Here is a 109,275-nt window from a genome sequence, read left to right on the forward strand (position 1 = left end):
TTCGGGAGAGGGGACCCGCGCCGGATTCCGGCGGACGCCGGCAACCGGCGCTTAATCGGCCGCGCTTAGGATCCGATGCCGTCGCTCGCGACCGTACGGGGGCCGGAATGGTGAACGAGGCGGGGTCTTCCGGCGATGACGGATTCGCGCTGCGGCTGCACGCGCAGGCGGCGCGGCTCGCCCGGATGGGCGCGTGGGAATGCGACCTCTCCTCCGAGCGGCTGACCTGGACCGAGGGCGTCTACGCCCTGTTCGGGCTGACGCCCGGCGCCCCGCTGCGGCGGCACGAGATCGTCGGACGCTACGTCGGCGCGTCGCGGGCCGAGCTGGAGCAGGTGCGGGCGCACGCGATCCGGACCGGGCGCGGCTTCACGCTCGACAGCCGCATCCGGACGCCGCGCGGCGAGGAGCGCTGGATCCGGATCGGCGCCGACCTCGCCCTCGGCCCGGACGGGCGGCCGGCCCGCCTGTTCGGCTACAAGCAGGACGTGACCGCCGAGCGCGAGGCGCTGGATCGGCTGCGTCATCTCGCCGAGCGGGACACGCTGACCGGCCTCTACAACCGCGCCGTGTTCGACGCGCGCTGCCGCGCCGATCCCGGGCCATCCGGCATCGCCGGGCTCGTCCTCGTCGATCTCGACCGCTTCAAGGCGATCAACGACAGCCGCGGCCACGCCGCCGGGGATGCCTGCCTGTGCGCGGCGGCCGACCGGCTGCGGCGCGCCTTCGCCGGGGCGGCGCTCGTGGCGCGCATCGGCGGGGACGAGTTCGCCGTCATCCTGCGCGCGCCGCTCGGACGGGCCGAGGCCCTGCGGCTGCTGGCGCGCGCCTCCGCCGCCCTCAGCCGGCCCGTTTTCCTCGACGGCGCGTTCCTTGAGGTCAGCGCCTCGATCGGCGCGCGGCTCCTCGGCCCGGGGGAGGGCACCGGCCCGAGCCTGTTCGCCGAGGCGGACGCCGCCCTCTACGCGGCGAAGGCGGCGGGCCGCAACGCCGTGCGGATCCACGGCGAGGCGCCCGGGCCCGGCCGGGAAGCGGTCGCGGGCTGACCGGAGGCCGCCGCGGGCTGACGGAGGCCGGCTCCCGGCCTATCTGAGGGCTCAAGCCCCCACGCCCGCGCCGAGCCATGCACTACGATCCCGAGAACCGGACGCTGCCGCACAACCCGCTCAAGGCCCTCGTGGCGCCGCGGCCGATCGGCTGGATCAGCGCCATGAACCGGGACGGCGCGCTCAACCTCGCGCCCTACTCGTTCTTCAACGCGGTGGCCGACGACATGGTGGCCTTCTCCTCCTCGGGGCGGAAGGACGCCATGACCTTCGCGGAGGAGGGGGGCGAGTTCGTCTGCAACCTCGCGACCTTCGACCTGCGCGAGGCGGTCAACGCCACCTCGGCGCCGCTTCCCCGCGGCGACAGCGAGTTCGACTTCGCGGGGCTGGCGACCGCGCCGTCGCGGAAGGTGCGGCCGCCCCGCGTCGCCGCGGCGCCGGCCGCGATCGAGTGCCGCTGGCTGCAGACCGTGCCGCTGGTGCCCCTCGGCGGGGGCGAGCCGGGAAACTTCCTGGTGATCGGGCAAGTGGTCTCGGTCTACATCGACGACCGCTTCGTGGCGGACGGCCGGGTCGACACGGGCGCCATGCGCCCGATCATGCGCGGGGGCTATTTCGACTACTTCACGGCGACGCCGGAGGCCCGCTTCGAGATGCGCCGGCCGAAGGGCGGGGGGTAGGGGGTCGCCGGCCAAGCGCCACCGGGATCCGTCCCTATGCCGCGGCGATCAGCGGGCGAGAACGAGCCGGACGAATGTGCTGCGAAGCGTGGATCGCTCCGGGTTCGTGAGCGTCGCTTGGCCGTAATGTGACCGGCCGACGCGCAGAAGTGCTCTGTCGTGATCGGCGGGAACTTGGCCGGAGGACGCAAACAGGGCCTTGAGGGCGGACAGCTCCGCCATTTCGAGGGATGCGATGATCGGTTCGATCAGCGCATCCAATCCGGAATGGCTCGAGGCCGCGCTGGCCGCCGCGGGTGTCAGGGGTGGCGAATAGGCGAGAAATGCGCTCACCGTCGCGGCATCCCACGCCGTGGTCGTATCCGCCTCCTGCATCAAGGAACGACTCTGGTTCGACCGTGCGGGGTGGATGCCGACCAGATGGACGCGCACCCCGAACTGCTGGGCAAGAACGACGCCGACGCGCACGTCCTCGTCGCCGGACAGCAGGACGGCGTCCGTGATGGCGTGATTGCGGGCGAGTTCGGCGAGGTCCGTGATGATCAGGGCATCCACGCCCTTCTGCTCGCCAGCGGAGTTCAGCTGCCCGAGGCGGACCTTGATATCGTTGGCGTCCGCCAGCGCCGCCTGCTCAGGCGTGGGGCGCCCCGCGCGCATCGCATCGTACCAGTAGATGCGGAGGAGCGGCAGGTCGCAAGACGCCCTTGCCGTCGTCTTGAACGCCTCGACGACCCTCGGAATGTTCAGGGAGAAGTGTTCCCGCCCCTGTCGCGTGCCCGTCAGGAGGACGGACCCTTGCGCGAACAGATAGCCCGCATCGACAAATACAGCCGCGCGTTGCATAGAGTAGCTCGAAATGAAAAGGGCGCCCGCGGGCGCCCTTCAGTACAGTTGCGCGTGACGTGCGTAATCTCCGCCCAACGCTACACTTCGTAGATAGCTGTTCGGAATGGCTGGGTCAAGGCGGCGCCGACGTCATGCGGCAGGATCAGGATCCGCTCCCCCGCCGGGACCGGGATCCGCCGCCCGCGTTCAATCTTCCTTTACCATAACGATAACAGGATCAGGCTCCTAGGGAGCGCGTTCCGGCTCCCGCGCCGCGCCCGCATCCTCCCCGGCGCGCCCCGCACCGGGCCCCGCATGTTCCTGTTCACGACGCCTCCCGCCAGCACCCGCGAGACCGCCCCGGCCGCCGCGGCGGGCGCGCGCGGCGCGGCCGCGGCGGAGGTCGTCGAGGCGATCCGCGACGGGGCGCAGAGCACCGGCGTCGGCTTCGACTATCTCCTCGCCACCGCGCAGCGCGAATCCGCCCTCGACCCCTCCGCCAAGGCCGGCACCTCGACGGCCACCGGCCTGTTCCAGTTCATCGAGCAGACCTGGCTCGGCGTGATGAAGAATGCTGGGCCCAAGCTCGGCCTCGGCGCCTACGCGGACGCGATCACGGCGCGCCCGGACGGGACCTACACGGTGGCCGACGGGCAGGCGCGGCAGGCGATCCTCGATCTGAGGCGCGACCCCAAGGTCGCCGCGACGCTCGCGGGCGCGCTCACCCAGAAGAACCGCGAGGCGCTCGGCTCCGCCCTCGGGCGCGAGCCGACCTCGGGCGACCTCTACGCCGCCCACGTCCTCGGGGCGCGGGGCGCCGCGACCCTGATCGGCAACGCCCAGGCCTTCCCGGCCCGCAGCGCCGCCCTCGACCTGCCGGAGGCGGCCGCCGCCAACCGGAGCCTGTTCTACGAGCGCTCGGGGCGGGCGCGGTCCTCCTCCGAGCTCTACGCGCTCCTCTCCGCCCCCGCCGCCGGCAGGGCCCCGGCCGCCACCGACCTGACGGCCGTGCCGCAGGCCGCGACCGCCTACGCCGCCCTCGACGGCGGCCTGCGCAGCCTGTTCCAGACCGACCGGCGCCAGGGCGCGGTCTCGGAGGGCGTCGCCCGGCTCTGGCAGGACCGGGCCGGCGGCCGGCCCGAGCGCGCCGCCCCGACCTACTTCCCCCGCTCGGATTCCTCGGGCGACGCGATGATCGCCGCCACCGAGCCGAGCGCGCCCGCGGAGACCGGCGCGATCCCGGCGGCCGCCCCGGTCACGGTGCCGCTGCCGCCGCGCCGCCCGCCCGAGTTCTCCGGCCAGCAGGCGGGCGCCGCGCCGGCCAGGCCCCGGGCGGGCGCCCCCCTCGACCTCTCCCTGTTCATGATCCGGAGCGGCCCATGATGATCCGCCAGTTCCTGGCCTGGACGCAGCACGATTCCGCCGGCCGCCGGGCCGAGGCCGCCTCCGCGCTCGCCCGGGCCTACCTCTACGGCAATCTCGGCCCCGAGGCCGCCTGGGAGGCCAAGACCGCGATCCTGGCCCTCCTCGACGACCCCTCGCCGCTGGTGCGGCGGGCGCTCGCCGAGGCCTGCGCCGCCTCGGCCCGGGCGCCGCGCCCGCTCGTGGTGACGCTCGCCGCCGACCAGCCCGAGATCGCCGGCCTCGTCCTCGCCCGCTCGCCGATCCTGAACGACGCCGACCTCGTCGACGCCGCCGCCATGGGCGGCGAGGCGATCCGCCACGTCATCGCGGGCCGGCACCACCTGACCCACGCGGTCGCCGGGGCGCTCGCCGAGATCGGCGGCCCGGAGACCCTGCGCCGGCTCGCCGCGAACCCGACCGCCCAGATCACCACCGGGCGCCTGTTGCGGATGGTGGAGCGCCACGGCGACGACGCCGCCCTGCGCGAGGCGCTGCTCGCCCGGGCCGACCTGCCGCTGGAGGTCCGCCACGCCGTGGCCGCCCGCCTCGCCGAGACGCTCGCGGGCTTCGTCACGGCCTGCGGCTGGCTCACGCCGGAGCGGAGCGAGCGGATGAGCCGGGAGACGCGCGAGCGCGCGGTGCTCGACCTCTGCGCCCGGGCCGGCGCGGCGGCGCTCATCCGCGTCGTCCAGCACCTGCGCACCAGCGGCCAGCTCAACGCCGGCCTGGTGCTGCGGGCGATCCTGTCGGGCGAGATGGTCTTCGCCGAGGCCGCCCTGTCCGATCTCAGCGGCCTCGACCGGGCCCGGGTGGCGGGCCTCGTGCGCAGCGCCCGGGGCTATCCGGGCCTCCATGCCCGGGCCGGGCTGCCGCAGGCCCTGCTGCCCGCCTTCGCCGCCGCCCTCTCGGCCTGGCGCGAGGCCGGGACCGGCGCCGCGGCCCCGAGCGGGGCCGGGCTGTCCCGCCGCATGATCGAGCGGGCGCTCACCGCCTGCGAGGACATGCCCTTCTCCGAGATGCAGGCCGTCACGGCGCTGCTCGCCCGCTACGAGGCCGAGGCCGCCCGCGACGAGGCCCGCGCGGTCGCCCGCGCCATCGCCGAGCAGGCCGAGGCCCGCGAGGCGGCCCGCCTGGAGGCCGAGCGCGTCGCCGCCGAGTGGCGGCAGGCCCAGGCCCGCGAGGCGGCCGGCCGGGACGCAGCGACATGGGCCCTCGCGGTGCCGGCGGAGGGCCTGCCGGCCGCCCCCGAGCCGATCGAGATCCGGGACTGCGCGACCGTGGCGGAGCCCGTCGCCGTCGTGGAGGCTGAGGCGATCCGGTTCGCCGCGGAAGGAGAGGCCGCCGCCACGCTGCCCGAATCCGTCAGCGCCGTCCTCGACGCCCTGCCCGAGGCGATCCTGTCGAGTTTTCGCGAGGAGCAGGCCCGTCTGGCCGCGTCGCGCCAGGAAAAGATCTTCGCGGAAGAGACCCGCGTGGAAGAGACCCGCGCGGAAGACGTCTTCGAAGAAGCCCGTGCGGACGAGGCCCGCCTCGCCGCGGAAGCCGTGCTGGAGACGATCCCCGCCGCCCTCGTGGCGAGCTACCGCGCGGACCGGCAGCGGCTGAAGCTCGCCGCCTGAGACGGGACCGCCCTCAGCCGAACTGCTCGCGCAGGATGCGCTCGTCGAGGCTGTGGCCGGGATCGTGGAGGAGGACGAGGTCGGTCGCCTGGTCGAGCCAGGTTTCCACCGTGCAGACCCGGCGGAACTCGGTGTGGTCGGCCACCGCCGCGACCGGGCGGTGCTCGGCGTCCAGGACCTCGATGCGGATCCGCGCGAAGTTCGGCAGGAGCGCGCCGCGCCAGCGCCGTGGCCGGAAGGCGGAGATCGGGGTCAGCGCCAGGAGCTGCGCGTCGAGGGGCAGGATCGGGCCGCCGACCGAGAGGTTGTAGGCGGTCGAGCCCGCGGGGGTCGCCACCAGGAGCCCGTCGGCGATCAGCTCCGGCAGGCGCACCTGCCCGTCGACGGCGATCTTGAGCTTGGCCGTCTGGTGCGTCTGGCGCAGCATCGAGACCTCGTTGATCGCCCGGGCCTCGTGGCGCCGCCCCTCCGTGTCGTGCGTCTCCATGAAGAGCGGGTGGATCACGCTGCGCTCGGCCCGCTCCAGCCGCTCCAGGAGCCCGTCCTCCCGGAACTCGTTCATCAGGAAGCCGACCGTGCCGCGGTTCATGCCGTAGATCGGCTTGGCCTGGTCCATGAAGCGGTGCAGCACCTGCAGGGTCAGGCCGTCGCCGCCGAGCGCCACCACCACGTCGGCATCCTCGGGCGTGACGTGGTCGTAGCGCCGCATCAGCGCCGCCGCGGCCGCCCGCGCATCGGGCGTGGGGCTCGCGACGAAGGCGATCCGGTGGAAACGCTGCGACATGCCGATCACCATCCGCGCGGTTGACGCAGGAGCCCGGCGCGCGCCTCATCGCGGCACCAATGCGGGAGAGCCATAGCATGGAGCGTGCGCACCTCGTCTACTCCACCTTCCCCGATGCCGAGACCGCCCTCGCCGTGGGCGAGGCGCTGGTGCGCGCCCGCCTCGCGGCCTGCGTGAACGTGATCCCGGGGATGGCCTCGGTCTACGCCTGGAAGGGCGCGGTGGAGCGGGGCGAGGAGGTCGTCGCCATCCTCAAGAGCCGCAGCGGCCTGAGGGCGGCGCTCGCCGATGCCCTCAAGCAGCGCCACCCCTACGAAACGCCGATCATCCTGCATCTCGACGTGGCGGAGGCCGATCCCGGCACGCTGGCCTGGATCCTCGCCGAGACCGGGGCGGCCCCCGGCTGAGCCCGTCGGGCCGAGGCGCCGGGCGGAGCCCGTCAGGTCGGGGCGCCGGGAGGAGACCGTCAGGTCGGGGCGCCCCACTGCACGGGCACGAGCTCGTAGCCCTCGCCGCCGCGCGCGACGTGCCCGGTGGCGGGGAAGGGTGCGTGGTAGAAGGCGACCTGCACCCGGTCCGCGGCCGCCCGGTCGAGCAGGCGGCGGCGGGTGGCGCGGGCGGCGTCCGCGTCCATGTCGAACACGGCCGACCAGTCGGGGTTGCGCACGAACAGGGCCGGGTGGTTCGTCACGTCCGACATCAGCATGAGCCGGCCGGCGCCGGCCTCCAGCAGGAAGACCGTGTGGCCCGGCGTGTGGCCGGGGGCGGCCAGCGCCGTCAGGCCGGGCCGGATCTCCGTGTCCCAGGCGTACTGCGTCGCCTTCGGGCCGCCGGGCCCGAAGATGCGGGCCACCGCCTGGACGTTCGGGCGCAGGCGCTCGGGGGCGCGGGCGGCCAATCCCTCGTCCATCCAGAAGGCCCACTCGGCGGCCGGCACCAGCACCTCGGCGTTCGGGTAGGCGAGGCTGCCGTCCTTGAGGCGCAGGCCGAGCACGTGGTCGAGGTGGAAGTGGCTCAGCACCACGGTGTCGATCGCGGACCGGTCGATGCCCGCCGCAGCGAGGCCCCGCAGCGTGCCCCCGGTGCCGGGCGGCCCGTTGTCGGCGAAGCCCGTGTCGACGAGGATGCGGTGGCCGCGCGCCTCGATCAGCAGCGTCGTGAAGGTGATGTCGAGGCGGTCCTGCGGCAGGAAGGCCCGGGCCAGCGCCTCCCGCACCGCCTCGATCGGCGCGTTGGGGATGAAGGCCGCGTCGAGCGGGCGCCCGAGCGTACCCTCGTGCAGGGCGGTCACGGTCGCATCGCCGAGCCTGTAGCGGTAGACGCCCGGCATCGGGCCGGCGGCCTCGCCCGCGGGCGCCGCGGCGCCGGCGCCCGAGCCGGCGAGGAGGAGGGGCGCGGCCCCGAGCATCGTGCGGCGGTCGATCGGCATGCGGGGCCTCCGGGCGCGTGACGCGGACCTTGAGCTATCGCGGGCAGGCAGGGCTTCAAGGGCCGGTTGCGGCGCCTGAGCCTCAAGGCGCGCCGATCGTGTAGCGGCGCCCCTTCCAGGCCGCCGCCCCGGCGCGCTCGCGCCGCAGGAGCACGTTCCACTGGATGGCCAGCGCCACCAGCACGGCGGCGGGGTGGAGCGGGATCGTCGCCATCGGCTCGTGGGCGATCAGCGTGATCGCGGCCCGGGTGGCGAGCGAGACGATCAGCGCGGCCAGCGCCACGGCCAGCGCCGTGCCGGGCACGAGCCCGAACAGGCCGGCCAGGACGAGGAGCCAGGGCAGCACCTGCCCGCCGAACAGGAGCAGGGTCCAGACCGGCAGGGCGCGGGGCGTCGCCATGCCCTCGTGCGCGTTCTTCGAGAAGCCGGCCCAGGCCTCGGCGAAGCCCGCGTACATCCGGCAGGTGGCGAGCGCGTAGCCCGCCACGAGGTCGGTGCGGTGGCCGGAGCGCCGCAGCAGGCGGGGCAGGTGGACGCCGTCGTGCAGGCTCCAGCGGATGGCGCCGTGCCCGCCCGCGGCCGCGTAGGCGTCGCGGGCGACGAGGACGAGCTGGCCGCAGGCCGCGCCGAGGGCGGGGCGCAGGGAGGCGCGCATCAGCGCCACCGGCAGGTAGCCGGCCAGGAGGAAGTTGATCATCGGCACGGTGAGGCGCTCGCCCAGGGTCTCCATGCGCTGGCGCGGCACCCCGCTCACCAGCGCCGAGCCCGTGCGGCGGGCGTGCGCGGCGAGCGCCGCCGCGGCATCGGGCTCGAGCCGCACGTCGGCGTCGATGAAGAGGAGGTGCTCGCCCCGGGCCTTGGCGGCGAGGTGCGCGCAGGCGTGGTTCTTGCCGGTCCAGCCCTCCGGCAGGCTCGGCACGGGCACGAGGCGCAGGCGCGGGTCGCCGGCGGCGATCTCCCGCACCAGGGCGGCCGTGCCGTCGGTGGAGTGGTCGTCGCCGACCAGCACCTCGACGGGCACGCCCGCGCTCGCGAGCGCCGCCCGCACGGTCGCGGCGATGTTGGCCGCCTCGTTGCGGGCCGGGATCAGGATCGAGACGAGGGTGCGGCCCGCCTCGGGCTCCGGCGTGCGCAGGAGGGTGAGGTTCGAGGCGGCCAGCAGGGCCGGCAGCAGCGCGAGGGCGAGGGCGAGGAGGGCGAGGGCGAGCATCATGGCTGTCCGGCCCCGCTGCCGGGGCGGTGGGCCGGGTCGAAGCGGCGCCCGGCGGTCAGCGCCCGCAGCCGGCGCCAGAGGTCGTAGACGCCGCCGACCCCCTTGGCGCCGGAGACGAGGGAGACGAAGCGGGCGGGCTCGCGGGCGATCACGTCGGCGCTCAGCCGGTCGAGGGTGGCGGCGAGCGCGGCCTCGAGCCGGGCGAGGCGCTCGGGCCGGGGCAGGGCGAGGAGGTCGGCGGCCGGGATCGGCGTCCCGAAGGCGGCGAAGGCCTCGGCCCCGCGCTCCTCCCAGAAGGCGTAGTCGAGGGCGAGCGGCACGACGAGGGCGTCGGGGGCGAGTTCGGGCAGCCGCGCCACGCCGGGGCGCAGGGCGAGCGGCCGGGCGCGCACGTCGGAGAAGCGCCCCTGCGCGGTGATCCACAGCATGCGCCCGGGCCGGCTCAGGATCGCCCGGGAGGCGGCCAGGAACTGGGCCGCGCCGCGCGGCGTCTCGAGGTCGACCCCGAAGGCGCCCATGCGGCGGAACACGGCGTAGCGCTCGAGCGCCCGCGCGTCGAAGGGCGCGTGGTGCGTGCGGCCGGGGTAGAGGCGGGCGGCGAGCAGGATCAGGGTCGCGGCGTCCCACCAGGCCGGGTGGTTGCAGTAGACCACGATGGGGCCGGGATGGGCCGTCCGGTCGGGCCGGCCCCAGCGCGCGAGGCGCAGCGCGTTGAGGTGGCGCCTCAGGAAGCGGTCGAAATAGGCGACCATGAAGCGCCACAGGAGCGGCGAGACCGGCCCCGGCCCGGCCACCCCGCGCCGCCTCGGCATCCTGGCTTCCATCGACGCGTCCGGCACGCTCTCGCCCTCGGGCTTGCCCGCGCCCTCCGGTTCAACGGACCGGGCGCGGGCGGGTTCATGGCAGCCGCGACCGGCGGGTCAGGCGGTCTTGCGGACCTCGCCGCGGGCATCCGCGTCGTGCGCGTCGGCGGCGATCCAGCCCGACATCATCACCATCGGCATGCCGGGGCCCGGATGGGCGGCCCCGCCCGCGAGGTAGAGGCCGCGCACCTGCCGGGAGCGGTTGCCGGGCTTGAAGGCGCCCATCACCCGGCCGTGGCTCGCCAGCCCGTAGATGGCGCCGTTGAGGACCTTGTAGCGCTCGTGGATGTCCTGCGGCGTGAGGTGGCGCTCCACCACGATCCGCTCCTCGAGGTCGGGCATGTGCGCGGTGCGCTTGAGCTTGTCGAGGATGGTGCGGCGGTAGGCCGGGAACATCGTCGACCAGTCGTGGTGCGGCCGCAGGTAGGGCGTGTGCACGAGCACGTAGAGCGCCTCGCCGCCCTCCGGCGCCACCGAGGGGTCGGTGGAGGAGGGGGCCGCGAGGTAGGCGGTCGGGTCCGGGGCGGGCTCGCCCTTGTTGTAGATGAAGTCGAACTCCTCCTCCGGGTCGCGGGAGAAGACGAAGTCGTGGTGGTTCAGGTGCTCGTAGCGCTTGTTCAACCCGAGATAGAGGACCACGCCCGAGCAGGCGGGCTCGAAGCTCTTCTTCTCGTAGGAGCGGCCGACCTCGCCGCCGACGAGCTCCCGGTAGGTGCGCACCGAGTCCATGTTCGAGATCACCGCGTCGTAGGGGGCGAAACCCTCGCGCGTGGTCAGCCCCGTGACGGCGCCGTTCTCCACGGAGAGCCCGCTCACCTCGGAGGCCGGCTTGAGCGTCGCGCCGAGCTCGCCCGCGAGCCTGGCCAGCGCCTCGGCCACCGCCCGCGTGCCGCCCATCGGGTACCAGACGCCCTCGGCGGTCTGCATGTGGGCGATGGCGCAGAGCACGGCCGGCGCCCCGTAGGGCGAGGAGCCGACATACTGCACGAAGTGGTCGAGCATCTGGGCGAGGCGGGCGTCCTTCACCTTGCCGCGGATGGTGCTCGCCACGGAGGCGTGCATGCGCAGGGAGAGCACGTCGCGCAGCGTGCCCGGGTTCATGTTGGCGCGGATGTTGATCGTGTCGAACAGGTCCTCGACGGGCTTCCAGAAGAAGAACCGGTTCGAGACGTCGTGCAGGTGCTCGGAGATGCCGATGAAGCGCCGGTAGCCCTCGCCGGCGCCGGCGCCGGGCACGAAGCGGTCCATGTCGGCGGCCATCCGCTCGACGTCCTGCATCAGGTCGATGCGGCTGCCGTCGTCGAAGAAGCAGCGCCATTGCGGGTCGAGGCGGCGCAGGTCGAGGTAGTCGTGCACGTCGCGGCCGGCCTCGGCGAAGATCCGCTCCAGCACGCGCGGAACGGTGAGGATGGTCGGCCCCATGTCGAACCGGAAGCCGCCCTCGTGCAGCACCGCGGCCTTGCCGCCGAGCCAGTCGTTCTTGTCGTAGAGGGTGACGCGGTGCCCGCGGGCGGCGCTCACGCAGGCGGCGGCGAGCCCGCCGAGACCGGAGCCGATGACGGCGACCGAGGATCCGGAATGCATGTCGGTGTCACTCCCCGGGGCGCGGCGCGGGCTGCGCCCCCGTTGCAAAGCTAGTCCGGGACCGAGCCCGGTCAACGCGGTGGCGGGTCGCGCGGGCGGCCATCAGGCCGGCTTCCGCGCCACGAGCAGGAGCGCCAGCCCCAGCCCCGCCGCCGCCGTCGCGCCGAGGACGCCCCAGGCCGCCAGGGCCGCGCGGGCGCCCTCGCCGAGGGCGCCCTGGTAGGCCTCGATCGCCCAGGCGTTCGGCGTGAACCAGCCGAGCTCCTGCAGCCAGGGCGGCATCAGGAAGCGGGGCACCATGCTGCCGCCGACGGCCGAGAGCAGGAGGACGCCGAAGGTCGCGGCGAGGTGGGCCTGCTGGCGGGTGGCGGCGGCCGCGCAGGCGGCCAGGGCGAGCCCCGCCGCCATCGCCGAGACGAGGAGCGAGGTGGCGAGCCAGGCCGGCCAGCGCGGGCCGATCTCGACCCCGTAGAGGAGGGCGGCGGCGGCGAAGATCAGCCCCGCCTGGACGAGGCCCTGCAGCGTCAGGAAGCCGAACTTGCCGAGCACGATCACCGGCAGCCCGCCCGGCGCGGCGGTCAGCCGGTCGGCGAGGCCGGACTGGCGCTCCTCCACCAGGGTCATGGCCCCCTGCATGGCGGCGAACAGCAGGAACACGGCGGTGATGGCGCCCGCGTAGTAGGCCACGCGCTCGTTGGCGAGCCCCGAGGCGGTGCTCCGCCGCTCGACGAGGGAGGCGAAGGAGAACGGCTCCTTGCGGGCGCGCTGCTCGGCGAAGGCCTGGTCGAGGAAGGCGCGCTCGTCCGGCCCGATCTTGCCGGTGCGCTCCACGTCCGCGACCACGCGGGAGAGCACGACGTCGGGCAGGGCGTCGTTGAGGACGCGCTGGAGCTGCCCGAGCGCGATCGGGGTGGCGAGCGCCTTCGAGGGGTTCTCGACGAGCACCACCGGCTGGCCGGGATCGGCGCCGGCCGGCGGGGCGGCGAGGTCGCCGCGCAGGACGAGGGCGACGTCGACGGCGCCCCGGCGCACCGCGGCCACGGCCTCCGGAATGCCGGCCGGGCCCAAGCGCTCGACGCGCAGGCTCGGCTCGGCCGAGAGCGCGGCCGCGAGGCGCTCGGTCGTCGGCGTGCGCGCGAGGTCGGCGAGGCCGACATGGATGCGGATGCGGTCGCCGATGGCGCCGGAGAAGATCGCCGCGAAGATCGAGAAGATCACGGTCGGCAGCACGAAGGCCATGACCAGGGCGGCGCGGTCGCGCAGCAGGCTGAGGGCCATGACGCGGAAGGCGGCGCCGATCACCGGGCCGCCCTCGCGACGCGCGGCAGGCTCGCCGCCTGCACGGGGCCGGCGGGCTCGAGCGCCTGGCGGTAGAGCGCCTCGAGGCCGGGCGTCCGCACCCGCACCTCGCCCGCCGGCACGCCCTGCGCCCGCAGGGTGCCGAGGAGCGCCGCCCCGTCGAGCCCGTGGCCGACCCGTCCGGCCGCCCGCCAGGCGAGGGCGGGCCCCGCCTCGCCGCCCGGCGCGAAGCCGAAGCGCCGAAGCGCCGCCTCCGCCGCCCGGTCGGGCGCCTCGGTCAGCACCACCTCGTGCTCGGGCGGGCCGGAGCGGATCCGCGCCAGGAGGCCCCCGAGCGGGCCCTCGCGGACGATGCGGCCGTGCCCGACGAAGGCGACGCGGTCGGCGAGCCGCTCGGCCTCCGCGAAGTCGTGGGTGGCGATGAGGATCGCCGCGCCCTCGTCCCGCAGCCGGGCGAGCAGCGCGTGGATCGCGGTCCGGGCGGCGAGGTCGACCCCCGCGCTCGGCTCGTCGAGGAGGAGGAGGCGCGGCTCGCCGAGCAGGCTCGCGGCGATGTTGACCCGGCGCTGGTAGCCGCCGGAGAGCTGGCCCACCGGGGTCCGGGCCACCGCGGCGATGCCCGTCCGGTCGAGAGCGCGGGCGAGCGCGGCGGCGCGCGCGCTCCGGCGCAGGCCGGCGAGCGCGGCGAAGACGCCGAGGTTCTCGGCCACCGTCAGCCGCGGGTAGAGGGCGATCTCCTGCGGCACCCAGCCGATGGCGCGCCGGGCCGCGCCGCGGCGGAACGGGTCGGCCCCCGCGACGCGCACGGTCCCGGAATCCGGCGCGAGGCGGCCCGCCACGAGGCGCATCAGCGAGGACTTGCCGGCCCCGTTCGGCCCGAGCAGCGCCAGGATCTCGCCGGGCGCCAGCGCGAGGTCGACCCCCTCGAGGATCCGGCGCCCGCCGAGGGAGAGCGTCGCGCCCGCCACCTGCGCGAGGGGTGCGGACGGCTCCGGCCTCTGCCCGGGCGGCATCGCGGGTCTCAGCGGGGCGGCAGGGCGCGCGAGAGGCGCACCCGGATCGCGAGGCCGGGCTCGCGCACCGCGAAGGCGGCGCGGGCGAAATCGGGCCGCGCGCCGCGCCCGCCCTCGCCCGAGAAGGCGTAGGGCTCCAGCGGGAGGCCGAGCGGGGTCCGGTCGAGGCGGCCGTCGCCGTCGAGGTCCTGGAAGGCCGCGAGCGCGTAGGTGCCGGGGCTCACGTCCTGCAGGACGAAGCGCTGTCGGGAGCCGGCCGCGCGGGCGCTGTCCCCGTCGCGGCAGGCGGCCTCCGAGAGGCCGCCCTGGCACAGGGCCACGAAGACCCGGCCGCCGCCCGGCTCGATCCCGTCGATCTCGACCTCGATCGTGGCGGCGCGGGCGCCTCCCGGGGCGAGGCCGGCCGCCAGCAGCAGGGCGGCGGCGCCGAGGGCTCCCGCCCCCCTCACGTGGCCTCGCCCCCGGCGGCGAGCGGGGCCGTCTCGGGCAGGCCGGCCTCGCCGGCGCCGAGGCGGGCGCCGGCCAGTTCCTCGATCAGCAGGCGGGCCGAGATGCGGGCGCCCTCGTAGATCACGGGCAGGCCCGAGCCCGGATGCGTGCCGCCGCCGACGATGTAGAGGCCGGGCCCGAAGCGGTTGTGGGGCCGGAAGTAGAGCATCTGCATCAGGTCGTGGGCGAGGTTGAAGGTGGCGCCCTCGTGGACCGCGAAGTCGTCGCGCCAGCCGGTCGGGTCGACGATGCGCTCGTAGCGGATGCGCGATTCGAGGTCGTGGAGGCCGAGGAGCTTCAGCCGCTCCAGCACCAGCGCGCGGTAGCGCGGGCGCACCGCCTCCCAGTCGATGCCCGCCTTCAGGTTCGGCACCGGCACCAGCACGTAGAGGGCGGTGTGGCCGGGCGGCGCCATGCCCCCGTCCGTGAAGCCCGCGTGCTGGACGTAGACCGAGGGCTCCATCGGCAGGATGCCGTCCGAGACCTCGCGGATGTTGCGGGCGTAGTCCCGGGCGAGCAGGATCGTGTGGTGCCCGAGGGCGGCGGGCATCGGCCCCTCGAGGCCGAGATAGAGCATGAAGGTCGAGCAGGAGAGGCGGGCCTTGGCCACCTTCGGGTCGCGCCAGCGCGGCCGCCGCGCCTCCGGCACCAGGGCCGGCACGACGCGGGCGAAGTCGCCGTTGATGACGACCGCGTCGGCCCGCATCGTCTCGCCGCCCGCCACCACGCCGCAGGCGCGCTTGCCCTCGAACAGGACCCGGTCGACCCCGGTGCCGAGGCGGATGTCGACGCCCATGCGGCGGGCGAGCCCCGCCATCGCCTCCGAGACGGCGCCGCAGCCGCCGACCGGGTGGTAGACCCCGTGCTCGTACTCGAGGAACGAGAGGATCGTGAACAGGCTCGGGCAGCGGAAGGGCGACATCCCGAGGTACTTGGTCTGGAACGAGAAGGCGAGGCGCACCCGCGGGTCGGCGAAGTAGCGCTGGAGGTCGCGGTCGACGCTGCGGCCGGGATGCAGGTAGGGCAGGGCGGCGAGCATGGCGGGGGAGACCATGCTGCGGAAGCGGTGGAAGGCCTGCTCCAGCACGGGCTTGAAGAATTTCAGCTTGGTCCGGTTGTCGGCGAAGAAGCGGCGGACGTTCCGCGCGTCGGCGGGCGCGATGCGGGCGATCTCGGCCTCCAGCCGATCCATGTCGGCGGTGGCGCGGATCTCGCCGGAGATGCCGCCCTCGCCCTCGAAGACGAGGTGGTACTGCGGGTCGAGCCGCTCCAGGCGGACGTGGTCCTCCAGGCGCTCGCCGCAGGAGGCGAAGATGTCGGCCAGGATCTGGGGGTAGAGGAAGAAGGTCGGGCCGATGTCGAAGCGGTAGCCGCCCGGCGCCGAGACGGTCCGGGTGCGGCCGCCCACGGCCTCGTCCTTCTCGAACAGGGTGACGTGGATGCCGGCGCGCGCCAGGAGAAGGGCGGTCGCCAGCCCGCCGGGGCCGGCGCCGACGATGACCACCCGGCGTCCGGAGAGCGCCCGGAGGCCGTCCCGTGACTGCAGCAACGCTCGAACCTCCCCGCCGGTGCGGATCCCGAGCCCGACCGGAGCGCCGAAGCCCGCGAGGGGCGCGGCGCGCGGTGTCCGGTCAAGCTAGACCGTGGAAGCTAGGAGCCGCGGCGTCATCGGCAATTGTCACTCTTTGTCGCGTGCAGGCGCGGCCTGGGCCGCGCTCGGGTCGCGTGCAGGCGCGGCCTGGGCCGCGCTCGGGTCGCGTGCAGGCGCGGCCTTGGCCGCGCGCAGGTGGTGGAGCGCGATGGCGCCCGCGGTCGCCACGTTGAGGGAATCGAAGCCCGGCGCCATCGGGATGCGCACGCCGCGCGCCCGCGCGATCACGCCCGCCGGCAGGCCCGGCCCCTCGGTCCCGAGCAGCAGGAGCGCCCGGGGCAGGGCGGGCAGGTCGGCCAGGGTCTCCGCCCCGCCGGGCGAGAGGGCGACGGGGGCGAGGCCGAGGGACGCGGCGAGCGCGAGCCAGTCGGCGCCCGCGGCCAAGCGCGCGAAGGGCACGGCGAGCGCCGCGCCCGCCGAGACGCGGATCGCCTTGCGGTAGAGCGGGTCGCAGGTCGCGGCGTCGAGGAGCACCGCGTCGGCCCCGAAGGCGGCGGCGTTGCGGAACAGGCCGCCGACGTTGTCGTGGTTGGTCAGCCCGGCGAGGCCGAGCACCAGGGCGGGGGCGGGCGCGGGCGGCACCAGGGCGTCGGGAGGCGCCTCCGCGCCCCGGACCCCCACCGCGAGGACGCCGCGGTGGATGGGGAAGCCCGTCACCGCGCCCATCACGGCGCGGGAGGCGAGGTAGACCGGCGGCGGGGCGGGGTGGCGCGCGGCGTGGGCCTCGAGCGCGGCGGCGAGGCCCGGCAGGCGCTCGGGCGCGAGCAGCACGGACTCGACGGCGAAGCGGGCCCGCCCCGAGAGCATCAGGCGCAGGGTCACCTCGCCCTCGACGATGAAGCGCCCGGCGCGGCCCACGAGGTCGCGCTCGCGCATCGCCGCGTAGGGGGCGAGGCGCGGGTCGCCGGGATCGTCGAGGGGGATGGTCGAGACCATGGCGGGGCGGTCGGCCGGCGCTCCGGCCGCGGCGGCGCCTCAGGCCGTCGGGCTGCCGCCCATGCGCACGGCGAGGGGGTCGGCCTCCTCCTTCTTGGGCACCTTCACCAGCGCCTCGCCGTCGAGGACGACCTCGCCCGCCACCGAGCAGGTGCAGGTGAGGCGCGCCCGGCGGCGCTCGGGCACCAGCTCGGCCACCGTCACGGTGACGTCCACGGTGTCGCCGATGCGCACGGGGGCGCGGAAGTTGAGGGTCTGGCTGATGTAGACCGCGCCCGGGCCGGGCAGGCGGGTGCCGAGCACCGCCGAGATCAGGCCCGCCGTGTAGAGGCCGTGGGCGATGCGGGTGCCGAAGGGCGTGCGGGCCGCGAAGTGCTCGGAGAGGTGGATCGGGTTGCGGTCGCCGGTGATCTCGGCGAAGCCCACCACGTCGGAGGAGGCGATCACCTTGGTCAGCGTCTCGGACAGCCCGACTTCCAGATCCTCGAAGTACAGAACGCGCAGCTCGGGCAACATCCTCGGCCTCCCGCTTCTCTCGTCGTCGCCGCGATACGGCGCAGGTCGTGTTGTCGCCTCGCACAGGCGGGCGGCGGAATCCAGTATCGGGGGGCTGAAAATTTCCGCCTCGACAGGGAGCCCGCGGCTGAGCCATGTGCAGGCCGAGGCTTCTCCCGAAGCGCCGGACGCCGACCTGCCCGTGACCGCTCCGCCCGCGCCCGCCCTGCGTCCCGTCGTCGCCCGCGTGGCGGGGCTGAACCTCGCCTATTTCGGGGTCGAGATCGCCGTCGCCCTCGCCATCGGCTCGGTGGCGCTCATCGCCGACAGCCTCGACTTCCTGGAGGACGCGGCGATCAACCTCCTGATCTTCGCCGGCCTCGGCTGGAGCCTGCGCAACCGGGCCCGCCTCGGCACCGTGATGGCGGGCATCCTGCTCGTGCCGGCCCTCGCCACCGCCTACGCGGCCTACGAGAAGTTCTCGGACCTCGCGGCCCCCGCGCCCCTGCCGCTGGCGCTGACCGGCCTCGGGGCGCTCGCCGTCAACCTGACCTGCGCCATGATGCTCGCTCGGCACCGGCACGGGGCGGGCAGCCTGACGCGGGCGGCCTACCTCTCGGCCCGCAACGACGCGGCGGCCAACCTCGCGATCATCGCGGCGGGGCTCGTCACCGCCCTCTGGGCCTCGCCCTGGCCGGACCTCGCGGCGGCGGCCGGCATCGCGATCCTCAACGCGGATTCCGCCCACGACATCCTCAAGGCCGCCCGGGCCGAGCGGCGCGCCGCGCAGGCGGCGGGACCGTGAGAGCGACGATGCGCCTGTTCCCCATCTCCGACCTGCACCTGGAGCGCCGCCGGGCGGAGGTGATCCCGCGGCCCGGCGCGCCCTTCGACGTGCTCGTCTGCGCGGGCGACCTCCACGAGGGGCATCCGGAGCGCGGCCTCGCCGCGCTCGGCGCTCTCGCGGAGGGTCGGCCGATCGTGCTCGTGCCGGGCAACCACGAGCACTACGCGCCGACCGGCGACGGGCGCACCGCGCCCGAGCTCCTCGCCGCCCTCGAGAGCGAGATCGCCCGCCTGAACGCGGCGGGCGCCGACATCCGCCTGCTGCGGGCGGGCGCCGCCACGGTGATCGGGGGCGTGCGCTTCGTCGGGGCGACCCTGTGGAGCGACTGGTCGCTCGCCGGGCGCTGGCTCACCGCGGAGACGCCCGACCGGCCGGACGACCCGGTCGCCTACGCGGCCGCCCGCATGACCGATCCCGTCACCGGCTCGCGGGAGTACCGCGGCTCGATCCGCAAGGCGGACGGCACGCCCTGGCAGCCCGCCGACGCGATGGCCGCGCACGCCTCCGAGCGGGCCGCGCTCCTCGCCGCGCTCCGCGTCCCCCACGACGGCCCGACGGTCGCGGTGACCCACCACCCGGCGAGCCCGCTGGCGGCCGACGCCTTCCGCGACGCGCCCGGCGTGCCCTGGTGGGTGCCGGCCTTCTACGCGACGACCGTGCTCGACGACCTCCCCGACGCCGAGCGGCCGGAGATCTGGGTCTCGGGCCATTTCCACGCCGGCCACGACCTGCGGCTCGGCCGCTGCCGCTGGGTGGCGAACCCGGTGGAGGGCAGAAACTTCGACCCCCTTCGGATCGTAGAGGTGGGCTGAGGGCGGGCGCGCCCCATCCCCGGTCCGGCACACGCGAGAGCCCCCGCATGAACACCTTCATCGCCGTCGTCCTGGTCTGCGCCAGCGGACTGCCCCAGGAAGCCTGCACGGACGAGCGGGCGATCGAGGTGCGCAAGGTCCGGGTCGCCAACGAGCTCGGCTGCGCCAGCGGCTGGCAGGAGATCATCGCCCGCACCGACCTCAGCGAGGAGGTCGGCAGGACGACCTACCTCAAGACCGAGTGCCGCCGGGTGAGGGAGCCGGGCTAGGGCGCCCTCAGCGGTCGTACTTGATGTAGGCGAAGCGCTGGTCGGTCGGCGTGCCCTCGAGCGCCCCGCCCTCCGTGCCGGGCTGCCAGCCCACCACATCCTCGATCTTGCGGGCGAGGGCGAAGTCCTTCTCGGTCACGCCCTTGGCGGCGTGGTTGACGAGCCGCACCTCGACCCAGGCGTAGGAGGCGGTGAGGTCCGGGTGGTGCCAGGCGGCCTCGGCGAGGTGGCCCACCGTGTTGATGACCATGAGCGTGCTCTTCCAGCCCGCGGTCTTGTAGGTCCGGCGGATCCAGCCGTCCTCGTAGCGCCAGTGCGGCAGCTCGGCCTTCAGCCGCTCGACGATCACGTCATCGTCAAGAACACCTTCGCGCCGCTCGGTCATCGCCGCCTCCCTCGCCGCGTCCCCGCGACCCTCGCAAGGCCACGACCCTGCGCCCGCGCCGCGCCCCGCGCAAGGGAGGGGCGCGGCCCCGCGCCGCCGCCTCTCGGTCAAAAGCACACAGGCGCCCCCTGTGGACGGGCGGGGCGCGACGCCGTAAGGACTTCGGAAACGGGATTGCCCGATCCGCGCCGCGGGGGCAGGCAGTTCCGGCAAGACACGGGGAGACCAGCGCCATGCTGTCACGGCGCGCATTGCTCGCGACGGCGGCGCTCTCGTCCCTGCCCGCGACCCTCGGCCCGCGCCTCGCCCCGCCCGCCCGCGCCGCGGCGGGCGAGACCATCCGCATCGGCGTGCTGCCCTTCGGGACCGCCTCCTGGGAGGCGGCGATCATCAGGGCGCGCGGGCTCGACGCGGCGAACGGCTTCACGCTGGAGACGGTGAAGCTCGCCGGCAACGACGCCGCCCGCATCGCCTTCCAGGGCCGCCAGCTCGACACCATCGTGGGCGACCTGATCTGGGCCGCGCGCCTGCGCACCGAGGGGCGGGGGGTGAAGTTCGTGCCCTACTCCACCACGGAGGGCGCGCTGATGGTGCCCGCCGACAGCCCGATCAAGGGCCTGCCCGACCTCGCCGGCAAGCGCCTCGGCGTGGCGGGCGGCGCGCTCGACAAGAACTGGGTGCTGCTGCGCGCCCAGGCCCGCGAGGCGGCGCGCCTCGATCTCGAGAGCGCGGCCCGGATCGCCTACGGCGCGCCGCCGCTGCTGATGCAGAAGCTCGAGGCGGGCGAGCTCGACGCGGCGCTCCTCTACTGGACCTACTGCGCGCGGCTGGAGGCCAAGGGCTACCGCCGCCTGATCAGCGCCGACGACATCATGCGCGCCTTCGGCGCCAAGGGCCCGGTGGCGCTGATCGGCTACCTGTTCGAGGGCGACACGGTGCGGGACAAGGCGGCGGCCGTGGAGGGCTTCGCCCGGGCCTCGGCCGCCGCCAAGGAGGTTCTGGCGAGCGACCCCTCCGCCTGGACGCTGGTGCGCCCGCTGATGGCGGCGGAGGACGACGCCACCTTCGAGGCGCTCAAGCGCAACTTCCTCGCCGGCACCCCGCGCCGGCCGATCGCCACCGAGCGCGACGACGCGGAGACGATCTACGCGACGCTGGCGCGGCTCGGCGGCGAGCGCCTCGTCGGCGACGCCAAGGCCCTGCCGCCGGACCTCTACCTCGACGGCGCCCGCAATGGCTGAGGGGAGGGCGGCCGTCCCGCCCGCGCGCCCCGGCCCGGACCGCTAGGCCCCATGGCCGTCGCCGCGCGCCTCGCATCCCTGCTGATCCTGCTCGCCCTCTGGCAGCTCGCGGCGACGCTCGCGGACACCCGCACGCTGCCCTCGCCGAGCGCGGTCGCCGCCTTCGTGCTGCGGGAGATCCAGACCGGCGGCATGCTGTTCAACGTCGGCGTGACGCTGGCGCGCGTCGCCGTCTCCTTCGTCATCGCCATGAGCCTCGGGCTGGTGCTCGGCGTGCTGCTCGGGCGCTCGCGGGTCGCCGACCGCGCCCTCGACACGCCGCTCCTCGTGGTGCTGAACACGCCCGCCCTCGTCATCACCGTGCTCGCCTACGTCTGGCTCGGCCTGACCGAGACGGCGGCGATCGTCGCGGTGGCGCTCAACAAGCTGCCGAACGTCGCGGTGATCATGCGCGAGGGCGCCCGCAGCCTCGACCCGGGGCTGGAGGAGATGGCCCGGACCTACCGGTTCGACCGGCGCACCTGGATCGCCCACGTGCTGGTGCCCCAGCTCCAGCCCTTCGCGGTGGCGGCGGCGCGCTCGGGGATCTCGCTCGCCTGGAAGATCGTGCTGGTGGTCGAGCTGATCGGGCGCCCGAACGGGGTCGGCTTCGCGATCAACTACTATTTCCAGCTCTTCGACGTCACCGCGGTCATCGGCTACAGCCTCGTCTTCATGACGGTGATGCTCGCCATCGACACCCTCGTCCTGCAGCCCCTCGATGCGCATGTCCGACGCTGGCGCTGATCCGGCCGCCGTCCTCACCGCGCGGATCGCCCGCAAGGTCTACCGATCGGCCCGCAGCGAGCCGGTGGAGGCCGTGCGCGACCTCGCCTTCGCCATCGCGCCGGGCGAGGTGGTCTGCCTGATCGGCCCCTCGGGGGCGGGCAAGACCACGACCCTGCGCATCCTGCTCGGCCTCGACCGGGACTACGAGGGCAGCGTCGAGCCCGACCCGCGCGGGGGCGCGGGCATCGGCATGGTGTTCCAGGATCCCCGGCTGCTGCCCTGGCGCACGGTCGAGCAGAACGTGCGCCTCGCCCTGCCGCGGGAGCGGCGGGGCCGCGACCTCGACGCCCTGTTCGAGCACCTCGCCCTCACGCCCTGGCGCGGGCGCTTCCCCGGCGCGCTGTCCCTCGGCATGCAGCGGCGGGTGGCGCTGGCCCGGGCGCTCGCCGACGACCCGCGCCTGCTCATCCTCGACGAGCCCTTCGTCTCGCTGGACGACGCGGCCGCCGCCTCCTTGCGCGGGCTCGTCGTCGACACCGTCGACCGGCTCGGCATGAGCGTGCTGATGGTGACCCACAACGTGGCCGAGGCGCTGGAGATCGCCGACCGGCTGCTCCTGCTCTCGCCGCGCCCCGCGAGCCTCGTCGCCACGGTGCCGCTCGCTCTGCCGCGCCGGGAGCGCGGCCGCGCCTTCGCGGAGGCGACGCGGCGGGACCTCGCGCGGCTCTATCCCGGCGTCATCGCGGACTGAGGGCGCGGCCCGTTCGCCTTGATGTCCCGGTCCGCCTCGGCGTCTCAGTTCGCCTTGGCGTCCACGTCGAGCTTGTCGAGGACCGCGCCGGGCGAGCCGGCGGTGCTGAAATCGGCGACGCCGAGGCCCGTCCCGTCCTTCGCCTTGGCGGTCACCGAGAGCCGGCCGGGCTTCGTCACGAACTGGCCCATGGCGGCGCCGATCGCCTTGGCGGCCGGGGAATTGCCGAGGATGACGGGCACGCCGAGCACGCTCGCCGTCACGTATTCCTGGCGCAGCTCGTCGGGCTTCAGGCTCAGCACCTTGGACTGGGCGGCGATGAAGCGCTCGAACAGGCCGGTGTTCTCGATCGTGAGGTCGAGCGCCTTGGCGGTGGCCGAGAGCATGGCGAGGCCCGAGACGCCCGCGTCCGGGTCGAAGATCTCGGGCCCGATGCCGCCGAGCGTGCCGGTGAGCCGCACGGTGCCCATGTCCTTGCCGGAGATCGAGACCTCGCGCACCGAGAGCTCGCGCCGGCCCTCGTCCCAGGCGGTGTCGGCGACCACGTTGAGGTCGAGGTCCTGGTAGCCGTAGGCCGTCAGCGAGCCGAGCCCGGGCACGCCCGAGACGGTGGCGGCCGGCAGCGTCAGGCCGGTCAGGCTGAGGCGGCTCGCGGTCGGCACGCCGTCCCGCGGCGGCCCGAAGGTGATGGCGGCGTTGCGCAGGCCGACATGGAGCGGGCTCCGCGGCGCCGCCTCGGCCGGCCCGGTCCGGCCCGGGGTCGGGCCGACGCCCAGCGCCTGGCGCGCCGCGCTCTCGAACGGGTCGCCCGCCGAGTCGCGGGCCGGCTCCCGCGGCTCCGGCCTGCGGGCGGGGCCGGGCGCCGGTTTGGCAGCGTCCTTGGCCGAGTCCTTGGCCGGCTCAGAGGGCAGGTCGAGGCTGATGTCCTGCATGGCCAGCGTGCCGATCACCGGGGTGAGGCGGCGCAGGGCGTCGTCCGTGGCCTCGGCCTGCGGGTTCGAGAGGCGGCGCAGGGCCTCCACCGTCGGCGCCAGCGAGAAGCCGGTGAGCGTGACCTTGCCCACCCGCGAGCGCACGCCCTTCTGGGCGAAGGCGAGATCCTCGAGGCTCATGCCCGCCTCCGGGCCCTGGCCCGCGTAGGCCATGCGGCCGACCTCGAGGAGGAGCGGGTCGGCCGACTTGGTCTCGCTGATGCTCAGGCCGCGGGTCTCGAAACCGCCCACGGAGACGGCCTCGATGAGGTCGGCCGCCGCCGCGGTGACCCGGGCGCGCTCGGCCGGGCTCGCCTTGTCGAGGTCGAGCCCCGCGAAGGCGTCGAGCGCCCCGGTCCAGCCGCCGGGGATCTGGCGCCCGCCGAGCTCGCGCCCCTCGACGCGGGCGAGCTTGACGGTGGTGCCGCGGTCGTCGGTGTAGACCACGTCGGCGACCGAGACGGTGGCGTAGACCCGCTGCACCGGCCCCTTGCCGTCGCCCGCCACCGCGTAGAGGCGGGCGAGCGCCGCGAGGTCGATGTCGGTGGCGCCGATGCGGCCGTAGGTGCCCGAGCCCGTCTCGGGGCCGCCCGCCACGGTGACGGCGGCGCCCGCCGCCGAGAGCTCGGCCGCCCGGCCGGCCCGCACGTCGCGGGCCGCCACGTCGCGGTAGACGACGGTCTGGCGCGAGGCGCCGGGCCCCGCATGGACCGAGCGCAGTTCGGGGATCGTCAGGCTCGCCGCGTCGAGGCGGGCGAGGCGGGACGCCCAGGGCTCGGGCGAATCGGCCTTCAGGATGGCCAGCAGATCGTCCTTCGAGAGCCTCGTGCCGCTCACCGTGACGCGCGGCATCGTCAGCACCGTGGAGCCGAAGGGCAGCGTCACGTCCTGCAGCGTCACGTCCTGGACGGCGGAGGCCGCCTCCTGCGCCAGCGCGCCGGAGGCCGCGGCGAGCGGGCCCGCCCCGAGCAGGGCGAGGGCGCAGACGGAGGCGCGGGCGGCCCGGGCGAGGCGGGCGCGGCCTGTCGGATGGGTCATGGGCTGGTCCGGATCGCTGGGAGGCGCGGGGCTCGGGGGCTTGTGGATAAGGTCGCGGCCCGCATCCGTGCCGCAGAATCCCGGGCGAGGCAATCGGGGCGCGGCGATCGGGCCCGGCGCGGCGGCCCGGGCCGGGACCTCAGAGCGAGAAGGAGGTGCCGCAGCCGCAGGAGGCGGTGGCCTGCGGGTTCTCGATCTTGAAGGACTGGCCGATCAGGTCGTTGACGAAATCGATCGTCGAGCCCGCCATGTACTCCAGCGACACCGCGTCGACGAGCACCGTCGCGCCGTCGCGCTCGATCACGATGTCGTCGGCCTCGCGGGCCTGCGCCACGTCGAAGGCGTAGGAGAAGCCGGAGCAGCCGCCGCCGTTCACGCTGATGCGCAGCGACGAGCCGGGCGGCTCGGTCCCCATGATCTCGTTGATGCGCTTGGCGGCGCGGGGCGTCAGGGTGATGTCGGCCATCATTGCTCGCGGCTCTTGCTGGCGAAGCTCGGTCCGGGCGCCCGCCCGCCGCGATCGCCTGGGGATCCAGGCGGGCGCGGATTGCCAGACGGGTGCCCGGCCACAAGATATGGGCACGGCCCCGCCGCCGCAACGCGGCCGGAGGCTCGGACCCGAGAGGAGCGCCCTTGCGGCAGAACGGAGAGCGGTGGCGCGCGCCCTACGCCACGGACCCGGCCGCATCCCGCGGCCGGCTGATCGCGGAGGCCCCCTCGCCGACCCGCAGCGACTTCCAGCGCGACCGGGACCGGATCGTCCACTCCACCGCCTTCCGGCGCCTCAAGCACAAGACCCAGGTCTTCGTGCACCACGAGGGCGACCATTACCGCACCCGCCTGACCCACACGCTGGAGGTGAGCCAGATCGCGCGGGCGCTCGCCCGGTCGCTCGGCCTCGACGAGGATCTGGCGGAGGCGCTCGCCCTCTCGCACGACCTCGGCCACACCTGCTTCGGCCATACCGGCGAGGACGCGCTCGACGCCTGCATGGCCGGCCACGGCGGCTTCGACCACAACGCCCAGGCCCTGCGCATCGTGACGCGGCTGGAGCGGCGCTACGCGGGCTTCGACGGGCTCAACCTCGCCTGGGAGACGCTGGAGGGCCTCGTCAAGCACAACGGCCCGCTGCTGACGCCGGAAGGCCGCCCCACCCCGCGCTACGCCGCCGCCGGCATCCCGGCCGCGATCCTGGAATACAACGCCGTCAACGACCTGGAGCTGGCGCGCTTCGCCGGGCCCGAGGCGCAGGCGGCCGCGCTCGCCGACGACATCGCCTACGACAGCCACGACCTCGACGACGGCCTGCGGGCCGGCCTGTTCGACCTCGCCGACCTCGCCGAGGTGCCCTTCCTGAAGGGTCTCCTCGACGAGATCGAGGCGCTGCATCCCGGGCTCGAGACCTCGCGGCGGGTGCACGAGGTCGCCCGCCGCGTCATCACCCGCTTCGTCGAGGACGTGATCGCCGAGAGCGGACGGCGCCTCGCCGGGCTCGCGCCCCGCGACGTCGCCGGGATCCGCGCCGCCGACGCCCCGGTGATCGCCTTCTCCGAGGGGATCGCGGAGGCCGACGCCGACATCAAGCGCTTCCTCTACGCCCGGATGTACCGCCACCCCGGCGTGATGGCGGTGCGGGCGCGGGCCGCGCAGATCGTGGCCGACCTGTTCTCCGCCTTCTGCGAGGATCCCGCCCGCATGCCCGAGGAGTGGAGCGCGGGCCTCGCCGGGGCCGGGGAGGGGCGGGTGCGCCGCCGCATCGCCGACTACATCGCGGGCATGACCGACACCTACGCGGTGCTCGCGCACCGGCGGCTCTTCCCGCGGACGCCCGACCTCCACTGGAGCCCGGAGAGCCGGGGCCTGCCGCTGGCGGAGCCGTGAGGGTGGGCGGCGATCCCCGGCCCGGCCCCGAGACCCTCGCGGCCTATCCCCGCCACGTCGCGCTCGGCACCCGCTGGGGCGACAACGACGTCTACGGGCACGTGAACAACGTCGTCTACGACGCCTTCTTCGACACGGCGGTGAACGGCTGCCTGATCGAGGCAGGGGTGCTCGACGTCGCGGGTAGCCCCGTGATCGGCCTCGTGGTCGAGACGGGCTGCCGCTTCTTCGCGCCGCTCGCCTTCCCGGACCGGGTCGCCGCGGGTTTGCGGGTCGCCCGTCTCGGCCGCTCCAGCGTGCGCTACGAGATCGGCCTGTTCCGCGAGGACGAGGCGCGGGCCGCCGCGCAGGGGCACTTCGTCCACGTCTACGTGGACCGGCGGAGCCGCCGGCCGGTGCCCCTGCCCGAGCGCCTGCGGGCGGTGCTCGCCGGATGGATGTGAGCCTCGTCCGTGACACCACCGCCCCCCCTTGCTATGCGGCCGGCCTGAACCTTCGGCCCCGGCGTCCCCGACACCGGCGGCCGCGCGAGCGGACGTTTTCCAGTCATGAACATCTTTGCGATCTTCGAGGCGCGGGTGCGCGAGGCCCTGGAGAGCCTCACCCGCAAGGGGCAGCTCCCGGCCGGGCTCGACCTCGCGCGCGTCGTCGTCGAGCCGCCGCGGGACCCGAGCCACGGCGACCTCGCCACCAACGCCGCCCTGGTGCTGGCCAAGGAGGCGCGCACGAACCCGAAGGCGCTCGGCGAGGCGCTGGCGGCCGAGCTCAGGGCGGACCCGCGGGTCACCGAGGCCAGCGTGGCGGGTCCCGGCTTCATCAACCTGCGCCTCGACCCGGCCGTGTTCCACGACGTGGTGCGGGCCGTGCTGGCCGACCCCGAGGGCTACGGCCGCGCGGCGCTTCCCGGCGGCAGGGTCAACATCGAGTACGTCTCGGCCAACCCCACCGGCCCGATGCATGTGGGCCACGGGCGCGGGGCGGTGTTCGGCGACGCGCTGGCCAACCTCCTCGTGGCGGCCGGGCGCGACGTGACGCGCGAGTACTACATCAACGACGCGGGCGCGCAGGTCGACGTGCTCGCCCGCTCCGCCCACCTGCGCTACCGCGAGGCGCTCGGCGAGGCGGTCGGCCCGGTGCCGGAGGGGCTCTACCCGGGCGACTACCTCAAGCCGGTGGGCGAGGCGCTGGCGCGGACGCACGGCCGCGCCCTGGCGGAAAGGCCGGAGGCGGAGTGGCTGCCCGTGGTCCGCGAGACCGCCATCGCCATGATGATGGCGATGATCCGGGACGACCTCGCCGCGCTCGGCATCCGCCACGACGTGTTCTTCTCCGAGCGGACGCTGCACGGCGAGGGCCCCGGCTCGGTGGGCGCGCTCCTCGCGGACCTGCGCGCCCGCGGCCTCGTCTACGAGGGGCGCCTGCCCCCGCCCAAGGGGCAGCTGCCGGAGGATTGGGAGGACCGGGAGCAGACGCTGTTCCGGACGAAGGAGTTCGGCGACGACACCGACCGGCCGCTCCTCAAGTCCGACGGCTCCTACACCTACTTCGCCTCCGACATCGCCTACCACCGGGACAAGTTCCTGCGCGGCGCCACCGACCTGATCGACGTGCTCGGGGCCGACCACGGCGGCTACGTCAAGCGCATGCAGGCGGCGGTGCGGGCGGTCTCCGGGGGCGAGGCGAGCCTCGACGTGAAGCTCTGCCAACTCGTGCGGCTCCTGCGCGGCGGCGAGCCCGTGAAGATGTCGAAGCGCGCGGGCGAGTTCATCACCCTGCGGGAGGTGATCGACGAGGTCGGGCGCGACGCGATTCGCTTCATGATGCTCTACCGCAAGAACGACGCGACGCTCGATTTCGATCTGGCCAAGGTCGTGGAGCAATCCAAGGACAATCCCGTTTTCTACGTGCAGTACGCCCATGCCCGCTGCCACTCGGTCTTCCGGCAGGCGCGGGAGGCGATGCCGGACGAGGATCTGTCGGTGAAAGCCCTTGCTCAGGCTGATCTTTCCGCGCTCTCTGATGCCGGCGAGGCGGAGATGATGCGCCTCGTCGCGCAGGTGCCGCGCGTGCTCGAATCGGCGGCCGTGGCGCACGAGCCGCACCGGATCGCCTTCCACCTCTACGACGTCGCAAGTTCGCTTCATAGTTTCTGGAACAAGGGCAAAGACTTGCCGCAATTACGGTTTGTTAATCCAACCGACCGAAAGTCCACACGGGCGAGGTTGGCCCTCGTCGAGGCCGTCCGAGGCGTTCTCGCCTCCGGTCTCGCCATCCTGGGTGTCACCGCGCCGAGCGAGATGCGGTGAGGTGAGTCGGCGTTAGATTGAGGATGCTGCCATGACCAACGCTTCGCGGGCGCAGATCGATTTCGAGGCCTTCGCGCGCGACCTGCAGCACCCTCAGCCGAGCCCGCCGCGCCCCACCGCCGTGCCGGGCAGCGGCCGGGTCGAGCCCAGGATCGAGCCCCGCGCCGAGAGCCGCGCCGAGCCGAAGGCCGACCCGCTGGCCGAGCTCGCCCGCATCGTCGGGCAGGACGATCCCTTCCGCGCCCTGCTGGAGGCCCGCGACGGCCGCCGCGGCGGCGAGAGCGCGCCGGCCCGCCGGGTCGAGCCGAGCTTCACCACGGAGCAGGTGCCCGCGCACCAGGCCTCCGCCCACTCGGCCGCGGCCCAGGGCACGAGCCCGGCCGACGCCTTCGACCAGTATCTCGCCTCGGTCGACCGCGACTACCCGGCCGGGCCCGGCTACGCCGCGCAGCAGGAGGCCGACGAGGCCGCGGAGGCCGAGGCGGCCTTCGCCGAGCGCGGCCTGAAGCGGGTGCCGCGCCGCCGCCTCCTCTCGGTCGGCGCCGGCGTCGCCGTCCTCCTCGTCTCGGTGACCGGCGCGCTGACCTGGCGCAGCCTCCATTCCGGCCCTTCCGGCGGCGGCGTTCCGGTGATCCAGGCCGACACCGCGCCCCTCAAGATCGCGCCCAAGACCGCCGACGGCGTCGAGATCCCGGACCAGAACAAGCAGATCTACGAGCCGCGGGCCAAGGACGGGCAGATCCGCATCGTCAACCGCGAGGAGCAGCCCCTCGACGTGGCCCAGGCGGCGCGCTCGGCGCAGGGCGCGACCGGCTCCGCGCAGGCGGGCGGCGTGTCGGGCTCGCCCGAGGCCGGCACGACGCCGGGCGGCCTCGCCGACGCCTTCGGCGAGCCGCGCCGCGTCCGGACCGTCTCGGTCAAGCCCGACACGCCCCCGCCGCCCGCGTCCCGCGAGGCCGTGGCCGAGACGCAGACCCCCTCGGTCATCCCCACCATGACCCTGCCCGGCGCCGAGGAGGCCCCGAAGGCGCGCCCCGCCCGGCAGGCCGCCGCGCTGCCGACCCCGGCGTCGACGCCCGTCGCGCCGGCGCCCGCGGCCGAGAGCACCCCCGTCGTGCCGCCGCCGGCCGCGACCCGCGCCAAGGCGCCGCAGCGCGTCGCCGCCGTGGCGCCGGAGCCCGCCGCCGCCGTCGAGGCCCCGACGACCACCGCGGCCACCACCCCCGCGGCGCCGGTCGGCGGCTTCTCGGTCCAGCTCGGCGTGCGCACCAGCGCCGCCGAGGCCCAGGCCGCCTTCAAGCAGATGCAGGGCAAGTACACCCAGCTCGCCGGCCAGCCCGAGCTGATCCGCCAGGCCGAGGTCAACGGCAAGACGATCTGGCGGGTGCGCGTCGGGCCCCTCGGCAAGACCGAGGCGACGAGCCTCTGCACCCAGCTCCAGGCCGCCGGCGGCCAGTGCTTCGTGGCCAAGAACTGAGCCGCGACCGCACCGCCGGGGCCCGACCGGGCCCGGCGGCCCGGAACCCGGCCTCTGCGGGCCGCCCATCGCCCGACCGGGCCCCGCCTGATACCCGGATGCAACAGGGGCGCCCCGTCCGGCGGGAACCCGCCCGGCCTCCCCGATTTCGCCTTGTCGCGGGCCGAGAGCCCGCCCGACCCTGATCCGGCGATTCGCCGCAAGAGCCGTCCTCAGTCCGTTCCCCGAGCCAGAACCCCGAGCCCGATCCCCGATGACCTCCCGTGCTCTCATCCTCGGTTGCGCCGGCCAGACCCTCTCCGCGGAGGAGGCGGCCTTCTTCCGGGCGGTGCGGCCCTGGGGCTTCATCCTGTTCAAGCGCAACATCGGCACGCCCGACGCGGTGCGGGCCCTGACCGGCGCGCTGCGCGAGGCGGCCGGCCGGGCGGACGCGCCGATCCTGATCGACCAGGAGGGCGGCCGGGTGCAGCGCATGGGCCCGCCGCACTGGCCGGCCTACCCGGCCGGGCGCCGCTTCGGCCGCCTGAACGGCTCGGCCGCCGCCATGGCCCGGCTCGGCGCTCGCCTGATGGCGCACGACCTCGCCGCGGTCGGCATCAACGTCGATTGCGCCCCCGTCCTCGACGTGCCCGTCGAGGGCAGCCACGACATCATCGGCGACCGCGCCTACGCCACGAGCCCGGCCTCGGTCGCCGAGATCGGCCGGGCCGTCGCCGAGGGGCTGATGGCCGGCGGCGTCCTGCCGGTGATGAAGCACATCCCCGGCCACGGCCGCGCCGCCTGCGACAGCCACCACGGGCTGCCGGTGGTGGACGCCTCCCGCGACAGCCTCGCCGCCCAGGACTTCCAGCCCTTCCGCGCCCTCGCGGACCTGCCGCTCGCCATGAGCGCGCACGTCGTCTTCACGGCGCTCGACCCGGACCGCCCCGCGACGCAGTCGCCGACCGTGGTGCGCGAGATCATCCGCGGCGCCATCGGCTTCGACGGCCTCCTGATGACCGACGACCTCTCGATGCACGCGCTGACCGGTCCGTTCCGGGCCCGGGCCGAGGCCGCCTTCGCGGCCGGCATCGACGTGGCGCTCCACTGCAACGGCGACCGGGCCGAGATGGAGGCGGTGGCCGAGGGCGCGCCGGTGCTCGCCGGGCCGGCCCTGCGCCGGGCCGAGGCGGCCCTCGCCCGGCTCGCGCCCGCCGGCGAGGCGTTCGACGTCGGCGAGGCCCGCGCCCGCTTCGAGGCGGGGCTCACCGCCGCGGCCTGACCCGCCGCCCCGACCCGGCATCCCGTTCCCGGCCGCCCCCGGCCCCGGTTCGGGCCCGCGCACGGAGCCGCCCGGACGGAAGGCCGCGGACGCCTTGTGTTCGCGTGGAGCGATCCTTAGGTTCGCGGCAATCCGACCACGTAGGACGGCGCCGCCCGGCAGGTGCGCGCGGCGCAGGAGGTTGCCATGGGCAGCATGAGTATCTGGCACTGGATCATCGTCGCCGCGATCGTGATGCTGCTGTTCGGCCGCGGCAAGATCTCGGACCTGATGGGCGACGTCGCCAAGGGCATCAAGGCGTTCAAGAAGGGCATGGCGGACGACGAGGCGCCGGCCCAGGGGACCCCGCCCCAGGCCCCGCCGGTGGCGGGCAGCGAGCCCGTGCGCACGATCCCGCATGGCGGGCAGCCCGCGAGCCAGCCGAGCCCCGGCACCGCGATCCCCGCGAGCCACCTCCCGGCCGGCGACAAGACCGTCTGAGACCGGACGCCGCCCGGGATTTGCGGGGCGTGGGACGGCCCGGAGCGGCTGTCAGGGCGCGCGCGTTGGTGTATGGGCAGCCGCCTGAGCGGAGCGCCCGCTTGTAGCGGATGGCGGGCGCCGGGAACGTCGACGACATGCTGGACATGAGCTGGGGCGAGGTGATGCTGATCGGCGGCGTCGCCCTCATCGTGATCGGGCCGAAGGACCTGCCGAAGGCGCTGCGCACCGTCGGGCAGATCACGGGCAAGCTGCGCCGCATGGCCGGCGAGTTCCAGATGCAGTTCAACGAGGCGATCCGCGAGGCGGAGCTCGACGAGGTGCGCCGCGAGGTCGACGGTATCAAGCGCACGGTCGGCGCCGGCACGCAGGGCTTCAACCCGGTCCAGACCATCCGCGACGAGCTGAAGGGCGCGATCGAGGCCCGCGACGGGCGCGCCGGCGCCAAGCCCGGCTTCGACCAGCCCGGCTCCGACCAGCCCGGCCCCGAGGCTCTGGCCGAGGCGACCGCCAGCCTGCGGGCGGAGAGCGCGCAGGAGGGCGGCTACCGGGCCCGCGAGCGCGGCAGCTACGACGTGCCGCGCCCGCCGCCCGAGCCCCGGATCCTGCCCGAGCCCCAGATCGCGAGCGCGGGCGCCGCCGACCCGCTCGCCTCCGATCAACCCGCCAGACCGTCGGGCGCCTGAGCCATGATCAACGAGGCGGATGAGGCCGAGATCGAGGCCTCGCGGGCCCCGCTCATCGAGCACCTGATCGAGCTGCGCTCGCGGCTGATCAAGTCGCTCGCGGCCTTCGTGGTGATGTTCTTCGGGTGCTTCTTCTTCGCCAAGGACATCTACAACATCCTCGTCCACCCCTACGTGTCGGTGGTGGGCGCGGAGAACGCGAAGCTGATCGCGACGCACTTCCTCGAGCAGGTCTTCACCAACATCAAGCTCTCGGTCTTCGGGGCGGCCTTCCTCGCCTTCCCGGTCATCGCGACGCAGATCTACGCCTTCGTGGCGCCGGGCCTCTACCGCAACGAGCGCAAGGCCTTCCTGCCCTACCTCGTCGCGACGCCGGTCTTCTTCCTGCTGGGCGCGCTGGTGGTGTTCTTCCTCGCCATGCCCCTGCTCATCCAGTTCTCGGTGAGCCTGCAGCAGGTGGGGGTCGCGGGCGAGCCGACCATCGCGCTCCTGCCCAAGGTCGACGAGTACCTCTCGCTGATCATGACCCTGATCTTCGCCTTCGGCATCGCCTTCCAGCTGCCCGTCATCCTGACGCTGCTCGGCCAGATCGGCGTGATCGACGCGGCCTTCCTGCGGGAGAAGCGCCGCTACGCCATCGTGCTCGTCTTCGTGGCGGCGGCGATCCTGACGCCGCCGGACGTGATCTCGCAGCTCTCGCTGGCGATCCCGATGCTGCTCCTCTACGAGGCCTCGGTGTTCTCGGTGGCCCGCATCGAGAAGCTGCGCGCCGCCCGCCGCGTCGCGGAAGGGCTCGAGCCGTAGCGACAGGTCCGCCCTTGTCCCGCGGGAGGCGATGCTGCAAAGCGTCTGCGCCCAGGATCAGAGCCGTCCCATGCACGACATCCGCGCCATCCGCGAGAACCCGTCCGCGTTCGACCACGACCTGCAGCGGCGCGGGCTGGAGCCCCTGTCCGCCGAGCTCCTCGCCCTCGACGACGCCCGCCGCGGCGCCGTCTCGGCGGCGCAGGCGAACCAGGAGCGGCGCAACGCCCTCGCCAAGGAGATCGGCGCGGCCAAGAAGGCGCGGGACGAGGACCGGGCGCAAGGCTTGATGGCCGAGGTCGCCCGCCTCAAGGAGGAGGGGCCGGCCCTCGACGCGGCGCAGGGGGAGGCGGCCCGCACCCTCGACGCGCGGCTCGCCGCGATCCCGAACCGGCCGAAGGCGGACGTGCCGCAGGGCGCGGACGAGCACGGCAACGTCGAGTACCGGCGCTTCGAGCCGACCCATCCCTGGCTGGAGACCGGCCGTCAGCACTTCGAGCTCGGCGAGGCCGCGGGCCTGATGGATTTCGAGGCGGCGGCCAGGCTGTCGGGCTCCCGCTTCGTGGTGCTGAAGGGCCAGCTCGCGCGCCTGGAGCGGGCGCTCGGCCAGTTCATGCTGAACCTGCACACCGAGGAGCACGGCTACACCGAGGTGGCGCCCCCGATCCTCGTGCGCGACGAGGCGATGTTCGGCACGGCGCAACTGCCGAAGTTCCGCGAGGACCAGTTCGCGGCCGGCGACGGCTACTGGCTGATCCCGACGGCGGAAGTCCCCCTCACCAACCTCGTGCGCGAGACGATCCTGGCCGAGGAGGAGCTGCCGCTGCGCTTCACCGCGCTCACCCCCTGCTTCCGGGCGGAGGCCGGGGCGGCGGGGCGCGACACCCGCGGCATGCTGCGCCAGCACCAGTTCAACAAGGTCGAGCTCGTCTCGATCACGGCGCCGGACAGGTCGGCCGAGGAGCACGAGCGCATGCTCGCCTGCGCCGAGGCCGTGCTGAAGGCCCTCGAACTGCCCTACCGGGTGATGACGCTCTGCACCGGCGACATGGGTTTCGCCTCGCAGAAGACCTACGACATCGAGGTCTGGATGCCCGGCCAGGAGACCTACCGCGAGATCTCCTCCTGCTCCGTCTGCGGCGACTTCCAGGCGCGGCGGATGAACGCGCGCCACCGCCCGAAGGAGGGCAAGGGCGTTCAGTTCGTGCACACCCTCAACGGCTCGGGCGTGGCGGTCGGCCGCGCCCTCATCGCCGTGATGGAGAACTACCAGAACCCGGACGGCAGCGTCACGATCCCGTCCGCGCTCCAGCCCTATATGGGCGGCCTCAACCGGATCGAGGGACCGAAGAGCTGATGCGCATTCTCGTCACGAACGACGACGGCATCCACGCGCCGGGGCTGGAGACGCTGGAGGCAATCGCCCGCCACCTCTCGGACGACGTCTGGGTGGTGGCCCCCGAGACCGACCAGTCCGGCGTCTCGCACTCCCTCTCGCTGAACGACCCCCTGCGCCTGCGCCAGGTCGCCGAGAAGCGCTTCGCCGTGAAGGGCACGCCCTCCGACTGCGTGATCATGGGCGTGCGCCACATCCTGCGGGAGCGGGGGCCGGACCTCGTCCTGTCGGGGGTCAACCGCGGCCAGAACGTGGCCGAGGACGTGACCTACTCGGGCACCATCGCGGGGGCGATGGAGGGCACGATCCTCAACGTGCGGTCGATCGCGCTGAGCCAGGCCTACGGCGTGGGCGGGCGCGGGGCGATCAAGTGGCACTGCGCCGCCCATCACGGGCCGCGGGTGATCGCCAAGATCCTGGAGACGGGCATCGAGCCCGGCATCCTCGTCAACGTGAACTTCCCCGATTGCGAGCCGGAGGCGGTCGAGGGGATCGCGGTGGCGGCCCAGGGCCAGCGCAACCAGGCGCTCCTTGCCATCGACGCCCGCACGGACGGGCGCGGCAACCCGTACTTCTGGCTGGCCTTCGCCAAGGCGCGCTTCGAGCCCGGCCGCGGCACCGACCTCAAGGCCATCGCCGAGAACCGCATCTCGGTGACGCCGCTGCGCCTCGACCTCACCGACGAGCCGACGCTGACCCGCTTCGCGCAGGCTTTCGCCGAGTAGGCGGGCGGACGAGGCCGGGAAGGGGCGGTTTCGCGCGCGCCGCCCCTGGCCCTTGCGGGCGCATCCGTGCGAGCCTCGGCCGGTGACGAACGCCGACCCCGCATCCCCCGCCGACGAGCCCGGCAGCGCCGTCGAGAACGCCGCCTTCGTGCTGGCCCTGCGCGAGCGGGGCGTGCGCGACCGGGCGGTTCTGCGCGCCATGGAGCGGGTGCCCCGCGAGCGCTTCGCGCCGGCGGCCCACCGGGACCTCGCGCGGCGCGACCTCGCCCTGCCGCTGCCCTGCGGGGCCACCATGACGGCGCCGACGACGGTGGCGGCGATGCTCGTCGCCCTCGACCTCGCGCCGGGCCAGCGCGTCCTGGAGATCGGCACCGGCTCCGGCTACGTCACGGCCCTGCTGCTGCAGCTCGGCGCCGCCGCGGTGACGAGCCTGGAGCTCTACGCGGGGCTTGCGGCCGCCGCCCGCGAGCGGCTGGGGCCGGGGCCTGCCCTGCGCGTCCTGCGGGCGGACGGCCTCGCCGCGCCGGGGGAGGGCCCCTACGACCGCATCCTCGCCAACGGCTCGGTGACGGGCCTGCCGGGGCCCTGGGTCGCGGCTCTGGCGCCGGGGGGCCGGCTGGTGGCCGGGCTCTCGGGCGCCGGCCAGCGGGGCATCGGCCGCCTCATCGCGGTGGAGCGGGGGCCGGACGGCCTCTCCGAGACGCTCGGGGCCGCCCTCCGGCTGGTGCCGCTCCAGCCCGGGCGCGCCGCGGCCGCCTGAGGCGGGCGGCGCCCGGCTCCCCGTGTCCGGCCTGCAACCGCAGGCTTCGGAAAGGTTCCGCCGCTGCGCGAAACAGGGTGAACGGGAACGGTTGCTTAACCTGAATCCGATTTGAATGACGGCATCAAGTTGCGTCAGGCAAACGGGTGCGTCGATGCGGGTTCGCGGGGCTGGTCGGGGTATGCGGGCGCTGTCGCGCTTCGCCCTCATCGGAGTGATCGGTGGCGGGGCCGCCGCCTGTTCCTCGGACGCTTCGCGGCTCGGGGATCCGTTCGTCAATCCCTTCGCCTCGAACCTGTCGAGCGAGCCCTCGGCCACCGGCAGCCTGCCGGAGGGCGACGTCGCCCCGGCGCCGGCGATCCGCACCGGGCGCATCCAGTCCGAGGCGCTCGGCGCGCCCGGCGGCACGTCGGCCGGCCCGGCCCTCAGCCCGGCCGCGCCGCGCCCCGCCCCGGCCCTGGCGCGCCCGATCCAGCCTCCCGCCCAGAGCACCCGCGTGGCCTCGACCGGCGCCGCCGGCTGGAGCGCGCAGGGCGGCACCAGCATCACCGTCACGCAGGGCGACAGCCTCAACCAGATGTCGACCCGCTACGGCGTGCCGGCCTCCGCCATCCTCTCGGCCAACGGCCTGACCAGCGCGAGCCAGGTGACGCCCGGCCGCCAGATCGTGATCCCGGTCTACAACGCCTCGGGCCTGAACCCCGACGCCATGAGCGCCCGCACGGTCCCGGCCGCCCCGCAGGAGCGCCTGCAGCTCTCGAAGGGCCCGAAGCCCGCCGAGAAGGCCGCGGAGGTCAAGTCCCACGCCGAGAAGGCCCAGGCCGAGAAGTCCCAGGCGGACAAGGCCCAGGCCGAGAAGGAGGCGAAGCGCCGGGCCGAGAAGCTCGCCGAGACCAAGCGCGAGGCCGACCGCAAGGAGGCCGAGGCGCGCAAGGAGGCGGAGGCCCGCAAGCTCGCCGAGGAGAAGGCGCGCAAGGAGGCCGCCCAGAAGGAGGCCGCCCGGAAGCACGTGCGCCCGGGCCAGACCGCCAAGGCGGAGACGAAGGCCGACGCCAAGGTCGAGGCCAAGGTCGAGGCCAAGTCCGATCCGAAGGCGGAGGCCGCCGCCCGCGCGAAGGCCGAGGCCGCCCGCGACGCGGCCAGGAAGCTCGCCGAGGCGAAGGCCGCCCGGGAAGCCTCCGAGAAGGCCGCCAAGGACGCGGCCAAGGAGGCCAAGGACGCGAAGGAGGCCGAGAAGGCCGCCAAGGTCGCCGCGGCGAAGCCCGCGCCCGAGAAGCCGGAGCCGGCCGCGACCGGCTCGGTCGCCGCGCAGGCCGCGCCGGCCGCGCCCGACCAGTCCTTCCGCTGGCCGGCCAAGGGCCGGGTGATCTCGGGCTACGGCTCCAGCGGCAACGAGGGCATCAACATCGCGGTGCCCGAGGGCACGGCGGTGAAGGCCGCCGAGGACGGCACGGTCGCCTACGCGGGCTCCGACGTGAAGGGCTACGGCAAGCTGGTTCTCGTGCGCCACACCAACGGCTACGTCTCGGCCTACGCCCACAACGGCGAGATCGACGTGAAGCCCGGCGAGAAGGTGAAGCGCGGCCAGACGATCGCCAAGTCCGGCGCCTCGGGCAACGTCACCTCGCCCCAGCTCCACTTCGAGATCCGCAAGGGCGGCTCGCCGATCGACCCGATGTCGCAGCTCGCGAGCAACTGAAGCTCCTCGGGCACGAACGGTACGCGAGAAGGGGCGGCCCCGGCGGGGCCGCCCCTTTCCCGTTCCCGCAGCGTGCGTCCGGCCTCAGCCGAGGCGCTGGCCGAGCCGCCCGGCGAGGTCCTGGATGAACTGGAAGGCGGTGCGGCCCGAGCGCGAGCCGCGGGTCGCGGCCCATTCGAGGGCCTCGGCCCGCACCCGGTCGGGCTCGGCCCGCAGGCCGTAGCGCTCCACGTAGGCGCGGATCATGGCCAGGTACTCGTCCTGGCTGCACTTGTGGAAGCCGAGCCAGAGGCCGAACCGGTCGGACAGCGAGACCTTCTCCTCCACCGCCTCGCCCGGGTTGATCGCCGTCGAGCGCTCGTTCTCGACCATCTCGCGGGCGAGGAGGTGGCGGCGATTCGAGGTGGCGTAGAACAGGACGTTCTCCGGCCGGCCCTCGATGCCGCCATCGAGCGCCGTCTTCAGCGACTTGTAGGAGGTGTCGTCGGCGTCGAAGGAGAGGTCGTCGCAGAACACGATCCAGCGGTGCGGGTCGGCGCGCAGCCGCGCCATCAGGTCCGGCAGCGCCTCGATGTCCTCCCGGTGGATCTCGACGAGCTTCATCGGCAGCGCGCCCTCGGGCCGCCGCGCGTTCGTCTCGGCGTGCACCGCCTTGACGAGGGAGGACTTGCCCATGCCGCGCGCGCCCCAGAGCAGCGCGTTGTTGGCGGGCAGGCCGCGGGCGAAGCGCCCGGTGTTCTCGGCCAGGGTGTCGCGGGCCCGGTCGATGCCGGTCAGGAGCCCCATCTCGACGCGGTTGACCCGCGGCACCGGGATCAGGCGGCGCTCCGGCCCCCACAGGAAGGCGTCGGCCGCGGTGAGGTCGGGCGGGGCGGGCAGGGCGGGAGCGGCGCGCTCCAGGGCGGCGGCGATCCGCTCCAGGAGCGGCAGCAGCGTGTCGAGGGCGGGGCTCGGGGTCGGGCTCGGAGTCGGGCTTGTCATGGGTTCTGGCCGGGCTTCGCGGGCGGGGGTCCGGGTCGGGTCTTCCCGGAACGGTGGGCCGCTGTCTAGGAGGATCGGGCGCCGAAATCACCGCCCACGGGCCCGAAACGGCGGCCTTGGACCGGCGCCCGCGCCCGCGGACCGATTCGCCTCACCCATCCGGCGTTGCTTTCACTTAGGCCGTGGCTATAGTCCGCGCGCTTTTCGGGCCGGCCCGGCGAGGCCGTCCGGGCCTCCGGGCCGCCTCGCTATTCGAGGAGTCACGCGCTTGATCACCCCCGCCTTCGCGCAAGGGGCCGGCACCGCTGCCAGCGGGGCGGACATCGCCTTGCAGCTGGTGCCGTTCGTCCTCATCTTCGTGATCATGTACTTCCTGATCCTGCGGCCGCAGCAGAGGCGGGTCCGGGATCACCAGGCCATGATCAAGAACGTGCGCCGCGACGACACCATCGTCACGAACGGCGGCCTCGTCGGGCGCGTCGTCAAGGTGATGGACGAATCCGCCGAGCTGGAGGTCGAGATCGCGCCGAACGTCCGCGTGCGGGTGGTGCGGTCGATGGTCTCCGAGGTCCGCGTCAAGGGCGGTCCGGTCAAGGCGGCCTGAGCGCCGCTCCCGGTGCCGGCGCTCCCTCCGATCCCCGGCACCCCAACGTTCTCGTAGGACCGGCGGATGCTGCGCTTCTCCCGTACCAAGATCATCGCGACGCTCGCCGTCATCCTGATCGGCCTGAGCCTGGCCGTGCCGAGCTTCTTCCCGGCCGACAGCCGCAAGGCGTTCCTCGCCTCGCTGCCGGGCTGGTTCCCGACCTGGATCATCCCGCAGCGGGCGATCGTGCTCGGCCTCGACCTGCAGGGCGGCTCGCAGATCCTGCTGGAAGTCGATCAGAACGACCTCCTGCGCGGCCAAGTCACCGGCTTGCGCGACGATGTCCGCCGCGTCCTGCGCGAGGCCGGCGTGACACCGGAGGGCGGCATCCAGATCGTGCCCCGCGGCGTGCAGGTCCGCATCGCCGACCCGGCGGCGCGTGCCAAGGTGCTGCCGAAGCTGCGCGAGCTCTCGCAACCGATCAGCAACGCACTGGTCGGGCAGGGCGGCGGACAGACCCTCAACATCGAGGAGCGTCCGAACGGAGCGATCCAGCTCACGCTCACCGATGCCGGGCTGACCGACCGCACGCGCCGCGCCGTGACGCAGGCGATCGAGGTGATCCGCCGCCGCATCGATTTCGGCGGCACCAAGGAGCCGTCGATCCAGCAGCAGGGCTCCGATCGCATCCTCGTCCAGGTGCCGGGCCTGCAGGATCCGCAGCAGCTTGAGGAGCAGCTCGGCAAGACCGCCAAGCTCGAGTTCCGGATGCTGGCCGACAGCCCGTCCGGCGACGTCGACCTGCTGCCCTCGAAGGACGAGAACAACGCCAAGGTCCCGGTCGAGCGCCGCGTCATGGCCGACGGCAGCGACCTCACCGACGCCCAGCCCGCCTTCGACCAGCAGACCCACGAGCCGATGGTGAGCTTCAAGTTCAACCTGAAGGGCGCGCAGCGCTTCGGTCAGGCGACCTCGGAGAATGTCGGCCGGCGCATGGCGATCGTCCTCGACAACGAGGTCGTCTCGGCGCCCGTCATCCGCTCCGCCATCACCGGCGGCAACGGCCAGATCACTGGCAACTTCACGGTGAAGCAGGCCAACGACCTCTCGGTGCTGCTGCGGGCCGGCGCTCTGCCGGCCAAGCTCAGCGTCGTCGAGCGCCGCGTGGTCGGCCCCGGCCTCGGGCGCGACTCGATCGAGGCCGGCAAGCTCGCGACCCTCGTGGCGGCCGTCCTCGTCGTCGCCTTCATGTTCCTGACCTACGGCACCTTCGGCTTCATCGCCAACATCGCGCTCATCGTCCATGTCGGCCTCATCCTCGGCCTGATGTCGGTGCTGGAGGCGACGATGACGCTGCCCGGCATCGCCGGCATCGTGCTCACCATCGGCACGGCGGTGGACTCGAACGTGCTGATCTACGAGCGCATGCGCGAGGAGGCCCGGGCCGGGCGCTCCCTGATCTCGGCGCTCCAGGCCGGCTTCGACCGGGCCTTCGCCACGATCATCGACTCGAACTCGACCATGGCGATCGCGGCCCTGATCCTGTTCTTCCTCGGCTCCGGCCCGGTGAAGGGCTTCGCCGTGGTCTTCATCCTGGGCATCCTCACCACCGTGATCACGGCCGTGACCCTGACCCGGATGATGATCGCCGTGTGGTACAATACGTTCCGCCCGAAAGCCCTGCCGTTCTGACGGCGGGGCCGCCGCCGCTGGAATCCCGGCCGTGCCCTCGGGCGAGGGGCCGGCCGCCAAACAGAATCGACGGGCCAGGAGCCGCCTCCCCGAGGGCGGCATCCGGCCCAGAACCCGAGACCGATCATGCGCCTGCTCCGCCTCTGGCCCGACGAGTCGCACTTCGACTTCATGCGCTACCGGCGCTTCAGCTTCCCGCTCTCGGCGCTGATGTCGGTGGTGACCGTCGTGCTGTTCCTCACGATCGGGCTGAACTTCGGCATCGACTTCAAGGGCGGCACCCTGGTCGAGCTGCAGGCGAAGTCCGGCACGGCGGACGTGGCGGCGGTGCGCCACACGGCCAACGGCTTCGGCTTCGGCGAATCGGAGGTGCAGGAGCTCGGCGGCCAGGGCAACATCCTGGTGCGCTTCCCCCTCCAGGCCGGCGAGCAGGGCCAGACCCAGGTGATGCAGAAGGCGCACGCCGCCTTCGACGCCGAGTACGAGTTCCGCCGCACCGAGACGGTGGGCCCCCGCGTCTCGGGCGAGCTCGTGCAGTCGGGCACGCTCGGCGTCGTGCTGTCCGTCGTGGCGGTGCTGCTCTACCTCTGGTTCCGGTTCGAGCGGGAGCTGGCGCTCGGCGCCATCGTCGGCACGCTGCACGACATCGTGCTGACCGTCGGCATCTTCATCCTGACGCGCATCGAGTTCAACATGACCTCGATCGCGGCGATCCTCACCATCGTCGGCTACTCGCTCAACGAGACCGTGGTGGTGTTCGACCGGACCCGCGAGCTGATGCGCCGCTACAAGACCATCCCGACGGTCGAGCTCCTCAACCTCTCGATCAACTCCACCATGTCGCGCACGGTGATGACCTCGATCTCCACCGCCCTGTCGCTCCTGGCGCTGGTCCTGTTCGGCGGCGAGGCGATCAAGGGCTTCGCGGTGGTGATGCTGTGCGGCGTCGTGATCTGCACCTACTCGGCGATCTTCATCTCGACCCCGGTGCTGATCTATCTCGGCCTGATGCTGTCGGGCACCCGCGCCCAGGCCCGCGAGCGGGGCGACCTCGCCCAGGCGGCCGAGTAGGGCGCGCGGGCCGGATGCGCGAGCCTCGCCGTCCCCAGGACGGATCCCAAGAAGGAATCCAAGACGGGCGCGAAGACGGACCTCATGGCGGCTTCGTACCCGGGCGGCACCTGATCGACGCCTACGGCGCCGGCGGCTTCCGCTTCGCGGAGATGAGCCACCGCGGCTCGATCCTGGCGCTGCCCTCGGGCGTGCGCGCCTGGGACGTGACGGAGGCTTCCGCCATCGACCGCGACGCGCTCCGCCCGGTCCAGGCGGAGGCGGGCGCGATCGAGCTCCTCCTCGTCGGCACCGGCCTCGACATCGTGCCGCTGCCGGCCCCCCTGCGCGCCTGGCTGAAGGAGAACGGCATCGGCCTCGACGTGATGCAGACGGGGGCGGCCGCCCGCACCTACAACATCCTCGTGGCGGAGAACCGCAAGGTCGCCGCCGCCCTCATCGCCGTCGCGTGAGCGCACCCGCTTGAGCGAGACCGAGACCAGCGCGAGCACCGGCAACGGGCTCCCCTTCGCGCTCCAGCACTGCGAGACCCTGGTGCGGGAGGGCGACCCCGACCGCTATTTCGCGACCCTGTTCGCGCCCCCCCAGGCGCGCCCGCACCTGTTCGCCCTCTACGCCTTCAGCCTGACGATCGCCCGGGCCCGCGAGGCGGCCTCGAACCCGATGGCCGGGGAGATCCGCCTGCAATGGTGGCGCGACGCGCTCCAGGGCGAGGCCCGCGGGGACGTGCGGGCGAACCCCGTGGCGGCGGCGCTGGAGGACGCCATCGTCCGGCGCCGGCTCGGGCGCCAGCCCTTCGTCGACCTGATCGACGCCCGCGTCTTCGACCTCTACGACGACCCGATGCCCCGGGTGAACGACCTCGAAGGCTATTGCGGCGAGACGGCGTCCTCGCTGTTCCGCCTCGCCAGCCTCGTCCTCAGCGACGGGGCGGAGCCGGGGGGCGCGGCCGCGGCGGGCCATGCCGGCGTCGCCTACGGCATCACCGGCCTCCTGCGGGCGCTGCCCTGGCACGCGCGGGCCGGGCAGGTCTACCTGCCGGCCGACATCCTGCGCGAGCACGGGGTCACCCGCGAGGACATCGTCACGGGCCGCGGCGGCCCCGGGCTCCTCGGCGCGACCCGCGACCTGCGGGCGCTCGCCCGCCGGCACCTCGCGGCCTACGAGGCGGCCCGCGCCACCATCGCGCCCGCGGCGCAAGGAGCCTTCCTGCCCGTCGCCCTGGCGGAGCCCTACCTCGCGGCGATGGACCGGCCGGGCTACGACCCGCTCAACAGCGCGATCGAGATCCCGCGCTGGCGCCGGCTCTGGCGGCTCTGGCGGGCGGCGCGGCGGATCCGCTGAAGCATCGTTCTTTCGCGCGGACCATGGCCGTCCTGCGGATCGGAGGGAGCCGCGTCCCCCGATCCCCGGATCACGGGACGCGGCGTCAGGCCACCTTCCGGGGCTCCGCGGGCTCGGACGAGCGGGTCAGGAGGAAATCCATCTCGCCCTTGGGCATCGGCGCGCCGAACAGGTAGCCCTGCCCGAAGTCGCAGCCCTGCCCGGCGAGCCAGTCGAGGCTCGCGTCGGACTCGATCCCCTCGGCCGTGGTGACGAGGCCGAGGCTCGCGCTCAGCTTGATGATGGCGTCCACGAGCTTGGCCCGCTCGTCGCTCATGGTGATCGTGTCGACGTACCTGCGGTCGATCTTCAGCTTGTCGAACTTCAGCTCGCGCAGGTGGTACAGGCTCGAGTAGCCCGTGCCGAAATCGTCGAGCGCGATGCGCACGCCGAGGTTCTGCAGGGAGGTGAGGGTGGTGCGGGCCGCCTCCAGGTCCTGCACGAGGGCGGTCTCGGTGATCTCGACCTCGAGGCGGTGGGGCGGCAGCCCGGTCTCGGTGAGGATCGCCAGGATGCGCTCGCAGAGCCAGGCATCCTGGAACTGCTGGGGGGCGATGTTGACGGCGATCTGCAGGTGGGCCGGCCAGTCGCGGGCGTCGAGGCAGGCCTGGCGCAGGAGGCGGTAGCTCAGGTCGGCGATCAGGCCGGTCTCCTCGGCGATGGGGATGAACTGCGCCGGCGCCAGGAGCCCGCGCTCCGGGTGCCGCCAGCGGGCGAGGACCTCGACGCCGATCAGCTCGCGCCCCGGCAGGGAGACGACGGGCTGGTAGAAGGGCTCGATCTCCCCGCTCTGGATCGCCGCGCGCAGGGCTCCCTCGAGCTGGGCCCGGGCCCGCAACTCCACGTCCATGGCGCTCTTGAAGACCCGGAAGGTGCCGCGCCCGTCCTTCTTGCCCTGGTACATGGCGAGGTCGGCGGCGTGCAGCACCACCTCGGCATCCGCGTCCTCGCGCGCCACCAGGGCGACGCCGACCGTCGCGCCGACCTTCAGCTCGTTGCCGTTCCACAGGACCGGGCCCGAGATGCTGGCGATCACCGCCTGGGCGAGGCGGGCCAGCGCGTCGCTGCCGTCGAGGCTGACCAGCATCGCGAACTCGTCCCCCCCGAGGCGGGCGGCCACGCCCCGCGGCGGCAGCAGGGCGTTCAGCCGGTCGGCGACCGCGCAGAGCACCGCGTTGCCGGCCGCGTGGCCGTAGAGGTCGTTGACCGGCTTGAAGCGGTCGAGGTCGACGAGCAGGACCGCGGCCGCCGGCACCGGGCCGGCCTCGGCGCGGTGCGCCTCGATCGCCTCGAGGAACAGGCGGCGGTTGGCGAGCCCGGTCAGCGCGTCGTGGCGGGCGATGGCCTCGGCGCGCGCGGCGGTGACGTCCCGCTCGCGCATCGCCCGGCGCAGCTGCAGCGACTTGCGCAGGCTCACGGCGAACATCGCCAGCCCCATGAAGAAGCCCAGCATGAGGTGGTCCGAGAGCGCGTGGGCGAGGATGAAGGCGTTGAAGGCGGCGAAGACCTGGAACTGGACGCCGATGATCCAGCCGCAGACGCCGATCATGAGGACGCAGAGCGCGTCGTAGAGCTCGCCCTCGCCCCAGTTCCCGCGCCGCTTCTCCGCCATCGGTCCCGTCCTCGCCGCGCACCCCGAGGGCACGCGCCCAGGGAGCGGCCGGGGCGCTTAAGAGCGCGTGAATGCGCGGGCGCGCCCGGTACGGATCCGTACGATCGGCCCCCGGATCCGGCGGGAGGTTGGCGGGGTGCTTAAGGGATCCTTGGCGCCTCATCATCAGGCGTAGCAACCCTCAGGATATGCAACGGGTACGCGCAAATTCGACGGCCGCGCTACAAAGCCCCTGAACTCATTATTCCCCGCGTTGAGCCGGCTGTGGGGCTCTGCTAGCAAAGCTCCAGGGCCCGGCGGGAAGATCGGGCAACGGAGGAGCGCGACGCCCGTGGAAACCTGGAATCAAGTCTACGACCCGTTCGGGAACGCGTGGCTCTCGACGCTCGCGGCCGCCCTGCCGGTCGTCGCGCTGCTCGGGATGATCGCGAGCGGCAAGGTCAAGGCCCATATCGCGGCCGTCCTGTCCCTGGTGATCGCGCTCCTCGTCGCGATCGTCGCCTTCGGCATGCCGACGGGCCTGGCTCTGCGCGCCTCCGCCTACGGCGTGGCCCTCGGCCTGTTCCCGATCGGCTGGATCATCCTCAACGTCATCTTCCTCTACCGGCTGACGGTGGAGAAGGGCTGGTTCGCCACCCTGCAGCAATCGGTGGCGGGCATCACCACGGACCGGCGCATCCAGCTCCTGCTGGTGGCCTTCGCCTTCGGCGCCTTCTTCGAGGGCGCGGGCGGCTTCGGCACCCCGGTGGCGGTGACGGGCGCGATCCTGATCGGCCTCGGCTTCTCGCCGCTCGCCGCCTCCGGCCTCTCGCTCATCGCCAACACGGCGCCGGTGGCCTACGGCGCGCTCGGCGCCCCGATCCAGGGCCTCGCCTCGGTCACGGGCTACGACCCCTACATCCTCGGCGCCATGATCGGGCGGCAGCTGCCCTTCTTCTCGGTGATCGTGCCGTTCTGGCTGATCTGGGTGTTCGCGGGCTTCCGCGGCATGATCGCGGTCTGGCCGCCGATCGCGGTCTGCGGCGTCTCCTTCGCGCTGGCGCAGTTCCTGATCTCGAACTACATCAACCCCTGGATCGTCGACATCGGCGCCTCGCTCATCTCGATGGGCGCGCTGGTGCTGTTCCTGAAGGTCTGGCGCCCGGCCCAGGTCTGGACCTCGCCGGCGCTGCGCGGCAACGACCCCTCGATCGGCTACACCTCCGAGCCGCGGCCCGTCGCCCTCGGCGCGGGCGTGCCCGGCGAGATGCCCCGCGTCCACACCGGCGCCCGCACCGCGACCTCGAGCGAGATCGCCTGGGCCTGGGTGCCGTGGATCATCCTCTCGGTCGTCGTGGCGATCTGGGGCACCGGCTGGTTCAAGAGCCTCGTGAACCCGATCTTCACGATCAAGTACGAGGTGCCGGGCCTGCACAACGTGATCATGAAGGTGCCGCCGGTGGTCGCCAAGGCGCATCCGGAGGCGGCGGTCTTCGCCTTCACCTACATGTCCTACACGGGCACGGGCGTGCTCATCGCCGCGATCATCTCCGGCCTGATCATGCGCTTCTCGCCCTGGCGCCTCGTCACGGCCTATCTCGAGACGATCTGGGTCCTGCGCTACTCGCTCATCACCATCGCGGCGATGCTGGCGCTCGGCGTGCTCACCCGCTACGGCGGCGTCGACGCCACCCTCGGCCTCGCCTTCGCCGGCACGGGCATCCTCTACCCGTTCTTCGGCACGCTGCTCGGCTGGCTCGGCGTGGCGCTGACGGGCTCGGACACCGCCTCGAACGTGCTCTTCGGCGGCCTGCAGAAGATCACCTCGGAGCAGCTCGGCCTGTCGGGCATCCTGATGGCCTCGGCGAACTCGTCGGGCGGCGTCATGGGCAAGATGATCGACGCGCAGTCGATCGTCGTGGCCTCCACCGCCACCGGCTATTTCGGCCAGGAGGGCAAGATCCTGCGCTTCGTGTTCTGGCACTCCATCGTGCTCGCCTGCATGGTGGGCGGCCTCGTGATGCTGCAGGCCTACGTCTACCCGTTCAGCGCGATGGTCATCCACCCGTAGCGCCGGCGCGCAGCCTCGACCGACCCAAGCCCGCCCCGGCCCCGGCCGGGGCGGGTTTTTTGTCGCGCCGCGCGGGATTACCGGCGCGCCGACCCGCGTGCCTTTCCGCCGTCCCCGCCGGCCCCACCTGAGGGGGATGTTCCTGTTCCGGCGCGCCGCCCCGCGTGACAGCCTCGCGACCCTGCCCGGGTTCGAGACCGAGCGCCTGCGCGTCGCCGCCCTCGTCGCGCGGGACGCCGAGGCCCTGCGCCGGCTCACCGACGACCCGGCCATCACGGGCGCCGTCGACTTCCTGCCCGAGCCCTTCACGCTCGCGGACGCGCGCGGGCTGATCGCCTCGGCCCGGCGCGGCAGCGACCGCTTCAACGGCGTCTGGGAGCGGGAGGGCCGGGCCCTCGTCGCCGTGGTCGGCACGCACCTGCGCGGGGAGGGGGCGGTGGAGATCGGCTACTGGGTCGGCGGCGCGGCGCGCGGCCGGGGCATCGCCACCGAGGCGGTGGCGGGCATCCTCGACCTCCTCGCCCGCCGCTTCCCCCACCGCAGCGTCGTCGCCGAGTGCCGCCCCGGCAACGTCGCCTCCTGGGGCCTGCTGCGCAAGCTCGGCTTCCGGGACACCGGCGAGGAGGGCCACCGGCCGGGGCGCAGGCTGCTGATGCTCGCACGCCCGTGAGGATGCTCACGGGGTGGACGGGCTCGGATCGCCGCCCCGCACCCGTCGCCCGCATGGCCATCATCCTGTACATGAGGGCATGGGCGAGGGTGAGCGCACCGTCTGGGACGATCTGAAGAACGAGGCCAACATCCGCCTGCGGGCGATCGATTTCCTCGATCTCGACGAGGCGTTCGACGGACGCTTCGTCCTGTCCCGCGAGGACGAGCGACGCGACTACGGCGAGCAACGCTTCAACATGCTGGTCGAGGTGCAGGGCATCGTCCTCAACGTCACGTTCACGCCGCGCGGGGACAGGCAGCGGATCATCTCCGCCCGCGTCGCCAGCCGAAAGGAGAGGAGACTCTACCATGCCCGACGGCAAGACGGCTAAGCCCGCCAGGGGCCGGACCGACTGGGCGGCTCTGCGGGCCCTGTCGGAGGACGAGATCGAGCGGATCGCGGCCGGGGACGCGGACAACCCCGCCACGGTCGACGAGGCGGAGTGGGCGCGGGGCACGGTCGGCCTGCCGCCGCGCAAGACCGCCATCCACGCGACCTTCGACCAGGACGTGGTGGCCTTCTTCAAGCAGGGCGGCCGGGGCTACCAGACCCGCATGAACGCCGTGCTGCGCCGCTACATGGAGGCCCAGATCGCCAAGAAGGAGGGCTGACGGCGAAGGGTCGAGATCCGGCCTACTCCGCCGCCGCCCGCGGCTCGCCCGCGCCGGCGATCCAGGCGGCGAGGTCGGCCCGGGCCCGGTCGGTCAGCGCCCGCTTCTTCAGCGCCGCCTTCTCGGGGCCCCGCAGGCGGCGGCCGGTCTCGTTGCGGGGCGCGCGCTCCAGCGGCGGGAACAGCCCGAAATTCACGTTCATCGGCTGGAACGAGCGGGGCGCGTTCGCCTCCCGCTCCGCCCCCCCGGTGAGGTGGCCGCCCGTGATGTGGGCGATCAGCGCGCCGAGCGCCGTCGTCTGCGGCAGCGGCGGCAGGGTGTCGCCCCGCGCCTCGGCGAGCGCGAAGCGGCCGGCCATCAGGCCCACCGCCGCGCTCTCGACGTAGCCCTCGCAGCCCGTGATCTGGCCGGCGAAGCGCAGCGAGGGCCGGGCCCGGAGCCGCAGCGTCGCGTCGAGGAGGCGGGGCGAATCGAGGTAGGTGTTGCGGTGCAGGCCCCCGAGCCGGGCGAACTCGGCGTTCTCGAGGCCGGGGATCGTGCGGAAGATCCGCACCTGCTCGGCGTGGCGCAGCTTCGTCTGGAAGCCCACCATGTTGTAGAGGGTGCCCAGCGCGTTGTCCTGGCGCAGCTGCACGATGGCGCAGGGCTTGACCGTGGGGTCGTGCGGGTTCGTCAGCCCCACGGGCTTCATCGGGCCGTGGCGCAGGGTCTCGGGGCCGCGCTCGGCCATGACCTCGATCGGCAGGCAGCCGTCGAAGTAGGGGGTCGTGCCCTCCCACGCCTTGAAGCCCGTCTTCTCGCCCGCGATCAGCGCCGCCACGAAGGCGTCGTACTGCGCCCGGTCCATCGGGCAGTTCAGGTAGTCGGCCCCGGTGCCGCCCGGCCCCGGCTTGTCGTAGCGCGACTGGAACCACGCGCGCCCCATGTCGATGGAGTCGCGGTGCACGATCGGCGCGATGGCGTCGAAGAAGGCGAGGGCGTCCGCGCCCGTCAGCGCGCCGATCGCCTCGGCGAGGGCGGGCGCGGTCAGCGGGCCCGTCGCCACGATGGTCGGCCCCCAGGATTCGGGCGGCAGCCCGGCCACCTCCTCCCGCACGATCGTGACGAGGGGGTGCGCCTCGAGCGCGTCCGTCACGGCCCGCGCGAAGCCCTCGCGGTCGACGGCGAGCGCCCCGCCCGCCGGGACCTGGTTGGCGTCGCCCATGCGCATGATGAGCGAGCCGAGGCTGCGCATCTCCTGGTGCAGGAGGCCGACCGCGTTGCCCTGCGCATCGTCCGAGCGGAAGGAGTTCGAGCAGACGAGCTCGGCGAGGCTGTCGGTCTGGTGGGCGTCGGTGCCGCGCACCGGCCGCATCTCGTGGAGCACGACCCTGTGGCCGCCGCCCGCGATCTGCCAGGCCGCCTCGGAGCCGGCGAGCCCGCCGCCGACGATATGGATGGGATCTCGTGCCGTCATCCGGAGGATCTAGACCCGCCGGCGGGGCCGATCAACGGCGGCGGGGCGGATGGCGGCCCGGGCTGAACCGCGGCCCCGGCCGCGCGGTTGGTGCCCGGCATGAGCGCGCGCGAGCGCGCGGTCGGTGCCCGGCATGAGCGCGCGCGAGACGGCGGAGAGAGGCGGCCCGCAGGCGGGAGAGGGGGCGGAGGCCGCGCTCTCGGCGGAGGCCGCGCGGGCCCGCGAGGCGCGCGACGTCAGCCGGATCGGCTGGCTGCGCGACCAGCTCCGCCGGGTCGCCAAGCGCCTGCCCCTGCACCGGCGCCTCACCCGCGGCACGGCGCACGGACTGATGTCGGCCTGCGCGGCCCTCGTCGCCTACCTGCCGACGCAGGCGCTGGGCCTGCGCGAGGGGTTCTGGAGCGCCATCACGGCGCTCGCGGTGGCGCAGACCGAGTTCGGCGCCACCCGCTCCACCGCCCGCGACCAGTTCACGGGGGCGGCGATCGGGGGTCTGATCGGGCTCGGCGCCGCCATGGCGGCGGGGCCGAGCCTGCCCGCCTACGCGCTCGCCGTGCTGCTCTCGATCCTGGCCTGCTGGCTCGTCAACGTGGCGAGCGCCGGGCGGCTCGCCGCCATCACGGCCACCATCCTTCTGCTCGTGCCCCATGTCGGCAGCGTCGAGCGGATGCTGGGCTCGCGGGTGTTCGAGGTCGGCTGGGGCGTGTGCGTGGCCATCGCCACGGTCTGGGTCGTGACGCGGGTCAACCGGCGCCTCGGCGTCCGGTTCTGAGGCCGCGCCTCAGTGCAGCGGCGGGCTGATGAGGAAGCGCTCGCGGTCGCCCGAGACCAGGGAGAGCTTGACCGTCCGCCCCTCGCGCAGGACCGTGAGCGGCACCCGCACACCCGCCTCGCCGAGCGCCCAGACCCGCCGGAAGAAGTCCGCGAGGTCCCCCACCGGCTCGCCCGCCACCGCCTCCACGAGGTCGCCGACGCGCAGGTCCCCCGCCTCGGCGGGGCCGTTGTCGGCGAGCCCCATCACCGCGATGCCCTCGTCGGTCTCGGTCGCGTAGAGCCCGAGCCAGGGGCGGGGCGGCCGGTTCGGGCGGCCGCGGGCGGCGAGGTCGTCGAGGATCGGCGGCAGGAGATCGATCGGGACCACGAGGTTGATCGGGCGCCCGCCCGACGCGCCGCCCTGCTGCAGCTGGAGGGAGCCGATGCCGACGAGGTCGCCCTCCGCGCCGATCAGGGCGGTGCCGCCCCAGTGCGGGTGCGAGGGCGCGATGAAGAGGGCCTCGTCGAGGACGTACTCCCAGTAGCCCGCGAATTCCTGGCGGCCGATCACCTGCGCGGCGACGCTGTGGCCGCGCCCGCCGGCACCGGCCAGCACGGCCCGGTCGCCGGGCCTGAGGCCGGCGGAGCGTCCGATCCGCAGCGCCGGCAGGGCGAGGTCGCCGAGCGCCTGGACGAGGCCGAGGCCGGAGGCCGCGTCGAAGCCGACCACGTGGCCGGGCACCGAGCGCCCGTCATGGGTGGTGAGCCAGACCGTGTCGGCCTCCATGATCAGGTAGCCGACCGTGAGGACGAGCCCGTCCTCGCGGATCAGCACGCCGTTGCCCGCCCGCTCGGTGCCGAGCGTCTCGGCCGTGAAGGCTTCCGGGGGAACCCGCGTCGAGAGGGCGACGACGGCGCTGAGCGCCCGGTCGAGGTCGTAGCCGTAGTCGCCGGGCTTGGGCTGCACGGAAGCGGGGATCTTCCAGTCGCCGTGCGAGGCCATGGCGGTCGCGTCCTTTCGGGGCCGGCAGGGATTTCGAGAGGGTCAGAGATAGGTCGGAGACCCCGGCCCGACAGCCTCCGCGCGGCGAAGCGTCCGGCATCGGGACGAGCGGCCCGCACCGGCGGGAAAAGGCCGGCCCGGGGGCCGAGCGGCAGGCACCCGGGCCAAGCGGCGCCGTATGGCGCGGGCGGCGGCGCTGCACTACCATCCGCGCCGGATCGGCCCGCGCCGGGACGGGGCCTCGCGCCGCACGCCCGGCGCGCGTCCGGCGGGGCTCGAGGGAGGCGCCGGGTGACCGAGCGAGAAGGTGCCAGCCCCGTGCGCGACGACGCGACCCTTGTGCGGCTCCTCGACGCGGTGGCGGCCCGGGACGAGGCGGCCCTGCGCCGCCTCTACGACCTCACCGCCCCGAAACTTCTCGGCGTGATCCTGCGTATCCAGCGCGACCGGTCGGCCGCCGAGGACACCCTCCAGGACGTCTTCCTGCGGGTCTGGCTGGCGGCGGGCTCCTACGCGCCGGAGGCGGGGCGCCCGCTCACCTGGCTCTGCGCGATCGCGCGCAACCGGGCCATCGACGCGGTGCGCCGCCGGAGCGAGCTCCAGGGTCCGGTGCTGGAGGACGGGGAGGATTGGTTGGAGCGGCTCGCCGATCCCCACGACAGCGAGGGCGCGATCCTCGGCCGCGACGCGCTGCGGGCCTGCCTCGCGCGGCTCGACCCCACGCACCGGGACTGCGTGGTGCTGGCCTACTGCGAGGGTTTCTCCCGCGAGGATCTCAGCGCGCGCTTCGGGCGGCCCGTCAACACCATCAAGACCTGGCTGCACCGGGCGCTGGCCAGCCTGAAGGGCTGCCTGGAGGCGGCCGCGTGAGCGCCGGGCCGGAGCCGGCCGGGGACGCGGCCGGCGAGTACGTGCTCGGCACGCTGGGGGGCGCGGAGCGGGCCGCCTTCGAGCGCGCGCTCGCGCGGGAGCCGGCGCTGGCCGCGGCGGTGCGGGACTGGGAGCGGCGCCTCGCCCCCTTGGGCCTCCTCGCCGCCGAGGTGCGGCCCGGCCCGGAGGTCTGGGAGCGGATCGCCCGGGCGCTGCCCGGGGGCGCGGCCGCCAACGACAACCCGGACGGCCCGCTCGTGCGGCGGCTGCGCTTCTGGCAGGGGACCGCCGCCGCCGCGACCGTGCTGGCGGCGGGGCTCGCCGCCTTCCTCCTGACGCCCCGGCCCGAGCGGCGGGAGGGCGCCCGCTACCTCGCCGTGGTGACGAGCGGGGGCGCTGCCCCCGCCCTCGTGGTCAGCATCGACACGGCGACGGGCGAGACCGCCGTGCGCCCCGTGGCGGCCGAGGCGCCGGCCGGGCACAGCCTGCAGCTCTGGTACGTCGGCACAGACGCGACCCCGCGGCCGCTCGGCCTCGTCGGCACCGGCGCCGCGCGGGTGAGCCTGCCCGAGGCCGCGAGGGCGGGGGCAGGGGCGGGCGAGGGCGTCCTCGCCGTCTCGGTCGAGCCGCCGGGCGGCTCCCCGACCGGCCTGCCGACCGGCCCGGTGCTCTACACGGGCAAGCTGATCCGGCAGTGAGGGAGGCGCCGCGCGAGGCGGCCGGCTGCCCGCCACCGGACCGGCCGGACGGCCGAGACCGGCCCCGCCGCGGCGGGACCGGCCGTTCGCGCATCAGGGCTGGAGCACGCCGTCGATCACGTGGATGACGCCGTTCGACTGCATCACGTTGGCGACGGTCACGGTCGCCCGGTTGCCCTTCGCGTCCGTCAGGTAGACCGTCTTGCCCTTCGTGGTGACCGTGAGCGGCGTGCCCTGGACGGTCCTGAGCTGGGCCATGCCGCCGCCGTCCCTGGCCATCGCCGCCAGGTCCTTCCCCGTCAGCGTGCCGGGGACCACGTGGTAGGTCAGGATCGCCGTCAGGGTGCCCTTGTTCTGCGGCTGGACCAGGGTCTCGACGGTGCCCGGCGGCAGCTTCGCGAAGGCCGCGTTGGTCGGCGCGAAGACCGTGAAGGGACCGGGACCCGACAGGGTCTCCACGAGGCCCGCGGCCTTCACGGCGGCGACGAGGGTGGTGTGGTCCTTCGAGTTGACCGCGTTCTCGACGATGGTCTTCGAGGCGTACATCGGCGCGCCGCCCACCATCGGGTTCTTGGCGAGCGCGGCGCCGGGCAGGGCGAGGCCGGCGGCGAGGGCGAGGGCCGCGGCGAGCCGGGCGGCGTGCGTGGAGATCATGAGCGTTTCCTCTTCTCGGTCCGCTCCTCGGCGGAAGCGGCCCGGCCCCCTACGGCGGGGAAAGAGGAAAGGTTTCGCGCAATCGAACTGCGCGGGAGGCGTTTCCGCGAACCCGTCCCGGCTGCGCCGGCAAGGCGCCGTCCTCGGGCCGGCGGGGGGCCAGGCCGGACCCTCTCCCGGGGCGGTCGCGAGCCCCGAAACACGAAAAACCGCCCGATCCCGAGGGAGCGGACGGCTTCGTGATCCGGCCGGGTCCGGCCCGAGTCGCCTCGGGCCGGGTTGGCGCGTGATCTCAGTACTTGCGCACCAGCGGGGCCGGGGGCGGCGGCGGGGCCGCGGCCACGGTGTAGAGCGGGGCGATGACGCGGAAGAAGCCTTCCGTCACGTAGTTCTCGCGGCCGCGGAAGTCGACGGCGGTGGTGGCGACGTGGCGGGCGACGTAGCCCTGCACGGTGAAGGGCCCGAAGTCGTAGCCGATGAGACCGCCGAGGGCGAAGTAGCCCGAGCGGCCCGGAGCGAACTGGTTCGGCAGGGTGGTGGTGCCGTAACCGATGGCGCCGATCTCGAACTTGCCGAACTTCTTGGTCGCCGTCAGGTCGAGGTTGAGGCCGTCCGACGGGAACTGCGGGCCGAGAACGCGGCCCGGGCCACCGAAGAAGGCCGGCGTGTCGTAGAAGTTGTAGGTCAGGTTCGCGGTCAGGTTCCAGCCGTCGCCGGTGTAGCTGATGGCGAAGCCCTGGCGGTAGGTGTTCGAGGCCAGGAAGGCCGGGTAGCCGAGGACGGCGCCGCGGCCGCCGTTCAGCTCGTTCAGGTACACACCGGCGAGGTAGCTGACGCCGACGTTGTTGCCGAGATCCCAGGCGAAGATGCCGCCGATGAAGGTGCCGACGTTGATCGAGCTGTCACGCAGGCCCGGGTTCACGCCGCCGCGGCCGAAGGTGAAGACGGTCGGCGGGGCGACGGCGAGCTCGACGCGGGCGTCGAGGATCTTCCACGGGGTCGACCACAGCAGGATCGGGATGTTCACGGCGGTGTCGACGCCGCCGAGCGGGCCGACCGAGTCGGGCGCGCGGTAGGTGAAGGTGTTCAGGGCGTACACGCCCTCGGGCAGCGGAGCGCCGACCGCGAGGCCGACCTGCTCACCCGGAACCGTCGTGGTCTGGGCGAAGGCGGCGGTCCCGGTCATGCCGACCGAGAGCGCGACCGCTCCCGCGGCGAGCCAGTTCTTCATCATTTTATCTTTCCTTCCCAAGGATTTCAGGCGTCCGCCCCGTAGCCTTGTGCACAGCATTGCCGGTCCGCCGACCGAAGTCGGCTCCCGTCGCAACGGTGCCAAGCGCCCCCTTACGGCCCCACCTCAAGTCTCAACGCTGAGAACTATTCTACAGCCGCGCTCGGATTGACAGTGGAATGCCTGCCATCCGGGCAGATCGGACCTGACCGTTGCGCAAAAGCCGCATTTTTGCCGCGTTGCAACAGCCCCTGGTCGTGGGGACACCTCGCCTTACTCTTGCGGGAACGGGCCCCTCCGGGGGCGGCCGGCCAGCAAAATAGCGCAGAATGCTCAAGCTCTTGCCCCGGGTTCCGGAACCGGGACGATTGCGCAAGGGCGCCGTGAGGATTGGGTAAGGCTCAACCCAGGATGCGAAGCGTCCGCTGGCGGACCGGCCCGGGGCTGGGGACAGGCTGGGGACGGGGCGGCCCCGCGCGGGAAGCCCCGGGGCCGCCGAATCGAAGCCGGCGGCGGCTTTTTTCGAGACGGCGGCGGCCTTGTCGAAGCCGGCGGCAGCCTCGTCGAAGCCGGCGGCGGCCTCCTTGAAGCCGGCGGCGGCTCGCGAATCGCGCCGCCGCCTCGGCCGCGCCTACTCCGCGGCGGCGCGCCGGGCCGGATCGGTGGCGGGGCGCCGGGCCAGCACGTCGCGCAGGAAGCGGCCGGTGTGGCTCGCGGTGGACTTGGCGATCTGCTCGGGCGTGCCCTCGGCCACCACGGTGCCGCCGCCGTCGCCGCCCTCGGGGCCCATGTCGATCACCCAGTCGGCGGTCTTGATGACCTCGAGGTTGTGCTCGATCACCACCACCGTGTTGCCCTGGTCGACGAGCTCGTGAAGCACCTCCATGAGCTTGGCCACGTCGTGGAAGTGCAGGCCCGTGGTCGGCTCGTCGAGGATGTAGAGGGTGCGCCCCGTGGCGCGCTTGGCGAGCTCCTTGGAGAGCTTCACGCGCTGCGCCTCGCCGCCCGACAGCGTCGTCGCCTGCTGGCCCACATGGACGTAGTGCAGGCCGACCCGGGCCAGAGTCTCCATCTTCTCGCGGATCGAGGGCACCGCCTTGAACAGGTCGGCCGCCTCCTCGACCGTCATGTCGAGCACGTCGGCGATCGACTTGCCGCGGTACTTCACCTCGAGCGTCTCGCGGTCGTAGCGGCGGCCCTTGCAGACGTCGCAGGTGACGTAGACGTCCGGCAGGAAGTGCATCTCGATCTTGATGACGCCGTCGCCCGAGCAGGCCTCGCAGCGCCCGCCCTTCACGTTGAAGGAGAAGCGCCCCGCCTGGTAGCCGCGGGCCTTGGCCTCGGGCAGGCCCGCGAACCAGTCGCGGATCGGCGTGAAGGCGCCGATATAGGTGGCGGGGTTCGAGCGCGGCGTGCGCCCGATCGGCGACTGGTCGATGTCGATGACCTTGTCGAGGTTCTCCAGCCCCTCCAGCCGCTCGTAGGGGGCCGGGTGCTCCAGCGCCCCGTTCAGCTTCTTGGCCACCGCCTTGTAGAGCGTGTCGATCACGAGGGTCGACTTGCCGCCGCCCGAGACGCCGGTGATGCAGGTGAAGGTGCCGAGCGGCACCTCGACGGACACGTCCTTCAGGTTGTTGCCGCGCGCGCCGACGAGCTTCAGCTTGCCCTTGCGCGCCTTGCGGCGGGCGGCGGGCGTGCGCACGGTGAGCTCGCCCGTGAGGTACTTGGCGGTGAGCGAGGCGGGGTGGGCCAGCACCTCCGCGGGCGTGCCCTGCGCGATGATCTCGCCGCCGTGGATGCCGGCGCCGGGCCCGACATCGACCACGTAGTCGGCCTGCAGGATCGCGTCCTCGTCGTGCTCGACGACGATCACCGAGTTGCCGAGGTCGCGCAGGCGCTTCAGCGTGCCGAGCAGGCGCTCGTTGTCGCGCTGGTGCAGGCCGATCGAGGGCTCGTCGAGGACGTAGAGCACGCCCGTCAGCCCCGAGCCGATCTGCGAGGCGAGGCGGATGCGCTGGCTCTCGCCGCCCGAGAGCGAGCCGGAGCCGCGGGCGAGCGTCAGGTACTCGAGCCCGACATCGACCAGGAAGGTCAGCCGGTCGCGGATCTCCTTGAGGATCCGCACCGCGATCTCGTTCTGCTTGGGGTTGAGCCTCTCGGGCAGGTCCGAGAACCAGCGGTGGGCCTCCCGCACCGAGAGGGCGGTGACCTCGCCGATGTCCTGCATCGCCACCTTCACGGCGAGCGCCTCGGGCTTGAGCCGCTTGCCGCCGCAGGATTCGCACGGCGTCTCGCCCATGAAGCGGCCGATCTCGTCGCGGGAGGCGTCGCTCTCCGTCTCCTTGTAGCGGCGCTCCAGGTTCGGGATCACGCCCTCGAACGGCTTGTTGACCGCGTAGGCGCGCATCCCGTCATTGTAGTCGAAGCGGATCGACTGCCGGCCCGAGCCGTACAGGATCACGGTGCGCGCCTCCTCGGGCAGGTCGGCCCAGGGAACGGTCGTCTTGAACCCGTAGTGCCGGGCGAGGGCGTCGAGGGTCTGCCCGTAATAGGGCGAGGTCGATTTCGCCCAGGGGCCCACCGCGCCGCGCTTCAGGCTGAGCCCGGAATCCGAGATCACGAGCTCGGGGTCGATCCGCATCTCGTGGCCGATGCCGCCGCAGGTCGGGCAGGCGCCGAACGGGTTGTTGAACGAGAACAGGCGCGGCTCGATCTCGGCGATGGTGAAGCCGGAGACCGGGCAGGCGAAGCGCGACGAGAAGGTGATCGACTCGGGGGCCTCGCCCTCCGGCGCGTCGGCGAACTCGACGAGCGCGACCCCGTCGGCGAGCTCCAGCGCCGTCTCGAAGGATTCGGCGAGCCGCGAGCCGATGTCCTCGCGCACCACGATGCGGTCCACCACCACGTCGATGTCGTGCTTGAGCTTCTTGTCGAGCTTCGGCACGTCGTCGATCGGCACCATCTCGCCGTCGACGCGCAGGCGCTGGAAGCCCTTCTTCTGGAACTCGGCGATCTCCTTGCGGTACTCGCCCTTGCGGCCCCGCACCACCGGGGCGAGCAGGTAGAGGCGGGTCTTCTCCGGCAGCGCCAGCACCCGGTCGACCATCTGGCTCACCGTCTGGCTCTCGATGGGCAGGCCGGTGGCCGGCGAGTAGGGGATGCCGACCCGCGCCCAGAGGAGGCGCATGTAGTCGTAGATCTCGGTCACCGTGCCCACCGTCGAGCGCGGGTTCTTCGAGGTGGTCTTCTGCTCGATCGAGATGGCGGGCGAGAGCCCGTCGATCTGGTCGACGTCGGGCTTCGACATCATCTCCAGGAACTGGCGCGCGTAGGCCGAGAGCGACTCGACGTAGCGGCGCTGGCCCTCCGCGTAGATCGTGTCGAAGGCGAGCGAGGACTTGCCGGAGCCGGACAGCCCGGTGAACACCACGAGCTTGTCGCGCGGGATCGTCAGGTCGACGTTCTTCAGGTTGTGCTCGCGGGCGCCCCGCACGGAGATCACCCGGGTGTCGCGGGCCTCGTCGAACAGCGCCCCGAGCCGCGCGTCGGCGGATCGTTCCCGGGCGGCCTCCTGCGCCACCGCCTTGGCGGCCGCCCTGACCGCCGCGTCGGCGGGCGGCGTCAGGGCCCGCGGGCCCGCGCCGGCCGGGATGCCCGCACCCGCCTCCCGGGTCGCGGCGGCCTTCGCCGCCACCGTCCTGTCGCCCGTCTTGCCGCCCGTCTGGCCGCCGGCCGGATTGGCGGCCCCCGTCTTGGCGGCCCCCGTCTTAGTGCCTCCCGTCTTGGCGCCTCCCGTCTGGGCGCCGCCCGGATTGGCGGCTCCCGCCTTGGCGGCGGGCTTCGGGGCGGCTTTGGCGCTGGCTTTTGCCATGGGCGGGCAGGTCTCTTCGCAGTCTGTCGGTCGGCGGCGGGCCGGACGCGTCCCGGCCGGCGGGCCGGCCCGCGCGGCGCCGGCGCGCCCCGGCAGGGCAACGCGTCACCGGCTCCGCGTTTCGATGAAGCGCAGGATTTTGTCGGAAAGCCGCAGGGTACCGTTCCGAATCCTGCTTTAGAACAAACACGGTACAGGAGCAAACCCGAACCCCGCCGGGAGACTCGGGGCCGGCCGCGCGGAGGAGCACAGTGTTCGCCGCACATCCGCGGGGCACCAATGCTCAAATTTGCTGCTTCTGAGCAAATGTTGAGCAGTAGCCGGCAGCAGAAACCCTGAATTTACACCGATCGGCCCATCTCGAACCGGACCGCAATCCTGGATTGGTGTGGGCATGAGAACGGGTGGTTTCGTCGCGTCCCTGCGGGGCCGCATCCTGGCCGTGGCGCTCGCGCCCTGCCTCGCCTTCGGGGTGGTGGCGGGGCTCGCCGTCTCGGAGCGGCTCGATCAGCGCGCCGGCATGGAGGCGGTGCAGGACCTCGTCGGCCTCGCCTCGCGGGTGAGCGCCTTCGTGCACGAGGCCCAGCGCGAGCGGGGCGCCTCCAGCCTGTTCCTCGGCTCCAGGGGCACGCAGTTCCGGGCGGAGCTCACCGCCCAGCGCGCCCGCACGGACGCGGCGCGGGCGGATCTCGAGGGCGCCGTCGCGCAGGCCGGCACGGCCGGGTTCGGGCCCGCCTTCGGGGCGCGGGCGGCGCGGCTGCGCGAGGAGCTCGGGCGCCTCGACGGGCAGCGCCGGTCCATCGACGCGCTGGAGCCGACGCCGCCCCAGGCCATGGCGTACTTCTCCGGCCTGATCGGCCAGGGGCTCGGGATGGTCGGCGAGATGGCGAAGGTCGCGACCCACACCGGCATCGCCAACCGGATCGCCACCTACGCGGCCTTCCTGTCGCTGAAGGAATTCGCCGGCCAGGAGCGGGCGGCCGCCTCCGCGATCCTCGCGGCGGGCAGCCTCGACCTCGCGGGCCTGAAGCGGATGGCGACGCTCTCGGCGAACCAGGCGAGCGCGGAGGCGCTGTTCCGCCAGCGCGCCGAGCCGGCCCAGGCCGCCGCCCTCGCGGCGAGCGAGGAATCGGAGGCGGCCCGCGAGGTGGCGCGCCTGCGCCGGCTCGTCCTCGACACGGTGCCGGGCGAGGGCCTCGCCTTCCGCGACGGCCCCCTCTGGTTCAAGCTCGCCTCCCAGCGCGTCGACGGCCTCAAGCGCGTCGAGGACGGGCTCACGGGCGACCTGTCGGCGGCGGCGGGGGCGGTGCGCGCGGCCGCCGACCGCAGCCTCGCCCTGTGGGCGGGGGCGGGGCTCGTCACCTTCCTCCTGTCCGGCGCGCTCGCCTTCGGCCTCGGCACCGCCATCGCCCGGCCGCTCGTGCGGATGTCGGGGGCGCTCGGCGCGATCGGCCGCGGCGAGGACGGGGTGGCGATCCCCGAGGGCGGCCCGCGCGAGGTCCGGGCCATCGCGGAGGCCGCCGCCGAGTTCCGCGACAGCGTGCGCGAGCGCCGGCGCATCCGCGCCGAGCAGGAGCGCATGGCGGTCGAGAGCGCGGCCGCCCAGCGCGCCGCGGCGCTCAGCCTCGCCGACGGGTTCGAGGCGCGGGTCGGCGGCATCGTCGAGGCGGTCTCCGCGGCGGCGGCCCGCCTCGAATCCGCGGCCGGCGGCATGGCGCGGGCGGCGGGCGACACGGCCGCGCTGAGCGCCCGCGTCGCCAGCGCCTCGCACGAGGCGGCGCTCTCGGCCGACACGGTGGCGGCGGCGACGGAGGAACTCACGGCCTCGGTCCGCGAGATCGGCACCCAGGTCACCGCCTCGGCCGACCTCGCGAGCGCGGCCGAGCGCGACGCGGCCGCGATGTCGGGCGAGGTGCACCGCCTCGCGGCGGCCGCCGGCAGCATCGGCCAGATCGTCGGGCTGATCTCGGACATCGCGGGCCAGACCAACCTCCTCGCGCTCAACGCCACGATCGAGGCGGCGCGCGCCGGCGAGGCGGGGCGCGGCTTCGCGGTGGTGGCCGCCGAGGTGAAGAACCTCGCCGGCCAGACGGCGCGGGCCACCGACGAGATCGCCGCCAAGGTCTCGGAGATCACCGCCTCCACGGCGGCCTCGGTGGCGGCGATCGACGGCATGACCGGCGTGATCCAGCGCCTCGCCCGCATCGGCGGCGACATCGCGGCCGCGGTGGAGGAGCAGGGCGCGGCGACCGCCGAGATCGCCCGCACCACGGCGCAGACCTCGGCCGGGACCCAGGCGGTCTCGGGCCACATCGCGGGGGTGAGCGAGGCGGCCGGCACCGCGAGCGCCGGCTCGGCGCAGGTGCTCTCGGCGGCGGGCGACCTCGCCGCGCAGGCGAGCGACCTGCGCCACGCGGTGGGCGGCTTCCTGGCCACCGTGCGGGCGGCCTGAAGGCAGCGCCCCGGGGCCGCGTCGCGGCCACGGGGCGCGCGGGGGGCGGGCCCTGCGGCCGCGGCGCCCGCCTTCCCCGGTCGTCCCGCCCCGTCAGTTCCGCTCCGTCAGTTCCGCTCCGGCCCGGGCCCGTCCGTGCCGGCGCGCGCCTGGCGGCCGTCGCCCTGCACGGCGACCTTGAGGCCCTGGCGCATCTCTTGGAGATGGTCGACCACGATCCGCTCGCCGCCCGAGAGGCCGGCCAGGATCGCGGTGCTGTCGCCGAAGCTGTCGCCGGTGGTGACGGGCTTCTGCTGGACCGTGCCGTCCTCGCCCACCGCGTAGACGATCTGCTGGGCGAGCTGGGCCGAGAGCGCGATCGTCGGCACGAGCAGCTTGCGCTGCGTGCCGGTCCGGATCTGGGCGCGCACGAACTGGCCGGGCAGGTAGCGCTCGTCGGCGTTGGAGATCCGGGCCCGCACGAGGCGACGCGCCGTGCGCGGGTCGAAGCGGTTGTCGAGCTGGTAGATCGTGGCCTCGCGCACCGGCTCGCCCTGCGCGTCGAGGACGTTCACGGTGACGGCGCCCTTCGTCAGGGCCTCCCGCAGCGCCTCCGAATCCTCCGCCGAGAGGGCCATCTGCACGTCGATCGGGTCGGTGAGCACCACGGAGACGAGGGCGGTCTGGTTCTCGGTGACGAGGTCGCCCACGTTGACCTGGGACAGGCTCGCCCGGCCCTCGAAGGGCGCGTTCACCGACGCGTAGTCGAGGTTGAGCTGCTGGCGGGCGATGGCGGCCTCGGCCTCCTGCAGGCGGGCGGCGGCCGCGGCGCGGTTGGCCTGGAGCTGCTGGAAGCGCTGCTCGGTGGCGTAGCCCTTGTCGGCCAGCGTCTCGGTGCGGGCGACCTCGGCCTGCGCGAATTCGAGCTGGGACTTCGCCTGCTCCTGCTGGGCCTTGGCCGCCTGGAGGGCGACCTCGAAGGGGCGCGGGTCGATCCTGAACAGGAGCTGCCCCGTGCGGACGTGGCTGCCCGGCTCGAAGGGCCGCTCCATCACCGTGCCGGTCACCCGCGCCTGCAGCAGGGCGTCGGCCTCCGCCACGATGGTGCCGGTGTAGGTGAAGACGATCGGCACCTCCCGCGTCTCGGCGGACACGACCTTCACGGCGAACGCGGGCTCGGCCGGCTTCTCGGGCGCCTTGGCGGCCTTCACATTGAGGTGATCGGCCAGGGTTCCGGGCAGGAATCCGGTCACGGCGGGCGGGACCGGCGCGCCCGCGGCGTACCAGCCCACCGCCGCGAGCGCGAGGACGAGGACACCGCCGAGACCGTATCGCATCCCTGTCCGCACCGCCGTTCTCCCTCTGTGGCCGCCCGTCCGCGCCGTGCCCGCATCACGCGCGAGCGGCCCGGGCCTGTCTCGCCCGGGCCGCACGGGCCGCGTCGCATCGCGAGGGGGAACACGCCGAGGGCGGAGACGTTGCATGCGCAACTCAAGCTACGTCGAAGCGTCGCCGGGGCGGATCCGCCGTCACGCGGTCGCGCGCCTGGGAGACGGCTCTTCCGCATGTTCGCGCGCTTCGTCGACCGCCCGATCCTCGCGGCCGTGATCTCGGTGCTGATCACCCTGATCGGGACCGTGGCGGGCCTCACCCTGCCGATCGCGCAGTACCCGGAGATCGCGCCGCCGGTCATCAACGTCCAGGCGACCTACCCGGGCGCCAGCGCTCAGCAGGCCTACGAGGCCATCGCGATCCCGATCGAGCAGGAGGTCAACGGCGCGCCGGACCTCATCTACATCAACTCGGTGAGCAGCACCGACGGCAGCGTCAGCATCGACGCCACCTTCGCGGTGGGCTCGGACCTCAACGCCGCCGCCGCCGAGGTGCTCACCCGCGCCAACCGCGCCGAGGCGAAGCTGCCCGAGGCCGTGCGGGCGCAGGGGCTCGAGATCACCAAGAGCTCGCGCCAGCGCCTGGGCAACATCGTCCTCTACGCCGAGGACGGGGCGCGGTACGACGAGCTGTTCCTCTCGAACTGGGCCGAGACGCAGGTGATCAAGCCCCTGCGCCGGGTCGAGGGAATGGGGCGCATCGTCAACTTCTCGAACATGCGCTACGCCATGCGCGTCTGGCTCGACCCGGTGAAGATGGAGGCGCTGGCGATCAGCCCCGAGACCGTCTCCCAGGCGATCGAGCAGCAGAACGCGCAGATCACGACGGGCGTGCTCGGCAAGCCGCCGCTGGGCCAGCCCACGGCCTTCGAGCTGCAGCTCGTCACGCAGGGGCGCCTGCGCCAGCCCGAGGAATTCGCCAACATCCTGCTGCGGGCCAACCCCGACGGCTCGGTGGTGCGGGTGCGCGACGTCGCGCGCGTCGAGCTCGGCTCCGAGCAGTACGGCGTCAACTCGAGCTTCGACGGCCGCCCCGCGGCGACGCTCGGCATCTACCAGAACCCCGACGCCAACGCCGTGCAGGTGATGGACGGGGCGCGGGCCACCATGAAGGAGCTCGCCAAGCGCTTCCCGCCGGGGCTGACCTACCGCATCGCCCTCGACCGGACCGAGTTCGTGCGCGAGGCGATCTGGGAGGTGGTGCGGACCCTGTTCGAGGCGCTGATCCTCGTCGTCGTCGTCACCTACATCTTCCTGCAGAACTGGCGCGCGACGCTCATCCCCGCCATCGCCGTGCCGGTGGCGCTGGTGGGCACCTTCGGGCCGATGGCGCTGCTCGGCTTCTCCTTCAACACCCTGAGCCTGCTCGGCCTCGTGCTGGCGGTGGGCCTCGTGGTCGACGACGCGATCATCGTGGTCGAGAACACCGAGCGCCTGATGGAGGAGGGGGCCGACCCCAGGAGCGCGTCGCGCGAGGCCGTGGACGAGGTGGCGGGCCCCGTCATCGCCACCACCCTGGTGCTCGCCGCCCTGTTCGTGCCGGTCGCCTTCATCCCCGGCCTGACGGGGCAGCTCTACAACCAGTTCGCCCTCACCATCGCGATCTCGGTCCTGATCTCGGCCGTGGTCTCGCTGACCCTGACGCCGGCGCTGTGCGGGCTGATCCTGAAGCCGCGGGAGGCCGGGGAGGCGGCGCGGCGGGCGTGGTGGCGGGCCCCCCTGCGCTGGTTCAACGCTGGGCTCGAACGGGCGACGGGCGCGGTCGTCGCGGCGATCGGCGTCCTCAGCCGCCACCTCGTCGCCCTCGGCATCGTGTTCGCGGCCTTCGCCGTCCTCACGGTCTGGATGACGATGCAGCGCCCCTCCGCCTTCGTGCCGAACGAGGACCAGGGCTACTTCTTCGCCGACGTGGCGATGCCGAAGGGCGCCTCCGTCGACCGGACCCAGAAGATGGTGGAGCGGGTCGGCGCCGCCTTCCGGGAACTCGAGGCGGTCGACCACACGATCGGGGTCTCGGGCCGCGGCATCCTCTCGGACACGGTCGCCCCCTTCTACGGCTTCCAGATCCCGACCCTGAAGCCCTGGGGCAAGCGCGAGATGTCGGCCGACGACATCATCGCGCGGATGCAGGCGCGCTATCAGCACGACCCGGACGGGCAGCTGCGCATCGTCAACCCCTCGCCGCTGCCGGGCCTCGGCTCGATCGGCGGCCTGACGCTGGAGATTCAGGACCGCAGCGGCGCGGGCGGCCTGAAGCTGGCGCAGGCCGCCGACCGATTCCTCGCCGAGGTCACGAAGCTGCCCTCGGTCGGGCGCGCCCTGCCCACGACGAGCTACGGCGTGCCCCAGCTCCATCTCGAGATCGACCGGGCCCAGGCCGAGCAGCTCGGCGTGCCCCTGCAGCGCGTGTTCGACGCGCTCGGCACCTATGTGGGCTCGTCCTTCGTGAACCTCTTCAACCGGTTCGGCTACGTCTACCAGGTCTACGTGCAGAGCGAGGCGAGCGGCCGGCGCACCATCGAGGACGTCGAGCGCCTGACCGTGCTCAACGGCCAGGGCGAGCCGGTGCGGCTCGGCTCCCTCGTCCAGGCCCGCTTCGTCAGCGGGCCGACGGCGGTCCTCTCCTACAACACCTACCCGGCCATCGAGGTGGCGGTCGACACGGCTTCGGGCGCGAGCTCGGGCACGGTCATCGCCGAGATCGAGCGGCTGGCCACCGAGAGGCTGCCCTCCGACTACGCGGTCGCCTGGACCGAGGTCGCCTACCAGGAGAAGATCGCGGGCGGCTACGCGCCGCTGATCTTCGGCCTCGGCACGCTGATGATCTTCCTCCTGCTCGCCGGGCAGTACGAGTCGCTGCGCCTGCCCTTCGTGATCCTGCTCGCGACGCCGGTGGCGATCTTCGGGGCGGTCGGCTTCCTGGCCCTGCGCAGCCTGCCGCTCGACATCTTCGGGCAGGTCGGGCTCCTGCTCCTCGTCGGGCTCGCGGCCAAGAACGCGATCCTGCTCGTGGCCTTCGCGGAGGATCTGCGCCGGCAGGGCGAGGAGCCGCTGAAGGCCGCCCAGGACGCTGCGCGGCTGCGGCTGCGCCCGATCCTGATGACCTCCTTCGCCTTCATCCTCGGCGCGGTGCCGCTGGCCATCGCCAGCGGGGCGGGCGCCAACGCGCGCCTGTCCATGGGCACGGTGGTGATCGGCGGCCTGCTCGTGGCCACCCTCATCACCCTGTTCATCACGCCGACCTTCTACGTCGCCGCCGAGCGGCTCCTCGGCCGGTCGGGCAAGGGCCGGACGGACGGGGAGGCGGGCAAGGGCGGGGAAACGGGCGAGGGGACGGGCAAGGGGACGGGCAAGGAAACGGGCAATCGGATGGGCAAGCCGGAGGAGGGCGGGGCGCCCGCTCCCCAGCCCGCCGAGTAGGCTCCGCGGAGCAGGATCCGCGCCCGCCCGCGAAGCCACCCGACCATCACCCTCGGCTCCGCACGCCCGGCAAGGGCCCGATCAGGCCGGTTTCCAGGGCGCGGCGAGCTTCCTGCGATGGCACGCGACCATCACTCCGGCGCCTGCACGCCGGAGAGCGGCGCGATCACGCGGCACACCACCCCGGTCGGCTCGTAGGCGAGGACGACCTCGCCGCCGATCGCCCCCGCGAGCCCCCGCTCGATCAGGCGCGAGCCGAAGCCCTTCCGGGACGGGGGCGCGACCCGGGGGCCGCCCCGCTCCGTCCAGGCCATCCGGAAGAGCGGCTCGGTCTCCGCATCGGCGACCTCCCAGTCCACCACGATCCGGCCCTCGGGGACGGAGAGCGCCCCGTACTTGGCGGCGTTGGTGGCGAGCTCGTGCATCATCAGGCTGAGCGAGAGCGCCGCCCGCGGCCCGACCTCGACGTCGGGCCCGCGGATCGCGAAGCGGCCGGGCTGCCGGTCGTCGTGGAGGGAGAGGGCGCCCGCGATCACCGCATCGATGCCCGCGCTCTCCCGCTCTCCGGTGAGCAGGAGGTCGTGCGCCTTTCCGAGGGCGATCAGCCGGGCGGCGAGGGCGTCCTTGGCGGTCTCGAAGTCGGGCGCGTTGCGCAGGGTCTGGGCGGCGATGGCCTGGACCATCGCCAGCGTGTTCTTGAGCCGGTGGCTGAGCTCCCGGTTGAGGAGCCGCTGCTGGTCCTCCGCCTGGATGCGCCCGAGGGCGCTCCAGGTCCGCTCCGCCACCTCGCGGGCGAAGGCGATCTCCGCCGGGCTCCACGCCCTGGGCGCGGGCGCGTAGGCGTAGAGCACGCCCGCGAGGCTGCCGCGCTGGACGAGCGGCACCTTGACGATCGCGCGCGCGCCGGCGGCGGCGTAGGCCTCCGCCTCCGGCGCGAGGCGCGGGTCGCCGGCGAGGTCTCCCACCGCCAGGATCTCGCCCCGCCGCAGCGCCTGCAGCGTGGCGGGGAAGCCCCCGAGGGGCCGGGGCCCGCCCTCGGCCGGCTCGGGCCAGCGGGCGGCCACGCTGAAGCTGGCGTCCGGCAGGTCGATGTCGCTGTAGCCGGCCTCGGAGGCGCCGAGCACCCGGCCGAAGATCGCGACCGCCTCGCCCAGCAAAGCCTCGCGGCTGCCGGCGTCGCGCAGGGCGTCGCCGAGCGCGATCAGGGCGATCCGGCGCTCCTCGGCGAGGCGCTCCTGCGTGATGTCCTCGATCATCGCCGTGGTCTGGAGCTCCGCGCCGATGACCTGCGAGACGAGGTTGACCCGCCCCCAGATCAGGCGCCCGTCCGCCCGGCGGTAGCGCTTCTCCAGGGTCTCCTGAAGGATCTCGCCCGCCGCGAGGCGCCGGTGCAGGGCGTCGCGGGCGGCGGCGTCCTCCTCCGGCGTCCATTTGGCGACCGAGTGGCCGACGATCTCCTCGGGCGTCGCCCCCCAGATCTCGCAGAGCTTGGCGTTGACCCGGAGCGCCCGGAGGCTGCGCGGATCGAGCTGGACGATGCCGACATTCGCCCCCTCGAAGACCGCGCGGAACTGCGCCTCGACCCGGTTGCGCCCGGTCATGTCGAGCATCGCGCCGATCATGCGGATCGGCCGGCCGCCGGCCCCGCGCACCATGTAGCCGCGGTCGAGAACATCGGCGTATCCGCCGTCGGCCCGCCGGAAGCGGTACTCGTGGCTCCACTCGCTCGCCGCCCCGTCGATCACGGCGCGGATGTCGGCGTGGACGCGCGCCCGGTCGTCCGGATGGATATGGGCGATCCACCACGCGCCGGTCGCCTCGACCTGGTCCGGCGCCCAGCCGTAGGCGGTCTGCAGCGCCTCGTTCCAGAGCACGCTGTCGGTGACGAGGTCCCAGTCCCAGATCGCGTCGTTGGTGGCGCGGGCGACGAGCTGGTAGCGCTCGCCGATCGTCTGCAGGGCGAGCTCGGCCTGCTTGCGCCGGGTGATGTCGAGCACGGTGCCCACGATGCGCGTCGCCCGCCCGCCCGCCACCACAAGGCGCCCGCGGGCGGCGAGCCAGCGCAGCGTCCCGTCCGGGGCGACGACCCGGTACTCGCTGTCGAAGATGCCGGTGCCCGCCGGGTCGAGGGCCGCCTGCAGGGCGGCGTCCACCGGGGCCCGGTCGTCGGGGTGGAGACCCGGCAGGAAGGTGCCCGCGTAGCTGACCGGCTCGTCCGGGCCGATTCCGAACAGGGCGCGCACGCGGACATCCCACTCGAGCTGGTCGCGCACGAGATCGTAGTCGAAGATGCCGATGCCGGTGGCCTCGATGGCGAGGCGCATCAGGAGGGCGCTCTCGCCGAGGCGGACGGCGCTCGCGTTGATGACCTCCTGCGCGTCGTGGCGGCGCAGGAGGTCGCTTCCTTGCCGGGATACGGTCCGGCGCAGCTCCAGGAGAGCCATGACCTGGCGGCCGAGGGCCTGCAGCCCCACCGCTTGGCCCGCCGTCAGGCCCTGCGGTCGCGGCACCGTATCGAGCACGCAGAGGCTGCCGAGGCCCTCGCCCTCCGGCGTGTCGAGGCGAACGCCCGCGTAGAAGCGCAGGGCGTCCGGGCCGGTGACGAGGGGATTGTCGCGGGTCCTCGGATCGGCGGTGAGGTCCGGGATGACGAGAAGTCCTGGCTTGGCCAGGGCGTGCACGCAGACCGAGCGGCCGAGGTCGGTCTCGCTGGCCTCGAACCCGACCCGCGCCTTGAACCATTGCCGATCGGCCGCGACGAGGCTGACGAGGGCGACCGGCGCCGCGCAGAGCTCGCTCGCCGCGAGCACGGCGTCGTCGAACCCGGCCTCCGGCGGCGTGTCGAGGATGTGATAGCGCGCCAGCGCCGCGAGCCGCCCCTCGGCGGTCCCTGACCCGGCAGCTTTGCGGTCGGCGTCACTCATCGGCGGCAGGCGGCGCAGCGGGGCGGGTGAGGGAGGGTGGCGCGGGGATGGGGCTATCCGTCATAGCAGAAGTCGGGCGCCTTCGTCGTCAGGGCTGCCTACGGTTCGATCGTGCACGATTGGTGTCGAATCCCGCCGGCGGGCCGCCTCGCCGCCTCATCGGCCGGGCTTCTCAGCGGCCGGCGTCACGGCGAGCGAGCGCGCCTCGCGCGGGTCTCCCGGAGGCTCCACCCGCAGCATGTGCCCCCGCGCACCGTAGACCGCGCCGAGCACGGTCTCGAAGTGGCGCTTGACGTTGCCGTGGCACTCGCAGGCCGCGCTCTCCAGGTTCGCCCGGTTGAGGATGGTGATGCGCCCGCGTCCGACCTCGATCAGCCCCTGCTGCTGCAGGGTGCGCAGGATGCGGGTGAGGTAGGTGCGCTGCACGCCGAGCATCGCCGCGAGGAGCTCGTGCGTGACGGGCAGCGTGTCGGCGCCGATCCGGTCCTGCAGGGTCAGGAGCCAGCGCAGGCAGCGCGCCTCGATGGGATGGAGGGCGTTGCAGGCGACCGACTGCAGCACCTGCGCCAGCAGGCAGTCCGAGTAGCGGGTGAACAGGTTGCGCAGGGTGGGCGAACGGCGCTTGGCCTCCTGCAGCCGGCTCGCGTCCATGCGCAGGACCGGGCCGCCGATCTGGACGATCGCGTGGGTGGAGGCGGGCAGGCAGCCGTTGCTGACGACGCCGCCCACAGCGCCCTCGCGACCGATCGTTGCGGTCTCGGCGCTCCTCCCGTCCTGCATCGCGATCACCAGGGTGGCGACAGTCTGCTCGCAGGGGAAGGAGATTAGGGAGACCGCGCTGCCCGCCGAGAACAGGGTGTCGCCCCGGGCGTAGTAGGAGCGCTCCAGGTGAGGGGCGACGAGCGCCCGATCATCGTCGTCGAGCGCCTTGAGAAGGAGATTGCCTTCGAGGAGAGAGTCCGACGCCGACGACATGGCTACGCTGCAGGAACGAGTGTTTCAGGACGCTCCCTACAGCAGCGCTTCAGTCTTCGTCTGTCTACTTGTAGACAAACCACTGAACAATTTCATCGACTCGCCCCGTGGCCGGCGCACGATACCCTCAAGCTCCCGCGCGAGCCCGCTCTGCACTATTTCCCGGAGCAGAGCCCCTGCGCCGAGAGGGAGCGGTGCTCCCGCGGGTCGCAGTCGGTGGCGAGGAAGGAGGCCCACTCGGCCTGCGTCCCGTAGAAGGCGTTGCGGTCGACGTCGCCGCGCACCCCCGGGACCCGGCCGGTCGAGGTGAACTGCCACAGCATCCACTTGCGGTTGGCGAAGCGCTGTTCCGGCTCGGCGGCGGTCGAGCGGACCCAGTGCGGATAGTCGGGCAGCTCGTCCTCCAGCACGTCCTTGTGGAAGGTGATGTCGGTGTAGATGATCGGCCGCTTGCCCGTGTAGCGCTCCATCTCACTGAGCATGTAGCGGATCATGGCGAGCGCCTGCGCCTTCGGCAGGCGGCGCGGGCAGGTCTGCGAGTGGCCGTTCCACTCCACGTCGAGGACCGGGGGCAGGGCGCTCGGATCGTTCGGGACGTTGCGCTTGAACCAGTCCATCTGGTCCTGGGCGGAACGGCACCAGTAGACGAAGTGGTAGGCGCCGCGCGGCACCCCGGCTCGGGCGGCTCCCTCCCAATTCTCACGGAAGCGCTCGTCGACGTGGTCACCGCCCTCCGTCGCCTTGATGAAGGCGAATTGAGTACCGGCGCCGCGTACGGAGGCCCAGTCGATTGGCCCCTGCCAGCGCGAGATGTCGATGCCCTGGATCGGGTGGCTCTTGGCCCGTGCCACGCCCGGATGGGGCTTCACGTCACCCTTGGTGGGATAGAAGTCGCTGTTGCCCGCGCAGGCCGCGAGCCCCGCGAGCAGCGAGGCGGCGAGGAGCCGCTTCACGTTGGTGCGCAAGCTGAGAGGGGCGCCGCGCGCCGGTGCATCCGCTGTCAGGGAGGCTGCGTTCCGCATCGATGCCCGGCCCATCGTCCTATGCGCCACAATCACGGGTATTCGATGCCCCCTGCGCGGTTAACAGACCTTTGCGGTCATTGCGGCGGAATTCCGGAAGCCGTTGCAGCACGGTGACATACGGGGACAGCGCGGGGCCGAATCTATGCCTGGCCCGGCTCGGCACCCGCCTTAAGTTGCAGGCACGCCTCGCGTTTCGAAGGACCGCGCCGTTGAGCAAGACCCTGTTTACCATCGGCTACGAAGGCCTCGACCCGGAGCGGCTCCGGACGGCGCTGCGCGATGCCGGCGTGGCGGTTCTGGCCGATGTCCGCGCGGTGGCGAACTCGCGCAAGCGCGGCTTCTCGAAGGGCGCCCTGCGGGCAGGATTGGAGGAGGCGGGGCTCGGCTACGCACATCTGCGCGCCCTCGGCACGCCGAAGGCCGGCCGGGAGGCCGCCCGCGCGCACGACGCGGCGCTGATGCGGCGGATCTACTGCGAGGAGGTTCTCGACACCGCGGACGGGGGCCTCGCCCTCGACGCGCTCGCCGAGATGGCCGGAACGCAGGCGGTCTGCCTGCTCTGCTTCGAGCGTGACCCCGAGCGCTGCCACCGGCGGGTTCTCGCCGAGCGGCTCGGGGCCCGCGGCTTCGCGGTGGTGGACCTGTTCGGCTGACGGCCGATCAACGACCGCCCTCGAAGCCCAGAACGACGCGGGGCCGCGCCTGGGTCGCCCGGATTGCCCCGGCGCAGATCGCACTCCAGGCACGCAGGCGCCGCGCCAGCCGGGATCGAGCCCCGCGCAGGAGATCCGTCGGCGCGGACGACCGGATCGCATCGGCCCGGGGGAGGGCGCGCGCCCGCGCGCCCACGGGCTCCGGTGCCGGGACGGGCACGTAGATCGCCTCGAAGAAGGACAGTTCGAAGACCGCGAGGCCCGCCTCGTCGGTCACGGCCATCGCCGCGTTGAGGAGGCGCGGCTCGCCGCCGTGCTGCGCCACGAGGGCCCGCACGATCGTGCGGGCGGCCGCGCGCGCGGCCTCGACGTCCGGCAGGCACTGTCCCGTGCGCTCCGGCAGGAAGGCGTCGTCGAGGCGGATGTTGAAGAAGAAGCGGGGCATGGCGGGATCTCCCGGTTCGTCCCGAAATCGTCGCTGGGTGAGTCGTCGCGCGCCGCGCTCAGGCGGCCTCGGCGGCCGGGTCGGCTCCCGGCGGGGGCGGGGCGGCGGGCCTGGGGCTGAAGGCGTCAGCGAGCCGGTTGAGGCGCTGGGCCATATCCCGCACCTCGTTGAGGGCGATGGATTTCTGGCCCTCCTTCACCGCCCGCGTGATGTCGCTGATCTGGGTCGTGGCGATGCGCTTCAGCTCCGCGGCGAGCTGGTCCTTCGTCAGCATGCGGGGTCCCGTGCCTGATCTCGTGTCCCGTGTCGTGCTGCGGACCATGGCCCGCCGCCCGTTACCAGTGGGTTTCGAAGGGCGCGGGGATCGGGTTCTCGCGCTCCCGTCTTCACGCCTCGGCCCAGGGGCGAGAGACCCGCTGCCGGATCGTCCCGCCGCCAGCCGAGCCCGGCCTCGCCTCAGCCGAACAGGAAGAGCAGCCCGGGCATCGTCGCCGCGCCTGCCGCGAGGCCGAGCGTCCAGCGCTCCAAGCGATAGCTGGCGAAGCCGCGCAGCCGCCGCGCCGTCAGGTCGGCGCGGAGATGGCGGCCGTTCACGCAGGAGCAGAGGAGCCGGTGGACCTGCCCCTCGCGCAGGCCGAAGAAGCGACGCGCCTCGCCATAGGTGTCGCCCGAGAGCCCGCTCGCGCGCAGCAGCGGGTCGGCGTAGGCGAGGGCGAGGGGCGAGTTGTCGGAGCGCAGGGTTCCCCGGCGCGGCCAGGGCACCAGCTCGACCTCGGGCAGCGTCGCGAAGAGGCGGCGCGGCTCCTGCTCCAGAAGCTCGGCCCAGCGCTCCAGGCGCGCCCGGCGCGTGGACAGGATCAGGGGCTCGGCGGTGACCTCCGCGACCCCTTGCAACTGATCGACGGCCCTGTGTTCCATGGCAAGCCTCCCGTTGAGCCGGACCCGGGAGCGGGCCCCGACGCCCGAAAACGGGAAGCCTCCGCCCGGCGGAGGAGCGCTGCCTTCACTTTGTTTAAGAGCAAATGCTGGCCGGTCACAGCGGGCGCGATCTGTCGCTGCGGGCCCCTCAGGCGGGATCCTCCGCCAGATCCTCGGGATCGAGATCGACCATCGCGTCGGGCGCGCCGACCCGGTCGAACTTCCGGCTCGCCGCCGCCTCGACCGCCTCCCGGCAACGGCCGTACAGGGCGAGGGGGTCGCTCGCGTCGTCGCCGAACCGCTCGCGCAAGGCCGCGACCGGCACGCGGCCCGCAACAATGCGCTGCCCGTCGGTCATCGAGAAGCGGACGTGCTCCGAGGTCGCCCGATCGATGTGCGGATCATCGAAGCGGTTGTGGGAGAGGGGCATGGGCGGTCTCCTGGAGTGGCGAACAAACCTCACACGTTCAACAGGCGGCCCTCTCTTTTGGTCAAGAGGTCGCGCGGAAGATTACCAGACAGGACATCCTGCAGGAATACAGCCTGCTTCCCTGCTGTCGAACACCGAAAGATCTCGACTCTTATCTGCACACCCTAGTGCACTGGCCCAGACGGATGGTTAGGGGATCTGCTGACGGCGGCGAGGATGTCGGCGGCGGGCTTGGTCCGGACGAAGGATCTGGTGGGGCGGCGTGCCAGGCGGACGCGTCTTGTCGCGCAGCAGGCCCTCGACTCCCGCCTCGCCGTAGCGCCGCTGCCAGCGCCATACGGCCGCGCGGCTGACGCCCGCTCGCCGGGCGACGTCCTGGACACTCCGGCGCTCGGCTGAGAGCAGGACGACACGAGCGCGCTGGATGTGCTTGAGGGGGCGAGAGCGGTCGCCGGCGATCGCAGCCGGCCGCGCCGCGCCGGTCGCATCGAGGAGCACGCACACCGGCTGAGCCATACCCCAGACTCGCATGCCTCACCGCGCGCGCGAATCCTCCGTCCGCGTCAGTGCACTGGCTTTGATACGCCTTCAACCGCCTAGCAACCCAGTTCTGGGAACGTCGATAAATCCGTCTCGCCTCGCCTTAATTCTACGCGGCAGCAGCTAAAGCCAGATCTACGTCTTTCAAATCTACGATGATATCGGCAAACTTTATTACGGAGTCGTCAGTTGATCCTTCCGGCACGCTCATCATTCTGCCGAAAACACTTATGAATTTTCGCCCCTGCAGATGATAGATGACCCGGTAACCTGGATCAAAAAATCCTTCCGGAACAATTTCGATAACAACCGAGTCATCCGGTGCCCAGATCACATTCGTGAGTCCCCCGCCATGGGCACCGATTATTATTCTTGCCTTACTGAATATTTCAATTTGCTCTTCAATAGAGTGATCTCCCGGGCAGATTACAACAAAACCCTTACCTTCTAGATGAGATACGAGCTGATCCTCATTGATAAGCTTACGATGTTGAGCGTCACGCCGCGTCACATAAATGCGCTCACAATCAGATCGAATAGGAACATCTACTAAGGAAATTCCCCTATCACGCAAATCTTGCAAGTACTCCGGAGACCATCCCTTGGCATGTTCTCCTGTTGTTTGAGACGGCCGGAGTCCAACATCTTCTCTGAACTCAAAACCGCAAAAAACCGCATCCGACAATTTACAGACTTCAGGCTTTAAATCAATTAAGTCTTCCAATTCGATGCCGTACGAACGGAGAAATTTATGCTGCATACTGCTTCGACTCAAATCTCCAACATAAAAACGTCTGTCGTTATATGGCGATTTATTTTTTAATAGCCAAATCCTTGGAAGACAGTCTATAAGCCAATGAAATATGTGGCCCGAGTGAGGCCCCCAAGCAACACAAATAGGCTCATCTATAATAGTGTAATCTATGTCCTTGGCCATCATGCAGCGCCAATTAGTTCTCAAATCACAGCGGAGATACTGACTCCAAAAAATATAAGAAAGCCATAAATATTCTTTAGCGACCGTAAGATCGCCATCATATTCATAGTAGTTAAATCCGTATTGCGGTATAAAATAGCCGTCAGAACTTCTTAAAAATGCGGCCGAAAAATGCATGTTGATGGGTCTGAGATAGGCGGGCAGGCATTCAGTCGATTTTCGGCCAAAATGCTCTATACTTTCCGCTTTTAATGAAGGTTGAGTGATTATTGTTCGATCACCACGGAAAAAATCTTTAGACTGAACGAGCGACCTGACATCGGCCAATTCGGTGAAATTAGAATAATCGACGTAATCTGGCGGATTTGAGCGATCAAAGCAGTCCATTTTCTCACCTGATATTAGTCAAAGATCAGTATATTGCTTCAATCTATTACTTATACAACACCGAATTCATCATAATTTCGAGTGTTAATTTTTGTATGCGTGCGCAACTGCAGTAATCAACTCCTCAGGAGCGTACTCCGCGATCGGATAAGCATTCGTATTTCTATTTGCCGCAAACGAGGCACGATCGCAGATATCTCGAATCAACGACCTGCTGACGTTCAAACCAGCGTAAACACCCACTCCAATGTGAGCATCGACTTCTACATGCACACAAGATTGATGAAGTGATCGCAACTTCTCAACAGTGTAATCCTCTTCTACGTGACGCTCCCAAGGATTTCCATACGCTTCCCCTTGTTCGCAATGAAACAAGGGAACCGACGCCAGCAACACAGCACGAGCGTTCAACATCCGATCAATCAAGATCTCCGCTTCTGAATGCGACATATGCTCAAGAACATCTCCACAAAATATCAAATCCGGAGATCGAAATTGTCTGCCGTCCACAAATCTCACATCAGAGCAAATAACTTGATCATAAATGTCTTCGAGCTGATATTCCTTGATATAAGGGCCCCAGACCTCAATTGCTGTCATATATATGTTGATGCCCGCCGCTCTCAATAATTTAGCGAATGTGCCCATTCCCGGCCCATATCGAGCGCTGAGCTGAGCATTTGTTTATTTGCGAATTGATGCGCCACATCGGCAACAAACCGGCGTCCAAAATTAGAGCTTCCGGGCATTATATTCACCTCAACAACTGTGAACGTTTATTATCGCGACTTCCAAGCTACACGTGGAGGGCACCTGCGCGCGTGGTAGCTAGCAGGTCATGTCAGGTCAACGCAAGAAGCGCCGCACCGGATACACCGCGAGATTGAAATGGGATTCTAGGCGCGCTCGACGGCATGGCTGGGCCACTGCCGACATCAGGATTTTCGGGCGCTCGGTTAGTCCTACGACGTATGCGTTCCGTCCGGTCAGAAGGACGATGCAGATTGACCCGAGATAGGCCTTGTCTGGACTATAGGGCGACATTTGTCGGCCTGAGACGAAGACATCTCAGGACTTCCAGTGCAATTTCTCAGTTTTGCGATAGAAACGTCTGCCTGATCCTGAATACGGATCAGGTTGGTGCGGCCAAGAGGACTCGAACCTCCACCCCTCGCGGGACTAGCACCTCAAGCTAGACGCAAGCATTGAGAGCAAACGATAATTCTGCAAAAAGGCCGATCACTGAACCATGCTAAATCAATGACTTAGAGGCAATTTGCCAAAGGCTTTTTCGGTTGCGGCGTGCGCCGATCGAACTGTGACTGCCCCGCCATAGCGACGCTGCGCCAGGTAGCAGCAGAGGATTCGGCTGCAAAACTGCGTCGTCACCTCAGCAAGAGGATGCCGATCCCGACGAGAGCGAACCCGACGTAGGCTAGGTTCTCCCGCCCTGGTTCGCGAATAAGTGCGAAGGCACCAATCCCCACGCCGACCGTCATCAAGAGCGCGCTCATCAACCACCTCCCCAGGTGGTCATAGCCTTGGCTATACAACCCTACCGTGTCACCCCGCTCAATTGGCGTAAGCCGAATGTGTTCTCGCGGACATAGCGGCTCAGCCCCCCCCCTCCTCGTATGCCCGGCGCCTCACGCTCAGCCGCCAGGATCCATGACCGCTTCGCCAGCCCTTCAGCTCGTCCCGTCCCAGGTCCAGACGTGGCGCGACGCCTTCTCGCGCCTCAAGCCCTCGTCGCCACCGTGCCCCGGCCTGTCGCAGACAGCCTGGCTGCCGATGTACGACAATGCCCTTGACTTCCTCGACCGGTTCGGCGCCGAGGCGCTGGATCTCGGGTGGAGCGTCACGGACCTCTTCGGCGTGCACCCGACCGCTGGCACAATTCGAGCGGACCACTGCGGCTCCCTGATGCTGAGCGGCCAGAAGGTGATCGGGCTCTCGGCCGACGAGATGAAGAAGGGACTCGTCACCTACTACCGGAACACGCCGGGCCGACCGGTTGGGATCCCGGTCTGGGAATTTAGGTGGTGAGCCCTATCCTCGGGCCATGACCGCGAAGACCCAACCCCGCCCCGTCGACAGCTACACCGCGCGGGAGCTGCGCGAGATCGCCGAGCGCGCGGAGTGGCGGCGCAGCGAGGGCTTCATCGTGCCGCCAGCGTCGGTGCCGCTGTACGTCGAGTCATTGAAGGCTCTAGCACGGGAGCAGGCGCGCCGTGCCTGAGGACAGGACAGTCGGCGACCTCTTCAAGGCGAAGGCCGTCACCGACGATGACGTGCGCGCCGCGGTCGAAACCTACATGGCGGACCCAGCCACGACGCTGTTCGTCATGGGCGAGGGCTACGGGCTGGATCTCGCCGAGGCCGTGCAGGCGCACGAGTGGGCGAAGGTCATGACCGCCAACCCCAACGCCACCGAGCACCTGAAGCGGGCCGCGGTGCGCACGGCAATCCTGCTAGCGCGGCCTGAGAAGCGTTGAGCGGCGGGCTCGCTCACGCGACTGCCGTCGGTAGTTCGGACAGCTGCGTCGTGTAGCGCGGCGTCCGCATCTCGAACTTCGTGCTCCAGTCGCGCTTCTTCTCCACGCCCGCGCGCGCCGGCACGACCGTACCGCGGCCGAAGCGCGCGTTGCAGGCATCCATGGCTGCCATCAGCGGCTCAGAGCGCTCGCGATCGAGCCGGCCGATCAAAGCGCGTGGGCTTGCCTCAAGCAGCATCAGGTCCGTCGTGACCACGCCGGCCTTGCTGTAGCGCCACGCGCGCTCGCTCGGCTCACGCCACGTCTTGGCGACACCCAGCCGTGCGGCCTTGATCAAGGCCAACGTGTCGTTCGTCGCTTCCGGCAGCGTCACGGTGGTCGAGACCGACCGCATCGGTTCGCCACAGTCATGCTCGCTGGTGTGGTAGAAGACCGTCACGTGCGAGGTGCCGAGGCCACCGCGCCGGAGCTTCTCTCCGAGCCGTGTGGCATGGGCGGAGACCGCCTGCTCCATCGTCTCGCGGTCGCTGATCCGGGACGAGAAGGAGCGAGTCACGGCGCAGCCTTTCCGCTGTGCTGGCATCAGCTCGAGCGGCAGGCAGGAAAGGCCGCGCAGCTCGTGGATGATGCGCTCGCCTACCACGGTCATGGCCTTGCGCACGGGCCGCGGGTCGAGATCTCGCAGGTCCGCAACGCTGTCGACGCCCATCGCCTCGAGCTTGGTGAGCGAGGCCCGCCCGACACCCCAGACCTCGCCGACGTGCACCCGGCAGAGCCACGCCGCTCGCTCGTCCTCGTCGGTGAGATCGCAGACGCCGCCGAGGTCAGGAATGTTCTTGGCGATGTGGTTGGCGAGCTTGGCAAGCGTCTTCGTCGGACCGATGCCGACGCAGGTGGGAATGCCGGTCCAGGCCTTCACCGTGGCGCGGAGATCCCGGGCGAGCTCGGGCCGGTCGCGCTCGCGCACGTCCGAGAGGTCGAGGAAGCTCTCGTCGATCGAGTAGATCTCCACGGCCTTCGCGAAGTCGCGGTAGACCGCGTTGGTGCGCGCCGACATGTCGCCGTAGAGCGTGTAGTTCGAGGAGAACACCCGCACGCCCTGGGCCCGGCACATGTCGCGGATCTTGAAGTACGGCTCGCCCATGCGGATGCCGAGGGCCTTGGCCTCGGCGGTGCGGGCGATGGCGCAGCCGTCGTTGTTCGAGAGCACGATGACGGGTACGCCCGCGAGCTTCGGGTCGAACACCCGCTCGCAGGAGCAGTAGAAGCTGTTGCCGTCGATCAGGGCGATGGAGCGCGTCATCGCACGAGGCCTGCGCGCGCGATGTGCCAGCGGATCGAGAAGCGCACGACGCCCCAGATCTCGGCCTCCGCGAGCTCCTGGACAGCGAACGCCGGCAAATCCGGGTTGTCGAAGGAGAGCCGCGGCACATTCCCGTCGATGACCAAGCGCTTGATCGACATCTCGCCGTCGACGGCCGCCACGACGACGCTGCCGTGGCCGGCCTTGAGGCTGCGATCCACGACGGCGAGGTCGCGATCGAAGATGCCCGCACCTCTCATGGAGTCGCCCGAGATGTTCCAAGCGAAGGTGGCCGGCGGGTTCGGCGCGAGCCAGCGCGGCAGCTCGAGCGCTCCCTCCAGGAAGTCGTCAGCGGGGGATGGGAAGCCGGCGCAAAGGCACTGACCGAGGATTGGGACCTGTATGAGGCCCTGGCCGCCAGCGCTGCCACCGCTCACGCGATAGACGCCCATCCGTCTCCCCGTATAGGAACATACGAGGAACAAACAGGATGGGAGGCTCCGGTTCAATCCGAAGTCCGTCTGCCGTTGTTCGAGCCTGTGCACGCCTGTGGACGGCGGTCAGAAAGATGAGGCAGCGAAGGCTGTTGGGCCTGCTGCAGAGTGCGGATCGGATCGACGATGGCGATGAGAACGACCTACGTGGTGCAGACCTTCGTGCTGAAGCGAAAGCGGCTCGTGCCGGGCGATCGCCAAGTGGCCGGAACTGAGAGTGGCGCTATGAAGAAGGCAGAAGCGATGGCAGGCCGCATGCCGGGTACCGCAGCGCTCAAGATCGTGGCCGACGACGAGACCGGCGAGCTGGAGAGTGCGACGATCCTGGCGCAGTTCGGTGAGGTGCCGGACGATTTCGCGGAGAGCCTGCAGGGTGGCTGAGACGATGCAGCGTCCGCTACCGGTGCAGACGAGGAAGGTGCTCGAGGTGCTGACCGACCAGTTCGCCACGCCGACCGCCATCGCTCGAGACGCGTGCCTTCCGGGGCGGGAGCGCACCTCCGCGGCCGAGCGGATCTGCGAGGCGCTGGAGCGGCGCGGGCTGGCCGAGCGAGGCGGGTCGAAGCAGCAGCCGAAGTGGCGGCGGCTACCGAATAGCGACATCGACACCGCACGAGTTTGAACATGGGACCGTGAGGCGGTGGCGGCGGGCGGCCTCGCCGGGGCCGCTTCATCATGCCCTATGCACGCATTCAACCTGCCGTTGCATCCGGGTCACTTTGATACCTCTCGGCTCCGGCTCCTCCGCGGCAGATTGCTCGCATAGGTTGACACCGTACCAAGAAATCGTGCTCTCCCTCGGCGCAAAGGGAATCGCATGTTCAGCGTAGCAGACTATCCATCAATCCAAGCCGCCATAGATGCCGCCGAAGCCTCCTCAATCGGAGGGGCAGTATACATACCTGCCGGCGTCTACAACATTGAAGAAACTCTGAGAGTTTCAAAATCAGGGATCGGTATCTTTGGCGATGGACCAGAATCAACGGTCCTTCTTTCACATGACCCGATGCGCGATGCCATCCATGTTGCGTCACAGGACGGCCGCCACCTCCATGGCTTCTCGTTGCGCGACGTCTGTTTCAAGAGCGCCAATCACCCGCGCACCGGGGGCGCCTACGTTCATCTCGACACCGTGCAGACGGTGGCGATGGAGCGGATCGTGATGAACGAGCCCTTCATCGGCTTCCATCTGTCCAACACGACGATCCTGGATCTCTCCAAGTTCGACATCCGCTCACCGCAGGTCGACGGCGTCGGCATCCTTATCGACGGGGATGCCGACAGCAACGATCATTGGATCCATCACGGCATCATCCGCGGCAATCCAAGCCTCAAAAGCCGGGCTGGAGTCGAGATCCGCAACAGTGGTTTCTCCACCATCGATTCGATCGACGCCTACCAGTGCGGCACTGGATTGCTACTGCGTTCCGACTCGTTCGAGGCGCCGCGGATGCCCGGTCGCGCGCAGGTTGAGCACATCTGGACTCGATCGTGTTCGTGGGACACCTGCCTTGAAGATGGTCTCCGTATCGAGGCCGTAGGCGAGGGTCGGGTGCGGCGGGTTCGGAGCCTTGGCGACTGGTATGCTTCGAACTTCGGCTGCGGCGTTCGTATTAAAGGCTCAGACTTCATCGGTCCTGATGGAGCAAGCATCCTTGGTGTCGACTTCATCGACGCCCATAGCTTCGTGAACCATGAGGACGGCTTCCACATCGACCACGCGGATTATTGGACCATCCAAACCTGTAAAGTAGCCGGTAACGGCCATCCGTCGCCGGGGCAGCATGATGGGGTCCGCGTCGTTTCGCGTGCTGATCACTTCAAGATTATCGACAACATTATTGGCGATACGGAACTCTTCCCACGCTTCTGCCAGGACTACGGCATCAGAGTCGAGGCCGGATCGACGGACCGGTATCGCATCACGGGCAACGATCTATCCTGCAATCGAACCGGTGGCCTGCTTGATGAAGGCACAGGCCGCAAGATCGTACGGGGCAACATCGACTGGAATGATGGAGCGACGTGGACTGAAGAGCCGGCACCGGTTGAACCGGCCGTCTCAGCGGCGCCTATGAGGCAGGCCAAAGGACGCTTCGGCTGGCCTAGGCGCGCCTAAACGCAGAGGCGCCCCCAGCCGAAGCCGGGGGCGCCTGAGGGCTGTTAACAGATGTCAACGGCAGCGCGTCACTCCGGCCGGCGCATGAAGGCCTTCAGCATTGCGTCGCGCGTCTCCTTCATCTCGCTCCGCACCGAGGATACCATGTCGTCGATCCGGTGCTCCAGACGGCTGATGACGTCGCCCGTCACGTACTTCTGAGCCACCTCGACCTTGAAGGCGTTGAGGGTGTCCTCAAGCCGCCGGATCTCGATCTTGGCCGCGGACATGTCGATGGTCAGCGGTGAGACTGCTTCCCGCGTGCCCGTCTTCAGCTTGGCCAACGCCCAGTCGGCCGCCTTTGCGAGCCCCCACAGCGCCGCGATGCAGGCGACGAGGGCCGGCCACGTGATCGGGCCGGGCGCGAGGAACGAGGTGTCCATGTCGTGAGGCCCCCACAGGCCAGGATGGGCGCGCCGGTGTTCCGGTCGCGCGGAGTGGCCCACCTCTTCGAGGCGGGAGAGGTGCTACTTGGAGAAGACCTTGCGGACGGTCGCGGCCACGCCCGAGACGCCGATCACCGCCATGACGATCGACCACTCCATCTTGTCGTAGGGCGATGGCAGCTTCGCCACGGCCCAGTTGAAGTGGCAGGTCGAGTCGAGGACGATCGCGCCGAAGTGGATCATGCAAAGCCCGAACGCGGTCGGGATCATCCAGGCCGTGGCCCAGGATTCCCGCTGCGCGGCGCGCTCGCCCGCGATCACCCGCCGCTCCTCGACGTAGGCCGAGATCGCAGCGTTGTTCACCGCGACGTCGGCGCCGATGTCGGCTTGGTGCTTGGCGAGCTCGGTGTCGGACCGCTTCTTCAGCACCTCGACGACGCCGTTCGCGATGCCCGGCAGGCCGAGCAGCAGCTTGGCGACGAATGCCCACATCAGCGGGCGCCCGCGTCGGGCCCGCGCGCCGCGTCGCGCAGGCTCTTGAGCATCGGCACCAGGACGAGGCGGGCTAGCATCAGGCAGCCGCCGATTCGGGTGCCGTAGCCCTCGTACCCAGCTGGCAGCACGGTATTCCAGTCGAAGCCGACCAGGGCGCTGAGGACGTCCGGCAGCGAGAACAGGACGGCGAGCAGGTAGACGCGGAAGCCGACGAGGCGCGCGTTGAGGCGCTGGATCAGGTTCATGTCAGGCCGCCTTGCGCGAGAGGAAGATGTGGATCCGCGACCAAAAGCCGGGCTCGGCCGGGGAGGGCGCAGAAGAAGGCCCACCCAAGGCGGGCTGGGAGGGAAGCTTAGGAGGAGAGCTCGGCGCCGGCTCGACGCTGCCCGTCATGGGCGTGAGCGGGTCGGGCGCCTTCGGCGGCGGGGCCGGATCGGGGACTCGGACCGAGACCAAGAGTGCCGCTCGGACCTGCACCTGGTAGCCAGCGATGAGCTTGTCGCAGTCGGTGCCGTTGATGATCCGCCGTGCGCCTACCGCGTCGGTCCGGCCCGGCCCGAAGTAGTCCGCGAGCTTCTTGCCGGTGAACCAGCCCTCGACCATACCGTAGAACATGATCGCGGCCGCCACATCGGGCCGCATCGCCAGCGCTGGCGTCTTCACGAGATCCTCGCTGGCCTTGAGGAAGCCGAGCGCGCGCAGGCGCTTCGTGGCCTTGGCGTAGTTCGCCTCCCAGGTCAGCTGCACGTACCCGCGGCCCCAGAAGCCGGTCGGGCCATACTTCCTGCCCTTGCCGCGACCGAACTCCTCGATCGGCTGCATCGTGCGGGCCGTTTCGTGGAAGGTGGTGGCGAGGCAGTAGGCGGTCTTCTCGACGCCGAGGTCGGCCGGGCAGGCATCGAGGATCGCCGACATGCCGTTGACCTGGCTCTGCGTCAGGTGACCGCTGAACGGCTGCCGGCGCACCGCGTCGAAGAACGCGGCGCGATCGAGATCGAACGCCATGGTAGGGGTCCCGCAGACAAGGAAAGGGCCGCACAGGGCGGCCAGGATGGGCGACACGTCGGGAGGCGAGGCCGGTCAGGCCTCGGCGTCGGCGAAAGGCATGGCGGGCGGCCTCCGGACACGAAAAAGCCGCCCGAAGGCGGCTTGGGTGGTCAGCGTTCTGAGGGCTTCTCAGCCAGCGGCCATCCGCTGGTGCGCGGCATCGCTGAAGCGGTGCAGCTCACCTCCCGCATCTCGCACGAGCCAATCCCCTTCGAGCAGCACGACGCGCCCGCCCGAGGTCATCAGGAACCAAGCGGAAGCCGCGCCGATCTGATGCACCGCTCCGACTTCGGAATGCGGCAGCTCATGGGCTGCGGCGAGCCACGCCGGCCAGGACGGATCGTCCGGAGTGCGCGCATCACCGGCCATCTGCACTGCGTCGCCTTCGATGGTCAGCTTCATGTCCGTCCTCACGCATTAGGCAGGCCGATGCAGCCCTGCACCGAGTAGGCGCCCGTCGGAGCGCCGGAGAGCCCGGTGCTATTGCCGGCCGTGTTGCCGAAAGCCTCGATGTCTCGCAGCGTGAGCTGCTTCGTACCGGCCTTGGCTGCCGTCACAAGGGCAGGATCCGCATAGAAGCCGTAGGCCGTGTTGTAGATCGCGCTGATGTCGTTGGCCTTGAAGCTGACGACGGTGCCGTTCACGGCGACGCCGTTGCCGCTGTTGAACGAGGCTTCGCCGCCGCCGACACGGCAGATGCCGCCGCTGAACACGGCAGCCGTACCAGTGCAGAACTTGGCGGCCAGACGCCCGATGTCGATGATCGCACCCGCGACCTGCCCGTCCGCGACGGTGAGGCCGCAACCGACCGCGCCCGCGATCGGCGCATTGAGAGCGTTTTTGCCGCTCGACGAGATCCAGAGCGTGTCGGCCAGGAAATCGATGATGCTCGCCGAATTGATCAGCACCGCATAGTCGATGCAGGTGTCCCAGTTGAACTGCGAGCCCGAGAACACCTGCGGGTTCGGCTTGCCGGGCGCCATAGCCGTGCTGGTGACGAGGCCGTTGCGCGCCAGCGCTGCGCCACCCGACAGGAACTTTACGCCGCCGGCCCCGCCCGCGACGTGGACGGCGTGACGAGCGGACTGAATGATCTCAGCCCCGCCGTCCCACGTGAACTCGGCCCCGAAATTCGGACCTGCGATCGTCAGCCCGTCGTTGTTGAAGCCGGCCATGTCGCAGCCGGTCATGCGGGCATGGTAGAAATCGATCCAGGTCACACCGTTGAAGAGGAATTTGCCGGTCGCCGCGCCGCTGTAGAGGTCCTTCAGGTCGCCTGGGCGCACGTTGCGCATCGTGGCGTTGCGGGTCCGCTGCATCAGCACGGCCGAGCCGCCGGTGCGATTGACCAGCGACGCGAACTTGAAGTTCTCGAACACGCCGTTCCAGTGATCGTTGGTGCCGTCGCCTACGACCAGGATGTGATTGGCGGCGTCGCCGCCGTAGCCGCCGATGAGGGCCGAGTTATCGCCGAGCCCGACCAGCCCTTGGGTGTTGGACGGCATGACAAACTGCGTGCCCTTGTAGGGCCGCTCGAGGAGCAGCACCTTCCGACCCGTCGCGGCCGCCGCGTTGAAACCGGCTGTTGCATCCCCATCGGGAGCAGCCACGCCGAACTCCTCGGGCAGGACGTACATGCCCTGCAGCTTCTCGGCGATCAGCTTGTTGACCGCACCCGTGCCCGCTTGCGCGTAGACCTTCGCGCCCTTGATCGCGTCGCCGACCGGATTGCCCTCGGTGGCCTTCTCGGCATCGGTGGTGTTGCTGACCTTGTTCAGCCCCAGCACCTGCTTGGCGACGTTGGGCGTCACGTCCTGCGGCTGCCCCGCGCCATTGGCCGGGTTCGCCTTCAGCGTGAGCGCCGGCATCGCTGCCAGCGCGTCGTTGTCGAACGACCCGTCCTCGAGGTCGACGCGCAGGGCGGTGCCGCCCACGCGGTTGACTGTGATGCGGCGCCCGCCGCGCACGTCGATTGGGAAGTTGGGCGACTGCGGGGGGGCGGACATGCGGGCTCCGGGCACGAAAAAGCCCGCCGGTTGAGGGCGGGCCGGTGCAGGCAGGGCGGGCACGGCGGCTCAGACGAGCCGAACGGGCTCGTCGAAGATCTCGGCCGTCTCCGGACCGATCGTGACGGCGATCCGCACGTCGTAGAGGCCGGGCGGGATGCAGCGCGCCCAGCCGTCCGGGAACACGGCCTCGACGATGCCGAGCGTGGCCAGCGCCAGGATGCCGTTTGGATAGGACGCGGTCAGGACCGGCGCCGGCTCGCAAGCCTGCCCCGCGCAGAGCCCGAGGTCCCACCAGCGCGGCCGCCGCGGCGTCACGGTCAGCATGGCCGCCGAGACCGTCGAGAAGTCGATCAGCCCGGCATCGGTGACATCGACCCGGCCGTCGGCGCGGCGCCCGCGGAGGATCTGTCGGAAGCGCCACTGCCCGCGGCGCGGGACCGAGCGCAGCGTGTTCAGGAAGGCCGGCATGCTCAGATCTTCATGTAGAAGGTGCCGAGCCTTCCCGGCTGCAGGGTCGAGATCGGCACCCCGCCGCCGGGGTTGCTGATCGGCACGTTGTAGGGGGTGGGCGGCGTCGACTGGGTGTTGACCGCGACTCCAGGCGCCACGGCCGTCACCGCGGTGCCGCCGCCGGACCCGATCGGCACGGTGTTCGGGTAGTAGGTGTCGGTGACGTTCGGGTAGTTCACCGTGACTTGGCCGTCCGGCAAGTCCGCCGGCAGGTTCCCCAGTGCGAGGTCCTGGATGTCATCGGCGCCGGTCTGACCCGGCAGCTGCGCGTCGCCGAAGATCGAGAAGCGCGCCGCCACCGTGCCGGTCGAGCCCGGGTTCGCCGCCGCCGACATCGTGATCGTGTTGCCATTGCGGTCCGACACGTAGGTGCCGGCCGGGACCCCCGCCGCGGTGATCATCATGTAGCGGGTGATGCGGGAGCCGTCCGCCACCGTCGCCGTGACCTGCCCGGCCGTGAGCGTCAGGTTCGTCGAGGTCTGGATCTTGTTCGCGGCCGAGGACCCCATGTCGTCGAGGCCGACCGCGACGAGGCCCTGCATGGTCGGCACGGCGATCGGCTTGCCGGCCGTGAAATCGTCCGCCGCGTTCTGGCCGCGCCCGCCCGTGACCGGCGCGATTCCATCGCCGAAGGTGTTCCAGAGGTAGAGGTAGAGCGCCCGGGCGCTGACGCTGGCGAGCTCCGTCGCGCCCGAGCCCGCCCCGCCGACAGTGCGGCCGTTCATCCGCACCCAGCCGGGCTTGATCGAGGCGTCCATCCGCCAGACCACGTCGCCGGTCGTGTTGATCGCCGTCGGATCGATCGTATCCGGATCGGTGCCGCCATCGGTGGCCACGGCCTCACCCAGCCCATCATCGTTCCAGAGCGGCTCGTCGTAGGCGCCGCAGACCTCCTCCCGGTAGAGTCCGGCCGGCAGATAGACGCGCGGGAAGCGGCCGAAGCCGTCTGCCACGACGGGCCAGGGCAGGGCGTCGGTCAGCTCGGGGTCGGCGTAGACCGTGAGCGGGTCCGTCGTGCCGGCCGCGTAGAAGTAGGCGCGCGGCACGAGGTGCGGGCGCCCGTCGGCGTCGAGCACCTGCTGGCGCGACAGCGGCCAGGAGATCGTCATGGAGGGCTCCGGAAACGACGAAGCCCCGCTCGGGGGCGGGGCTCGGGTCAGGCGGCGAACGGCTCGCGCACGTCTCGGGACGGTGGCGGTTTGCGGTGGTTCGCCCGTCGGGTCAAGTCCGATCGACGAAGACCGGTAGTTCACACTTTGGACTTGATCGTAGGGAATCCAACGGCCCTGACTTCGCAGTCCTCGCGAGGAACGTATGAGCGCCGGCCAAGCCATCCAGAGTGGAAAAAGAAGCCCAACGGAAGCTTACCTGCGGGTGTTGCATGCACTTATGCTGCGCGACATGCGAACGAGATTCGGGGGCTCTCATCTGGGCTACGCCGTCGTAGTGCTGTGGCCCGTCGTTCACGTCTTTATACTTGTCAGCGTATATGTGTTCCGGAAGGTGCCCGCGCCTATCGGGGACAGCAGGGCCTTGTTTTTCGCATCAGGCTGCGTGACCGTTCTGATATTCCAGTACATCTCAAGAGAAGTGATGAAAGCGGTCATGATGAACAGGCCGCTAACCTACTATCCTCAGGTAAAGCTTATTGATGTCGTGTTTGCCAGAATAATCGTTGAAATAGTCACGGGATTCCTTGGATTACTAACGGTAATGGCTATTCTCGCTGCGTTTGGAGTAAATCCATTTCCTGCGGATCCGATTACAGCGATTTCTGGCTACTGCGCAGCGATTTTATTGGGAATTGGGATTGGTACAGTCAATATTGGTATTATTTCATTTTTCCCAGCATGGCTCATGGGCTACCAGCTTTTCAGTATTGTTATGTACATAGCTTCAGGCACTATGTTCCTGCCAAGCTATCTGCCAAAAGAGCTATATGAGATAATGAAGTATAACCCAGCCGTTCAGATCGTGGAGTGGGTCAGGCTGGGCTACTATCCGAACTTGGGCGTTAAAGTAGATTATATGTACGTCATTCTTTTTTCTTTGACTTCACTCACACTTGGCCTTTTGCTGGAGCGGTATGTTGTTCGTCAACGAACTTAGGGTTGCGCTTCTGAAATGATATGCACGACAGTCGAAGCGGGCTGCGTTCGCCGTGCTTACGATTGTCGTCACCACGCGCGGTGCATGGACGTGGGATAGCCCAGAGATGGCATGCGAGCCGCGGTTCGCGTACCGTCCCGCCATGTCCCGCTGGCTTCTCGCCCCACTCTGCACCGTCGTCTTCGCCGCACCGACCGTCGGTCTGCTCATGACTGTGTGGCCGATGACGCGTCTCAGCGGGCGCATCTTCGCCGCAGAGCTGGAGGTGTTCGCACTGGCCGCCCTGACGCTCGGGATCAGCGCGGTGCTGGCGAGGGCAGTAACCGATCCGGCAGTGGCGCGGACGGGGCGGGCCAGATGACCCGCGCTCTCTGGATAATCGCTCAGGCCGCCGCCATCCTTGCCCTCACGTGGCTGATGATGGGCAACGCAGACCCGCGGCCCGATCCGCGCCTTTCGGGCCCGCTGGCGTGGCTCGTGATGGCTTTCTTCGCCACCTGCATCGTGGCGTTCGCGACGGCTCTGCTCACCAACCTCTGGGACTGGTGCTTCCGCCTACTGCGACGGGTGCACGGTGAGTTGCAGGGGCTCCCCTTCCGCGCCGGACGCGCGGTTGCCCGACTGCGCCGCGCGCGCCGTGATGCGAGTCAGGCGGTCGAGCAGGGCGATCGTGGACGCGCCCGGCTTGGCGTTCGCGAGTTGAGCCAGCCGCCGCCCGCCCTCCGCTGAGGTCATCAGCTCGGCGAGCCGGTCCACATTCTTGCCGGCCTGCCACTCGTCGAGGCGAGCCATGATGCGGCTCGGCAGCTTCAAACCGCCTGTCGCCGCCGCACCGGCGCCCGACTTCACGAGGCCACCGTCCTTCAGCTCCTCGCGCAACGCGGTGTTGAAGGTCGTCTTCGAGCCGATCGCCTGACGCTCGCCCGTCGCCTCCATGATGTCGAGGAGACGGGAGAAGCCGGAGTTGATCGCCTCGCCGTTCGGCAGGGCACGGACCGCCGCCTCCAAGCTCTCGCGCTGGAGGCCGTTGCCGCGGATCGCGGTGGCGAACCGGGCACCGCCCGTCTGGTTCGGCTTGCCGCCGACCTTCTGCGTCGCCTCGGCGAACTCGGTGCCGAGGTAGGTGCGCACGAGCTGCTGAGCCGCAAGCGGGTTGCTGCGGGCGACGGCAGAAACCGCGGCGTCCACCTCGCGCGCCGATCCCTCGACGGGCTTCGACGGGAAGAGGGCCGCGATCGCCTCCTTCACCTTCGGGCTTTTCGCGATACGGCCGAGCGGCGAGCGCTCGATCGCCTCGCGGGCCTGATGGGCGTTGGCGAGACGGGTGAGCTTCGCCCGCGCCTCCGGGATCTGGCTGAGGAGGTCCTCGTTCTGGCGGATCGCCGCCTGGATCTTCGCCTCGGTGGCGCCGCCGTCCGACCCGCTCACCTCGTCGAGGATGCGGGTCACCTGGCGGCCCTCAAAAGCGCGGCGGGCCTCCGGCGTCGCGTTGGCCAAGAACTCGCGGGCAGCCGTAGCGCCCTGGACCTCGCCCGGCACCTGCTCGGCGGGCTTCGCCATGCGGCTCGTGCGCGGATCCTGCTGGACGACGCGGCCGAGAGGGGTGTTGCCGGCGAAGGGCTCCAGCGGACGCGAGTTGGCCGCGAAGTTCCGGTCGGCCGTTGCCACCTCAGGCACCGCCTTCAGCTCGCCGTCGAGCGACCGGCGCGCGATCTCCAGGTCGCGAACCTTGGTCTTGTCGCCGAGATCCCGGGCGGCGTCGATCTGCTGGTCGAGGCGCTCGCGCGCGTGCAGCAGCCCCTCGACGGTGAGGTCGGTCTCGCCGCCGGGTCCGAACAGGTCGCGGCGGGCCTCTTGGAGCGCGCGCCGGACGTCGCCCTTCGCGGTGCGCAGCTGCTCGTCGATCGCGTCGAGGGCGTTCTGCGGGTTCACCTGCCCGAACCGGACGTCCGGGATCTCCTCGGTGACCGTCGTGCTCTTCACAAGCGGTGCCGGCGGCTCTCGCATCGCGCCGACCGTCCGCTCGTAGGCGGCGAGCGCGTCCATCTCCTCGCCCCGCATCAGGGCGCCGAGCACCCGCTCGCGGATGTCGGGATGCACCGAGGCGGGATCGACGCCGGCCCGAGCGAGATCGCCGTCGAGGCGGCTCTCGGCCTGGGACAGCGCGGCACGGTACTCGTCGAGGACCTGCCCGGCCTGGGAGCGGGCGGAGGCGGCCTGCCGCTCGGCGCCGATCGGATAGGACGGCACGCCCCGCTGCTCGTTCTGGAGCTTGCGCAGCAGCTCGTTCGTGATGTCGCGCGCCGCGCCGCCGTCCGCATCGGGCTTCAGGTAGCCGTGCTCAATCAGGTGCTCGCGCCAGAAGTTGTCGATCGACTTGCCGCCTTCCCGGGAGACGTTGCCGAGCCCCGGGATGTTGAAGCGGTGGAGGTCGGTGGCGCGCGCGTCGCCGCCGAGATCGATGCCGCCGTTGCGGGCGATGAAGCGGGCGAGGCTCTCCGGGCCGGCCGAGGCGCCGGCCTCGACGGTCGGCGGCGGGTCGAGTGGGCGGGGCGCCGCGTCGGTGAACTGCGGGCGGCTGTACTGCGGCTGGGTGACGACCGGCTCGCCCGGGCGCTCCACCGTGACGGTGCGCTCGACGCCGACTTCCTCCGGCACGGCGCGGGCCGCGGCGTAGTCGGGATTCGCCTGCGCCTGCCGGGCAGCCTCGCGGGCGTCGGCGACGCCGCGCATCTCGCGCTGGATCACCTGGCCGGCCTGGTCCGGCGTGACGCGCGGGCCGGCCGCCTGGGTCGCGCGGATCACGGCCTGCCCCTCCGGCGTGCCGGCGACGCCGGCCCGCGCCGCGGCCTGCACGGATTCGCCGACCTGCGAGGGCGTGGCGCCGGCGGGCGCGATCGTGTCGAGACCGGCCCGACCGGCGTCCTCGATCTGCCGCGCCTGCTTCGTGAAGAACTCGGCGAGGCCGCCCTCGCCCTCGACTACGCGGAGCACGTCGCCCATGCGGCGCGGCCCGACCACCTTCTGGAGAGCCTGCGGCCAGGAGAGATCGACACCGCGCGCCTGCGCGTCCGTCATCAGCCGCTGGACCTGCCCGAACTCGTCCGGGGCCAGCTTGCCCGCGGATCGGTCGAAGATCCGCTCGGCCGCGCCCGGGCGGCCCGCCACCGCAATGCCGACGCCGGTCGCGAGGCCCGCAGCACCGCGTGCCCACGGCTCAAGCTCGGTGCCTTTCGTGGCCTGCCCAGCGGTTTCGCTGGCGACGGCCGGCGCGGAGACGTGCTTGGCAAACTGCTTCGCCACGGCCTTCGCGCCCTCCTGGGCGACCTTGCCGACGCCCGCGCCCGGCAGGAACTCCGCGATCGTCCCAGCGTACTCGCCGGCCACGGTCTGCGGCTTGTAGAGCGGCTGGGTCGCCGCCTCGAGGCCGTGGATCGCGGTCTCGCCCGGCTTCGGCAAGTCGGACGGCGAGGGGATGCTGCTGGTCGAGCGGGTGTCGACGCCGAGGTCCGAGTTCGGCGTGCCGCCGAAGGCTCGGATCACGCCACGCGCCGCCGCGCCGGCTCCGGCATCGGCGAGCCCGTAGAGCGTCTGGGGCAAGTCGACCGCGCCGGCCGCCCCCTTGATCAGCCCCGCGCCCGCCGCTTGAACGACGTCGCCCACGGTCGAGGCGGCACGGCTGAGTATTGACGGCTCGGCGGCCTTAGCCTCCGGCACGTCGTCGAACAGCCCGCCCTTCTTCGCGGGTGCAGCGCCCGAGGCCGCCTGCGGCGCGTCGGGCACGTCGTCGAACAGCCCCATCAGTCGTCGAGCCTCTTCGGGTCGATCCCATAGGCGCGCAGCCGCTCGGCGACCACCGCCTTGTCCTTGCCCGCCTTCACGGCGGCCTTGGCCTCGGAGATGGCGCGGCCGGCGCTGTAGCCGTCCGGCAGCGGCGTGCGGTCCGCGTCTTTCGCGACAGTCGGCGCGCCCGGCTGGCTACCCTTCTGCGCGCCCTGGTACTCCCGGAATCGGGTGTAGGGGCTCGGCAGGGCGCGGATCGCCTGATCGGCCTCAGCTTGGCTCATCTCGCTCCGCAGCGCCTTGCCCGCGATCTCGCCGGCGGCCGCCTGGTAGTCCGCCAGCCCGCGGAAAGTGTCGGCGATGATCGCGTTGCCGCCCTGGCTCTTCAGGAGCGACGGCAGAGAGTTCTTGAAGGCCGCGCCCTCGCGGTCCGACGTGGCGCCGGAGCCCGGCACGCGCATCTGCGGGGTGAGCTTGTCGACGAGCGCCGAGAAGGCCTCCATTTCGCCCATCTTGCCGCCGGTCAGGCTGTTGGCGATGGAGGTGAGGCTGACATCGTTCGCGTACTGCGCGAGGCCGAGCCGGGCCTCGGCGAGGCGACCCGTGTTGATCTGGGCGGCGAAGTTCGAGAGCGTCTCGATGTCGGCGCGCAGTGGCACGGCCCGGTCGGCCGCCTCCACCATCTCGCCGTAGCGCTTGGCCGCGAGCTCGTTCGCCTTCTCGGAGAACTTGCCGGCGCCCTTCGTGTCGACGTTGACCGTAGTTTTGCCGCTGCCGATGCCGAACGGCTTGCCGTCGGCGCCCATCCCGGCCGGCTGATCCGCGGTCAGACCGTAGGCGGTCCGCTCCTCAGGCGTCATCGGCCGCGGCTGCTGACCGGCGATGATGACCCGCGACTTGTCCGGGTCGGTTGGGTGCAGCGCCACCATGCCGACGCCCGGCATGCTCTGATAGGTGAACTTGTCGTCCTTCTCGGCCTTGTAGATCGGCTGCCCGTTCGTCACGTCGACCACGGTGTCGCCCACCGTCGCGGTCTGCCGCTTGCCCTGGCCCATGGGGATGATCTGCGCCGTCGACTGGTTGAAGAGCACGGGCTGGTCGCCCATCGTGGTCAGCGACCACGCGCTCTCCTTCCCCTTCAGCAGGTTGCCGTAGATCTGGGTCGCGAAGGCGCGCGTCTCCGGGTTGCGCCACGCCGCGGTGAGGGCGGTCTGCATCTGCGGCGTGATCCGGGCCGCGGGCGAGCCGAACCCGGCGAAGCCCTGCGCAGCGGGCGCGGCGGCCGCCGGCACGGGCTGGCCCGGGATCTGGAACCCGGCCGGCTGAGCGTCGGGCGCCGGCATGTCAGCCTGCGGGATCCCGCGGGCGATCGAGAGCACCTTGGCGCCGTACTTCGGGTCGGTCGCGTAGCCCGAGCGCTGCAGGGCGTCGGCCTGCGCCTCCAGTCCCTGCGCGCCCTTCAGGCCAGCATAGCGGGGATTGGCGTTGATGAAGTCGGCATAGCCCGCGGCGCTCGCCGCCATGGAGGGGAACGCCCGGAAGCTGTCGTTCACGCGGGTCGGGACGCCATCGATCACCTCGGTGGTCGCCAGCGTGTTCCCGCCAGGGGAACCGTGCGACTTGATCCCGAAATAGTTGTTGCCCGGGGCCGACCTGCCCCAGCCTGTCTCGATCGCCGACTGCGCCAGGATGATGCGCGGGTCGACGCCGGTCGCCTTCGAGGCCTCGATCGCGTGCGGCATCATCGCGGAGATGAAGTCGGCGTTGGACCCGGCGAGCTTCGGCGATACGGACGGGGCCGAGCCGCTCAGGCCCACGAAGGTCGGGGTGGATCGCGGCGATGCGGCGTCAGCGGCGGCCGGCGCGGACGCGACAGCAGCCGGAGCCGTCGAGCCGCCCTGGTAGGCGCTCATCAGGTTGGTGATCAGGTCCGGCGCCTCTTCCTCGAGGGCCTGCTTACGCGCGGCCGTGTAGGAATCGCCGAAGCTCTTCCCGATGCCGCTCACCATCTCGTAGACGCTGGGCATCGGCGATCACCCGAAGATGCTGAAGGCGGAGGACAGGTTCTTCCCGATGTTGCCCATCGCGTTGCCGTTGCCCGCCAGCGCGCCGAGGCCACCGGAGAAGATGTTGGCGATGCCGAGGATACCGCCGAGCTCGTTCTGAGCCTGCTGCTGCTTCGCCTTGTAGCCGTCCATGACGAGACCGGCGTTCGTGACGCCGGAGTTGTAGGCGATGTTGCCCTTCGCCGCGCCGATCGTGCCGGCGAGGTTACCCATCTGCCCGAACGTGCCGGCCTGCCCTGTGCTCGCGGCGAAGCGCTCGGCGTCGAGACCCTTCAGGCCGTTCAGCCAGTTGCCGTACTCGGAGGAGGCAAGCCCGGAGGCGAACTTCATCGCGTCCGCGTCGGCGTTGCCGGACGCCAGCGTGCCGTTCACGGCGCGGATGCGCTGCAGGCCTTCCATGCCCTGGTCGAGGTTGAACGTGTAGCCTGGGCTCGCCGTGAAGGCGGAGCGGGCCCGCGTGGTGCCGTCGGCGCCGTTCACGCCGAGCGCGTCCTGGTAGAGCGCGGAGCCCTTCCCGTACTCGGTGGCGAGGTTGCCGAAGATGCCGCCCGCCTTGCCGTAGGCGTCGGCGCCGCGGGCGTAGCCCTCGTCGAGGTAGCTGTTGGCGGAATCCTGGCCCATGGCCACGGTCTTCTGCGCCCCCTGGACGTACTTGGTCGGGCTCGGGCCCCCGAAGATGCTCATGGTGGATCCTCAGGCTTCGAGGGCGGCGATGCGGGCTTCGAGCGCCTTCACGTAGGCGAGCAGCCCGGCGAGGAAGCGGAAGGTCTCGGGCGTCATCGTCCCGAGCTTCGGATCGACGGCCGGCGCCTGCGCGGCGGGCATCTGCGGCGCGGGCTTCGGGGCGGGGCTGTCGCTCATTCGGTCCTCAGATCCACGGCCTGGGCGCCGCCGAGCAGCGCGACGTAGACGGGGTCGGACACCTCGATGCGCCACTGCCGGCCCTGCGGGCCCGACATGCCGGTGCGCAGCACGTTCACCCGCGTCCGGCTCTCGCCCTGGCGCCCGAGCGCGCGGCGCAGCGGGTTCGACCAGGTCCTGCCGCCGTCGTCCGACCAGGAGATCAGGATCTGCGGGTCGCGGATCGTGCTCTTCGGCGTGAGGCGGCCCGTGCCGAGCACGAAGTCGAAGTCAGCGCGCGGGATCGCGATGCGGGACGGGAAGGCGGCGGAGGGCAGGCTCTCAATCCGCAGGCGCAGCGGCGCGCCGTCCTCGTCGAAGGCGTCTTCCCGGACCTCGAGGAGCCCGGTGCTGGCCGTGTCGCCGACGAGCCAGCGCCCGAACGCGTTCACGCTCTGCGAGGCCCGCCAGCGCGTGGCCTGATGGCTCGCCCGCTCGTGCCATTGCTCCGTCGTGAGATCGAACACCCAGGTCCGGCCCGGCATCGAGACGACCCAGCAGGCGTGACCCGCCACAAGGTGCGCCGAGGCCTCGATCGACTCCGGGTCGACCTTCGCCGCGGCGGCGAGGTCGCGCTCGACATCGTGGTTCGAGATCCGGACCGGGGAGTAGCCGTTGAGCCGGTACACGACCTTGTCGTCGCCGACCCAGATCAGCTCGTTCGACCAGCCTTCCTCATGGCCGGAGACAGCCCAAGGCCCGACAAGGCCGCGCGGGATGCCCGTCACGCGGGCCAGCGGGAAGCCGGTCTCCTGCGCCGGGCCGCCGTAGACGCCGATGCCGGAGGGGCCGAACAGGAAGAGCTCGTCGCGGAACGCGATGGCCCGCAAGAGCCCGCCGGGCCGCGCCTGCTCCGTCGTGGTGTCGAGCGTGGAGAAGGTGAGCTGGTTCACCTTCGAGGCGAAGCACTTGCCGTTGCCGGCGGTGAAGAACAGGAACCCGAACAGCTCGGCCACCGAGTTCGGGGCGGGCAGGTCGCCGGGCAGGGCGAGCGGCATCGGGGCGCCGCCCGTGGAGAGCGTGTAGGCGCCGTACTCCGTCACCGCGACGGCGTCGGGGATCGGAGCCCGGTTGTTGCGCGCTATCGTGACCCGCTTCGAGCCGGGTAGGGGCCCGAGGTTCGTGACCGCCCCGTCCTCGGTGATGCGCACCAGCGCGTCGCGGTAGGCGCCGTAGACGAGGCTGCCGACATGCCGGAACGCGCGCGGGCCCGTCAGGCCCGTGTCGGCGAAGCGGGCGAGGCCCGGCACGCGGCGGCGCGAGACCGGCGCGCGGGCGCCGTCGCCGAGCTTCTCGACAAAGGCGTTGATGAGCCGCCCGCCCCCCTCGGCGTCGGAGAGCCCGGGCCGGGATGAGAGGGGGAAATCGATGGAGGCCAAGGCCGACCCTTTATCTCAGCGCGCTCAGTTGCCGACGGCGTACCAGTGGCACCCCTCGCCGGCAGCGCCGACGGTGCCGCCCGAGACGTACCGGACAACGCAGGTGAAGCCGGTGGTCGAGAGCCCGTTGGAGCTCGCGCTCTCCATCGTGGTCGACGCCGTGGTAGCCTGCTGCACCGTGGTCTGCACCGAGAAGACGTTGGCCGTGAACGCCGTCGGGAAGGTTACGGCGAGGTTGCCGCCGGCAGCGCCGGCGACCGTGCCCCACTGTTCGATCAGGCCGTCGTTCCACTTCCGGTAGCCGGGATTGGCGAGGCTCTGCGCCGTGATCCAGCGGGCCGCGCTCGGCAACTGCGCGGTGGTGGCCTGGCCGGAGAGGTCCGAGAACGCCGGTTGCGCCGCGGCCGGAACGCCGGCGGTGCTGATCGAGGTCAGGAATTGCGAGGCGGTGGCCGCCTTGCTCTGCACGCCGCCAAGCGTCGAGGCGGTGGGCGCCGGCAGTTGCGAGGCGGCGACCGTGCCGCTGATGTTGGAGAACGCGGGCTGCGCAGAGACCGGGACGCCATCGGTGCCGATCGCCGTTAGGAACTGGCTCGCCGTTGCCGCCTTCGACTGGACGCCGCCGAGAGTGGTGGCAGAGGGTAGCGGGAGCCGGGCGGCCGGCAGGGTGCCGGTGCCAAGGTCCGACGCCGAGCCGCTCGTCGCGACGGTGGCGAGCGTCGGCCGGCTGCTGAGATCGGTGTAGGCGCCGCTGGTGGCGACCGTGGCAAGGGTGGGCGCGGTGTAGGAGAGGACGCCGGTGGTCGCGTTGTACGCCAGCGAGCCCGTCGCGCTGATCGAGGATCGGGCCCGTCCTTGCGTGAAATAGAGGTTGCTCGTGCCCTCCGGCAGCGCGTCCGTGTTGGCTGGACCTGAGCCGCCGCCCGTCGGCATGCCGAACGTCAGCGCGCCCGTGGTGTCGATGCCCGTGACGAAGGAGCCGCCGGCCGCGGTGGCGCTCTTCACGCCGCCGAGGGCGCCGGCGGTGGGAGCGGGAAGGCGCGCGGCAGGAAGCGTCCCGGTCCCGAGGTCGCTGGCGCTCCCGCTCGTGGCGACGGCCGCCAGCGTCGGCGCCGTGTAGCTGATCGCCCCGGTGGTGCTGTTGTAGCTGAGGGAGCCGCTGGCGCTGATGCTGGCGCGCGCTCGAGCCTGTGTGAAGTAGAGGTTGCTCGCCCCCTCGCTCAGAGCGTTCGTGCTCGAGGGGATCGCGGGCGTGCCGTAGGTCAGGGCGCCGGCGGTGCTGATGCCGGTCACGAACTGCCCGGCGCCGGCAGTCCCGGATTGGACGCCGCCCTTGGTCGACGCCGTCGGGTTCGGCAGTTGCGTCGCCGCAACGGTGCCGCTGATGTTCGTGAATGACGGCTGCGCCGCCGTCGGCGTGCCGTCGGTGCCGATGGCGGTCAGGAAGGTGTTGCTCGTCGCCGCGAGGGATTTCACGCCGCCCAGCGTCGTCGCTGCCGGGAGCGGCAGACGCGCCGCCTGGAGCGTGCCCGCGCCGAGGTCGCTCGCCGATCCCGAAGTAGCGACGGTCGCGAGCGTCGGCTTGCCGGTCAGCGAGTTCCAGGTGCCATCGAAGAGCGTCGGCTTGCCGAGGAGGTCGGCCCACTGCCCACTCGTGGCGACTGTGGCGAGGACCGGCCGGCCGGAGAGGTCACCGTAGGCGCCCGTAGTAGCGACTGCAGCCAGCCCGAGGTTTGTGCGCGCGGCGGCCGCGCTGACCAAGTCGGAAAGGTTGTTCGCCGGGAGGAGTACACTGGACGGGACGGAAGCAAACCACGAGGCGAGCGAGCGCGTCGTGCCGTCACTCGTGACTATGAGACCGCTCGCGTCGCCGGAGGACCCAGTGCCTGTGACTACCAGCCGCTCGGTAGTCGTCGTCTTGAACGTTGCGGACGGCAGGCTCTGCGCCAGCGCTGCGGCCGGAAGGAGCGCGGCGAGGAGCGCAAGGATCAGGCGCATCGAGGATCTCACGAGACGGCGAGGATGCCGCCGTTGTTCCAGAGCTTTCCCGGCACGGACGGCAGCGTGGTCGGCAGGGTTGGCAGCAGCGCCTCGATCGCCTCCGGCGTGAGGCTCGAGGTGAGCGATGCGGGGACGGACGAGGAGCCGCCGCCCGCAAGGACACGAGGGCAACGCCGCCCCCAGAACGCCTCGGTCCGCAGTGGGCGCCGGGCCGTGTAGACCCGGTAGGCGAGCTTCAGGTCGGTGCGGGCGCGCTCGCCCGCCGCGGCGAGATCCGTCGCCTTCTGGCCGGCAATCCCGAACGGCACCAACGCGGCCTCGGCGACGATCGCGGCGAGCGCCAGGTAGACTGCGTCGTCGATCTCGTCGCCGTTGACCTTGGCCACCTCGTCGTCGAGCAGCTTCGCGCAGACCGGCTCGATCAGGTCATCGACCTCGGCCCGGTCCTCGTCGGACGGCGCTTGGCCGGCCGCGAGCACCCCGAGATCCTTCAGGACCCGGGCGATGAGCTGATCGCGCGTGCGCACGTCAGCGGGCCTTGGCGGGCTTCGCGGGCGCGGCCGGGGCCGTGGCAGCCTCGAGGTCGGCGCGGGTCTGGTCGAGCTCGGCCTTCAGGGCGTCGAGCGCGGCCTTCGCATCGTCGCGCTCGGAGACCGCGAAGCCGCCGTCGGCCTGGGCCTTGTCGAGGTCGGCCTTGAGCGCCACGAGCGCGGCGGCCGCCTTCTCCAGCTCGACCTCGGCCGCGTCGATCTCGGCGACGAGGCGCTCGTTCTCCGCGGCGCCGGCCTCGATGATGGCCTTCAGGCGCTCGATCTCGGCGACGGCAGCCTCCAGCGCGCCGGCCGGCGCGTCGGTGGCGGGATCGGCCTCGGCGTGGGTCGGCACGTACTCGCGGCCCTGCAGGCGGGCGCTGAGCGCGTCGGCCGTGGCGAGCGCGGGATCGGTGATGCAGTCCGGGGAGGCATGCCAGCCCTCGGGCAGGCCCTCACCGGGCGCGAGATCGAAGATGCGAGCCGCGCCGTCGGGCTGATACGCCCAGGTCGCGACAGTCTCGGTGTTGGTATCCATGAACGCCTCGTCGGGTCGGGGCGGGGCGCTCACGGCCCCAGAACGACGAAGGGCGCCACGAGGGCGCCCTTTCGTCTTAGCGGTGGAGGGTCAGGCTCAGCCGGCGAGGCGGACGGCCAGCTCCGGGTAGATCGCCTCCCAGCCGAACAGGATGTCGGCGCGGACGATCTCGACGTCGTTGTTGATGTCGTAGTCCTTCACGAGGCGGATCGAGAGGCCTTCCGCGCTCTCCTGCGCCTTCCAGTTCACGCCGTCGGGCATCTCCAGCGGCACGGTGACCATGGCCAGGGCGTTCTTGTGGAAGCAGAGATTCTGCGAGAACACCTGGTTGGCCGCGCCGAGCACCGTGATGGCCGCGCTGTCGGCCGGGGCGGCCGAGACGGTCTGGTAGGGGCCCGAGGTGATGATCGCCGGGGAGATCGTCACCGCCGCGTTGCCGGAGCCGTCTGAGTTCACGACCGTCTGGCGGACGACGAACTGCTGCAGGTAGGGCAGCACGGTCTTGCCGCTGGAGCCCTCACCCGGGACCGGGTTGACCGCGAACACGCCCGCGATCGTGAAGACGTCGCCCTCGCGCAGCACGCCGGCCTGGGAGGCGGTGAAGCCCTTCAGGTTCAGCGTCTGCACGCCGGTCTTCATCACGTCGCGGTAGGCGGAGGTCTGGTTGGCGCCATTGACGAGCGGGGTGCCAGCCTTCGAGCCGACCGTGTGGCTACGCAGGTTCACCGACTCGTGGGTGTTGAAGCCCGCGAGGTTGCCGATCTCACCGGACGCCCAGGCCTTCGCGGCCTCCTGCGGCATGTTGAGCGTGGTCAGCGTGCCGGCAATCTTGTGGAACGCCTCGGAGGTCAGGCAGGCGCGGCGGTCCTGCTTCGGCACCGCCATCTCGGTCATGCGCTGGGCGACCGCGCCGAGCGCGGCGTAGTTCGCCGGGGTGGTGCCGGGCGTGCCGACGAGGTTCCAGACCTTCTTGTAGAGGGCGGCCCCGTAGGCATCGACTGTCTGGGCCAGCGTGATCATCGCCGGCTTCACGTAGCGCTCGGAGTACTCGTCGACCGAGAGCGTCAGGTCCTGGGTATTGAAGTTCCAGGAGACGTGCTTGCGCTGGTCGAGCTTGATCGAGGTGCTGCCCTCCTCGACGTCCTGGTTCGAGCGGGTCGCGCCGTCGGTCGTGACGAACTTGACCGGCTTGCGGATGGTGACGGTGTCGCCGACCTTGGCGAACTCCTTCTTGTACTGGCGGTGGGCCAGCTTGCCGAAGACGAGGTTGTTCTTCAGCTGCATCAGCGCCTCTTTGGCGATGACGCTGGGGGTGAGCAAAGCGGTATTGGCCACGGGAATGGTCCTTCAGGTCTGATGATGCTGGGGGAGGGTGGAGATCAGCGTCCGCCGCCGCCGGACCGCCACTTCTCGTACTCGGCCAGCGACATCTTCGAGGGGTCGGGGCCGGGCGCGGCGGAGCCGGCGAGCGGCTTCGCAGGGGCGGGGGCAGAGGGGGTGCGGTTGGGTTTCGCCAGGGTCAGGCGGTGCTCAAGCGCGCCTACGGCCTTGGCGGCCTGGAGCGGGCTCATCCCGTTGAGCTTCGCGAGCTCACCGGGGTTCTTGGCGAGGTAGTAGGCGAGCAGCCCACCCTTCTCGCTCTCGACGACCAGCTCGGAGACGTGAGGCTTCACCTCGCGCTCCTGCGCCGCCTTCAGCACCTTGTCGGCGTCGGGAATGGCTTCCCGCACGTCGTCGAGGCGATCCTGGAAGGCCTCCATCGCCTCCTGCCGGGCCTCGGCCTGGCGGGTGGCGTTGCTGGTCTCGCGGTCGGCGTGCCGCTGTTCGGCGAGCGCCTTGCAGATGCGGTAATCCGCTTTGGCGTCCTCGAACGCGGCGTAGTCCTCGAAGTCGGACTCCTTCGGGGGCGCTCCGATCTCCTTCTCGACGGCGGCCTTGCGGTCGGCGCTGTCGCCCGTCGGCTGACTGCGGCTCGCGGCAAGCTCCGCTTCGAGTCGGTGGATCCTGTCCTGCATCCGCTGGATGCCGGAGCGCTTCTTCGGCTTCTCGGGCTCGCCCTCCTCGTCGTCGGCCTTGGGGGCCTCCGGCTTCGGAGCGGCGGCCGGATCGGCTGGCTCAGTCCCTGGCGTTGCGGCGGCGGCACCATCGGCCGGGGCGGCCTCCGGGGCTTCCGTCGCGACCGAGGTCTCGCCACCTGCCGCCTGCGTCTCCGCTGGCGCGCCCAGTACGATCAGGTTCTCGTCCATCGTGTCGTCCATGAAAAAACCCGCGCCTCAGGGAGGAGCGGGTCGGGGGAATCATCGCGGCCTGCGCCTCGTGCACTGGCCTGCGTGAAGAGGGTCGGACGCGCGGAATCGGCCGCGAGATGCGGCGGCGCTTCGGTCAGGGTTCGGGAATGCCGGCGGGAGCCTCGCTCACACCGCTGGCGACGCTGGTCCTTTCGCGGGATTTGCCCGTCGGGTCAAGCAGGCATCAACGTTGCGGCTGACGCTCAAAAGCAGCGTGGGGAGTGCGCCGATGTTCCAGAACGGGCCAATTGCCGTGCAGAAGCGGAACAGCGACTTGATGGTCCCGGCTATCCTGGCCGCCACACTGTTGCTCGGCGGCTTCACCGCGTTCGGCATCGTCGTGTTGGGCTACGAGATCGTCGCCGTGTTCAGGCGCTGATACTGCCGCGCTATATCCCCAGTCACCGCGCTCGACGATGATGACCCATCTGATGAGGGGCGGCCATGGCCAGCGCAGTTCGATACGTGTGGCAGGGCGCCAAGGTAGTGCTCGCCCTCGCTACCCTCATCGGCTCGGCGCTCTACTCCGCCGAGAAGATCGATCGCAGTGGGCTGAATGCCCTTGCGGTCCGTGCGATGGACCCACCGACCACCGGCTCTATCGCGCCGCAGAAGTCGAAGCGGCCGTCGGAACGCTGAGGACGCTCGGCCGGTCTCGCCGATCTAGCGTGATGGGCGTGCAGCGGGTGCGCATGGGCTGTCGCTCAAGCAGAAACAGCGGGAAACCATAATCACGGCAGCGTGAGTGGCGCTGACGATGCGGGAGGCGCACACCCGCGGCGCTGGTTTGAACCCCCTCAACCAGCACAACCGACGCCGACTCGGCGGCCGCTCCTCCTCGCGGCCGCCGCCTTTCTCCTGCCTACGGGACACATGCGCCTAGGCCGAACGTTGGCTGCGCAGGGAGAATGGAGGCGCACATGAGCCCTGATCACGACGAGAAGCGCGAAGAGCGGCCTGATTCGACCGGCCCAAATTCCCGCCCGCGCGACGACACAATTGCCCAGACGGGCGAGGGCATCCCGGACGACAGCGGCAAGCTGGTCCAGGTTGATGAGAACGAGGCCAAGCGGATCGAGGAGAAGATCCGCAAACTGTGACGGCCGCGCAGCTGCTGCCCCTCGGCGCATTCGCGTCCAGCGTTTGGCGTGGAAGGGCCATCAGGCCAAGCGCCTAAGGCCTGAGCGGCGCGGATGCACGTCCGGAAGCTGAGGTCTGTGAAGCGCATCACAGACGGCCGCACATCGGGGGCTAACTCTGTGCCCGCTGCAATCCGCAGCATCAACTTGACCTGACTTCGGCGGCCTCTCGCAGGGCCGCCGCTTTTGCGTTCTGCCGCTCCCCGCCCTCAGGCGTCGTCCCAGATCCCCTCGTTTGTGAGACGGAGGGGTTGTGAGACGGGCGGTCAGACAGTCGGGGAGGGCGAGGCGGCGTTGGGCCGGAACGGCTGAACTTCGGACATCACGGCACCATCACGGGAGCGGCGGGCTCGCCCAGCGCGCTCGGGTCAACAAAAAAGCCGCCCTGGGGCGGCTCGGCGATCGGCGCGGGCATCTGACCCAGCATCGGCTGTGCGGGTGCTGGCGGCCCGTCCTGGCCCGCGGGATCGGGCATCGGCGCGGCGGGCATCTCCTCCAGGATCGCCATCACGATCTCGGAGAGGTGCGAGACGGCCGCCCCGATTTCGTCGAGGCGCAGATCCGGGCCGGCGCCAGGCATCGGCGTGGCAGCCACGCGCGCCTGCGCCTCGGCCTGCGCCTCCTGGATCTCGCCCTGGATCTTGATCACCTCGGCCCGGAGCTTCTCGCGCTCCACGTCGAGCTTCTCCAGGTCGAGTTGCTGGCGCCCAGCCTCGAGCTGCTGTTGGCGCTCCTGGCTCGCGAGCATGGCCTGCTGCACCGGCGAGGGCGGCGGCGGTGCGGGCGGCGGCTCGCCGGCCTCCTGCGCCTCCTCGGCCTGGATCTGCGGCGGCAGCTGCGAGCGGATGCGTTTCGCGATCTTGTCCGCCATCGGCCAGTCCTGGGCCTTGGCAAAGAGGTCGAGCACAAGCGGCGCGAGATCCGGCGCGGCCTGGATCAGCGCGACCATGCCGTCGGCGGCCGCCTCGCGCTTCGTGGTGTAGCTCGGGCCCATCTCCATAGCGACGTCGTAGGCGCCGACCGTGACGTCGTGGAGCACGCTCTCGGGCTTGCCGTCGATGCCGAGGCCCTGCGGCTGGTTGATCTTCACGAGGTCGACCTTGCCGTCCTCGCCCACGATCCGGAGCGTGCGGGCGGTGTCGTAGACGTGCGGGATCAGGTCGAGCACGATCGCGCCGGTGTGCCGGACCGCGCGGCTGAAGTTCACGATGTAGACGAAGGAGCCGACGTCGCCCTCGCGCTGACGCGCCATGATCGCCTTGCCCGAGGTCTCATTCGAGCGGGCGCCGAGGGAGGCGTCGTAGACGCCCGTCACCGCCTTGATGTCCTCGGCCGATTCCCGGGTGAGTTCGGCGAGGCCGGTTGATGGCACGGGCGGCGCGACGCGCTCGGGTCGCAGCTGCGGAGCCTTCGGCTCGACGTTGTAGGGCAGGAAGGCGTGGTACTCGGTGTTGGCCGTCTCCCAGACGTCCTCGTAGCCCTTGAACATGGTTTCGGTGCCGGTGAACGGCGCCTTGGGCTGCAGACCCACCACCTCGGTTTGCGTCGAGCGGGCATAGTTGTAGGCGCGCTGAGCGTCCTTCGCCTTGCGCACCACGCCGCGCCGGACCCGCTTCTTGCCGATCTGGGTCTCGATGCCGATCGCCGGCACGACGGGGATGAACCGGCCCGGCCACGCCATCGGGCCTTCGAGCACCTCGGTCGCGCTGATCAGGTAGCGCTCCACCTTGAACCCATCGCGCTGCTCGATCCGGGCGCCGCGCGCCTCGGCCTTGGCGCGCTTCTCGGGATCGCCGTCGGTGAGATCGTAGACGGTGCCGTCGGGCAGCAGCGCCAGGGTCTTCTTGACCGGCGTCTTAGTCCAGTAGGCCGCGACGCGCACCGCGTCCGACGTCGACCAGCCCTCGGGGATCATGGTGTCGCCGATCTCGGCCGAGGGCTTGTCCGGGTAGGCCTCCTCGTAGGCGTCCCGGCTCATGTCGACCGGCACGAAGCAGAACTTCGCGTCCTCGCGGGTCGGCTCCTTCGCGTCGGGATCCCAGCGCACGCCGATCCCGTCCGGGATGCCGGTGATCCGGATCTCCTGCTCGAACGTGGAATCGGAGGCGTACTCGGTCGTCACCTCCCAGTGGCCGATGCCGGCCGTGACCTGCTGGTCAGCCGCCGCGAAGTAGGCCGCGGGCGCGTCCGAGCGATTCTCCACGTAGCGGACGAGGCCGGCGTTCACCTCGGCGGTCTTCACGTCGCCGCGGTCGTCGACCGGCACGACCTTGATCGAGGGCCGCATCTGCCGGATGTCACCGGTGATCTGCGCCACCGTGGTGCCGAGCCGATCGAACTCAAGACAGGGCCGGTCGCCGCGGATGCGCTTGGCCTCCTCGGTCCACTGCGCGCCGGGCTCCTCGACGAAGCGGAGGTCCTCGTAGGCCGCGTCGCGGTTCTCGCGGTCGGCCTCGTCGGCGCGCCGCCAGCGCTTCATGGCGAGCTCGATCACCGGATCGCGGCCCGCCGGCGCCTTCTTCTTCGGCTTCAGGAAGTCGAACATCAGGCCCCCATCCAGCCGCCGCCGCGGCGACCAGTCGTTCTCAGCTTGAGCGGCGCGGCCGGCTCTTGGAGGGCGACCGCGAGGTAGCGGAAGGCATCGGCGCCGTGGCTCGCCCAGTCGTGCAGCGGGTTCTTCGAGAACTGCCCGGTGTTGGGGTCCACGTCGTAGCGGTAGTTCCGCAGGCACTGCAGGCCGTCGGCGCAGGCGTCGGCGTCAAACCAGCAGCGAGAGAACAGCGTGCGCGCCGCGTTGATGCCTTCGGCCACCGACATGCGCGGCGTGATCCGGACCTTGAAGCCCGAATCCGTCATCTGCTGCTCGATCGTGCGCTCGGAGCCGAGCAGGGCATTCGTGGCGTCGTGCGGGAGCCAGTGCTCGCCGTAGACATAGGGCCGCTCCTGGAGCTTCTTCAGGTAGTGGCCCAGCGCGTGCCCGCGGTTCTGGTAGTAGTCGATGATCCGGAACTCGAAGCCGACCACCTGGGCGAACCAGATCGCCGTCATGTCGGCCCGGCCGAGATCCCAGAACGTGTGCACCGGCTTGGTGCCGTCGTAGGGCACGCGGGTGAAGCGGTTCGCCTCCGTCGCGGACAGGACCTCGTTCGCATAGATCGCGCCGTCGAGCACCACCTTGCAGTGGCCGTCCCAGACAGTGAGGTAGGCCGCTGGATCGCGCCCCTTCAGGTCGAGCGCTTCCTGCTTCAGGACATCCGGGAACCAAGGATTGTCCTGCCAGCCGATCTTCACGACCTTCGCGCCGGTGGGAGGGTTCTTCACGAACCGCCGATAGGTCTCGTCTTCCTCCAGCTCCGGGTTGAAGCTGATCCAGATCTCCGAGCCCTCCTTCCGGATGGTCGGGATCAGCACGTCCCAGCTCGTCTTCGAGACCGTGCGGGCCTCCTCGACCCAGCACACGTCCACGCCCTCGGTCGACTTCACCGAGGCGACGTTGTGCCGGAGCCCCTTGAAGATGAACTCGGTCCCGTTGGCGCCGAGGATGCGCTTCTCCTGTATCTCGTAGAAGGCGGAGAGGCCGAGGAGGTCGATCTGCTGCCCGAGCAGGGCGTGGGCCGATTCCGCGATCGAGTTCTGGAACTCGCGGGCGCAGAGCACCCGGAGCTTGCGCTGCGCGCCCATGATGAGGAGCGCACGGCCGAAGCCCCAGGACTTCGCGCCACCGCGACCACCGTAGGCGATCTTGTACCGGGCCGGCTCGAACAGAAACTCGAGCCGCTCCGGGAACTCAATCGACATCGGACAGCGGTGCGGGGCGGATGAACTGCACGGTCAGGCCGACGGGGATCACGCCGCCCTCACCGTCGCCATCGACGGGCTGGGTCGGCTTGCCGTAGCCGCGGTCGAGGATCGCAGAGGCGGCCGCCACGCGGGCCGCAGTCGCTGCGTCCTCGCTCGTCATGATCGCGACCAGGACCTCAATCGCGCGCTCGGTGTGCTCTCGGGCAGCGTCTCGGACGCGCGCAGACGCCTTCGGACGGCCGCCAGGATTGCCCGACTGCCCAGGCTGAAATGGCATTGCTCGAGCCTTGTTCTCAGGAAGATTTCGAGGACATGAAAAGCTTCGAGTAACCCTGACGTAGCCAGAAACTCTGCCTTTCGTACGGTTCCGTATGCATAAATCCTGGCTCTACAGGTCAGAATGGACGCATAATTAAGTCAAGAGTCATAGATCCCTGTCATCGTAATCACAGTTCGAGTGGCTGAACTGCACTTCTTGGGGATCTGCATGCCGACTGGGTCGCGGCCAAAAATCGATGTTGTGAGCCGCCGTGAATCTGAGCGGTTGCCGGTTGCTCTGACAGCCTTCGCTGTTGGTGGCGACGGCACCAAGTTCTCCTGCTCCATCTGCGACGTCTCCGATACAGGAGCGATGCTGGAGTTCGGCGAGACCGGCGTGGTGATGCTGCCACCGAAATTTGAGATCGCGCTCGCGAATAGCGAGGCCCGCTTCTCAGCCAAGATGGTTTGGCGCGAAGGACGTCGTGCTGGCGTCCTCTTCTGCCTGTAGCGGCGCTGCGCTTAGACCTTCCGGCGCTCGCAGGTGACGCGCGTGTACCGACCTTCGACCATCTCGGGATCGCGGGCCAGAGTGACCTGACCCGTCATCATGCAGGCGAAGGGAGTCGACGCGGGTGCGATCATCACATCGAGCGCGGTATCCCGTGAGCAATCGGGCGGCGTCGTGGTAGCGGCGCAGACCAGAATGACGGCGAGAAGCTGCATTGGAGACACTCCCATCAGTCCCGGACTGGGGACGTCGATGAAGCGATGATGGCGCTGCGCCCCGAAGCGTGTCCGTGACGCGCCTCACGATCGCGAGGTGCCAGGATCAGCGTGGCGTCGCGGAGAGCGGGAGAACGGAGACGTGCAGCGTCGGGCGGGGTTGGACAGCCGCCATCGCGCCGTCGGCTGGCATCAGCGCCCACACCCGGCGGAGAGCACCCGCACCGGGCGGATCACGCGTGGGCCGGTCTGCTTTGCCGGCGGGGCCGGCGGCGTCGGCCCGCCGAGCAGCCGGCGGAGGAGGGCGATGTAGCTCACGGGCGAAGCTCCCGAAGGTGGATCCGGACGGCACCGCCCGGCGTGAACTCGATCTCGCGGGCGCGGCCCGGCACCGGTTCGGCCTGGGCGGCGAGGGCGAGCGCCTCGACCCACTGCTCCGCGGTCGGTCGGCCGCGCTGCACATCGAGCGCGAGGCCCGCGAGCGCATGCGAGAGGCCGACAGCGCTCAGCACCTCACGCGCACCAGCGACTGGACGTTGGCGGCGACGAAGTCCCAGGCAAGGAAGTCGGAGGCGAAGGTCTTGGCCTCGTCGCGATCCGCCACCCACGCGATCCGGTCGCCGTCCTCGGCGAGGTACAGCGGCGCCGTGTCGGGCGAGGAGGCGAGCTCGATGCGCCACTCCGGGCGCACCTGATGCCAGTAGGCGAGGGCGGCCGGGTCGCGGTTCGCCGCGCGCAGGGCGCGGGCCGCGTCGGCCTCGGTCCACGTCTGCTCGTTCATGGAACAATGGCCTCGTGAGAGCCCGGCTGGAGCACGTGCGTCTCGGACCCGTTCCAGCGGAACAGGTACTCGATCGCGCCGCGGTACTTCGGGTTGTCCGTGACGTAGGAGACCGTTGAGACGGCCCAGCGGCCGCCGCGCGGGGAGGGGATGCCCTCGGCGTTCAGGCTGTCGGCGATTGCATGGAGCGTCCGCTTGCGCCGCCGCTCCTGGAAGATGCGCCGGACGATGCGGGCCTGCTCCGGCACGATGCGGAGGCCGCCCTCGAGATCCTTGGTGTAGCCGTAGGGCGCCTGCCCGCCGGCAAAGCCGCCCTTCCCCGCCTTGGCCATCCGTCCGCCCGCGGTGCGGTCGCGGATCACAAAGCGCTCGTTCTCCGCCATGCCGGCGAAGATCGCGAAGAAGGTCCGCCACATCGGGTTCGAGGTGTCGATCACCGATTCCGTGACCGACCGGAACGCCACCTCGTGCTGCTCGGCGAG

110 protein-coding genes (1 of these 110 only partly in view) are annotated in these 109,275 nt (G+C 71.5%); 50 read left to right on the top strand and 60 right to left on the bottom strand.

Annotated features, from left to right (window positions below; all coding sequences use genetic code 11):
• Positions 1-107: 107 nt before the first annotated feature.
• Both MOX02_RS09760 and MOX02_RS09765 read left to right on the top strand, forming a co-directional pair.
• Entirely contained in the window at positions 108-1,046 is a 939-nt protein-coding gene (locus MOX02_RS09760) for a diguanylate cyclase domain-containing protein (protein WP_147025602.1), read from the top strand.
• Between the two features lie 77 nt (positions 1,047-1,123).
• Complete coding sequence (locus MOX02_RS09765) at positions 1,124-1,726, top strand: flavin reductase family protein (RefSeq protein ID WP_147025603.1); 603 nt, start codon at positions 1,124-1,126, stop codon at positions 1,724-1,726.
• A gap of 48 nt (positions 1,727-1,774) precedes the next feature.
• On the opposite strand, the gene MOX02_RS09770 is transcribed toward MOX02_RS09765, so the two are convergent.
• Complete coding sequence (locus MOX02_RS09770) at positions 1,775-2,569, bottom strand: NYN domain-containing protein (RefSeq protein WP_147025604.1); 795 nt, start codon at positions 2,567-2,569, stop codon at positions 1,775-1,777.
• A gap of 297 nt (positions 2,570-2,866) precedes the next feature.
• On the opposite strand from MOX02_RS09770, the gene MOX02_RS09775 reads away from it, so the two are divergent.
• Together MOX02_RS09775 and MOX02_RS09780 are read left to right on the top strand one after the other, a co-directional pair.
• Entirely contained in the window at positions 2,867-3,934 is a 1,068-nt protein-coding gene (locus MOX02_RS09775; RefSeq protein ID WP_147025605.1) for a lytic transglycosylase domain-containing protein, read from the top strand.
• Positions 3,931-5,574: a DUF2336 domain-containing protein gene (locus MOX02_RS09780; RefSeq protein ID WP_147025606.1), complete on the top strand. Its 1,644-nt coding sequence runs from the start codon at positions 3,931-3,933 to the stop codon at positions 5,572-5,574. The genes MOX02_RS09775 and MOX02_RS09780 overlap by 4 nt, the downstream gene beginning before the upstream one ends.
• Positions 5,575-5,587: 13 nt before the next feature.
• Here the strand turns inward: MOX02_RS09780 and MOX02_RS09785 are convergent, their stop codons facing one another.
• Positions 5,588-6,358: an NAD kinase gene (locus tag MOX02_RS09785; RefSeq protein ID WP_147025607.1), complete on the bottom strand. Its 771-nt coding sequence runs from the start codon at positions 6,356-6,358 to the stop codon at positions 5,588-5,590.
• A 77-nt stretch (positions 6,359-6,435) separates the two neighbouring features.
• Here MOX02_RS09785 and cutA point away from each other — a divergent pair, with 77 nt between their 5' ends.
• Entirely contained in the window at positions 6,436-6,765 is a 330-nt protein-coding gene (cutA, locus tag MOX02_RS09790) for a divalent-cation tolerance protein CutA (protein ID WP_147025608.1), read from the top strand.
• Positions 6,766-6,824: 59 nt separating this feature from the next.
• Here cutA and MOX02_RS09795 read toward each other — a convergent pair whose 3' ends face one another.
• The 10 genes from MOX02_RS09795 to croR form a co-directional block, all read right to left on the bottom strand.
• A complete protein-coding gene (locus tag MOX02_RS09795; protein ID WP_147025609.1) occupies positions 6,825-7,787 on the bottom strand; it encodes an MBL fold metallo-hydrolase in 963 nt (320 codons plus the stop codon).
• A gap of 82 nt (positions 7,788-7,869) precedes the next feature.
• The gene (locus tag MOX02_RS09800; protein ID WP_147025702.1) at positions 7,870-8,997 is read right to left on the bottom strand and encodes a glycosyltransferase family 2 protein; all 1,128 of its coding nucleotides are present in this window, start codon (positions 8,995-8,997) and stop codon (positions 7,870-7,872) included.
• The gene (locus MOX02_RS09805; RefSeq protein WP_373866729.1) at positions 8,997-9,812 is read right to left on the bottom strand and encodes a lysophospholipid acyltransferase family protein; all 816 of its coding nucleotides are present in this window, start codon (positions 9,810-9,812) and stop codon (positions 8,997-8,999) included. The genes MOX02_RS09800 and MOX02_RS09805 overlap by 1 nt, the downstream gene beginning before the upstream one ends.
• 108 nt (positions 9,813-9,920) lie before the next feature.
• Positions 9,921-11,447: a phytoene desaturase family protein gene (locus MOX02_RS09810; RefSeq protein ID WP_147025610.1), complete on the bottom strand. Its 1,527-nt coding sequence runs from the start codon at positions 11,445-11,447 to the stop codon at positions 9,921-9,923.
• A 102-nt stretch (positions 11,448-11,549) separates the two neighbouring features.
• The gene (locus tag MOX02_RS09815; RefSeq protein WP_147025611.1) at positions 11,550-12,749 is read right to left on the bottom strand and encodes an ABC transporter permease; all 1,200 of its coding nucleotides are present in this window, start codon (positions 12,747-12,749) and stop codon (positions 11,550-11,552) included.
• Complete coding sequence (locus MOX02_RS09820; protein ID WP_147025612.1) at positions 12,746-13,759, bottom strand: ABC transporter ATP-binding protein; 1,014 nt, start codon at positions 13,757-13,759, stop codon at positions 12,746-12,748. The genes MOX02_RS09815 and MOX02_RS09820 overlap by 4 nt, the downstream gene beginning before the upstream one ends.
• 8 nt (positions 13,760-13,767) lie before the next feature.
• Positions 13,768-14,208, bottom strand: a complete 441-nt coding sequence (locus tag MOX02_RS09825) for a DUF2141 domain-containing protein (protein WP_147025613.1) — start codon at positions 14,206-14,208, stop codon at positions 13,768-13,770.
• On the bottom strand, positions 14,205-15,797 hold the full coding sequence (gene crtI / locus MOX02_RS09830) for a phytoene desaturase family protein (protein ID WP_147025614.1): 1,593 nt from the start codon (positions 15,795-15,797) through the stop codon (positions 14,205-14,207). The genes MOX02_RS09825 and crtI overlap by 4 nt, the downstream gene beginning before the upstream one ends.
• 129 nt (positions 15,798-15,926) lie before the next feature.
• Positions 15,927-16,835, bottom strand: coding sequence for a TrmH family RNA methyltransferase (locus MOX02_RS09835; RefSeq protein WP_147025615.1), 909 nt, complete (start codon positions 16,833-16,835; stop codon positions 15,927-15,929).
• Positions 16,836-16,874: 39 nt separating this feature from the next.
• On the bottom strand, positions 16,875-17,351 hold the full coding sequence (gene croR, locus MOX02_RS09840) for a 3-hydroxybutyryl-CoA dehydratase (RefSeq protein ID WP_147025616.1): 477 nt from the start codon (positions 17,349-17,351) through the stop codon (positions 16,875-16,877).
• A gap of 181 nt (positions 17,352-17,532) precedes the next feature.
• Here croR and MOX02_RS09845 point away from each other — a divergent pair, with 181 nt between their 5' ends.
• Genes MOX02_RS09845 through MOX02_RS09855 form a run of 3 tightly spaced genes read left to right on the top strand, consistent with a single transcriptional unit; the run spans position 17,533 to position 19,258 of the window.
• A complete protein-coding gene (locus tag MOX02_RS09845; RefSeq protein ID WP_147025617.1) occupies positions 17,533-18,135 on the top strand; it encodes a cation efflux transmembrane domain-containing protein in 603 nt (200 codons plus the stop codon).
• Between the two features lie 8 nt (positions 18,136-18,143).
• Positions 18,144-18,989, top strand: coding sequence for a metallophosphoesterase (locus MOX02_RS09850; protein ID WP_147025618.1), 846 nt, complete (start codon positions 18,144-18,146; stop codon positions 18,987-18,989).
• A 47-nt stretch (positions 18,990-19,036) separates the two neighbouring features.
• Positions 19,037-19,258: a hypothetical protein gene (locus MOX02_RS09855; protein WP_147025619.1), complete on the top strand. Its 222-nt coding sequence runs from the start codon at positions 19,037-19,039 to the stop codon at positions 19,256-19,258.
• A 7-nt stretch (positions 19,259-19,265) separates the two neighbouring features.
• Here the strand turns inward: MOX02_RS09855 and MOX02_RS09860 are convergent, their stop codons facing one another.
• On the bottom strand, positions 19,266-19,643 hold the full coding sequence (locus tag MOX02_RS09860) for a 4a-hydroxytetrahydrobiopterin dehydratase (protein WP_147025620.1): 378 nt from the start codon (positions 19,641-19,643) through the stop codon (positions 19,266-19,268).
• Positions 19,644-19,876: 233 nt separating this feature from the next.
• Between MOX02_RS09860 and MOX02_RS09865 the strand changes: the two genes are divergently transcribed.
• Genes MOX02_RS09865 through MOX02_RS09875 form a run of 3 tightly spaced genes read left to right on the top strand, consistent with a single transcriptional unit; the run spans position 19,877 to position 22,403 of the window.
• Positions 19,877-20,884 (top strand): ABC transporter substrate-binding protein, encoded by a 1,008-nt coding sequence (locus tag MOX02_RS09865; protein ID WP_147025621.1) that lies wholly within the window; start codon positions 19,877-19,879, stop codon positions 20,882-20,884.
• A gap of 51 nt (positions 20,885-20,935) precedes the next feature.
• Positions 20,936-21,670: an ABC transporter permease gene (locus tag MOX02_RS09870; RefSeq protein WP_147025622.1), complete on the top strand. Its 735-nt coding sequence runs from the start codon at positions 20,936-20,938 to the stop codon at positions 21,668-21,670.
• The gene (locus MOX02_RS09875; protein ID WP_147025623.1) at positions 21,651-22,403 is read left to right on the top strand and encodes an ABC transporter ATP-binding protein; all 753 of its coding nucleotides are present in this window, start codon (positions 21,651-21,653) and stop codon (positions 22,401-22,403) included. Before MOX02_RS09870 ends, MOX02_RS09875 begins: the two co-directional genes overlap by 20 nt.
• Positions 22,404-22,447: 44 nt before the next feature.
• Here MOX02_RS09875 and MOX02_RS09880 read toward each other — a convergent pair whose 3' ends face one another.
• On the bottom strand, positions 22,448-24,412 hold the full coding sequence (locus MOX02_RS09880; RefSeq protein ID WP_147025624.1) for an aq_1923 C-terminal domain: 1,965 nt from the start codon (positions 24,410-24,412) through the stop codon (positions 22,448-22,450).
• Between the two features lie 139 nt (positions 24,413-24,551).
• Complete coding sequence (locus MOX02_RS09885) at positions 24,552-24,878, bottom strand: HesB/IscA family protein (RefSeq protein WP_147025625.1); 327 nt, start codon at positions 24,876-24,878, stop codon at positions 24,552-24,554.
• Between the two features lie 167 nt (positions 24,879-25,045).
• Here MOX02_RS09885 and MOX02_RS09890 point away from each other — a divergent pair, with 167 nt between their 5' ends.
• From MOX02_RS09890 to MOX02_RS09945, 12 genes are all read left to right on the top strand, one after another.
• The gene (locus tag MOX02_RS09890; protein ID WP_147025626.1) at positions 25,046-26,293 is read left to right on the top strand and encodes a deoxyguanosinetriphosphate triphosphohydrolase; all 1,248 of its coding nucleotides are present in this window, start codon (positions 25,046-25,048) and stop codon (positions 26,291-26,293) included.
• 2 nt (positions 26,294-26,295) lie between these two features.
• Positions 26,296-26,736, top strand: coding sequence for an acyl-CoA thioesterase (locus tag MOX02_RS09895; RefSeq protein ID WP_147025627.1), 441 nt, complete (start codon positions 26,296-26,298; stop codon positions 26,734-26,736).
• A gap of 105 nt (positions 26,737-26,841) precedes the next feature.
• Positions 26,842-28,599 (top strand): arginine--tRNA ligase, encoded by a 1,758-nt coding sequence (gene argS, locus MOX02_RS09900; protein ID WP_147025628.1) that lies wholly within the window; start codon positions 26,842-26,844, stop codon positions 28,597-28,599.
• Positions 28,600-28,630: 31 nt separating this feature from the next.
• Positions 28,631-30,076, top strand: coding sequence for an SPOR domain-containing protein (locus MOX02_RS09905; RefSeq protein ID WP_147025629.1), 1,446 nt, complete (start codon positions 28,631-28,633; stop codon positions 30,074-30,076).
• A gap of 253 nt (positions 30,077-30,329) precedes the next feature.
• Entirely contained in the window at positions 30,330-31,337 is a 1,008-nt protein-coding gene (nagZ, locus tag MOX02_RS09910; protein ID WP_147025630.1) for a beta-N-acetylhexosaminidase, read from the top strand.
• Positions 31,338-31,523: 186 nt separating this feature from the next.
• The gene (locus MOX02_RS09915) at positions 31,524-31,817 is read left to right on the top strand and encodes a twin-arginine translocase TatA/TatE family subunit (protein ID WP_147025631.1); all 294 of its coding nucleotides are present in this window, start codon (positions 31,524-31,526) and stop codon (positions 31,815-31,817) included.
• 137 nt (positions 31,818-31,954) lie between these two features.
• The gene (gene tatB / locus MOX02_RS09920) at positions 31,955-32,503 is read left to right on the top strand and encodes a Sec-independent protein translocase protein TatB (RefSeq protein ID WP_147025632.1); all 549 of its coding nucleotides are present in this window, start codon (positions 31,955-31,957) and stop codon (positions 32,501-32,503) included.
• Between the two features lie 3 nt (positions 32,504-32,506).
• Positions 32,507-33,307 (top strand): twin-arginine translocase subunit TatC, encoded by an 801-nt coding sequence (gene tatC, locus MOX02_RS09925; RefSeq protein WP_147025633.1) that lies wholly within the window; start codon positions 32,507-32,509, stop codon positions 33,305-33,307.
• Between the two features lie 70 nt (positions 33,308-33,377).
• Positions 33,378-34,664, top strand: coding sequence for a serine--tRNA ligase (gene serS, locus MOX02_RS09930; RefSeq protein WP_147025634.1), 1,287 nt, complete (start codon positions 33,378-33,380; stop codon positions 34,662-34,664).
• Positions 34,664-35,428, top strand: a complete 765-nt coding sequence (gene surE / locus MOX02_RS09935; protein WP_147025635.1) for a 5'/3'-nucleotidase SurE — start codon at positions 34,664-34,666, stop codon at positions 35,426-35,428. The genes serS and surE overlap by 1 nt, the downstream gene beginning before the upstream one ends.
• Before the next feature lie 82 nt (positions 35,429-35,510).
• Positions 35,511-36,188 carry a protein-L-isoaspartate O-methyltransferase family protein gene (locus MOX02_RS09940; protein WP_147025636.1) on the top strand — a complete coding sequence of 226 codons (678 nt, stop codon included), beginning with the start codon at positions 35,511-35,513 and terminating at the stop codon, positions 36,186-36,188.
• Positions 36,189-36,342: 154 nt separating this feature from the next.
• Complete coding sequence (locus MOX02_RS09945) at positions 36,343-37,887, top strand: peptidoglycan DD-metalloendopeptidase family protein (protein WP_147025637.1); 1,545 nt, start codon at positions 36,343-36,345, stop codon at positions 37,885-37,887.
• A gap of 84 nt (positions 37,888-37,971) precedes the next feature.
• Here MOX02_RS09945 and MOX02_RS09950 read toward each other — a convergent pair whose 3' ends face one another.
• Complete coding sequence (locus tag MOX02_RS09950) at positions 37,972-38,868, bottom strand: ATP-binding protein (RefSeq protein WP_147025638.1); 897 nt, start codon at positions 38,866-38,868, stop codon at positions 37,972-37,974.
• 268 nt (positions 38,869-39,136) lie between these two features.
• On the opposite strand from MOX02_RS09950, the gene yajC reads away from it, so the two are divergent.
• From yajC to MOX02_RS09975, 5 genes are all read left to right on the top strand, one after another.
• Positions 39,137-39,472: a preprotein translocase subunit YajC gene (gene yajC, locus MOX02_RS09955; protein WP_147025639.1), complete on the top strand. Its 336-nt coding sequence runs from the start codon at positions 39,137-39,139 to the stop codon at positions 39,470-39,472.
• Between the two features lie 66 nt (positions 39,473-39,538).
• Positions 39,539-41,146, top strand: a complete 1,608-nt coding sequence (secD, locus tag MOX02_RS09960) for a protein translocase subunit SecD (RefSeq protein ID WP_147025640.1) — start codon at positions 39,539-39,541, stop codon at positions 41,144-41,146.
• Positions 41,147-41,272: 126 nt separating this feature from the next.
• Positions 41,273-42,217, top strand: a complete 945-nt coding sequence (gene secF / locus MOX02_RS09965) for a protein translocase subunit SecF (RefSeq protein ID WP_147025641.1) — start codon at positions 41,273-41,275, stop codon at positions 42,215-42,217.
• A gap of 14 nt (positions 42,218-42,231) precedes the next feature.
• On the top strand, positions 42,232-42,669 hold the full coding sequence (locus MOX02_RS09970; RefSeq protein WP_147025642.1) for an Mth938-like domain-containing protein: 438 nt from the start codon (positions 42,232-42,234) through the stop codon (positions 42,667-42,669).
• 10 nt (positions 42,670-42,679) lie between these two features.
• Complete coding sequence (locus MOX02_RS09975) at positions 42,680-43,561, top strand: phytoene/squalene synthase family protein (protein ID WP_147025643.1); 882 nt, start codon at positions 42,680-42,682, stop codon at positions 43,559-43,561.
• 85 nt (positions 43,562-43,646) lie between these two features.
• Here MOX02_RS09975 and MOX02_RS09980 read toward each other — a convergent pair whose 3' ends face one another.
• Complete coding sequence (locus MOX02_RS09980) at positions 43,647-45,212, bottom strand: putative bifunctional diguanylate cyclase/phosphodiesterase (protein WP_147025644.1); 1,566 nt, start codon at positions 45,210-45,212, stop codon at positions 43,647-43,649.
• A 331-nt stretch (positions 45,213-45,543) separates the two neighbouring features.
• Here MOX02_RS09980 and MOX02_RS09985 point away from each other — a divergent pair, with 331 nt between their 5' ends.
• The 4 genes from MOX02_RS09985 to MOX02_RS10000 all read left to right on the top strand — a co-directional run bounded on the left by MOX02_RS09985 (position 45,544) and on the right by MOX02_RS10000 (position 48,585).
• Complete coding sequence (locus tag MOX02_RS09985; RefSeq protein WP_147025645.1) at positions 45,544-47,262, top strand: L-lactate permease; 1,719 nt, start codon at positions 45,544-45,546, stop codon at positions 47,260-47,262.
• A 136-nt stretch (positions 47,263-47,398) separates the two neighbouring features.
• Complete coding sequence (locus MOX02_RS09990; protein WP_170267782.1) at positions 47,399-47,932, top strand: GNAT family N-acetyltransferase; 534 nt, start codon at positions 47,399-47,401, stop codon at positions 47,930-47,932.
• A gap of 79 nt (positions 47,933-48,011) precedes the next feature.
• Entirely contained in the window at positions 48,012-48,305 is a 294-nt protein-coding gene (locus tag MOX02_RS09995; protein WP_147025646.1) for a BrnT family toxin, read from the top strand.
• Positions 48,283-48,585 carry a BrnA antitoxin family protein gene (locus MOX02_RS10000; RefSeq protein ID WP_147025647.1) on the top strand — a complete coding sequence of 101 codons (303 nt, stop codon included), beginning with the start codon at positions 48,283-48,285 and terminating at the stop codon, positions 48,583-48,585. The genes MOX02_RS09995 and MOX02_RS10000 overlap by 23 nt, the downstream gene beginning before the upstream one ends.
• Before the next feature lie 22 nt (positions 48,586-48,607).
• Here MOX02_RS10000 and trmFO read toward each other — a convergent pair whose 3' ends face one another.
• Positions 48,608-50,041 carry a methylenetetrahydrofolate--tRNA-(uracil(54)-C(5))-methyltransferase (FADH(2)-oxidizing) TrmFO gene (gene trmFO, locus MOX02_RS10005; RefSeq protein WP_147025648.1) on the bottom strand — a complete coding sequence of 478 codons (1,434 nt, stop codon included), beginning with the start codon at positions 50,039-50,041 and terminating at the stop codon, positions 48,608-48,610.
• A 133-nt stretch (positions 50,042-50,174) separates the two neighbouring features.
• Between trmFO and MOX02_RS10010 the strand changes: the two genes are divergently transcribed.
• Complete coding sequence (locus MOX02_RS10010; protein WP_147025649.1) at positions 50,175-50,813, top strand: FUSC family protein; 639 nt, start codon at positions 50,175-50,177, stop codon at positions 50,811-50,813.
• A gap of 9 nt (positions 50,814-50,822) precedes the next feature.
• Here the strand turns inward: MOX02_RS10010 and MOX02_RS10015 are convergent, their stop codons facing one another.
• Positions 50,823-51,797 (bottom strand): S1C family serine protease, encoded by a 975-nt coding sequence (locus MOX02_RS10015; RefSeq protein ID WP_147025650.1) that lies wholly within the window; start codon positions 51,795-51,797, stop codon positions 50,823-50,825.
• A 318-nt stretch (positions 51,798-52,115) separates the two neighbouring features.
• On the opposite strand from MOX02_RS10015, the gene MOX02_RS10020 reads away from it, so the two are divergent.
• Together MOX02_RS10020 and MOX02_RS10025 are read left to right on the top strand one after the other, a co-directional pair.
• Positions 52,116-52,667, top strand: a complete 552-nt coding sequence (locus MOX02_RS10020) for a sigma-70 family RNA polymerase sigma factor (protein WP_147025705.1) — start codon at positions 52,116-52,118, stop codon at positions 52,665-52,667.
• Complete coding sequence (locus tag MOX02_RS10025; protein ID WP_147025651.1) at positions 52,664-53,365, top strand: anti-sigma factor; 702 nt, start codon at positions 52,664-52,666, stop codon at positions 53,363-53,365. Before MOX02_RS10020 ends, MOX02_RS10025 begins: the two co-directional genes overlap by 4 nt.
• A gap of 93 nt (positions 53,366-53,458) precedes the next feature.
• Here MOX02_RS10025 and MOX02_RS10030 read toward each other — a convergent pair whose 3' ends face one another.
• From MOX02_RS10030 to uvrA, 3 genes are all read right to left on the bottom strand, one after another.
• Positions 53,459-54,019 carry a fasciclin domain-containing protein gene (locus MOX02_RS10030; protein WP_147025652.1) on the bottom strand — a complete coding sequence of 187 codons (561 nt, stop codon included), beginning with the start codon at positions 54,017-54,019 and terminating at the stop codon, positions 53,459-53,461.
• Positions 54,020-54,311: 292 nt separating this feature from the next.
• Positions 54,312-55,253 carry a transporter family protein gene (locus MOX02_RS10035; protein ID WP_147025653.1) on the bottom strand — a complete coding sequence of 314 codons (942 nt, stop codon included), beginning with the start codon at positions 55,251-55,253 and terminating at the stop codon, positions 54,312-54,314.
• A gap of 628 nt (positions 55,254-55,881) precedes the next feature.
• Positions 55,882-59,121 (bottom strand): excinuclease ABC subunit UvrA, encoded by a 3,240-nt coding sequence (gene uvrA, locus MOX02_RS10040; protein WP_238179075.1) that lies wholly within the window; start codon positions 59,119-59,121, stop codon positions 55,882-55,884.
• Positions 59,122-59,515: 394 nt separating this feature from the next.
• Between uvrA and MOX02_RS10045 the strand changes: the two genes are divergently transcribed.
• Complete coding sequence (locus tag MOX02_RS10045; RefSeq protein WP_147025654.1) at positions 59,516-61,573, top strand: methyl-accepting chemotaxis protein; 2,058 nt, start codon at positions 59,516-59,518, stop codon at positions 61,571-61,573.
• Positions 61,574-61,680: 107 nt separating this feature from the next.
• On the opposite strand, the gene MOX02_RS10050 is transcribed toward MOX02_RS10045, so the two are convergent.
• Positions 61,681-62,889 (bottom strand): efflux RND transporter periplasmic adaptor subunit, encoded by a 1,209-nt coding sequence (locus MOX02_RS10050; RefSeq protein ID WP_373866730.1) that lies wholly within the window; start codon positions 62,887-62,889, stop codon positions 61,681-61,683.
• Positions 62,890-63,117: 228 nt separating this feature from the next.
• Between MOX02_RS10050 and MOX02_RS10055 the strand changes: the two genes are divergently transcribed.
• Positions 63,118-66,363 carry an efflux RND transporter permease subunit gene (locus MOX02_RS10055; protein WP_238179074.1) on the top strand — a complete coding sequence of 1,082 codons (3,246 nt, stop codon included), beginning with the start codon at positions 63,118-63,120 and terminating at the stop codon, positions 66,361-66,363.
• A 131-nt stretch (positions 66,364-66,494) separates the two neighbouring features.
• Here MOX02_RS10055 and MOX02_RS10060 read toward each other — a convergent pair whose 3' ends face one another.
• From MOX02_RS10060 to MOX02_RS10070, 3 genes are all read right to left on the bottom strand, one after another.
• Complete coding sequence (locus tag MOX02_RS10060; protein WP_147025656.1) at positions 66,495-69,287, bottom strand: PAS domain-containing protein; 2,793 nt, start codon at positions 69,285-69,287, stop codon at positions 66,495-66,497.
• A 156-nt stretch (positions 69,288-69,443) separates the two neighbouring features.
• Positions 69,444-70,262 carry a Crp/Fnr family transcriptional regulator gene (locus MOX02_RS10065; protein WP_147025657.1) on the bottom strand — a complete coding sequence of 273 codons (819 nt, stop codon included), beginning with the start codon at positions 70,260-70,262 and terminating at the stop codon, positions 69,444-69,446.
• A gap of 155 nt (positions 70,263-70,417) precedes the next feature.
• Positions 70,418-71,284, bottom strand: a complete 867-nt coding sequence (locus MOX02_RS10070; protein WP_147025658.1) for a glycoside hydrolase family 25 protein — start codon at positions 71,282-71,284, stop codon at positions 70,418-70,420.
• A gap of 212 nt (positions 71,285-71,496) precedes the next feature.
• On the opposite strand from MOX02_RS10070, the gene MOX02_RS10075 reads away from it, so the two are divergent.
• Positions 71,497-71,940 carry a DUF488 domain-containing protein gene (locus tag MOX02_RS10075; RefSeq protein ID WP_147025659.1) on the top strand — a complete coding sequence of 148 codons (444 nt, stop codon included), beginning with the start codon at positions 71,497-71,499 and terminating at the stop codon, positions 71,938-71,940.
• Positions 71,941-71,947: 7 nt separating this feature from the next.
• Here the strand turns inward: MOX02_RS10075 and MOX02_RS10080 are convergent, their stop codons facing one another.
• The 7 genes from MOX02_RS10080 to MOX02_RS10110 all read right to left on the bottom strand — a co-directional run bounded on the left by MOX02_RS10080 (position 71,948) and on the right by MOX02_RS10110 (position 76,245).
• Positions 71,948-72,385, bottom strand: coding sequence for a DUF6894 family protein (locus MOX02_RS10080; RefSeq protein WP_147025660.1), 438 nt, complete (start codon positions 72,383-72,385; stop codon positions 71,948-71,950).
• 58 nt (positions 72,386-72,443) lie between these two features.
• Positions 72,444-72,659, bottom strand: a complete 216-nt coding sequence (locus MOX02_RS10085; RefSeq protein ID WP_147025661.1) for a hypothetical protein — start codon at positions 72,657-72,659, stop codon at positions 72,444-72,446.
• A 182-nt stretch (positions 72,660-72,841) separates the two neighbouring features.
• Positions 72,842-73,303: a hypothetical protein gene (locus MOX02_RS10090; protein WP_147025662.1), complete on the bottom strand. Its 462-nt coding sequence runs from the start codon at positions 73,301-73,303 to the stop codon at positions 72,842-72,844.
• Positions 73,304-73,451: 148 nt separating this feature from the next.
• Positions 73,452-73,733 (bottom strand): DUF1488 family protein, encoded by a 282-nt coding sequence (locus MOX02_RS10095; protein WP_147025663.1) that lies wholly within the window; start codon positions 73,731-73,733, stop codon positions 73,452-73,454.
• A 189-nt stretch (positions 73,734-73,922) separates the two neighbouring features.
• On the bottom strand, positions 73,923-74,249 hold the full coding sequence (locus MOX02_RS10100) for a helix-turn-helix domain-containing protein (RefSeq protein WP_280525314.1): 327 nt from the start codon (positions 74,247-74,249) through the stop codon (positions 73,923-73,925).
• 133 nt (positions 74,250-74,382) lie between these two features.
• Positions 74,383-75,597: a glycosyltransferase family 61 protein gene (locus tag MOX02_RS10105; protein ID WP_147025664.1), complete on the bottom strand. Its 1,215-nt coding sequence runs from the start codon at positions 75,595-75,597 to the stop codon at positions 74,383-74,385.
• An 84-nt stretch (positions 75,598-75,681) separates the two neighbouring features.
• The gene (locus MOX02_RS10110) at positions 75,682-76,245 is read right to left on the bottom strand and encodes a class I SAM-dependent methyltransferase (protein WP_147025665.1); all 564 of its coding nucleotides are present in this window, start codon (positions 76,243-76,245) and stop codon (positions 75,682-75,684) included.
• Between the two features lie 1,020 nt (positions 76,246-77,265).
• Here MOX02_RS10110 and MOX02_RS10115 point away from each other — a divergent pair.
• Genes MOX02_RS10115 through MOX02_RS10120 form a run of 3 tightly spaced genes read left to right on the top strand, consistent with a single transcriptional unit; the run spans position 77,266 to position 78,092 of the window.
• The gene (locus MOX02_RS10115) at positions 77,266-77,643 is read left to right on the top strand and encodes a hypothetical protein (protein ID WP_147025666.1); all 378 of its coding nucleotides are present in this window, start codon (positions 77,266-77,268) and stop codon (positions 77,641-77,643) included.
• Between the two features lie 16 nt (positions 77,644-77,659).
• Positions 77,660-77,836: a hypothetical protein gene (locus MOX02_RS31145; RefSeq protein ID WP_170267785.1), complete on the top strand. Its 177-nt coding sequence runs from the start codon at positions 77,660-77,662 to the stop codon at positions 77,834-77,836.
• A complete protein-coding gene (locus MOX02_RS10120) occupies positions 77,829-78,092 on the top strand; it encodes a hypothetical protein (protein WP_147025667.1) in 264 nt (87 codons plus the stop codon). Before MOX02_RS31145 ends, MOX02_RS10120 begins: the two co-directional genes overlap by 8 nt.
• Positions 78,093-78,105: 13 nt before the next feature.
• On the opposite strand, the gene MOX02_RS10125 is transcribed toward MOX02_RS10120, so the two are convergent.
• Together MOX02_RS10125 and MOX02_RS10130 are read right to left on the bottom strand one after the other, a co-directional pair.
• Complete coding sequence (locus MOX02_RS10125) at positions 78,106-79,395, bottom strand: Y-family DNA polymerase (protein WP_147025668.1); 1,290 nt, start codon at positions 79,393-79,395, stop codon at positions 78,106-78,108.
• A complete protein-coding gene (locus tag MOX02_RS10130; protein ID WP_147025669.1) occupies positions 79,392-79,847 on the bottom strand; it encodes a LexA family protein in 456 nt (151 codons plus the stop codon). Before MOX02_RS10130 ends, MOX02_RS10125 begins: the two co-directional genes overlap by 4 nt.
• A 168-nt stretch (positions 79,848-80,015) precedes the next feature.
• Here MOX02_RS10130 and MOX02_RS10135 point away from each other — a divergent pair, with 168 nt between their 5' ends.
• The 3 genes from MOX02_RS10135 (at position 80,016) to MOX02_RS10145 (ending at position 82,008) form a co-directional block, all read left to right on the top strand.
• Entirely contained in the window at positions 80,016-80,270 is a 255-nt protein-coding gene (locus tag MOX02_RS10135; protein WP_147025670.1) for a hypothetical protein, read from the top strand.
• Positions 80,263-80,511: a hypothetical protein gene (locus MOX02_RS10140; RefSeq protein WP_147025671.1), complete on the top strand. Its 249-nt coding sequence runs from the start codon at positions 80,263-80,265 to the stop codon at positions 80,509-80,511. The genes MOX02_RS10135 and MOX02_RS10140 overlap by 8 nt, the downstream gene beginning before the upstream one ends.
• A 195-nt stretch (positions 80,512-80,706) precedes the next feature.
• On the top strand, positions 80,707-82,008 hold the full coding sequence (locus tag MOX02_RS10145; RefSeq protein ID WP_147025672.1) for a glycosyl hydrolase family 28-related protein: 1,302 nt from the start codon (positions 80,707-80,709) through the stop codon (positions 82,006-82,008).
• A gap of 68 nt (positions 82,009-82,076) precedes the next feature.
• Here MOX02_RS10145 and MOX02_RS10150 read toward each other — a convergent pair whose 3' ends face one another.
• From MOX02_RS10150 to MOX02_RS10185, 8 genes are all read right to left on the bottom strand, one after another.
• Positions 82,077-82,430 (bottom strand): hypothetical protein, encoded by a 354-nt coding sequence (locus MOX02_RS10150; RefSeq protein ID WP_147025673.1) that lies wholly within the window; start codon positions 82,428-82,430, stop codon positions 82,077-82,079.
• 84 nt (positions 82,431-82,514) lie between these two features.
• On the bottom strand, positions 82,515-82,925 hold the full coding sequence (locus MOX02_RS10155; RefSeq protein ID WP_147025674.1) for a hypothetical protein: 411 nt from the start codon (positions 82,923-82,925) through the stop codon (positions 82,515-82,517).
• Positions 82,925-83,173 carry a hypothetical protein gene (locus tag MOX02_RS10160; RefSeq protein ID WP_147025675.1) on the bottom strand — a complete coding sequence of 83 codons (249 nt, stop codon included), beginning with the start codon at positions 83,171-83,173 and terminating at the stop codon, positions 82,925-82,927. The genes MOX02_RS10155 and MOX02_RS10160 overlap by 1 nt, the downstream gene beginning before the upstream one ends.
• 1 nt (position 83,174) lies before the next feature.
• Positions 83,175-83,933 (bottom strand): hypothetical protein, encoded by a 759-nt coding sequence (locus MOX02_RS10165; RefSeq protein ID WP_147025676.1) that lies wholly within the window; start codon positions 83,931-83,933, stop codon positions 83,175-83,177.
• 171 nt (positions 83,934-84,104) lie between these two features.
• The gene (locus MOX02_RS10170; RefSeq protein WP_147025677.1) at positions 84,105-84,377 is read right to left on the bottom strand and encodes a hypothetical protein; all 273 of its coding nucleotides are present in this window, start codon (positions 84,375-84,377) and stop codon (positions 84,105-84,107) included.
• Positions 84,378-84,385: 8 nt separating this feature from the next.
• A complete protein-coding gene (locus MOX02_RS10175; protein WP_147025678.1) occupies positions 84,386-85,981 on the bottom strand; it encodes a hypothetical protein in 1,596 nt (531 codons plus the stop codon).
• Between the two features lie 69 nt (positions 85,982-86,050).
• Positions 86,051-86,452 carry a hypothetical protein gene (locus tag MOX02_RS10180; protein WP_147025679.1) on the bottom strand — a complete coding sequence of 134 codons (402 nt, stop codon included), beginning with the start codon at positions 86,450-86,452 and terminating at the stop codon, positions 86,051-86,053.
• Between the two features lie 2 nt (positions 86,453-86,454).
• Positions 86,455-87,603, bottom strand: a complete 1,149-nt coding sequence (locus MOX02_RS10185) for a hypothetical protein (RefSeq protein WP_147025680.1) — start codon at positions 87,601-87,603, stop codon at positions 86,455-86,457.
• A gap of 205 nt (positions 87,604-87,808) precedes the next feature.
• Between MOX02_RS10185 and MOX02_RS10190 the strand changes: the two genes are divergently transcribed.
• The gene (locus tag MOX02_RS10190) at positions 87,809-88,603 is read left to right on the top strand and encodes an ABC transporter permease (protein ID WP_147025681.1); all 795 of its coding nucleotides are present in this window, start codon (positions 87,809-87,811) and stop codon (positions 88,601-88,603) included.
• 106 nt (positions 88,604-88,709) lie between these two features.
• A complete protein-coding gene (locus tag MOX02_RS10195) occupies positions 88,710-88,964 on the top strand; it encodes a hypothetical protein (protein ID WP_147025682.1) in 255 nt (84 codons plus the stop codon).
• A 194-nt stretch (positions 88,965-89,158) separates the two neighbouring features.
• Here the strand turns inward: MOX02_RS10195 and MOX02_RS10200 are convergent, their stop codons facing one another.
• The 10 genes from MOX02_RS10200 to MOX02_RS10240 all read right to left on the bottom strand — a co-directional run bounded on the left by MOX02_RS10200 (position 89,159) and on the right by MOX02_RS10240 (position 102,058).
• Positions 89,159-92,404: a hypothetical protein gene (locus MOX02_RS10200; protein WP_147025683.1), complete on the bottom strand. Its 3,246-nt coding sequence runs from the start codon at positions 92,402-92,404 to the stop codon at positions 89,159-89,161.
• Positions 92,404-94,413: a glycoside hydrolase family 73 protein gene (locus MOX02_RS10205; RefSeq protein WP_147025684.1), complete on the bottom strand. Its 2,010-nt coding sequence runs from the start codon at positions 94,411-94,413 to the stop codon at positions 92,404-92,406. Before MOX02_RS10205 ends, MOX02_RS10200 begins: the two co-directional genes overlap by 1 nt.
• A 6-nt stretch (positions 94,414-94,419) precedes the next feature.
• Complete coding sequence (locus tag MOX02_RS10210; RefSeq protein WP_147025685.1) at positions 94,420-95,136, bottom strand: hypothetical protein; 717 nt, start codon at positions 95,134-95,136, stop codon at positions 94,420-94,422.
• A gap of 9 nt (positions 95,137-95,145) precedes the next feature.
• A complete protein-coding gene (locus MOX02_RS31150; RefSeq protein WP_170267788.1) occupies positions 95,146-95,313 on the bottom strand; it encodes a hypothetical protein in 168 nt (55 codons plus the stop codon).
• The gene (locus MOX02_RS10215) at positions 95,310-96,731 is read right to left on the bottom strand and encodes a packaged DNA stabilization protein (RefSeq protein ID WP_147025686.1); all 1,422 of its coding nucleotides are present in this window, start codon (positions 96,729-96,731) and stop codon (positions 95,310-95,312) included. Before MOX02_RS10215 ends, MOX02_RS31150 begins: the two co-directional genes overlap by 4 nt.
• A gap of 24 nt (positions 96,732-96,755) precedes the next feature.
• Positions 96,756-98,729 (bottom strand): beta strand repeat-containing protein, encoded by a 1,974-nt coding sequence (locus tag MOX02_RS10220; protein WP_147025687.1) that lies wholly within the window; start codon positions 98,727-98,729, stop codon positions 96,756-96,758.
• 8 nt (positions 98,730-98,737) lie between these two features.
• A complete protein-coding gene (locus MOX02_RS10225) occupies positions 98,738-99,259 on the bottom strand; it encodes a hypothetical protein (RefSeq protein ID WP_147025688.1) in 522 nt (173 codons plus the stop codon).
• A gap of 1 nt (position 99,260) precedes the next feature.
• Positions 99,261-99,800, bottom strand: coding sequence for a hypothetical protein (locus MOX02_RS10230; protein ID WP_147025689.1), 540 nt, complete (start codon positions 99,798-99,800; stop codon positions 99,261-99,263).
• Positions 99,801-99,896: 96 nt separating this feature from the next.
• Complete coding sequence (locus MOX02_RS10235; RefSeq protein ID WP_170267790.1) at positions 99,897-101,135, bottom strand: P22 phage major capsid protein family protein; 1,239 nt, start codon at positions 101,133-101,135, stop codon at positions 99,897-99,899.
• A 44-nt stretch (positions 101,136-101,179) separates the two neighbouring features.
• On the bottom strand, positions 101,180-102,058 hold the full coding sequence (locus MOX02_RS10240; protein WP_147025691.1) for a hypothetical protein: 879 nt from the start codon (positions 102,056-102,058) through the stop codon (positions 101,180-101,182).
• A 259-nt stretch (positions 102,059-102,317) separates the two neighbouring features.
• Here MOX02_RS10240 and MOX02_RS31155 point away from each other — a divergent pair, with 259 nt between their 5' ends.
• From MOX02_RS31155 to MOX02_RS10250, 3 genes are all read left to right on the top strand, one after another.
• Positions 102,318-102,467 (top strand): hypothetical protein, encoded by a 150-nt coding sequence (locus tag MOX02_RS31155; protein WP_170267793.1) that lies wholly within the window; start codon positions 102,318-102,320, stop codon positions 102,465-102,467.
• 65 nt (positions 102,468-102,532) lie between these two features.
• The gene (locus tag MOX02_RS10245) at positions 102,533-102,727 is read left to right on the top strand and encodes a hypothetical protein (protein WP_147025692.1); all 195 of its coding nucleotides are present in this window, start codon (positions 102,533-102,535) and stop codon (positions 102,725-102,727) included.
• A 281-nt stretch (positions 102,728-103,008) separates the two neighbouring features.
• Positions 103,009-103,188 (top strand): hypothetical protein, encoded by a 180-nt coding sequence (locus MOX02_RS10250; RefSeq protein ID WP_147025693.1) that lies wholly within the window; start codon positions 103,009-103,011, stop codon positions 103,186-103,188.
• Between the two features lie 361 nt (positions 103,189-103,549).
• Here MOX02_RS10250 and MOX02_RS10255 read toward each other — a convergent pair whose 3' ends face one another.
• Genes MOX02_RS10255 through MOX02_RS32660 form a run of 3 tightly spaced genes read right to left on the bottom strand, consistent with a single transcriptional unit; the run spans position 103,550 to position 107,305 of the window.
• A complete protein-coding gene (locus tag MOX02_RS10255) occupies positions 103,550-105,772 on the bottom strand; it encodes a portal protein (protein ID WP_147025694.1) in 2,223 nt (740 codons plus the stop codon).
• A complete protein-coding gene (locus MOX02_RS10260; RefSeq protein WP_147025695.1) occupies positions 105,772-107,025 on the bottom strand; it encodes a PBSX family phage terminase large subunit in 1,254 nt (417 codons plus the stop codon). The genes MOX02_RS10255 and MOX02_RS10260 overlap by 1 nt, the downstream gene beginning before the upstream one ends.
• Positions 107,015-107,305 carry a DUF5681 domain-containing protein gene (locus MOX02_RS32660; RefSeq protein WP_147025696.1) on the bottom strand — a complete coding sequence of 97 codons (291 nt, stop codon included), beginning with the start codon at positions 107,303-107,305 and terminating at the stop codon, positions 107,015-107,017. Before MOX02_RS32660 ends, MOX02_RS10260 begins: the two co-directional genes overlap by 11 nt.
• 180 nt (positions 107,306-107,485) lie before the next feature.
• On the opposite strand from MOX02_RS32660, the gene MOX02_RS10270 reads away from it, so the two are divergent.
• Positions 107,486-107,797, top strand: a complete 312-nt coding sequence (locus tag MOX02_RS10270) for a PilZ domain-containing protein (protein ID WP_238179860.1) — start codon at positions 107,486-107,488, stop codon at positions 107,795-107,797.
• 11 nt (positions 107,798-107,808) lie between these two features.
• Here MOX02_RS10270 and MOX02_RS10275 read toward each other — a convergent pair whose 3' ends face one another.
• From MOX02_RS10275 to MOX02_RS10290, 4 genes are all read right to left on the bottom strand, one after another.
• Positions 107,809-108,012: a hypothetical protein gene (locus MOX02_RS10275; RefSeq protein ID WP_147025697.1), complete on the bottom strand. Its 204-nt coding sequence runs from the start codon at positions 108,010-108,012 to the stop codon at positions 107,809-107,811.
• A 314-nt stretch (positions 108,013-108,326) separates the two neighbouring features.
• The gene (locus MOX02_RS10280; RefSeq protein WP_147025698.1) at positions 108,327-108,524 is read right to left on the bottom strand and encodes a hypothetical protein; all 198 of its coding nucleotides are present in this window, start codon (positions 108,522-108,524) and stop codon (positions 108,327-108,329) included.
• Positions 108,518-108,793, bottom strand: coding sequence for a hypothetical protein (locus MOX02_RS10285; RefSeq protein WP_147025699.1), 276 nt, complete (start codon positions 108,791-108,793; stop codon positions 108,518-108,520). The genes MOX02_RS10280 and MOX02_RS10285 overlap by 7 nt, the downstream gene beginning before the upstream one ends.
• Positions 108,790-109,275: the 3' portion of a recombinase family protein gene (locus tag MOX02_RS10290; protein ID WP_147025700.1), read on the bottom strand. 366 nt of this gene lie beyond the right edge of the window; only the last 486 of its 852 coding nucleotides appear in the window; its start codon lies beyond the right edge, outside the window; its stop codon occupies positions 108,790-108,792. The genes MOX02_RS10285 and MOX02_RS10290 overlap by 4 nt, the downstream gene beginning before the upstream one ends.

Source organism: Methylobacterium oxalidis, assembly GCF_007992195.1.
Classification (GTDB): domain Bacteria; phylum Pseudomonadota; class Alphaproteobacteria; order Rhizobiales; family Beijerinckiaceae; genus Methylobacterium; species Methylobacterium oxalidis.

What these genes read in the sequence shown, in the direction of transcription:
- surE (WP_147025635.1), top strand. Translation starts at nt 34,664, where the DNA reads ATGCGCATTCTCGTCACGAACGACGACGGCATCCACGCGCCGGGGCTG.
- MOX02_RS09980 (WP_147025644.1), bottom strand. Translation starts at nt 45,212, where the DNA reads ATGGCGGAGAAGCGGCGCGGGAACTGGGGCGAGGGCGAGCTCTACGAC.
- MOX02_RS09805 (WP_373866729.1), bottom strand. Translation starts at nt 9,812, where the DNA reads ATGCCGAGGCGGCGCGGGGTGGCCGGGCCGGGGCCGGTCTCGCCGCTC.
- argS (WP_147025628.1), top strand. Translation starts at nt 26,842, where the DNA reads ATGAACATCTTTGCGATCTTCGAGGCGCGGGTGCGCGAGGCCCTGGAG.
- MOX02_RS09990 (WP_170267782.1), top strand. Translation starts at nt 47,399, where the DNA reads ATGTTCCTGTTCCGGCGCGCCGCCCCGCGTGACAGCCTCGCGACCCTG.
- MOX02_RS10070 (WP_147025658.1), bottom strand. Translation starts at nt 71,284, where the DNA reads ATGCGGAACGCAGCCTCCCTGACAGCGGATGCACCGGCGCGCGGCGCC.
- MOX02_RS09950 (WP_147025638.1), bottom strand. Translation starts at nt 38,868, where the DNA reads ATGACAAGCCCGACTCCGAGCCCGACCCCGAGCCCCGCCCTCGACACG.
- MOX02_RS09885 (WP_147025625.1), bottom strand. Translation starts at nt 24,878, where the DNA reads ATGGCCGACATCACCCTGACGCCCCGCGCCGCCAAGCGCATCAACGAG.
- MOX02_RS09915 (WP_147025631.1), top strand. Translation starts at nt 31,524, where the DNA reads ATGGGCAGCATGAGTATCTGGCACTGGATCATCGTCGCCGCGATCGTG.
- MOX02_RS10185 (WP_147025680.1), bottom strand. Translation starts at nt 87,603, where the DNA reads ATGACGATCTCCTGGCCGCTGTCGCGCCAGCAGGTGCTCGACGCCGAC.
- MOX02_RS10255 (WP_147025694.1), bottom strand. Translation starts at nt 105,772, where the DNA reads ATGTTCGACTTCCTGAAGCCGAAGAAGAAGGCGCCGGCGGGCCGCGAT.
- nagZ (WP_147025630.1), top strand. Translation starts at nt 30,330, where the DNA reads ATGACCTCCCGTGCTCTCATCCTCGGTTGCGCCGGCCAGACCCTCTCC.
- MOX02_RS09875 (WP_147025623.1), top strand. Translation starts at nt 21,651, where the DNA reads ATGTCCGACGCTGGCGCTGATCCGGCCGCCGTCCTCACCGCGCGGATC.
- MOX02_RS10285 (WP_147025699.1), bottom strand. Translation starts at nt 108,793, where the DNA reads ATGAACGAGCAGACGTGGACCGAGGCCGACGCGGCCCGCGCCCTGCGC.
- MOX02_RS10275 (WP_147025697.1), bottom strand. Translation starts at nt 108,012, where the DNA reads ATGCAGCTTCTCGCCGTCATTCTGGTCTGCGCCGCTACCACGACGCCG.
- croR (WP_147025616.1), bottom strand. Translation starts at nt 17,351, where the DNA reads ATGTTGCCCGAGCTGCGCGTTCTGTACTTCGAGGATCTGGAAGTCGGG.
- MOX02_RS10085 (WP_147025661.1), bottom strand. Translation starts at nt 72,659, where the DNA reads ATGCTGACGAAGGACCAGCTCGCCGCGGAGCTGAAGCGCATCGCCACG.
- MOX02_RS10145 (WP_147025672.1), top strand. Translation starts at nt 80,707, where the DNA reads ATGTTCAGCGTAGCAGACTATCCATCAATCCAAGCCGCCATAGATGCC.
- MOX02_RS10150 (WP_147025673.1), bottom strand. Translation starts at nt 82,430, where the DNA reads ATGGACACCTCGTTCCTCGCGCCCGGCCCGATCACGTGGCCGGCCCTC.
- uvrA (WP_238179075.1), bottom strand. Translation starts at nt 59,121, where the DNA reads ATGGCAAAAGCCAGCGCCAAAGCCGCCCCGAAGCCCGCCGCCAAGGCG.
- MOX02_RS10080 (WP_147025660.1), bottom strand. Translation starts at nt 72,385, where the DNA reads ATGCCCCGCTTCTTCTTCAACATCCGCCTCGACGACGCCTTCCTGCCG.
- MOX02_RS31150 (WP_170267788.1), bottom strand. Translation starts at nt 95,313, where the DNA reads ATGAGCGACAGCCCCGCCCCGAAGCCCGCGCCGCAGATGCCCGCCGCG.
- MOX02_RS10115 (WP_147025666.1), top strand. Translation starts at nt 77,266, where the DNA reads ATGACCGCTTCGCCAGCCCTTCAGCTCGTCCCGTCCCAGGTCCAGACG.
- secD (WP_147025640.1), top strand. Translation starts at nt 39,539, where the DNA reads ATGCTGCGCTTCTCCCGTACCAAGATCATCGCGACGCTCGCCGTCATC.
- serS (WP_147025634.1), top strand. Translation starts at nt 33,378, where the DNA reads ATGCACGACATCCGCGCCATCCGCGAGAACCCGTCCGCGTTCGACCAC.
- MOX02_RS09800 (WP_147025702.1), bottom strand. Translation starts at nt 8,997, where the DNA reads ATGCTCGCCCTCGCCCTCCTCGCCCTCGCCCTCGCGCTGCTGCCGGCC.
- cutA (WP_147025608.1), top strand. Translation starts at nt 6,436, where the DNA reads ATGGAGCGTGCGCACCTCGTCTACTCCACCTTCCCCGATGCCGAGACC.
- MOX02_RS09795 (WP_147025609.1), bottom strand. Translation starts at nt 7,787, where the DNA reads ATGCCGATCGACCGCCGCACGATGCTCGGGGCCGCGCCCCTCCTCCTC.
- MOX02_RS09870 (WP_147025622.1), top strand. Translation starts at nt 20,936, where the DNA reads ATGGCCGTCGCCGCGCGCCTCGCATCCCTGCTGATCCTGCTCGCCCTC.
- MOX02_RS10160 (WP_147025675.1), bottom strand. Translation starts at nt 83,173, where the DNA reads ATGAACCTGATCCAGCGCCTCAACGCGCGCCTCGTCGGCTTCCGCGTC.
- trmFO (WP_147025648.1), bottom strand. Translation starts at nt 50,041, where the DNA reads ATGACGGCACGAGATCCCATCCATATCGTCGGCGGCGGGCTCGCCGGC.
- MOX02_RS10155 (WP_147025674.1), bottom strand. Translation starts at nt 82,925, where the DNA reads ATGTGGGCATTCGTCGCCAAGCTGCTGCTCGGCCTGCCGGGCATCGCG.
- MOX02_RS10200 (WP_147025683.1), bottom strand. Translation starts at nt 92,404, where the DNA reads ATGGGGCTGTTCGACGACGTGCCCGACGCGCCGCAGGCGGCCTCGGGC.
- MOX02_RS10050 (WP_373866730.1), bottom strand. Translation starts at nt 62,889, where the DNA reads ATGCGATACGGTCTCGGCGGTGTCCTCGTCCTCGCGCTCGCGGCGGTG.
- MOX02_RS09945 (WP_147025637.1), top strand. Translation starts at nt 36,343, where the DNA reads ATGCGGGTTCGCGGGGCTGGTCGGGGTATGCGGGCGCTGTCGCGCTTC.
- MOX02_RS09850 (WP_147025618.1), top strand. Translation starts at nt 18,144, where the DNA reads ATGCGCCTGTTCCCCATCTCCGACCTGCACCTGGAGCGCCGCCGGGCG.
- MOX02_RS10060 (WP_147025656.1), bottom strand. Translation starts at nt 69,287, where the DNA reads ATGAGTGACGCCGACCGCAAAGCTGCCGGGTCAGGGACCGCCGAGGGG.
- MOX02_RS09905 (WP_147025629.1), top strand. Translation starts at nt 28,631, where the DNA reads ATGACCAACGCTTCGCGGGCGCAGATCGATTTCGAGGCCTTCGCGCGC.
- MOX02_RS31155 (WP_170267793.1), top strand. Translation starts at nt 102,318, where the DNA reads ATGTTCCAGAACGGGCCAATTGCCGTGCAGAAGCGGAACAGCGACTTG.
- MOX02_RS10165 (WP_147025676.1), bottom strand. Translation starts at nt 83,933, where the DNA reads ATGGCGTTCGATCTCGATCGCGCCGCGTTCTTCGACGCGGTGCGCCGG.
- tatC (WP_147025633.1), top strand. Translation starts at nt 32,507, where the DNA reads ATGATCAACGAGGCGGATGAGGCCGAGATCGAGGCCTCGCGGGCCCCG.
- MOX02_RS10170 (WP_147025677.1), bottom strand. Translation starts at nt 84,377, where the DNA reads ATGAAGCTGACCATCGAAGGCGACGCAGTGCAGATGGCCGGTGATGCG.
- MOX02_RS10065 (WP_147025657.1), bottom strand. Translation starts at nt 70,262, where the DNA reads ATGTCGTCGGCGTCGGACTCTCTCCTCGAAGGCAATCTCCTTCTCAAG.
- MOX02_RS10230 (WP_147025689.1), bottom strand. Translation starts at nt 99,800, where the DNA reads ATGGATACCAACACCGAGACTGTCGCGACCTGGGCGTATCAGCCCGAC.
- MOX02_RS10090 (WP_147025662.1), bottom strand. Translation starts at nt 73,303, where the DNA reads ATGGAACACAGGGCCGTCGATCAGTTGCAAGGGGTCGCGGAGGTCACC.
- MOX02_RS09835 (WP_147025615.1), bottom strand. Translation starts at nt 16,835, where the DNA reads ATGGTCTCGACCATCCCCCTCGACGATCCCGGCGACCCGCGCCTCGCC.
- MOX02_RS10130 (WP_147025669.1), bottom strand. Translation starts at nt 79,847, where the DNA reads ATGGGCGTCTATCGCGTGAGCGGTGGCAGCGCTGGCGGCCAGGGCCTC.
- MOX02_RS09810 (WP_147025610.1), bottom strand. Translation starts at nt 11,447, where the DNA reads ATGCATTCCGGATCCTCGGTCGCCGTCATCGGCTCCGGTCTCGGCGGG.
- MOX02_RS09785 (WP_147025607.1), bottom strand. Translation starts at nt 6,358, where the DNA reads ATGTCGCAGCGTTTCCACCGGATCGCCTTCGTCGCGAGCCCCACGCCC.
- MOX02_RS10240 (WP_147025691.1), bottom strand. Translation starts at nt 102,058, where the DNA reads ATGGACGACACGATGGACGAGAACCTGATCGTACTGGGCGCGCCAGCG.
- MOX02_RS10015 (WP_147025650.1), bottom strand. Translation starts at nt 51,797, where the DNA reads ATGGCCTCGCACGGCGACTGGAAGATCCCCGCTTCCGTGCAGCCCAAG.
- MOX02_RS10205 (WP_147025684.1), bottom strand. Translation starts at nt 94,413, where the DNA reads ATGCCCAGCGTCTACGAGATGGTGAGCGGCATCGGGAAGAGCTTCGGC.
- MOX02_RS09995 (WP_147025646.1), top strand. Translation starts at nt 48,012, where the DNA reads ATGGGCGAGGGTGAGCGCACCGTCTGGGACGATCTGAAGAACGAGGCC.
- secF (WP_147025641.1), top strand. Translation starts at nt 41,273, where the DNA reads ATGCGCCTGCTCCGCCTCTGGCCCGACGAGTCGCACTTCGACTTCATG.
- MOX02_RS10220 (WP_147025687.1), bottom strand. Translation starts at nt 98,729, where the DNA reads ATGCGCCTGATCCTTGCGCTCCTCGCCGCGCTCCTTCCGGCCGCAGCG.
- MOX02_RS09780 (WP_147025606.1), top strand. Translation starts at nt 3,931, where the DNA reads ATGATGATCCGCCAGTTCCTGGCCTGGACGCAGCACGATTCCGCCGGC.
- MOX02_RS10125 (WP_147025668.1), bottom strand. Translation starts at nt 79,395, where the DNA reads ATGACGCGCTCCATCGCCCTGATCGACGGCAACAGCTTCTACTGCTCC.
- MOX02_RS32660 (WP_147025696.1), bottom strand. Translation starts at nt 107,305, where the DNA reads ATGCCATTTCAGCCTGGGCAGTCGGGCAATCCTGGCGGCCGTCCGAAG.
- MOX02_RS10100 (WP_280525314.1), bottom strand. Translation starts at nt 74,249, where the DNA reads ATGGCTCAGCCGGTGTGCGTGCTCCTCGATGCGACCGGCGCGGCGCGG.
- MOX02_RS10035 (WP_147025653.1), bottom strand. Translation starts at nt 55,253, where the DNA reads ATGATGAAGAACTGGCTCGCCGCGGGAGCGGTCGCGCTCTCGGTCGGC.
- MOX02_RS10195 (WP_147025682.1), top strand. Translation starts at nt 88,710, where the DNA reads ATGGCATGCGAGCCGCGGTTCGCGTACCGTCCCGCCATGTCCCGCTGG.
- MOX02_RS31145 (WP_170267785.1), top strand. Translation starts at nt 77,660, where the DNA reads ATGACCGCGAAGACCCAACCCCGCCCCGTCGACAGCTACACCGCGCGG.
- MOX02_RS10135 (WP_147025670.1), top strand. Translation starts at nt 80,016, where the DNA reads ATGGCGATGAGAACGACCTACGTGGTGCAGACCTTCGTGCTGAAGCGA.
- MOX02_RS10000 (WP_147025647.1), top strand. Translation starts at nt 48,283, where the DNA reads ATGCCCGACGGCAAGACGGCTAAGCCCGCCAGGGGCCGGACCGACTGG.
- MOX02_RS09765 (WP_147025603.1), top strand. Translation starts at nt 1,124, where the DNA reads ATGCACTACGATCCCGAGAACCGGACGCTGCCGCACAACCCGCTCAAG.
- MOX02_RS09865 (WP_147025621.1), top strand. Translation starts at nt 19,877, where the DNA reads ATGCTGTCACGGCGCGCATTGCTCGCGACGGCGGCGCTCTCGTCCCTG.
- MOX02_RS10030 (WP_147025652.1), bottom strand. Translation starts at nt 54,019, where the DNA reads ATGATCTCCACGCACGCCGCCCGGCTCGCCGCGGCCCTCGCCCTCGCC.
- MOX02_RS09880 (WP_147025624.1), bottom strand. Translation starts at nt 24,412, where the DNA reads ATGACCCATCCGACAGGCCGCGCCCGCCTCGCCCGGGCCGCCCGCGCC.
- MOX02_RS09855 (WP_147025619.1), top strand. Translation starts at nt 19,037, where the DNA reads ATGAACACCTTCATCGCCGTCGTCCTGGTCTGCGCCAGCGGACTGCCC.
- MOX02_RS09775 (WP_147025605.1), top strand. Translation starts at nt 2,867, where the DNA reads ATGTTCCTGTTCACGACGCCTCCCGCCAGCACCCGCGAGACCGCCCCG.
- MOX02_RS09820 (WP_147025612.1), bottom strand. Translation starts at nt 13,759, where the DNA reads ATGCCGCCCGGGCAGAGGCCGGAGCCGTCCGCACCCCTCGCGCAGGTG.
- MOX02_RS10180 (WP_147025679.1), bottom strand. Translation starts at nt 86,452, where the DNA reads ATGCCGGCCTTCCTGAACACGCTGCGCTCGGTCCCGCGCCGCGGGCAG.
- MOX02_RS10110 (WP_147025665.1), bottom strand. Translation starts at nt 76,245, where the DNA reads ATGGGCACATTCGCTAAATTATTGAGAGCGGCGGGCATCAACATATAT.
- MOX02_RS09770 (WP_147025604.1), bottom strand. Translation starts at nt 2,569, where the DNA reads ATGCAACGCGCGGCTGTATTTGTCGATGCGGGCTATCTGTTCGCGCAA.
- MOX02_RS10010 (WP_147025649.1), top strand. Translation starts at nt 50,175, where the DNA reads ATGAGCGCGCGCGAGACGGCGGAGAGAGGCGGCCCGCAGGCGGGAGAG.
- MOX02_RS10250 (WP_147025693.1), top strand. Translation starts at nt 103,009, where the DNA reads ATGAGCCCTGATCACGACGAGAAGCGCGAAGAGCGGCCTGATTCGACC.
- MOX02_RS10045 (WP_147025654.1), top strand. Translation starts at nt 59,516, where the DNA reads ATGAGAACGGGTGGTTTCGTCGCGTCCCTGCGGGGCCGCATCCTGGCC.
- MOX02_RS10260 (WP_147025695.1), bottom strand. Translation starts at nt 107,025, where the DNA reads ATGTCGATTGAGTTCCCGGAGCGGCTCGAGTTTCTGTTCGAGCCGGCC.
- MOX02_RS10095 (WP_147025663.1), bottom strand. Translation starts at nt 73,733, where the DNA reads ATGCCCCTCTCCCACAACCGCTTCGATGATCCGCACATCGATCGGGCG.
- MOX02_RS09760 (WP_147025602.1), top strand. Translation starts at nt 108, where the DNA reads ATGGTGAACGAGGCGGGGTCTTCCGGCGATGACGGATTCGCGCTGCGG.
- MOX02_RS10245 (WP_147025692.1), top strand. Translation starts at nt 102,533, where the DNA reads ATGGCCAGCGCAGTTCGATACGTGTGGCAGGGCGCCAAGGTAGTGCTC.
- MOX02_RS10210 (WP_147025685.1), bottom strand. Translation starts at nt 95,136, where the DNA reads ATGAGCATCTTCGGGGGCCCGAGCCCGACCAAGTACGTCCAGGGGGCG.
- MOX02_RS09970 (WP_147025642.1), top strand. Translation starts at nt 42,232, where the DNA reads ATGCGCGAGCCTCGCCGTCCCCAGGACGGATCCCAAGAAGGAATCCAA.
- MOX02_RS10175 (WP_147025678.1), bottom strand. Translation starts at nt 85,981, where the DNA reads ATGTCCGCCCCCCCGCAGTCGCCCAACTTCCCAATCGACGTGCGCGGC.
- MOX02_RS10105 (WP_147025664.1), bottom strand. Translation starts at nt 75,597, where the DNA reads ATGGACTGCTTTGATCGCTCAAATCCGCCAGATTACGTCGATTATTCT.
- tatB (WP_147025632.1), top strand. Translation starts at nt 31,955, where the DNA reads ATGCTGGACATGAGCTGGGGCGAGGTGATGCTGATCGGCGGCGTCGCC.
- MOX02_RS10190 (WP_147025681.1), top strand. Translation starts at nt 87,809, where the DNA reads ATGAGCGCCGGCCAAGCCATCCAGAGTGGAAAAAGAAGCCCAACGGAA.
- MOX02_RS10055 (WP_238179074.1), top strand. Translation starts at nt 63,118, where the DNA reads ATGTTCGCGCGCTTCGTCGACCGCCCGATCCTCGCGGCCGTGATCTCG.
- MOX02_RS09860 (WP_147025620.1), bottom strand. Translation starts at nt 19,643, where the DNA reads ATGACCGAGCGGCGCGAAGGTGTTCTTGACGATGACGTGATCGTCGAG.